We start from the raw sequence: 98,340 nt of genomic DNA on the forward strand, positions 1-98,340 counted from the left end.
GGTCACACCCGTAAATTGTAAATTCATATTTTGATTCAACAACGCCAAAAATCGTATTTGTCGATACACCCTTTTTTGTTTACAGCACCTAACATAATTGGAACACAAGTGTTTTTATTGCTGCCTAAGGTTAATGTAAGGAAGATGCGTAATTTTGTCTCAGACTTAAGAAAGATTTATTTAAGTGTATACATCTGGAAAACTAAGCAAAAAACTACCCCAATGGGGTGATGTTAGGCTTGACAAAAGTCTGTCATTATGCATGTAACTATAACAATACAAGGGAATTTACTATGCAGCAAAGAATGTGCTGGTTATCTACATCTGGCGATAATGGGGATAAGATTTTGCATTTGCAGACTGCACCTCATCAACCGTGGCGTCCTTATACAGCTTTTCCTCAATATGCTGTACCAGATTACAAAATTCCAGGCGGCTCTAGAGGTTGGGCAACTTATCAGAAGCTTTTAAAGGCAGGTTGGACTTTAGTTCCAACTGCATTAGCAAACGAGTTTTCTACATCAAATGCTCTTGTGGAACTCAATTCATAGTTGATATACCTATAAATCTTTTGTATAGGCTTTCACTGAATAATCAATCCCCGTGATTACAGTGTCCACAACTACAGCATATACTCCCTCATATCATGTTCGCTTAAATACTTATTACTGTCCCGTGGGCTGGTAATAGGTAATGGGTAATCGGTAATGAGAAAAACCAATAACCAACACCGAGGCATAATATTGTACGGAGAGAGACGTTGCAATGCAACGCCTAGTTGGGATCGTTCTTTTTTATTGGTAACGGTTTCAGGGATTTTATATTTCTTTACATAGTGATTGTTTATTTCCACCTACTTATTTTGGTCGGACTTGAGATTACCTAAATTCTGATGAATGTGGGGGGATAATATCTGCAACTGTTTCATCATTCATACTTCATGATTGGTTCTGGTTGGACTGGTATCCAGACTGTAAAAATTGAACCAACACCAACAGTAGATTCTACTTCAATTCGTCCCCGGTGTAGTTCCACAAGTTGTTTAGTTAATGCCAAACCCAGTCCCGTACCCTCGTAACGGCGACGGTAGGGGGTATCTAGTTGATGAAATTTTTCAAACAGTAATGGTAACTGTGCTTCAGGAATACCAATACCAGTATCTTCAACTTGAAACACTGCTGTGTCAGCTTCCATCCACAGGCGTAGAGTGACATTTCCACCTTCAGGGGTAAATTTGATCGCATTACTTAACAGATTCCATAAGATTTGTTCTACTCTTCTAACATCGGCAGTAAAGCGATCGCTGTTTTGATCAACAAGTAACTCTAGTTTCAAAGTGACTTGCTGGCTGGTGGCTTTTTCCAGTAACGATGCAACTATATTTTCTGCAGTCTTCACCAAAGAAAACTCTGTAATATTTAAAACAGCTTTGCCTGCTTCGATCTGGGATAAATCCAGAATATCATTAATCATTTCTAATAGATGTTCGCCGCTGTCATGGATGGTTTGCAGATATTCCCGTTGGCGTTGATTCAAATCTCCCAAAGACCACCTCAGTAAAGTTGCAGACATACCAATTACGTATGTCAACGGTGTAAGTAATTCATGGCTGATGGTGGCAAGAAATTCATTGCGGAGGCGACTAGCAGCTTCCGCAGCAACTAAAGCGTCATGCAACGCCACTGTGCGTTCAACGACTCTTTGTTCGAGAGTTTGTTTTTCTTGAGTTAGCGATCGCATTAACTCAGCTTGATAAATTGCGATCGCCAATTGTTCCGCAACAGAACTTAGGAGACTTTTTTCACTCCCAGTCCACTGACGTGTTCTGTTGCACTGATGAGCAATCAACAGTCCCCAAAGTTGATCTTCAAATACAATTGGAGCTATGAATTTTGAGCGGACTTTAATAGTTCTTAAAGCATTCAACAAACACTCTTCTAAAACATAAGTTTTTTCAACATCATCTACAGCCACAGTCAAGCCTTGGCGATACTTTTCCCACCACGGAGAGTTGGGTACAAAGCAGTTTTCTTCCCTGTAGTTCAACACAGAAGGAATAGTATCGTCAACACGAGATTCATAAATTACACAATTTGAAGATTGGACTAAATTAAGTGATAATGAAAAACCTAAGGCATTATTGTTTACCTGACCAAGATTTGGAATGCCGATCTGTCCTGGTTTTGGCTCAATCACATCGCCTAAAAAATTATCTTGAGAGAATAGCCCCGCAGGTAAATTGTTGTTGTTATTCAACTTCTGAGGACGGTTAAAAAGCTCCCCTACCTGTGGATAAACTAACTTGCAAATTACTAGCCGATCTAATTCCAAAAACTTCCGCACTTGCTCAATTGCTGTTGCGATAATTACCGACAAGTCTAGACTTTGGCGAGTCTGAGTTGTAATCTGATTCAATAGGCGCTCTTGGGCAAGTTGTTTGTTGAGAGCATTCTCCACTGGCTGACAAACAGAAGCCAGAGGAGTTGTAGAATCTTGTGGTTGTGTGATTTCCTGATTTGACTGTGGCAGGAAAAAATCTAACAATAACAGCGTAAACTGACTTTGGAGTTTGACATCATTAGGAGCAAGAAGTTGACAAAAAGAATCAATTTTATGGTATCGGGGAGAATTGTGTTCAAATAAATCTCTGATATTTATCAGGAATGAGGCGATCGCTTCACAATCGAATGTTAACTTAACACGCAACTGCTCCGGCAAATCCGCTTTCGGCTCTGGAAAACCAATCATCAAAGCACTAAAACCCTGAGAAATGACAACTGTAAATTTTTGCCTCTGCCATTCTTCAGGTTTACTAATCTGCTTCAGCACAGCTTCTGTCAGAATCACAAAATCACCTTCCACTGCTTGAGCCATCTGCTCTAACAATTCGCCAAGCTGATTAAATAACTCTAAAGGCAAGGTGCGAGAAAAGCTCAAATCAGGGGAACTAAGCATGTTCAAAAATTCGTGAAAAGAAGCTAGATGCAGTCGCTGAATTATTTGCGTTCTAACCAACAGTTTAAGATCCTCATACAGGAATATGCATCGTATTAATGCCACTCCGGGAGGTTGGAACCTCCAATCAGAAGGTGTAAGCTTCCTAGAACAAACTCCAGCTCCCCTTGTATTGCTGACGGCTGCTGACACCGACATTCAAACTTTGGCAGCTACAATCCCCAAGTTACCTACAAAATTTCCTGCATTTAGAGTTGCTAACCTATTGAACTTGCAGCATCAAGTTAGCATTGATAACTATGGCGAGCAAGTTTTACAACAAGCACAAGTAATTATCCTGCGCTTACTAGGAGGACGTTCCTATTGGGCTTACGGGTTAGAGGTAGTGCAGGAAATAGCACAAAACAATGATATAAACCTCATTGTAATGCCAGGGGACGATGCTCTTGATCCTGCTCTTATGTCCCACTCTACCCTGCCTTTGGGTGTTGTGAACAAAATCTGGCGCTATTTCAACGAAGGTGGCACAGAAAATATTGCTAATGCCTTGCAATATATTGCTGATCATTGCCTTTCCACTTCCTTTAATCCACCACCACCCCAGGTAGTTCCGCGTATCGGGCTGTATTCTTGGTTGGGGAAATTGGCAGGTGGGAAACTTCCCATCACTGCCAAAGTCGGTATCCTCTTCTACCGCGCCCATTATTTGGCGGGAAATACCAAAGTCATTGATGCTTTGTGCGAAGCTTTGGCAAAACGGAATTTAGAACCTGTACCAGTGTTTGTTTCTTCGCTGCGTGAACTTGATGTGCAAGAGGAGTTGAGCGAAATTTTTCAACCAAAAGACTCGCAGTCAATATCTGTACTGCTGAATACTACTAGTTTTTCTTTGGCGCGGTTGGAAACAGAAGCACCCCAACTAGAACTGTGGCAAAAATTAGATGTGCCTGTTTTACAGGTAATTTTAAGTGGTGGTACTGTGGAACAGTGGCAGAAGCAGTTTCAAGGACTTTCCCCCCGGGACATCGCCATGAATGTGGCACTACCAGAAGTAGATGGACGGATTATTAGTCGGGCTGTATCTTTTAAAGCAGTGCAAACTTGGCATCCCCAGTTAGAAACTGATGTCATGGTTTATGAACCTGTGGGCGATCGCATTGAGTTTGTTGCGGAATTAGCTTCTAACTGGGTGCGTTTGCGTTCTAAGCCGCCCCAAGAACGACGTATTGCTTTGATTTTGGCAAATTACCCTACCCGTGATGGCCGCATTGCCAATGGTGTCGGATTAGACACACCTGCTAGTTGTGTAGAAATTCTTCGGGCTTTACAGTTGGCAGGGTATGAGGTGGAAAAGATTCCTGCTACTGGTGATGAATTAATCCGGCTGCTCACTGGTGGGGTAACGAATGATCCGGAAGGTAGGGAGTTGCGTCCGGTGCAGCAAAGTGTTTCTGCACAGGAGTATCAGGAGTATTTTGCTAGTTTGCCCCAAGAAGTGCAGCAGGGGATTTGCGATCGGTGGGATGGTTTTTTGGAGACGAACCACCAAGACGCCAAGGACGCCAAGAAAGAGAGAGAGAATAATCACAATTTCACTGGTGATCTTGCTGTTTCTGGTTTTCAATTCGGTAACATATTTGTGGGAATTCAGCCCGCGCGGGGTTATGATGTTGACCCGAGTTTGAATTATCATGCACCAGATTTGGAACCAACTCATGCCTATTTGGCTTTTTATTACTGGGTAAGGGAATGTTTTGGCGCGGATGCTGTGGTACATGTAGGTAAACATGGGAATTTGGAATGGTTGCCTGGTAAGAGTGTGGCTTTATCAAGTAGTTGTTACACAGAGGTAGCTTTGGGGGCGCTTCCCCATTTGTATCCGTTTATTGTCAATGATCCTGGTGAGGGTTCCCAGGCGAAACGTCGCGCCCAAGCGGTGATTGTAGATCATCTGACGCCGCCTTTGACTCGTGCGGAATTATATGGTGGTTTACAGCAGCTGGAAAATTTAATTGATGAGTATTACGAGGCAGAGAGTTTAGATCCAGGGCGTTTAAGCGCAGTTTGCTCGCGCATCCAAGAATTAATTCTCAAAGAAAATCTTCACCTGGATTTGAAATTGGTTAATAGCCAAGAACAATTACTAATTGGCAAAATTGATGGTTATTTGTGTGAATTGAAAGAAGCCCAAATTCGTGATGGTTTACATATTTTTGGGCAATGTCCAAGCGGTAGGCAACTACGAGATTTAATAGTAGCGATCGCTCGTCATCCCAATCGTTATCATCATGGCTTGACTCGCGCCATCGCTGAAGATTTGGACTTAGATTTTGATCCGTTGACAGCAGATTTCACTGCACAGCTATCACCTCACAGCCAGCAAATTCTCCGAAAAAAATTTCAGCGTCCCTGTCGCACTGTTGGCGATGCGGTTGAAGTTCTGGAAACATACGCCGCCACCCTCGTAGAAAATATCATCTCTTCCCCCACCCCTCCACCCTCCACTCCCTCCCTCACCTGGATACATTCGCGTCTCCTTCCTGCTTTACAAAAAACTCACCAAGAAATTACTCATCTGCTGCATGGACTTGATGGTAGGTACGTCAAGAGCGCCCCTGCTGGTGCGCCTACCCGTGGACGACCAGAGGTTTTGCCTACTGGCAATAATTTTTACACTTTTGATATTCGTGCTTTACCCACAGAAATAGCTTGGGATATAGGTAGGAAAGCAGCGGAGACTTTGATTGAATGCTACACACAGGAGCATGGCGAGTATCCTAAAACACTGGGTTTATCCCTGTGGGGAACTGCCACTATGCGAACTGGAGGTGATGATATTGCTGAAGCTTTGGCTTTGTTGGGTGTACAGCCTGTTTGGGATGGTGCAGCAAGGCGGGTTGTAGATTTTGAAATTTTGCCGTTGTCAGTGTTAGGACGCCCACGGGTGGATGTGACATTAAGAATTTCTGGATTTTTCCGGGATGCTTTTCCTAATCTGATAAGTTTATTTGACCAAGCAGTTGCAGCAGTAGCAATCTTGGATGAACCTCCATCATTAAACCCGCTCGCCGCACAAGTTCGTCAAGAAACAGATTTTTGGATGAAACAAGGCTTGAGTTCACAAGAGGCGCAGGTGCGATCGCGTTATCGGGTGTTTGGTTCTAAGCCAGGCGCTTATGGTGCTGGACTGCAAGGTCTAATAGAATCACAAAATTGGACAGATGATCAAGATTTAGCGCGTGCCTACATTAACTGGAGTTGCTACGCCTATACTAGTTGCCCCTCTCAAGAAGGATTAGGAGAGTTAGGGGGCGTTTCGGCACCTGAAGCCTTTGAGCAACGTCTATCACAGATGCAGATTGTCTTACATAATCAAGACAATCGTGAACACGACATCCTTGATTCCGATGATTATTACCAATTTCAAGGAGGTTTAACAGCAGCAGTACGTTCTATCCAGGGGACAAATCCCCAAACTTATTTTGGTGATAATTCCATGACTGCTAAACCGCGAGTCCGGACTCTCAAAGAAGAAATTGCTAGAGTATATCGTTCTCGTGTAGTCAATCCGAAATGGATAGCAGGAGTCATGCGCCATGGTTATAAAGGTGCATTTGAAATGGCAGCGACGGTAGATTATTTATTTGCCTACGATGCTACAGCCAAATGTGTAGAAGATCATATGTATGAGGGAATCGCACAAGCGTACTTGTTCGATCCTGTTGTCAGTGAATTCATCCAGAGTAGAAACCCGTATGCCTTACGTGATATAGCTGAGAGGCTTTTGGAAGCACAAAAACGCGGTTTATGGCAGGATGCAAATTTACAGACACTCGAAAATTTGAGAAACTTAGTTCATCAAGCAGAAGCAGTAATAGAACAAAAATCAACGTATCTCGAAAAGTAGTGTAGGGAAATCTATGGACAATCTTGCGTATTTGCACGTAGCTTTTGCCTACGAGGAGTCTCCGTCAAGTGAATTAGTTTTCCTAAGTTCTTGGTTGGAGAACACAGCGGCACCAGATTGGAAACGTCTTTCCGCTAAGGCTTGGAAGCATATGCTTCCCCTTGTTCTCAGTTTGTCTATTCTCAGTGCTGTTGGTAGTGCTTTGGCATTGGAAAGAGGTGATCAAGGGCCTTCTGTTCGCTCCTTGCAACAAAAGTTAAAAAATGCGGGTTTTTATCAAGCGCCCATTACCCAAGTATACGACTTTGATACAGAAGCTGCCGTCCGGCGTTTTCAAAAAGCTGCTGGCATTCAAGTAAACGGCATTGCTGATCCAACAACTTTACAAACACTACAAAAATGGCCCAAAGGTAGTAATAGTAGCCAACTCTCAAAACTCAGTAATTTGAGTAATCCAACTCCTAAACTCAGTACTGTGAGTTATAGACCTCAACAACCCAGTACTGTGAACATTACTACAGCCAATAAGCGCCGTAATCCTAATCTATTACAGAAAGGTGACGAAGGACAAGCAGTCAAAATCTTGCAAGAGCGCTTACGAATAGCAGGCTATTATTACGGAAAATCTACGGGTATATTTGGTCCGATTACTGAAGAAGCTGTGAAGCGGTTCCAACAAGCCTATAACCTCAGAGTTGACGGTGTTGTGGGACCAGCAACAAGCCGGAGATTACCACCAGTGGGTGTTGGTTATGGAGATGACACACCTAAACCAGCAAAAAATAGAGATAATCTCACAGTAGGCGATCGCGGGGAGGTTGTGAGAGTCCTGCAAGCACAGCTGATAAAAGCTGGATATTTACAGGGAGAGCCAAATGGCTACTATGGACCGTATACAGCTGATGCAGTAAGGCGATTCCAGGCTGATAACTACCTAAAAGCAACTGGTATTGCAGGTCCTACAACTAGAGCCAAGTTGTACAGTATGCTAAATCCTACTTCTAAATCTAAGAGTGAATTTAGTGTTCTGGAAATACAAAGACGACTTCAAGAGCGTGGTTTTTACAAAGGACCCCTCAATGGTGTGATGGGAGATGAAACAAAACGAGCTATTAAACAAGCTCAAGAATTTTATGGCATCAGTCTGAGTGACGTGAGAAGCGGAACATATTAGCTCCGCTCAGTTGTCAGTATTGATACTTAACAGCTTGCCTATCCCCACTCACAGCCAGTCGAAAACTGTTCAAACAATTTTTTTCTTTGATCTCAGCACATCCCCAATAATTTACTCAAGTACTACAAAGGCATTAATGCTCGTTGACACTTGGGGCAAACAGCATGGATTGTCAACTGGCAATCAAGCAGTTGATAACCTTCTTTTTGAGCAGTTTTCGCACCAATTTTTAAGATAGAGTCATTTTTGAACTCTATAGTTGTGTTGCATCTGACACAGATCAGATGGTGGTGATGATAGGGATAAGGTTGGTTCAATTCATAATGCTTATGTCCTTCTCCCAACTCCAGTTCCCGCAAAATTCCCATCCGCGCCATCAACTTGAGGGTGCGGTAGATGGTTGACAAGCTAATTCCTTCGCCATTGGATTCTAGCCTATGATACAAATCCTCTGCACTGAGATGTTCACCTTGCGGAAGATCCTGAAAAATGTGTAGAATCGTTTCTCGCTGGGGTGTTAAACGCCAGCCGCGATCATTAAGTTCTGCCTTGAGTGAAGCAGCTGTGTAGACAGTCATACTAATTTTTCTCAACAAACCCTTTCAGCTGAGAATATAACAAAACTTGAGGGTAATTTGCAACAATGATGTCTTATTGAGAACATTTACTAAATGCTATGGCACGAGCTATGAAAAATTAATAGGTAACACACTCTATTGTGATCCCCGTGAGAAAAATCTCTTGACGAAATAAACTTTTGAGACACAGTTCCATTAACTGCAAATCATTTGCCATAGCTTAGTCAGGCTTTTGGGGAGGGGGATCAAAAATAATTGGTTGTTGGTTGGTTGTTGGCTGTTGTTTGGAGTTACTACCATCTAACAACTATCAACTATCAACTCACTAGCTCAGAGACTCCAAATAATCACGAATCAGGTTGCGTCGCTTGGGTTGGCGTAACTTTTGCAGTGCTTTGGATTCAATTTGGCGTACTCGTTCTCGTGATAAGTCAAGAGCGCGCCCAATTTCTGCTAGCGAGTAAGGCTGACCGTCTGCTAGTCCAAACCGCATGAGAATCACGTCCCGTTCACGGCTGGTTAAATCTGCCAATAGGTGCTGCAAGTCTCTTTGTAATGATTCTCGCATGAGCATATCCTCTGGCGTCACACAGTCAGTTTCTAGTAATTCACCTAATTCTGTGTCTTTATCTTTACCAACCTTGGTTTCTAGAGAGACAGAGCGAGGCACCCTTAACAACACTTCCCGGACTTGAGTAGGTGTCATTTCTAACTCTTGCGCCAAGTCTTCCAGAGTTGGAGTGCGACCTTTTTCTTGAGCAATTTTACGTTGAGCTTTTTTGATTTTGTTAAGCTTTTCTGTAATGTGAACAGGAAGGCGAATTGTCCGGCTAGAAGTTGCGATCGCCCGTGTGATCCCCTGACGAATCCACCAATAGGCGTAAGTGCTAAAACGATAACCCTTGGTTGGGTCAAATTTTTCCACAGCTCGCTCTAAGCCCAAAGTTCCTTCTTGGACTAAATCTAACAATTCTAGACCACGATTTTGATACTTTTTAGCAACAGATACAACTAGGCGGAGGTTCGCCTTGATCATGTGTTCTTTGGACTGGAGTCCATCACTCTGAATTTTCTCCAATTCCTCCACAGTCAATTTGGCAATTTCAGCCCAGCGCCGTTTCCCTTGTCCTAAAATTTGTTTGAGTTCCAACACCTCTACACCAGCAGCGCTGGCCCACCTTTCGATAGAAGGGCGATGTCCCAATTCCGATGCTAAACGCTCCTGAACTTCGATGACTCGGAGATAAGGTATTAGTATTTCGTCTCCTTGCTTGGCAGCATTAGACAAGACTATCCGCATCCGCAAGTAGCGCTGAACTTTCTGAGCTTCTGAAACCTCTTCATCCCGCCCTAACAGTCTAACCCTACCAATTTCCTGAAGATACAGACGCACTAGATCTGTGCTGCGACGGTTAGCGCTAACAGCACAACTGGCGGGATCTTGAGCAGCCATCTCCAACTCTTCCAGATCGTCTACTGGTAATTCAGTGTCATCAATCGTAAGATCCGGGTCAAACATTTGAGAGGATTGTTGGGTTTCGTAGGCGGCTTCTGCGTAAAAAGATGTTGCTGGCATAAGGGTCGTCTCAATGGCTCCAGGTAACAATAGATTGCGGTCAGCTAAATCTAATCAACTGTTGCTATTGTTCCCGTGATTTACGAAGAACTAACACGGTTTTAAGTAACATTTGGGTTTTTTTTCCAAAACAATACTGGTTTTTTTTGTTACATCTCCATAGCTCAGCTGTTAGGCTGCTTTTTCCAGTGAACCAATAGCTATTCAAAGGCAAAGCCAGACTAAAAATTACCAATCTTCCAGTCAAGATTTCAAATGTAATTCAGCTTGACTGTCAATTTTATAACGTGGTATAAACATGCATCAGTGAAAAACTTATTTATTACAGGCATAGTCATATCTACATAGCTATGCAGATACTTTCCTGAAGATTTGATATTTTTTGGTCAGGGAATTTTGGTAATTGGTAATTGGTAATTGGTAATTGGTAATTGTTATGAGGCATTAACCACTAATGTACAGACACGATTACTCGCCTCTCTAACCACTAACAAATCATTCGTTATATTCCGGCTTGATATCGCGTAGCATCAGTTCTAAGAGTGCCTGTCGCGGAGTAACTTCAGCTTGGAGTAGACGATACACTTGTTCGGTAATGGGCATGGAAATATTTTGCTGCTTTGAGCGCAGCATCAAAACTTTGGTGGTATTAATCCCTTCAGCAGTTCCTTGGAGATGGGTGAGAATTTCTGTAAGACTTTTGCCACAGGCTAGTTGGTAGCCAACTTGGTAATTGCGACTCAAAGGACTGTTACCAGTGGCAAGCAAGTCACCTAAACCAGATAAACCGTAAAATGTTTCTTGCTTTGCACCCCAGTGAACACCGATGCGAACCATTTCTGTTAAACCACGGGTGAGTAACGCAGCTTTAGCATTGGTTCCCAATTGCAAACCGTCACATACACCAGCAGCGATCGCCATGACATTTTTCAGTGTTCCTCCTAGTTCCACCCCCAAGGGATCAGCATTTGTATAAACCCGGAAACGATTGGAGGAAAATACCAGCTGTACAACCTCAGCAGCACTGGTAACATTGCTGGCAACTACCGTTGCGGCTGGTAATTCCTGTTGAATTTCTTGGGATAAATTCGGGCCAGAAAGAACAACTACAGGATGATTGGGAAAAGCTTCTTGCCAAATTTGGGAAGGTGTGCAGGTGGTTTGTGGATCTAAACCTTTTGTGGCTGTAACAAAAATGATTTCTGGAGAAAGGGGCAAACCTTGGAGTTGAGAAACTACATCTCTAACACCTTTCATAGAGACAGCAGAAACAATGATATCTGCATCCTCTACGAGTTTCTCCAAAGTTCGCGAACTACGACGCGACCAAATATGTACTTTGTGATCATTGGCTTTAGCCAAAGTTGCTAAAGCACTTCCCCAAGCACCCGCGCCTAGAATTACTACTGATTTTGTCATTGGTCAATTGTCAATTGTCATTGGGGATTGGGGAACAGGAAAGAGAAATTCCCCCATCTCCCCATCTCCCCATCTCCCTTCCATTATCACCCCCGCGGATACCTTTCCATCAATTCCCTGACTTGTTCGGCATGATAAGAGCTTCTTGTCAAGGGTGAAGAGACAACTTGTAAAAATCCTAATTCTTCTCCGAATGCTTGCCAAGTAGCAAATTGGTTTGGGTGGATAAACTGATCTACTTTTAGGTGTTTTTGAGTTGGTTGAAGATACTGTCCAATCGTCAAAATATCACAATCAACTGCACGTAAATCTTGCATAACTTGGCGAATTTCCTCATCAGTTTCACCGAGTCCGACCATAATTCCGGATTTAGTGTAGACACTGGGAGCAAGTAGACGCGATCGCTTGAGTAATTCCAAGGTGCGATCGTAATTACCTTGGGGACGCACACGGCGATATAAACGCGGAACTGTTTCTGTATTATGATTGAGGACTTCCGGTTTGGCTTGGAGAATTAACTCTAGTGCTTCCCAGTTACCGCACAAATCCGGAATTAATACTTCAATAGTAGTGTGAGGTGAAATTGTACGAATTGCTGCAATACAACGGACAAACTGTGATGCGCCTCCATCCGGCAAGTCATCTCGATTGACAGAAGTAATCACCACATGGTTCAGTTTCATCCGGCGCACTGCTTCCGCCAGTCGTGTGGGTTCTGTGGGGTCTAGAGGTTTGGGTTTTTTCTCAAAATCAATATCACAGTAAGGACAAGCACGTGTACAAGCAGGTCCCATGATTAAAAACGTCGCTGTTCCCGCATTAAAGCATTCACCAATATTTGGACAGGACGCTTCCTCACAAACCGTATTTAGGGCTAAATCCCGTAAAATTTCTTTAACATTACCGACGCGCTCCCATTGAGGCGCTTTCACTCGCAACCAGTCTGGTTTAAGAATCACAATCCACTTTTACCACTTAAATAAAGTTAGTTATCAAACTTAATGCTAGCAAGCTTTGAGATCAAGGCTGAAGTATGAAGTATGCCCTACCTTTTTTCTTTATTTGTCATTTAACCAAGCTTGTGATAGTTTATTATCTATATTGGCATTATAGTGCCGGGATGTAGCGCAGCTTGGTAGCGCACTTCGTTCGGGACGAAGGGGCCGCTGGTTCGAATCCAGTCATCCCGATTATTATTTGACTTTATCCTATTTCAATAGCTCCTAAAGCCCTAAGATTGGCTCTTTGATCTTCAGTCAAGCCAAGCGCAGCAGTAATGTTCATTCCCTCATAAGGTTTAGAAACCTTTAAGGATAAAGGTAATTCCGATTCATCTGTATGCATGTTTCTCAGGCGAATCATTCCATCATGAATACCACTGGCTATTAACTGCCTATCAGGACTGAAGGCAATTGATAAGACTTCATCCGCATCTTCTTCAAAAGACTTAATCAGCTTATGTTCATGAATATTCCACAGATGTATAGTTCCATCCTGAGAGCCACTAAGGAGGGTATGTCCGTCAAGACTAAAAATTACCGAATGTACCCAATTTTTATGTTCCGTTATAGTTTCGATGCACTTACCTGTTTGGATTTCCCAAATCTTCACAGTGCAATCATTACTACCACTGGCGATAATCTGACTATCCGGACTAAAGGCGATCGAGCGGACTAAATTATTATGACCTTGCAATATCCTAATTTCGCAGCCTGTTTGAACATCCCAGATTCTAACGGTGTTGTCATCGCTACCACTCGCAAGTAGCTGCCCATCTGGACTAAACAGAACCGTCCGCACCCAATTTCCATGACCGCGTAAGATTTTTGGAGGTGTATCCCTATGAACATCCCAGATTCTAACGGTGTTGTCATCGCTACCACTCGCAAGTAGCTGACCATTTGGACTAAATGCAACTGATCTCACCCAGTGATTGTGATCTTTAAGAACTCGGAGACATTGTTTAGTCCTACTGTGCCTGAGATCCCAAATTCTGATTGTATGATCGTCACTGCCGCTAGCAAGCAAGTGACCATCTGGGCTGTATGCTACTGACCAAATGCGACTTGTATGTCCTCTGAGAGTATTGGCAATCTTGCCATTACGGATATCCCATATCCTAACAATTTTGTCTTCACTACCACTAGCAAGGTACTTACTATTAGGACTAAAAGCAACTGACAAAATCCAATTAGAGTATCCCCTCACTGTACTCAGACATAGACCTGTGTTAGCATCCCAAGTTTTCACTGTTTGGTCGTCACTTCCACTAGCAATTCGTTGACCATCCAAACTAAAAGCTACTGACCAAACTCGATTATCGTGTCCGTACAGAATGTTGCGGCATTGATTAGTTTGAAGATCCCAGATTCTCACGGTGTTGTCATCACTACCACTAACAATTCGTTGTCCATCAGGGCTAAAAGCTACTGACCTCACCCAATTCTCATGTCCTAGCAAGTTTGCGCAACATTTTGTTGTGCGAATATCCCAAATTCTGACGGTGTTGTCATCACCACCACTGACAAGTCTTTGTCCATTGGGGCAAAAAGCTACTGATCTTACCCAATTCTCATGTCCAGTTAGGGTTTTGAGGCAATTGCCTGTGTTACTATCCCAAAGTTTGATGGTTTTATCTTCACCACCACTTGCTAGCATTGTACCTACAGGACTAAATGCTACTGACCAAATCTTACCAACATGTCCTGTCAATGTTTTTAAGTTCTCACCTGTATCAACATTCCATATTTTTATCGTTCCATCTTCACTAGCACTAGCAAGCAGCTTGCCATCATGACTAAAGGTGACTGAACGTACACAACTAATATGTCCTTCTAACGTGCAGAAGAACTTACCTGTTTTAATATCCCATATCTTGATACTTTGGTCGTCGCTGCCACTAGCAAATTTTTGACCATCAGGGCTAAAGGCGATCGAGCGAACCCAGTGATTATGTCCTTTACAAATCGAACGTCTTTGACCTTGAAACAGGCAAATTTCGCCATTAGAAGAACCGATCGCCAGAAATTCTCCACTGAATGCAACTGACAAAATGCTACCAAAGGGTTCTTTAAAAAGAGAATCATCTAAGTAAGCACCTGTAAAATTGGTATTTTGTAGGTTGGCATGGGTTAAATCAGCTCCTTGAATGACGGTATGGCTCAAATCTTCTCCTGCTAGAGCCTCTGGATCAATTTGCAAAAGAAGTGTTACAGCATATCCAGCCACATAACCTACTTCTTTTTCTGTTTTACCGCGTGTGGCCTTTATTATCTTCAACAAGCGATCGCCAGCAGTTTTTGAGCGATCAAGCATGTGTTCGAGCAAGTTGAGAACTGCTTTTGTTAAGTCTCTTTGTCTGTTTGTCAGTTCTCCGAATTTAAAAGCATCAAATAAACGGTTCAGTGATAAAGTCGAAAATTCTTTGAGTGGTGCAATGGGTATAACTTTACCTTGTTCATCGACTTGACGTTGAAAATAAGACAACCAAGTATATGCTTGAGGAAGAGCTTTCTTATCTATATGTAATGATTCTGTTGCTAAATCGACAAAATCAGGAGCTAATACTCCCAGTTGTGCAGCTAGTTTGTAGGCGATAAAGAATTCTAGAAAGGAGCGATGAGCAAGTTCGTAGTCACCATCAGCATTTCGAGTCAGCATAGACTGACCCATCATGTCATAGCTCCAATGGTCAATTTCTTCTGGCTGTTGAACAACAGCACCAAATAATCGTCGAATTCGATCTGGGAACTTGCGATAGTTCAGCTGCATTTGATCGGTAACGAACATTTCCCAAGACAGTTCACACAGAAAGTACAGCTTATCAGCAGCAGAAGTAAAGGTACGCTCTGCTTTGATGTCCCGGGCCATTTTCTCTCGCACAGCTAATAAATAGATGTGAGACAAATCTACTGGCTGACCTACTTCAATTTTAGGCAGTGCATCCAGTATCAAGTCAATCATCACAGGGCGTCTCGCCAAATCCAAGAGTTTATTATTTCTCGTGACCTGTTCTACGATCGCGTCTCTTTCTGCAAGAGTTTTATGTTGCAACCGGGAGCAAAGGATTTGACAAATTTGGTTGTCACTGAGTGTCTGTAATTCCAATACTTCAAATTGGGGACCCAATTTTTTAGTCGAAGTTGGCTGTTCTGTTTCAATAGAATTTAATAAAGCTGCATTCAACAAAGAACGACCTTTTTCTAACTTGGGGAGATGTTCTGCGCGACAAGTGAGAATTACTTTGGCTCCTGTTTCTACGACTTTAGCTAGCTCCCAAAAATTATCAATCACCTTGCGGCGATCTACTTTACCCGCCATTTCATCAAAACCATCGAAAATGAGCAGGAGCTTGCCCATACTATTAAGTTGTTTGAAGACCAAATTAGTCAGGGGAATATTGTGTACGGAGAAGAAGAACCAAGCTAGAACATTCTCTACATTCAGTGCTTTGGTATAATCCCGTAGAGGAATTAACAGAGGTAATCGAGGTCTAGTTTTACCCTGGCGCTTGGCTTCCTGATACCTTTTTAAAGCAGTCCCAGCGTAGTGAAATGCAAACCAAGTTTTGCCTGTACCAAACTCTCCAAGAATAGATATATGTTTCTTATCTGGATCATCCAGCCAGCGATCTATGTAGCCATCAATCCAGCCATCTGCTTCATTGTAACGACTGACGATTGGTTCCCCTGTGATTGGGTTGACTCCCTCTTGTTTAATACAGGCTAAAGGAATATAGGTTTTGTCATTAATACCTCGCTTCTTCAGTTGTTCCTCTAACCATTTAAAATATGGGGTAAAATTGACGCCTTCATCAATGAGTTCATCGAAAGTATAACAAAATAGTTCTAATTCTCTGTGTTTTCTATACTCTGCGATCGCTTTACTGGCTGCATAACTAAATTTCAGTTCCTTTTTTTCCCTATACTCCTCAATAGCCTCACGTGCTGCACGGCTAATCCGCAAATCAGCAACCAGCCATGCTTCATTGGGTTTGTACTCTAAGACTGCTTGACATAAACCATCCAAGTGATTCAGGTTAATCTCTCCTTCCACACCTCTTGTCAAAATGCGATCATATCCTCCCCGCTTGGGAATATGGATGATTATGTCAAAGAAGTCATCTTGTCTTGTTCCACCAGGTATGAACTCATAGCCCAAAGCTTCAAACCAACTTCTTATTTTCTTCTCAAGATGGGAAGGTTGTTTAAAGTCAGTTTTTTGAGGAAAGAGGTTTAGTTCCCCTTGATAGGCGAAATTTGCATATGAAATTTGAGACGACCAACCTACTTTGCTATCACTCTCAAAGCTTTCTGACTTTATCTTTGACTCGGATAAGTTTGATTCACCTGATACTTGAGACACAAGGTTGAGATTGTCCATAATTGGCGCTTGTGAGGCTGCATTGTGACTCAACCATGCTCTTTGTAGAGCAGCGCGAAAATTTCTCTTGCTGACTTCCTCACCCAGAGCCTCTGAAAGCAACTTCCAGAACTTATGACTGACATCTCCCTTGAGATAGTTGGGTTTATAGGGTGAGCCTTCTGCCATCTTTTCATAAGTCAAACCCTCCCAAGAACCGCGCAGTACGGCTAGTTCTGGGTCAGTCAGCTTTCTACCTTTGGCTTTGTATACTGCTGACTCTACAATCTCGATTACATCTTGAAAATTCATGAGACTGTGGAAGATGAAGATTTCTTATCATGATAAAGCATGAATTGATTCATATATATACGATTAAGTAAATATACTTATAAACTTAGGTTATTTCTAAACATATCTTTATAAATTTTTAATTTTTTTTGGGATCGTACCAATATCATAACAATTCTATTACTGTTATCATTCGACTCATGTCAATCAAAGTGACTGTCACTGAAACAGGTTGACAAATATTTTACCAAGTTGTCTTTACACAAAAGCATGTAAACCCATGCTTTAGCAAGATTATTTGTTTATGAAAATTAATTTCTCAGAAGGATTAGATTGTGGACAGTAAGCATTTCATCTCAATTACCCCTAATGATGGGATGCTAAGGGACTTGTCAAAAACACAGCATCCAACACGGTTGTATGGCTGGGGATACACAGGAGAAACTCTAAATTTAAGCGGAAAAGGGACCTATTTCGGGTTTGTCGTTGATGGTCAAACTGATGTGATTTCCTATCACGCAGGTTTTGAACTAGCTTTTACCCTCACCAAAGGAATGTACTTTAGTGTTCCTGGTGCTGTGTCTGTTCGGGGTGGATGTGGAATTGCGATTGCTAGTCTCAACTATCGTGGGATGTTCATGATTGGGGGACCAATTGAGGAAAAGGGTAGGTTGCGTTACATGGATGGTTGCTCTGATTCTCTGTTGATCCCACCAACGATAAAAGGCGATCCTTGTCTTAACCATTTACATTTTCCACCTGGTATTAGTCAGACACGACACACTCATCCTTCGATCAGGATTGGGGTCGTTACAAAGGGTGAGGGACATTGTGAAGTTCCAGAAAATGAAGATGGAACCGGAGGAATTGTGGAAATTCCTTTGATTCCAGGTCAAATATTTATTATTCCACCCGAAGGTCATCACAGCTTTTTTACTAGAGACAGCAGGTTGGATATTGTTGCATACCATCCAGATAGTGATATCGGACCAACTCATGACGATCATCCGATGATCAACCGGACTTATGTCAATGGGATATCGGCTAGGGATATTGACAAAATTAGAACGAAGAGTATTGTCTGAATTACGTAGAAGAACTGGAGAAATTATTTAGAATTATGAACTAAATAACATGCAATTAATTTACATATTTACCTCACCCTGCCTACGCTACCCCTCTCCGCGAGATCGGAGAGGGACTGGGGGTAAGGTTGTGTATTTTATTTAGTTCGCATTCCTTAAAAAATACTCACAATTTTCCATAATTTCAAGAATAACTGACTTTAGTATACTTTTGCAACAAATTTAAACATGAAAAAACTTGTGATTTCATGTTGCATTTTCATGAAATCGAGTGTAAGCTAAATATCAAGTCAGGTTAAAAGCCTGATTTGACCAATAGAAACAAAGTAGCCCCATGTTAGAAGGACTTTTCGGGACTCTTCAAGCATATCTACCGAGTGAATATCAAGGTTCAATACCGCGCAAATTGATTGTAGAGTGCAACATGATGAGGAGTGGCAAAGTCCCGGAGTTCTTAGTTACCATCGTAGGGCATCCGAATGAAGATTTTCGATTTCAGAAAGCAGACTTAGACACCTATATTTTGAGACGTCAGCTGCTGTTAAAACCTTGTGGTGTGGTGTTAATGGAGAACAGAACCACTGCGATCGATTGTTTAGAAGCAGGTTTACTAAATATTCTTCAAACTACTGGTTTTGGAGATGTAACCCTCACATTTCATAAGGGCTATTTTCTGTGTAAAGTAGCGTTTTCTTATCGAAGAAGTCTTGGAGACTACCTTAACAATTAAGATTTTTGTCCTTTGAAATACCAAGCAGTTATGAAACTGATGGTGGGGATTGAAAAATAAATAAATTTTGACTATCCAAAGAGAGTTGAACACCAACCCAGGGACTAGTTTACGTGGAGTACCACGCGACTAGTCCCTTGTTTTTTTTCAAAGGAAAACCTATAGGAGATCACTTCTCATGGACTGTAAATATAAAGACCATCCTTTTCCTCCTTGTCGATTTGAGCAACATCCTCGTAACCCTAATATCTATTTTTGTCCCCACTGTCGGGAATCGTATGATGTGCGAGAAGTAGGAAATAAATTTCCTACCTGGCTGCTGTTGATGATTGCAATAGTCATTTTAATGATTGTTACTGGTAATCCTAAATCTCTTCAGGAGACTGAGGAAAATATTCCTACTCCTAACCCTAGTCAACTTGAGTAAGGCTCTTGTATTTGTTACTCTCCCTTACCGTAGTTAAGGGTGCATTTCATGACTAAATTTGACTTTTAAGCAAGTTTAAGTAAGGGGAAAAACTATGAAAACTAATCTGCAAGACGACTATAATCTGCTATTCAAGTTCGCTGTTAAGGGACTCAAGTATTTTGTATTAGCATTAGTTGGCTTTGCGATCGCCTATGTTATATCTACAGTGCTTAACGTTGTCCCTATCGCTCAGATACTGCTATCATCCATTTTATGGCAATGGATGATGCGTATAGCTGTTTTCATTTTCTGTTTATTTGCGATCGCTATCATTCTAGATTCTTGGCGATAGCATTTTGTTGAGATTTTGCCTTTCACATTTGGCTGCTTAGAATTTAAAAAACATTAAATATTTATCTTGGCTGAATTCCACTCAGCCAAGAGCAAACTTTTCCCAGACTAAGAAAAATTTGTTTTATATCATGTTCTGTTGAATACTTATACTGTCGCCTAGGCTGGTAATTGTTAATAGGTAATTGGTGAGACTACTTGCCGTCTTGGCTTATGCCGAGATGGCAAAGTAGCGAACCCGAAGGGTAATGGGGAAAAACCAATGACCAAAAGCGAAGCATAATATCGTAAGCAATTAGCCGAACTTGATATTACTTAGCAGGATATTTAGCTAAAAATTCATCTTGAAATTCCACAAGTGCATCACTCGAAATGCGCCCAAACTGTCCATCCGCTGGCGGATCAAGAAAATTCAACCAAATCAATACCTGTTGAATATGAGTGGCTAATTCTTTGTCAGCAGCGATCGCTTCAATTCCATAATCTAAAGAACCCTTATTATCTTTAGCTTGTTTGCTGGCTTGATAAAAATTTTCCAAACGCATAATATTTCATCCCCTGGTCAAAAACTAAAATTAAGTTCTAGTTACTTAATAAAACAACGCTCATTTTCGGAATTACGCATTCGCAGAAAATTAAATTGCTGGTAGAGTAAAATAGCGGCTCAGTTCATGAAGAACTTATCCAACAGCAGCCTGGCTGAGTTATGAAATAGCCTAAATATAGCTAATTAATTAGGAAAATAAATCACACTAAGCTTCCTCTACAACCTTTCCATATGCATCGAAAATAAAATGCTCATCTCGATCAGCCTGACTTTTATCAACCCACTTCACCCAGTAGTGTTTTTCTTCGTATCTGAAATCTAAAATAGGATATTTTCCAGGCTCAATATCTACCAAAGCTTCTTTTGGTATCTCCGATGATTGTTCTGTAGTAGGTTTCAATACTGTTTTTTGAGTAACTTTCAAAAGATATTTTTTTCCTTCAGCAGGTTTTGGTTCATCTGTGTCTGTATCTCCAATTAAACCATCCTTGATTGCTTCAGCCATTTTTTCAGCATTGAAGCGATCCATGTCTGCTTTGGAATCACAAAAACAACACTCTACTAAAATAGCCGGCATTGAGGTATTTTTAATCACAAAAAACGGGGTGCTTTTGACGCCCTTATTTTTAAATCCGAGTTTAACAATTTCGTTGAGAACAGACCTAGCTATAGCTTTAGACGTATTACTAATAGCAAAAACTTCTGTGCCATTCGCTTGCCCATTAAATGCATTAAAATGTATGGAGACAAAGACATCTACATTGTTGCTATTAGCTTTCTCAACTCGTTTTCTGAGTGACTCTCCCACAGTTACAGCTGTTGTAGGAGTGCAATTAATAACACTATGACCTGCGGCTGCCAACTTTTGCATCAAAAATGTACCAACCGCTTTCGTTAATTTATCTTCTTTTTCGACTCCAACCGCCCCTGTATCTGGAGGGCAATTGTGTCCTATATCAATTCCAAATTTCATTTTTATATTCCCAGCTTTTTGCTTACTTAAGTATTTACTACTTAATAAGCACTATAGCAACACTGTATCATATTTGACATAAAATCAATCTAAAGTTACAAATTCTATGAATTGAGGTGAAGCGATCGCTTTTTTACAATCAAGGCTAATCTAAAAGAATGCTATCCACTCAAACTCCACTATTGCGACTTTCGCAAGGACAACTCAACCTGCTAGAACGTTGTCCACGACAATTTCAACACACCTACTTAGAACAACTCTATTCTCCCACCGAAATAAAACGGGAAGAACACCAGACTTTAGGGAGTCTCTTTCACCTGCTGATGCAACAGCGAGAAATGGGCTTACCTATTGATAGTTTTTTGCAAACAGATGACCGATTGCAAAGTTTGATGACAGCTTTTACGAAAGCAGCTCCAGAAATTTTAACACCTATTAATCATAGTCAAACTTTTCGAGAAAGCGAACATTTCCGCACCTTACAGATCCAAAATTATTTACTCACCGTCGTTTATGATTTACTAATTGCAGATAATCAACAAGCACAAATTTTCGACTGGAAAACTTATGCCAAACTACCCAATAAACGCAAATTAGAACAAAACTGGCAGACACGTCTTTATATGTACGTATTAGCCGAGACTAGCGATTATCTGCCAGAAAATATTTCCATGACATATTGGTTTGTTCAATCTGAAGGTAAACCACAAAGTATTAAATTTAGTTACGATTATAACCAACACGAAAAGACTGCCAAAAAACTCAAACAACTACTAAGTAAACTAACCACTTGGCTGGAAGATTACCAACAAAAAAAAGATTTTCCGCAGGTTTCAGAAGGTAGTAAAACTTGCCAATATTGTCACTTTACCAAGAAGTGTAATCGTAATTACGCTCATCTTGCCCAGAAACCACAAGGAAACTCTCCTCTCCAAGAATTAGACACCAACCTCACGAATATCGCTAATATTCAAGAAGTATCTCTATAAAAGGAATTGTTAGTGTTTGGTAGTTAGTGGTTGGTAGTTGGTAGTTGATTGTTACGACACCCAAACATCAAACAACAACCAAAAAACAACAATATGATTTTATGCATTCACAAGAATTTGATGCGGTTTATGTCCGCGAATTAGAAATTGACGATATCGCCCCTGTCTATCATTTAGGAGAAGAACTATTTACCAGTGATTTGTATCCTTACTTATATCGTTGCTGGGATGAATGGGAGGTGATTGGACTTTATAACACCGATCCAGAATACTGTTTAGTTGCAGAAATTGATGGACAACTTGCAGGATTTATTTTAGGAACCATCATTACCAAAGCATCCTGGACTTACGGATATATTCTCTGGCTAGGAGTCAGCCCAAAATTTCAACGACGCCGTGTAGGTGACAAATTAGTTGATACTGTCATCGCCCGCATGATTGAAGATGGGGCGCGGTTCATGTTGGTAGACACAGATCCAGAAAACGTAGCAGCAGTGAAATTTTTTAGCCGCAAAGGTTTTGGTAATATCCGCCAACATATTTTCTTATCAATGAATTTAAGCAAACACGAACATTATGGCAGACTAATTGATTACGAACGACAAAAAGCCGAAAGGGCGGGTTATAAGCGATCGCGTCCTATCCGCACTCGTAAAGCTGAAGCGATAGTCAATGAAGTAGCCCTGAATGGTCTCATTAGTGAATCTCAACACCAAGAAGATTCTGTAATTTAAACATCAAACATCTATACTGTCGCGTAGGCTGGTAATAGGTAATGGGTAATTGGTAATGGGTTATTAAGATACTGATGATTTTCCCATGCCCAATGCCCTATGACCAACAACGAAGCATAATTAATACTGTAAGCAATTAGCCGAACTTTATAGAAAAATTTTATATGTATGCCCAGCAGTGGATTTTGACATCAACAGAACAACCGCCTGAGTGGTTCTTAGAAGCTGTCAAGGAGTATACACCCACATCTAGCGGACAGTTTGCAGCACAGCTGTTGTGGCAACGTGGTATAGCCACTATATCACAATTAGCGGCTTTTGTCAATCCCAAAAATTACTTACCTGCAAGTCCGTTTGAGTTTGGGCAGGAAATGCATCTGGCGGTAGAACGCTTAGAAAGGGCATGGAAATTTGGTGACAAAGTTGCCATTTGGGGAGACTTTGACGCCGACGGTATTACCTCCACAGCTGTGTTATGGGATGGCTTGGGGCAATTTTTTCGCCAAAATTCGCAGTTATTTTATTACATTCCCAATCGCTTAACAGAATCCCACGGACTCAACTGTCAGGGCATAGATAAGCTGGCAAATCAAGGATTTAATTTAATTGTAACTTGTGATACTGGTAGTACGAATATTGATGAAATTACTTATGCTAATCAGCTAGGTATTGATGTAATTGTTACAGACCATCACACTCTGCCAGCAGAACGTCCACCTGTAACGGCGATTATTAATCCTCGATATTTGTCCAGTGATCATCAATTATTTCATCTTTCTGGAGTGGCAGTTGCTTACAAGTTAGTAGAAGCTTTGTATCAAACTTTGCCAGAGATTCCGCAACAACCATTAGAATATTTGTTGGATTTAGTGGCAGTAGGGTTAATAGCTGACTTAGTGCAGTTGAGCGGAGATTGCCGCTATTTAGCACAATTGGGAATTGAACGGTTGCAAGAAGATTTTAAACTACCACCCGCCCAGCGACGACGCCCAGGGGTAGGACGATTGTTGGAATTGTGTCAGAAAAGTGGCGATCGCCCCACGGATATTTCCTTTGGACTTGGCCCCCGTATCAATGCTGTCAGTCGCATTCAAGGTGATGCTAGCTTCTGTGTAGAATTACTGACTAGTCGCGACCAAGCACGTGTTCACCAGTTGGCGGAAACAACAGAATTAGCCAACTCTCGCCGCAAGTCTCTACAAAAAGAGGTCGCCCAACAAGTCAACCACAAGATCACCCAAATGGACTTGTCAACCACCAGCGTCATCGTTTTAGCCGATCCTCAGTGGGCTGTTGGCGTTTTGGGATTAGTAGCAGGACAAGTCGCACAAGAGACGGGACGACCGACTATTTTGTTAAGTACAGAAGGGGTCGGGGGAGTAGGAGGAGAAGATACTCCTCACACCCCTCACACTTCCCCCACTATTTCTCCTCTTCTAGCCCGTGGCTCTGCTCGTTCCGTTAACTCTGTTGATCTATACCAGCTAGTCAAAAATCAAGCCCATCTGTTACATCGTTTTGGCGGACATCCTTATGCGGCGGGGTTGAGTCTACCAGTGGAAAATATTCCTTTATTTACAGAGGCGATTAACCAACAATTACGGCAAACTTTGGGTGGTACAACTTTAACACCAACAGTACAAGCGGATTTGGTGGTGACAGTAGCGGATTTGGGGAAAGAATTATTTTTAGAATTAAAACTTTTAGAGCCTTGTGGTATGGGTAATCCGGTGCCAAAATTACTGATACAAAATTGTTGGTTTGAAAATGCTTGGCATCGCAATCAACAAGATTCTCGGGGCAATAAGATACAGTATATTAAAGCCGAGTTTGATATTCGGGATGAGTCTACCAAAAATCCTTTTCCTGGTGTGTGGTGGGGACACTACAAGGATGAATTGCCACCGGGACGCTGTGATTGCATTGTAGAGTTAGATTACAATACCTTCAAAAAACGTTATGAAATTCGCTTAATTGCCGTACGTTCTTGCGAAAAATCTGCACGACTGACTCCACACTCCATACAAATATTAGATTGGCGCAATATCACTACTCCCCCTACTCTCCCCAATCCCCCATTCTTAGTTAAAGAATGTCCTACCAGTTGGGATGATTTACGGGTATGGTTGAGACGATCGCTTCACAATCAGCAACCATTAGCGATCGCCTGGTCTAAAACAGAACATCAACCCCCAGAACAAATTTGGTTGACATTGGTAGGAATTGCCAAATATCTTAGTCGCACCAATCAATTAGTTACCCGTGTTCAGCTTCTGCAAAAACTTGGCATCGGTGACCAAAGTTTACTCATGGGTTTAAGGGCATTAAAATATTTAGGTTTTACAATCCAAAGACAAGATCGTTATCTGCAAATCAACCAACAACCAAATACTGAATCTGTACTAGCAGAGACTGCTGTTAACAAGTTTTTGGCTGCTGTTCGTGAAGAACAATTTCAGCGCCAGTATTTCGCCGAAGTACCTATATCAACAATTCAAGCGATCGCATTTACATCAGTTATCAGTTAGTGGTGAGGGGATCGCTGTCTTGGACGCCACGTGCTACAAGCCGGAAAACCCGTCCAACGCAGTGGTTCTGGTTCCCGTCACGCAGACGCCCGCAGGGCTGCTTCAAGGTAGAATCGGGTGATGAAAAAAATTATCTTTGAACCACAAAGACACCAAGACACTAAGAGGAAAATAATCCTCTATACTGAGGTTTTTTTAAAGTAGATTAGTACTTACAATTTCACAACTAAAGTAAAACTGCGACTGGACGCATAGCTTCATCAGTCACAATTTTTTTGTTAACAGGTAGCATAACTGTTTGCTTGAGATACGATGTTTAATCTTTTGATCTTAGCTTTTTTACTTGTAAGCGATCGCATTTACATCAGTTATCAAGCTATCAGGCATATGGTGGAGGAACTGTGACTCAGCTGATATAACTAATAACTATTAAATACGTCCAGTCTCAGCAATTCTAACTGGAATCCATGAACGCACAGCATTACCCAAGCTATAAATACCAAGTCGGGGGTAGCTTACCAGCTAATTCTCCCACCTATGTGACACGGCAGGCAGATGAGGATTTATATGCAGCACTGTTAGCAGGAGAATTCTGTTATGTCCTCAACTCGCGACAAATGGGTAAATCTAGTCTGCGGGTAAGGACGATGCAGAGGTTGCAACAACAAGGGATTGCTTGTGCGGCGATTGATATTACAGCAATTGGGACTTGGGATATTACCCCAGAACAATGGTATGCAGGGGTAATTGATAGCTTAGTCGGTAGTTTAAATTTCTATGACAATTTTGATTTAGAAAGCTGGTGGAGTGACAATGATTTGCTGTCGCCAGTGCAAAGATTTAGCAAGTTTATTGAAGAAGTTTTGCTAGTAGAAATATCTCAACAAATAGTGATTTTTGTTGATGAAATTGATTGTGTGCTGAGTTTGGGTTTTCCGATTGAAGATTTTTTTGCTGTGATCCGCAATTGTTACAACCAGCGTGCAGATCAGCCAGTGTACAATCGTTTGACGTTTGTGTTAATTGGTGTGGCGACTCCTAGTGATTTGATCGCAGATAAAAAGCGCACACCTTTTAATATAGGGCGGGCGATTGAATTGCAAGGATTTAAGTTAGAGGAAGTTGCTTCACTCACGCAAGGATTGGTAGGAAAAGTGACTAATCCTCAGGCTGTGATGGGTGAGATTTTGGCTTGGAGTGGTGGACAGCCGTTTTTGACGCAAAAGTTGTGTCAATTGCTGATTAACCTCACCCCAACCCCTCTCCTTGGTAAGGAGAGGGGCTATGTTGAGGAGTTCGGAGAAAATGGATCTAACCCCTTTGTTACGAGGGACGGAGGGGATATTCTCTCTCCTACTAGGAAAGAAGTTTATACGAAAGAGTGGGTAGAAGCTGTTGTCAAATCACGAATTATTGAAAATTGGGAATTTCACGACGAACCAGAACATTTGCGGACGATTCGCGATCGCATTCTCAGGAATGAGCAAAAAGCGTGTAGATGGTTGGGATTATACCAGAAAATTTTGCAGCACGGAGAATTAGAGTGTGATAATCGCCCCGAAAATATGGAGTTACGGCTGACGGGGTTGGTAGTAGAACAAGAAGGAAAGTTAAAAGTATACAACCGTGTTTACGAGGCTGTTTTTAACCAAAATTGGGTGACAAAGGCGTTGGCAGATTTACGCCCCTACGCCGAAACATTAGAAGCATGGGTTGCTAGCAATAAAGATGAATCTTGGCTGTTGCGTGGACAAGCATTACAGGATGCCCAAGCCTGGGCGATTGGCAAAAGCTTAAGCGATTTAGATTATCAATATTTGGCTGCTAGCCAAGAATTAGATAAGCGCAAAATGCAAACCGCCTTAGAAGCAGAAAAACAGGCAAAGCAAATTTTAGAGTCAGCGCGACACAAAGCCCGGCGACAAACTTACATTGGGGCTGGTATTTTAGGATTGTCGCTGCTAGGGGCTGTGGTGGTAGCGGTAGCAACAGAACAAGCTAGACAAAGGGCTTTTACTGCGATCGAGGCTGAAAGACTTGGTAACAACGCTATAGAAAGATTTAAATGGAACCAAATTGATGGTTTATTAATGGCGATGGAAGCCGGACAAAGCCTCAAAAGTTTGGTGAATCAAAAGCAATCTCTTGTTGATTATCCTGCTTTTAGTCCCATCCTCAGCATTCAAGATATTTTGGCGCAGATTCAACAGAAAAATTCCTTTGGAGATTCTAGCGCTATTACCAGTACCAGTTTTGCATTTAGCCCAGATGGCAAAACAATTGTTCTTAGCAGTGACAATACAATCAAACTTTGGGATCTCACTACAGGTCAAGTTATCAAAACTCTGAGTGGCAATGAAAGTGAAAAAACCATGGTGTTTAGCCCCGATGGCAAAATCATTGCTTCTGGCGGTTATGATAAAACCATCAAACTTTGGGATATTGCCACTGGTAAAGTCATCAAAACCCTCACCTATGGCAGTTCGGTGACAAACATTACCTTTAGCCCAGATGGCAAACTACTTGCTGCTGGTAGTTCTGACAAAACAATCAAACTCTGGGATATCGCTAGTGGAAAAGTTATTCAAACTCTCACTGGACATAGCAATATTGTCAAAAGTGTAGTGTTTAGTCCAGATGGCAAAGTTGTAGCTTCCGGTAGCAATGACAATACCATCAAACTTTGGAACGTCGCCACTGGCAAAGAAATTCGCACTTTCACAGGACATACTTCTTTTGTCACCAGCCTTGCATTTAGCAATGATGGTAAAGTCCTCGCTTCTGGAAGTGCTGACAAAACAATCAAACTTTGGCGTTTAAATCTAGATGATGTCCTAGCAAGGGGTTGCAGTCATTTACAACAATATTTAATTTCTCATCCAGATTCTTTGGAAAAACTCAAAATTTGTCAAAATCAATCTCTGTTTTTAGCAGCAGCCCCTACTTTAGTTGTCCAAGGTGAGAAGTTAGCAACAGAGGGTAAATATGAAGAAGCTGTTGCTAAGTTTCAAAAAGCTAAAAAGTGGGATTCTAAGTTAGACATAAATCCCGAAGTCAAAGCAGCCCCAGCATTTGTGACTCAAGGAATCGAACAGGCAATTCTGGGTGATTTTTCTGGTACTTTTAAAAGCTTGAAACAAGCACAGAAACTCGACCCTAAAATCGATCTTGATCCATATACTGAAGGTGTACAAGATAACACTGAATTCGTTGCCAAACAACTTGCAGCAGAAGGTTTCATTAATAAACAAAGTTTAATTCCCAAAGCACAAGAGTATTTAAAGCAGGGTGATTTCACAAAAGCTATGGCAACATACACAGAGATTGAGAAATTACAGCCATCTAAACAAACCTTGGCTAATTCTTGGAATAGTTTGTGTTGGGAAGGTGGTTTACGTGGTTACGCTAAAGATGTAATATTTGCCTGTGAAAAAGCTGTGTCCCTTATACCCGATGATGGCAATATCCGTGATAGTCGCGGTTTGGCAAGGGCATTAACTGGTGATACCAAAGGCGCAATTGAAGATTTTGAAGCATACATCGAATGGATTGATGATCCCCAGGCGAAAGCAAAACGGCAAAGTTGGGTGAAAGATTTAAAGGCTGGTAAGAATCCGTTCACACCGGAGGAGTTGCTGAAGTTGCAAAGCGAGTAGGGGTGTAGGGAAGTGGGGAAGTGGGGAGATGGGGAGATGGGGAGAAAACAATTCAAAATTCAAAATTTAGGAAGGGGGTGGGGGGAGTGTGAGGAGTGTGAGGGGTTAGATCCCTGAGTTTTAAAAAAAAGTCGGGGATTTGGCCAAGCTATCAAAATTAATGTGGTGAGCTACTAGAGATGAAAAATAGGCGATCGCGTTAATCCCAGCACAAGAAGCGTTATCTTAAAAATTGGTAGCAAGCGTCATAATATTATGTGCTGAATTCAGCATCCACTGACAAAAAATAGAGGTTAAAAGGTTCCTTTTGATGAAAGGCATAAAGTTGCAATTTTTACCAATTTTTTCTCTTAACTGGCGGCGTTTTTTGTCCGTTTTTTTGCTGCTTGTGTGCCTGTTCTCCCTAAGTATGTCACCAGCTTTTGCAGGTTTGAAAGATGACAGATATGATGGCAACATTTTTGTAGTTTATGCTGGCAATGGTTCACTGGTTCCACCCAGAGCTACACTAGCAACTGCCTTGAAGGAACATAAACCAGCATTATTGGTTTTCTATGTTGATGACAGTAGTGATTGCAAAGAGTATGCAATTGTTGTCTCGCGTTTGCAAGAATTTTATGGTGCAGCTACAGAGATAATTCCCGTTAATGTAGATACGATTTTACCCACCCAAACCTATAATTCTACAGAGCCAGGTTATTATTACTCTGGTGCTGTTCCACAGATTGCCCTGTTTGATCAGTCTGGCAAAGTAGTATTAAATAAGACAGGTCAAGTACCGTATGAAGAAGTAGATGATCGACTGCGGGAAGTGTTTGATTTATTACCACGTTCCCAATCATTAGAATTAAAACGCCGCTCCTTCAATGAGTTAAACAGTGAGTTGACAGAATAAAACTTGGGGCAGACTAAATTCGTCTGCCCCACATTTTTAGTACAACTTGCTACTGCATATTCAAAAAGTATCAGAGAAAATATCCAAATAAGCATAGAAAATAAATGGAGAATAACCAATAACTGAAGAAAAGCAGAGGATAGTCCCAATGAAAAAATTTCACCATCAAACATGAAAAACCTCACACCGAATACGCCGCCCCTCTCCGATCTCGCGGAGAGTGACGGAGGTGAAGTTACTTTACTTTATTTATGGGGACTTCTTCTGCTCTCTGCCTCCTGCCTTATTAATATTGACTCTTGACCAATGACTAATGAAGTGCTTTATGGTGTCAAAGGTTTATACTACAGAGGAGCTAATCAATATTTTGGCAGCCGAACGCCAAGCTTGCTTGAAGGGCGATCGCCTCAAATTAGAGGTAAATGTCTCTGGCAATCCTGTGATTGATCAATTTATCAGAACTGATGGGCTGCAAAAGTTCACCGCCTATCAAGATTTTAAAGCAGCTATCCATGAATATCAAAAAGAATATCTTGTTTCTGGCATTATTTGGCGTGAATTAACTGTTAAAGGCAAAACCATTAGTTATCCTGAAGTAGATTCGCAATTAATAGCTTTACCTAGTGACTTAGATATTTTAAAAGCAGCAAAAAGTTCCATCTTGGAATTTTGGAATGAAGTCACCTCAGAAATGGATTTATATTTGAGTGTTAATAACAGTAAGCAATATCAACCAATAATTAAAGCTGACGTTGATAGAATTGCCCAAAGAACAGAATGGGCAAATATATGTTGTTTTGAAAAATCTAACTTTTTAGAAATAATTTTGCAGTTGGGATGGGGTCAACCACAAGAAGCATGTTATAAACGAGGTTTTCCTACCTCAGGTAGTGAATTTATTCATGCAGTCATCCCTGGTAATTATCCAATTGGTTAATTTATCCGTGCCATTGACTAGTTCACCCTGAGACACTTTATCAAAAAAGGCAGAGGGCAGGAGGTAGCCATACCGAAGGGAATTTTGATCGCCGTACACCCGTGAACCCCCCTAGTCGCCATTCACAGTAACCGTACTAAGCTTAGTGTCTTTGTGCCTTGGTGGTGAAAAAAAATCTCTTTTTGAAACACTAAGACTTTAATACATAAAGTAGAGACGCGAAACTTCGCGTCTCCACAAAATTAAATGAGTAGTTGATGATTCCAACAACTACCAACCACCAACTAACAACTAAATTAATAATGATTGCCAGCTTTGCGATGATGAACAGCTGTCATGCTATCGGGCTGCAATAACTTACCATTGTCAACAACAGCATATACTACCCAATGGTCGCCGCACTCCATGCGTTTATTAACTGAACATTCCAGATAAGCTATTGAGTCGGTGATGATTGCACAACCGTTATCTGCAACTGCTGTGGAAAAGTCCTTAAATCTATCTTCTCCTGGGGCAAAGTTTTTGCGGAAGTGTTTCATATAATCTTGGTAATTTTCTTCACCCAAGATATTTAAGACAAATTTACCACCTGTATGTAGGATAGATTCAACGGCTCTTTCTTTAGCGATCGCCACAGTAATTCCCGGTGGATTAAAAGTTGCTTGTGATACCCAAGTTCCCAACATTCCCGTAGAAACTTCACCTTGCTTGGCTGTGACAACACAAACAGAACCAACGATGCGACCGACAGCCTGTTCCATAGGCGTAGCAGCAGCTTGAGTAAAACGTGGTTTTTTCGCTCTTCTTAAGGCTTGAGCAAAATCTGTCGCTATTTCTTCACATTCTTTGAGGGTGACATCTGTAGGTTTAAACCTTGCTTTTAAGGTTTCAAACCCAAACTTGTAACCAGCATCTTTGAGTTTACCTTCAATCAAATCAAAGGCTTCACCACTCCAACCGTAGGAACCAAAAACACCAGCCAGTTTGCTGTTGTCACCAACGGCGAGAACAATACCCAAAGCTGTATGAATGGGTGTAGGTGCATTCCCACCAATAGTTGGAGAACCTATAATAAAGCCATCACACTTTTCGATCGCAGCGCGAATTTCATCAGGTTGAGCAAATTCGCAATTAATCGATTCGACCGCAACTCCACCTTTAGTTAGTCCCAAGGCAAAGGCTTGGGCTAGAGTGGCAGTGTTACCATAAGCTGAGGCGTAAAGCAAAGCAACACTAATTTCACGCTCAGTTTGTGATTTGCTCCAAATTTCGTAAGCTTTGGCTAGTTCCAACAAGCCGTAGCGAATCAATGGCCCGTGAACAGTAGCATACATTCTCACTTGCAATTCTGATAATTTTTCTAGAGCAGCTTGCACCTGAGTTGCATGGGGAGCCATCAAACAGTCAAAATAGTAGCGCTGGTCTTCTTTGAGTAGATCCCAGTCTTCATCAAAGACTTCATCACCACAAAGATGCGCTCCAAATAGCTTATTTGAGTAGAGAATTTGGGTTTGCTCGTCGTAGGTACAAAGTCCTGTTGGCCAACGTGGACTAGGGATAGGAAAGAATCTCAAAACATGACCCTTACCCAAATCAAGAGTTTCTTTCCCCCGCATTGTAATAATTTTCAGTTCGCGATTGGGGAAAGTTGCTCGTAAATTAGCAGCACAGGGAAGGGAACAAACAAAAGTGAGTTTGGGAACTAAATCTAAAAGTGCTTTGAGCGTGGCGACGCGGTTAGGATTAAAGTGACCAATAATCACATAATCCAACCGTTCCCAATCATTCAAACACTGTCTGAGTGCATCTAAATAAATTAAGCTGAAAGTTTCTGGTGGTGGATCGATAACTGCAACTTTATCACCACTAATTACGTAAGAGTTAGAGGTTGTACCTCTAGCTAATGCATATTCAATTTCAAACCGCAGGCGTGTCCAACTGCGCGCGCGCAGCACAGTTGTATTCGTCGCAATTGGTAAAACCTGCACGTCACGAGGATTGGAATTAGTCATAGGTATTTACGTGAGGGGAGGGGATTTTTTTGGAGATAGGGGAGTGGGGAGAGTGTGAGGAGTGGGGGGAGTGGGGAGAGTGTGAGGAGTGTGAGGAGTGGGGGAGTGTGAGGAGTGGGGGAGTGTGAGGAGTAACAGAAATTTTTATCCTTGTATCTCTCATACCCCTCATACTTCTCATACCTCTCACACCCCTCATACCCCTCACACCCTTAGTAATAATTGCCTACCTTACGATGGCGAACTGCTGTTAGTCCGTCGGGTTTGGAAACTCGACCGTCAGTAACGGTGCAGTACAATAGCCAGTGGTCGCTGCATTCCATGCTGCTCTTGACTTCGCATTCCATGTAAGCCAGAGCGTCTGTGAGAATTGGAGAACCGTTTTTAGCTGTTTGGGTTCTCACTCCCGCAAATCTGTCTGCACCAGGAAGCAGGCGTTTGAGGAAGTGCTTTTTCAGTTCCTGATAGTTTCCTTCTTCCAGGACGTTGAGGACAAACTTATCGCCAACTTGCAATAGGGAGTCAATTGCTCGGTCTTTGGCGACAGAAACTGTAAATCCTAAAGGTTGTAAACTAGCTTGCGCTACCCAAGAAGCAAGCATCGCACCTTGAACACCGTTCTTGTTGGCGGTAATAATGTAGAGTCCGCTGCTAATCCGACCTAGTGCTTTTTCTAAATTAATGTCGATGGATTTAATTTGCTTGATGTTGCGTTCGCGGACTAGCATTTGTCCCAAGTCAGTACCTGCTTCTTCACACAGTTGGTATGTGACTGGGGAAGGAGTTTCTTTAATACGAATTGCTGGGAAGGCTTCTTTAACGCCAAGGTCAACGAATCTTCTACGTAAGGGATCGATGGGTTCATCATCACCGCCATAACATTCAAAAAATCCAATGACTTGTTTATCTTTGACTACGCCCAAAAGCGCACTAATTGCAGCTTGTGCCGCAGCGTTGGCAGTTGGTGGCATTCCAACTATAATCCCAGAGGAGCGACCTGCTAATTCTTGGATTTCTTGGATCTCTGCGGTTGTCAAATCCATGATTTCGACGCCAACGCCAGTTTTTTGGACGCCTTGAGAAATCGCTTGAGCAATGCGATCGCTATAACCATAATCAGAGACATAAAACATCCCAACAATCGTCTCTGTCTTGGCTTGTCTTTGGCTCCAACCTTGGTAGCACTCCCTAAGTATACCTAGATGGTGGTAGAGTAGGGGGCCATGACCGTTGGCAATAATTTTGATGTTACCTAGTTCGTTCATTTTTTTCATTGCATTCAGCAACGAACGAGCATTTGGCCCCATCAAGCAATCATAATAAAATCTAAAGTCCGGTTCAATTGCCTCTAGGTTGACATCAAAGGTGTCATCGCTGCAATAGTGCATCCCAAAGGCGTCACAAGTGAACAGAATTTGAGTTTTGCGATCGTAGCTGAAGATCGTGTCCGGCCAATGCAGGTTAGGCGCACTCACGAATTCTATTTCGTGTCCCTGACCTAAGTCTACGCGATCGCCACTCTTGACAATCCGCTTGGAAAAGGGGTCGTGAACTAAATTTTCTAGAAACTGGAGTGCAACTTTCGACGCTAAGACCGTGGCTCTGGGTGCTAATTGGAGAACGTCTTCAACCAAGCCACTATGGTCTGGCTCTGTATGGCTGACAATGATGTAATCAATTGCTTTCGGGTTAACCAGTTTCTTAAGAGTCTCTAAATACAGGTGGCGAAACTTCGTGTGAGAAGTATCCACCAAGGCGATGCGATCACCCTTAATTAGATATGAATTGTAAGTTGTACCGTTTTGGAGACCAAATTCGATATCAAAGCGATCGCGATCCCAATCAAGCGAACGAATCGCCGTTGTGTTAGGAGCGATTTCGACGGTTTGTATAGTAAGTCGTTTATTTTGAGCGTTCTCTGTGAGAGCTACCATTAGTCGTCTCCGAGCACAAATCATCAGTCTGCTTTTCTGACTTTATTTTGCTCATAATTATTTTTGTAAAGTTGTTCAAAATTCCCTTTTTTCAAAAAGTCAATTGGTAGCCAAAGTGTCTGTTTTTTGGCATAGTTAAATACTAAAAAACTGTAGTTAATTCTTTATTTTTTTGTGTGGATTATAGCAGAGAATTAGCGAATTTTTATAAATTTTTCCTAGAAACAAAGTAAGCAAAATAATATCGCTGCTCCAAATTTTGTAACGAAAAGCATAAATTTGGCAACCGTTGTATCTAAAGTGAAAATATTGGTTGTTGATGGTGATCCAGCCACTTTTACGCAGCGGGTTCCCTCCATGAGCAACTGCGTTTGCGTAGCGTTTAGGGATAAGTGCTTTGAACTGCAACTTTAATTTACAGCTTGTGATTTTTTTACCATTGCACTCCCCACTCTACCCACTGCTCGCCTACTAGAAAATCACGCTAAAAATATGGGACAACTTATCGCCGGAGTTGCCCACGAAATCAACAATCCGGTCAACTTTATTTGTGGCAATTTAAGTATGTTGCAGAGTACGCCAAAGACTTGCTGCAATTGCTGCAAGACTATATTCTTTTGTATCCAAAGTGTCTTGTTGATGACTTAAGCGATCGCATGAACCCAAGATAACCTGTTACCTACTAGTTGACAGATACAATGAACAAAAAAAGAACTACCCTTTGACCAATTGAATCAATTGCTCAACGATTGCTCGATACTGGCTTGCACCGCCATGAGCGCGGGCAACTAGGAATCCTCCCTCCAACAGCGAAAAGATTAGTGTTGCCATTGCCTGAATATCTCCAACAAAGCTGAATTCTCCAGATTCTTTGCCTTGGTTGAGAATCTGTACTAGTCGTGCTTCATTATTACGGTAAAATGCTGTCACTCGTTCAACTAGGGTATGCTTCAGGGTTGCCAGTTCTGCCCCAACCATGCCGTAGAGACAGGCTTTATCCCCATTGCCACTACAGAGAGTTGCCTCAAACAAGCTGCAATAGCGACGAAGTTTGACTTCGGCAGAATCGGACTGAGCGATGATCCCATCCACCAAGCGTAGAAAGTAGTCATTGTATCGATCCAGCAGTGCAGCCACTAAATCATCCTTGCTGGGAAAGTGATAGTGAATACTAGCTTTGCGGATACCAACTGCTTCGCTGATATCCTGATAACTCATGGCGTTGACTCCCACCCGTTGGATGAGGTCTTGAGCAGTGTCGAGAATTTGAGTTCTAGTGTCTGTTGAGTTCACGTCTCAATCCTACTAGTAGATAGAGAAAATGTCAATAAAAAATATTAAGATAATCTTAAGAAATAGCTGGTTATTCTATTGGAAAAAGTTAATTAATTACCCACTCTGAACCTTTAACTTCATAAATTCTGTCGTGTGATACCAGCCTAATGGCATAAGCAAAATCTACCCTGTTAGAGAGGTTAATAACTAATACATAGCTGAAAATGGTAAAAGAACATAAAAACCTCTATTTCTGATTTTTAGGTGAAAACAATGACAGGAAACTTGTTAGCAGCCCTAGTTACAGCTTTAAGCTTACTAATCGTTGATTTAGTTGTTCCTGGTGTGAATATTGCTAACTTTCCAGCAGCTTTAATTGCTGCGGTTGCTATTGGTTTAGTTAATGGATCTGTTAAACCAGTTCTATCTTTCTTATCTTTACCACTAAACTTCTTATCTTTAGGAGCATTTTCACTCATCGTAAACGGTATCTGTTTCTCTATTGCAGCATTTTTAGTCCCTGGTTTCTCTGTACATGGACCGATAGCTTTTATTCTCGGTCCTGTTGTTTTGTCTTTAGGTAGCACCTTCATTAACAGATACTTTGCTGAGAGAAATTTGGCTCTCACAAGCAGCCAAGAAGCAAAGTCCAAAGCTGAGTTGCCTTCCAGCTAATTCTTAACATCAACTAGGACAGATGTGAAGGCGATCGCGTCTGTCAAAAACAAAAAATCGAATTAAATTAATTCCTGATAAGGAGTTCATAAATTCGGTTAATTTCGGAAGATTGTCAACAAAAATAAACAAATAACTAACAGCAGTCGAATCACCATGAAATTACTTCGTTATCTCCTTGGATTCTTTTTACCTCCCCTTGGCATTTTCTTGACATATGGAGTAAGTACAACTTTAGTTATCAATATTCTCCTCACTCTTCTCGGTTGGCTTCCGGGTGCTATTCACGGTGTATGGGCGATCGCGAAATACGAAGAAAGGTTAAACACCGTATCCTAGTTTTGACACCAACTTTCTAATTTACTGACCAAGCCATGCTACATAAATAAAGCCCGCCGAGGTGGGCTTTATTTTATATTCTCGAAAACTTCATTTTTAGTATTACTAAAAAACAATATTCCTGAGTTTTCTAAAAAGTCGCTGCTTTTTTTGTGAGAGACAAGATCCCCGATTTCTTTAAGAAGTCGGAGATCTGGAATTTGCAGTTCTCATAAATCATATAAAATTGCCATATCTTGTCACACAAAAAATAGGATGGGCGTTGCTGAATTTGGTCATGAATTATATGTGCATACATTTTTGTAGTTCGATGCCAAATCATTGACCAGACGTAGCAATGCTACGTCTGGTCTGGCGAATTATAATTGTTATTTACCGACTTTATCAGCTGGTTCTTTTTCTTTTAACCAATCAGCAGCAGATAACAATAAATCTCTGAGTATTAGTCTGATTTGACGCTCTTTTTTAGCTAGTGAAGTACCTGCTTCGCCAATCTTTGCTTCTAACTGAGCATGTTTTTGTTGCACTTGAGTAACTGCTTCTTCTGCTTGGGGACGAGCTTGCTGGAACCAGTTTTTTGCATCATCTAGGTAGCTTTTTACTTCTTCAGAACGTCCACCATAGCGTGCGGCTAAATTAGCTTTGACAATAGCTAACTGTGCTTGCAGTTGAGCATATCTTCTTCTCAACAAAGCTAATTCATCACTGTTTTTGATCGCATCTATAGCAGAGTCAATAGCAGTTTTAGTCTCTGGGGAATTGACATTATTACTATCTTGTATCTCTGCTAAAATGCCATCAACTTCTTGCTGTATTTTATTTTCTTCCTCATCTAATTGAGATTGTAGTTGTTTGACTTGGGCTTGAGTTTTAGCAATCGACTCATGTCTTTTAGTATTTACAGCCTCTAGCGCTCCTTCAATTGAAGCTGTCACATTTTCTTTGAACTCGCTGCCTTTTGTTTGTAAATTTTCAACTACAACTGAAACCGCATCTCTAACTATAGAACGCAGCTCAGTAGATCCTTCTTGGAATTCAGAAACTACTTGAGAGACAGCCGCTTTGACAATTTCACGAATTCGCTCTGCTCTCAACTGCCCGGTTTCTTTGGCTTGTTGGAGGTCTGTTCTAATTTGTTCTTTGATATTGTTAGGCATTTTCTAGATAATTGGAGATTTAACTAATTTGGATAGAATTTTGTAGGCTGACTATGTCACACTATGATTGTGGCGTAAGATATTTTAAAGCAGTACTTCCTAAGGATAGAAAATCACCAACCAAAGTAGTATTATATGTGTGAGAAAACAGCTCTAAAATTGACACTGTTGATATTTACACTATTGATAATTAGCTTTAATCAACCAGCCTTAGCCGCAGATACAACTAATGGCGCAAAAATCTTTGATGTTCATTGCGCTGGTTGTCATCTCAATGGTAGTAATATTGTCCGGCGAGGTAAAAACTTAAAGCTCAAGGCACTAAAAAAATATAGTATGGATTCAACAGAAGCGATCGCTTTCATAGTTGCCAATGGCAAAAATAATATGTCAGCCTACAAAGACCGTTTAAGTGAGCAAGAAATACAAGATGTAGCCGCCTATGTTTTACAGCAGGCTGAAAAAGGCTGGCGTTAAAAAGAGTTAAGATGACCGATAATTCCTCGCAGGAAGCCTCAAAATTAAACCTCCTGCGTGAATAAAACCCCTCACGAATTCACCAACAATATCTATTGATCTTTAGAACCAATCCAAAATCGCATGACTCTACCCGCATCAAGTCGTCTGCAATTTACTCCTGACTTAAATATCTGTCGCATCCTCAACGGGATGTGGCAAGTATCTGGCGCACATGGACGTATTAACCCAACTGCTGCTATCCAAAGTATGTTTAAGTATATGGATGCAGGCTTTACTACTTGGGATCTAGCTGATCACTACGGTCCAGCAGAAGATTTTATCGGCGAGTTTCGACGTCAGTTAATTACAACTCGCGGTCAAGAGGCTTTATCTCACATCCAAGCTTTTACTAAATGGGTTCCTCGTCCTGGAAAAATGACCAGAAAAATTGTTGAGGAAAACATTAATATTTCCCTCAGAAGAATGGATGTTACTTCGTTAGACTTGATGCAATTTCACTGGTGGGAATATCGAGACCCAAATTACCTTGAAGCCCTTAAGTACATGGCAGAATTACAAACTGAGGGCAAAATCAAACATCTGGCTTTAACTAACTTTGATACGGAACACCTGCAAATAATTATTGATGCAGGGATCAAAATCGTTTCTAACCAAGTGCAATTTTCTTTAGTTGACCGCCGTCCAGAAGTTAATATGATGCGCTTTTGTCAAGAGCATGACATAAAACTTTTTACTTACGGTACTGTCTGCGGCGGCTTGTTATCAGAAAAATATCTGGGACAACCAGAACCTGGCGTTTTTCAACTTTCTACTGCTAGTCTGAGAAAATACAAAAACATGATCGATGTCTGGGGTGGTTGGAATTTGTTCCAAGAATTACTTTCAACCATCAAGCAAATTGCTGACAAGCATCAAGTCAGTATTGCTAATGTCGCAGTACGCTATATATTAGACAAGCCTGCTGTGGGTGGTGTAATTGTTGGCGCTAAGCTTGGGGTATCGGAACACATAGCAGATAACGCCAAGGTGTTTACGTTTTGCCTTGATGCTGAAGATATACATAATATAGATGTCATATCTAACAAGTCACAAGATTTGTATCACCTAATTGGGGACTGCGGTGATGAATACCGCAGGAAGCTGACGGCTTAATAGGCTGAGTTTTGCTTATGATCGTTGCTAACGACACCTAAAACATTCATGCGGGACGTTTTCAAACTATCTAAAGCTCGCTTCAGTACTGAAGAGTCTGTTTTTTCCATCCTCACTACTAACAAAATGCCATCTGTATGGGGTGCCAATAAACTAGCATCAGCTAATCCAAGTAAAGGTGGAGCATCATAAATCACTAAGTCATAGCTATTTTGGAAGTCTTCCATCAATCGCTTCATCTTTTCTGATGAAAGCAGCTTTGTTGGATCAGGCGGTATTGGTCCAGAAGTCAGTATAGAAAGTTGCTTCATAAATGGTGCTGGCCGAATTGCTTCTGTCACTGGCAAGTTTGTGGTAATTAAATTACTTAAACCCCAGAAGTTACTTAAATTTGCTAGCTCGTGAATCACAGGTTGGCGTAAATTAGCATCTACAAGTAAAACTCGTTGCTCCATTGCACAGGCGATCTCAGCTAGGTGGAACGCAACTGTGGATTTGCCATCTCCTGACACAGCCGAAGTCATAACTATAGATCTAATTGGGCGATCGCTACTGAGTAGTTGAATATTTGTATGTAGTACCCGCAAAGCTTCCAAAAACTCTGTGCTGTAGCTACTACTGTCTTGATGAGCGATCGCCCTGGGTTCAGAGATATCCCCTGGTAAGGAATCTGGTATTGGCTTTGCCAAAATTCTTGGTATAGAAGTATGCTGTTGATTTATTTGTAGATGCTTCTCAAAAGGTATAGATCCTAGTAAAGGCTCTTTAATCTTTTGCTTGAGAACATAAGCACTATGATAAGTACTATCCAGTTTCTCTAGTAGCAAAGCTAGACCAATTCCTAAGACCAAACCACCCAACAATCCCGATATTAAACTACGTTTGATATCTACTGACGCAGGATTTTCTGGCTGAGTAGGCGCTTGAATTAATTCCCAAGGTAATTCAGCTTGTGCTACCTGAATTTCTAAAGTTTCGCGAGTGTTGAGAAAACGATTCAAACTTTCAGTTGCAACCTGTAAGTTCCGTTGTAATTCAGTATATTGTCTCGTTAAAACAGGCAATTGCTTGCGCTTTTGTTCGAGTTGTTGCTCAACCTTGGCAAGTTCTTGACTCTGCACCTCTAAGGCTTGAACTTGTGTTGTCGCCTCAGCCAGTTTTGTATCCATAAAACGCTGTGCTTCTTGAGTTAGCAATGGCAACAGGCTTTCCCGTTTTTCTTTTAAATTTTGGACAGTAGGGTTTTCGTCCTGTAAACGAGTTGTCTCAGCAGCTATTTGGACGTCTAATTCACGCAACTTACTAAGTAATTCTTGATACAAATCAGCATCTTTTAATGCTGCTAGTTCTCCTTCTTTTCTCTGCAAGCTGGCTAAATTATTGCGAGCTACTGCCAATTGCTGGTCAATGACTTGTCTTTGCTGAGATAAATTATTAGCCTGATCAGTTATTTGCTGTGCCTGTGTTTCTGGATCAACAAAATCGTATTTTTGCCGAAATGTCTGCTGTTCTTTTTGTAGCTGATCAACCCGCCTCTGCATTATTTGCAGTTGTTCTCGGACAAACTTTAGACCCTGGCGCAAACTAGTTTGCCGCTGTTCCAAGCTATATTTTAAATAAGCCTTAGCAATTTGGTCTAGTATATTTTTTACCCTACTCGCATCCTCACTCTGATAGCGAACTTCTATAATTTTTGTTTCACCGAGACGAGTAATAGTCAGAGAATTTACTAAATAATTATAATTAATGTCTGGATAATCTCTTTGTAATCTTCTCACAATACTTGTCATCAGCTCCGGACTTTTGAGAACCTGTATTTGGCTCTCATAATCTAAATTAGGGTTGGATGGACTAGAACCTTGGCTAGAAGCAAGTTCTGGCAGCTTGTTTTCATTATTGAGAGGCTCGACTAATAGCCGAAAACTGCTTTCATACACAGGTTTTTGCTTTAGGGATGAGTATACTGTAGCTACCATCACAACAGCTGCTACTGTAGCTATGACTAATGCCCGTCGCCTGACAACACTTAAAAAATCTCGTAAGTTCCAATCATCCCCTTGAGTTTCAGATAGAGGAAAAGGCGGAAAATTATTACTAAATTGCTGCGGCAAGAAGTTCTGATTTTGGTCAGAACTTGAAGATTGATAGGATTGATGATCCATGATTTATAAAAGTTTGGTAAATATCCAGGTATAACTTTGCTATATAAGTTTAGAGTAATCAAAGTATAAATATAGCTTGAAATTACAGTATAGAGTAGCTAGAGTTGTCGTTTTTCTATGGTATTTAGTCACTCAGCAGCCAATGGCCCACGTAACACACAATTGCAATCATTTCTTCTATCGTCAATCAAGTATATCATCGCTTTATCTTATTGATGTGCTGCCTTACTTAAGCTTAATACTCTACTTGGTAATGTATTCAGTCAGGTGTAGCCAGAACAAACAGGTATTTAATTTACTAATATTTGTGTCGCTGTCAATATCAAACTATTCATATTAATTGTCATATATACAATCCTCTTTTATGAGTTTGGGAAACTTTTAAATCTGCATTCAAACTTACCAAGATTTTGAATGGCTCTTTTTGTCTAATCCACAGGTACGGAAGATTAACTACCAAGATGAGATGCAAACTGGTAAAGCATTATTCAGTATGTTTTACACCACAAGAGTGATAAAAGAGGAACAAATTGTATTAATTTTGAGATCCAGCTATTACGCGTATTGTTTAAATATTTTTGATGGTATTACTAAAAAGGGATTAACAATTTCTCTTAGAAGCAAGTAATTTTAATGACATTGTTTCTAGTTATTTAAATAATTAAAGTGATTTTATATACATAACAAAAAAGTTAATAATTTCTTATACATAGGCAAAAACGCATAAAATAAGGTTTTTTTAGGTTGATGCTTGCAAACGAATTATTTATCTTGTTTTTGAGTATTATTTAATACAATAATATAAGTATAATAAGATTGACATATTAGCTTAAAAATTTTCAACATAAGAACTCATTTGAAACGTGATAACATACTCATGCAGATAAATGTTTTGCCAAACAAACACCAAAATAATGATTTTCTGTAATGTAAAATATGAAGTAATACATTTGTTCTTTAAAACTTTAAGGAGAAGATTGAGTCAAGGATATATTTGCTTGAAACAAGAAAGCTAAACATCATTAAGAGAATGTTTTAGAGATCAGTCAAATGGGCTAGTATACAGCATCATATAAAAACAGTTCCTATCCGACAAATTTTTTTGTCTGTTTCTTGTGCTATTGATACTGCATATACTGTCTTTGATGGCATTAAGCTAACTCATGTCTTGAGCTATAGTATAAAAATTAGCAAAACAAAATCATCTTTGTGTTTGTTTGAAAAACCTTCTAAGTAGCACTTAATCTATGTTCTATTGGAAATAAACAGCACATTTAGCTATCAAAACTATTTTCATCGCTATTAACGACTTAATTTTCAGTCCACCCCATGCAACATATTACTTTGTATAGGATAAAATCTATGCTGTTAGTTTATTCTTTTTTAAAACACACTGACTTCGGAAAATATTTCTCAACCACAGATTGATTTCTATTGTTTAAAAGCTGGAGAGTGCGGTTCTGAATTTATGATTTAAATTTTTGTTTAGGAAATTGATTCATTAAAGCAAATTCTTAATTGTAGTTTGAATATTTTTTCTGACGGCATACTTTTCACAATTTATGTTCGTCGCGATTTTGATTGCCTATACATTAAAGAATATGCAAAAATTTACTTTTTAAAGATGAGTTAAAGCTTAGATAAAAATACTAATTTTTATGCAAACAACCTTACCTTACCTGCTAACAAAGCCTATAATAGGAATCTACGAACAAATACTGATTATGTATACTATTGACAAAAAATTATCTTTAACTAAATGTAGAAAAGGATTTTCCAATAGCAAACAAATAGTTTTGAATCAATCATGTTAATTTGATATTTAAAAACTGAAGCTTGCTGGTGCAAGGATATAGATTTTTACAAATTGAATAGTTAAGAAGGTCATCTAGACTAAAGTTTGAGTACAGGATAGAGCCGATGACACTCAGTAAATGGATTAATCAAAAACTGTTTCTATATAACTCTGCTTATTCGGAGGATAAGACTGAAGATTTGATCAAAACGGAAAATTTTTTTAAATTGTCAGTCGTTACGCAATTTTTTCCTCCAGATTACGCAGCTACAGGACAGTTGCTAGAAGAACTTACTAGGGAATTGGGAAATCTAGGGGTAGATATTGAAGTTTTTACAAGTCAGCCAGGATATGCTTTTCGATCTTCTCATGCCCCATCTGTGGAAAATTTAGGTAAAGTACAAGTACAGCGATCGCGCACTGCTCAACTTTGGCCGGGACGCATTCGAGGTAAAGCAGTCAATGGAGTTTTGTTTACTCTGCGCGCTGTACTTCATTTACTGAGAAATGGTAATCGTTTCAACTTATTGCTATTAACCACAGCACCACCATTTTTGCCATTTATAGGATATTTAGCTCATATTTGGTTGAGAATTCCCTATGTCTGCATAATCTATGATCTATATCCAGATATTGCGATCGCTTTGAAAGTGATCTCAAAAGACCATTGGCTAGCAAAGCTTTGGCAGAAACTAAATAAGTTAGTTTGGCAAAAATCCAAAGCACTTATAGTTCTCAGTCCTGCAATGAAAATGCGAGTGACTGCTATTTGCCCACAGGTAACTGATAAGGTTTCTGTAATTCACAGCTGGGGAGATCCCGATGTGATTATACCCATAGCCAAAAAAGAAAACTGGTTCGCATGGAAGCACAACTTAGTAAATAAGTTTACAGTAATTTACTCTGGCAACATGGGTCGTTGTCATGACATGGACACCATCTTGGAAGCAGCAAAGCTACTACAAGAGGAACCAATTCAGTTTGTATTTATTGGTAGTGGAGCAAAAAAGGAAGAATTAATCAAAGATGTAAATCGCTTAAGACTAAAAAATTTTGTCTTTTTACCTTATCAAGACAAGGAAGTATTACCTTTCTCTCTAACCGCTGGTGATTTATCTCTAGTGAGTGTGGATGCTGGAATGGAAAGTTTAGTTGCTCCCAGCAAACTTTATCCAGCTTTGGCATCTGGGCGACCAATAGCAGTCATTTGTTCACAGTATTCATATTTGCGACAAATGATTACAGAAGCCAATTGTGGTGACACCTTTGAAAATGGGGACAGTCATGGTTTGGCTGAGTTTATTCGCCTGCTGAGCCAAGATCAAGAATTAGCAAAGCGTATGGGTAGGGCTGGTCGTCAGTATATGCGATCGCACTTTACACCTCAAATCATATCTCGACAATATTTACAAGTCTTGCAGCAGAGTATTGGCTTGTATAAATAACATCACCAATCAAGTAAAATCCTATCTTATTTATTTAGGAGCTGGGCTTCGATGGTCCTATGATCTCAGTCCCTCCAACGTAACCTTCTAATTAATAATGGGAGGCCGAATTGCACAGAAGGTGTGACCGTAATCGGAAACGCTCGAAACGCAGAGCCATATATTGTCCGATTCATGGATGTTATCTCAATAGTGTTAGTCAAAAATATCAGTTGTATGCAGACCGGGTAGGACAATTACAACAAAGAGGTATACCTCGACGGAATGCATTAATTTTGGTCGCACACCAGACAGCAGTCCCCCTAGAGGGAGAATGGGTAGAAGCTTTTTGGTGTGATCAGTGCCAGTCAACTAAGTGGTATCACGTACGTAAAGACGAAAATAATACATACGAAATCAAGAATGTGCCACGAGAACTTTGGCAACATGCAACAGGAGTGATAGATCCCAAGGGAAACCCTTCTGTAGGTGAGTTTACTCGCCGACAATCACGACTAATTAACCACAACAGCATCAAAGATTTTCAGTTTGTAGGATAAATCAAACTTAGTTGTAGTTAAGAGTTGTTTGTTGCTTGTTGTCATCAACATCAACTATTAATAACCAACTATCAACAACCAACAAATAATTTATGAGTAGTCAAGAGATTGCCTCTCAGCACGAACTAGTAATTGAAGCAGGACGTACTGAACGTCAGTATTGGAAAGATATTTGGCGCTACCGGGAATTAATGTATTTTCTTGCTTGGCGAGATGTTTTAGTGCGTTACAAGCAAACAGCGATCGGCATAGCTTGGGCATTGATTCGACCATTTTTGACAATGGTTGTTTTTAGCGTAGTATTTGGAGGTTTAGCGAAATTCCCTTCCGGCGGAGTGCCATATCCGATACTTGTGTTCGCTGCTATGTTGCCCTGGCAATTTTTTGCTAATGCCTTGAGTGAGTGCAGTAACAGCCTAATTACCAATGCCAATTTGGTTTCCAAAGTCTACTTTCCACGTCTGATTGTACCCATAAGTGCCGTGATAGTTAGCTTTGTCGATTTCATGGTATCTGGTATGATTCTGTTGGGTTTGATGGCGTGGTATAACTTTGTACCAAATTGGCGGATTCTCACCCTACCAGTATTTATATTGATTGCCTTTGCAGCAGCTGTTGGTGCTGGACTATGGTTGGCAGCATTAAATGTTGAATATCGTGATTTTCGCTACATAGTGCCTTTTATTGTGCAATTTGGCTTGTACATTTCCCCTGTAGGATTCACTAGCAGCGTAGTACCACCACAGTGGCGATTACTTTACTCATTAAATCCGATGGTGGGTGTAATAGATGGCTTTCGCTGGGCAATTTTAGGTGGAGACTCACAAATTTACTTGCCTGGCTTTACCCTATCTGTGGGATTAGTTGCCTTATTACTGGTAACTGGCGTTTGGTACTTCCGCAAAATGGAACGGACATTTGCTGATGTAATTTAGGGAAGGAGCAAAGCAGATGTCTGATACTGTAATTCGCGTAGAAAATCTCGGAAAAAAATTTATTATTGCTCACCAACTAAACAATTCTAGCCATCACAGTTACAAGTCTCTACGAGATGTAATTACTGATGGAGCCAAGTCTCTGACAAAGAGCTTAATTAAGCCCAATCATCAGAAAATGTCTAACCCTGCTCGTGAAGAATTTTGGGCCTTGAAAGATGTTGCTTTTGAGATTAAGCAAGGTGAAGCTATTGGTGTGATTGGACGCAATGGAGCCGGAAAATCAACACTCCTCAAAGTTTTGAGCCGCATTACCGAGCCAACCAAAGGACGTATCTCTATTAAAGGGCGGGTAGCAAGCCTACTAGAAGTAGGGACAGGATTTCACCCTGAACTCACAGGGCGAGAGAACATCTTCCTCAACGGTTCTGTTTTGGGGATGAGTAGAGTCGAGATCAAAAAGAAATTTGATGAAATAGTTGCTTTTGCGGAAGTAGAAAAGTTTTTAGATACACCAGTCAAGCGTTATTCTTCGGGAATGTATGTGCGCCTCGCTTTTTCCGTTGCTGCTCACCTAGATCCAGAAATTCTAATTGTAGATGAAGTGCTAGCAGTAGGCGATTCCGCATTTCAAAAGAAGTGCTTGGGGAAAATGGGAGATGTGTCAAGCAAAGAAGGGCGGACAGTTTTGTTTGTTAGCCATAGTATGCAAGCGATCGCCCAATTGACTAAACGTTGCATACTCCTTTCCAAAGGTACAGTTGAGTTTGATGGTGCTACTAGCAAAGCAGTGCAGTTATATCTTTGTGGACAAAAAGAAGATATTGAAGCGCGAGCTGCTTACCAAGCACCAGAAAACAAAACTGGTAACTACGTCGCTTGGGCAAAAGTGCATACTTCCGAAGGAGAAGGGATTCACTGTTGGGGAAAACCTATTACATTTGAGTTTGCCTTAAATATAGAGAAACCCCATGAAAGTCTGTCCTTTTCGTTTCAAATAGTTAGTTCCCTGCAACAGCCTATAGCTATTTTTTGGTTTTTTTCTGATGCACCTTTTCGCCATGAACCGGGAACTCATATTTTCCGATGTGAGATACCCAAATTGCGGCTTTACATGGGTTCCTATACCTTAACAACATGGTTCTCTGAACGACGTAGTGAAACCTTGCTAGAAAATCTCCAGGAAATTTGCCAGTTTGAAGTTAGTATGCATGAATTTGAACGACCAGATTATCCGTGGGAGGCAAATGAATGTACTTATTTAGAAGATGCAGTTTGGAAAACTGGAGAAAAATATTAATCAATTAAATGGGGAGAGATAATGCCAATAAATAATGATGTTCAGTTAGGTAATAATGTGAAAATATTTCATCCCCAACTTGTCAACCTTTATGGTTGTACTATTGGTGATGAAACCAAAATTGGTACTTTTGTAGAGATACAAAAAAATGTGATTGTTGGCAGTCGATGTAAAGTATCATCACACAGTTTCCTCTGTGAAGGAGTCATTCTTGAAGATGAAGTGTTCATTGGCCATGGTGTGATGTTTACTAATGATATTTATCCCCGTGCTACTAACGAAGATGGCAGTTTGAAAACTGATGCTGATTGGGATGTTGTAGAGACGCGAGTCAAATACCGTGCTTCGATTGGTAGCAATGCCACTATCTTAGCAGGAGTGACAGTAGGGGAAAAAGCTATAGTTGGGGCTGGGGCAGTCGTGACTCGTGATGTCCCCGATTATGCAATTGTGGTAGGAGTACCTGCTCAGATTATTGGCGATGTCCGCGATCGCTGCCAAAATCAAGAAATGACAGCCAGTATTTGTAGTTAATCCTACTTCGATATCAAAATAAAGATGCAGAGAATTTAGTTAAAACAATATATGAAAACAAAAACATTGTATCTCTATATTTTCTAAGCAAAAAATAGCCTTATTTGTTTGTTATTGATCCTGCTTTCTATTCACCTAATATAAATTTTGATTAGTTATAAACTATGGGAAAAAACATTAATATCGGTGTGATTGGTTATGGCTACTGGGGACCAAATTTGGTCAGAAATTTTGTTGAAACCCCAGGGGCGCAGGTAAAAACGGTTAGTGATTTTAAGCCAGAACTGTTGGCAAAGGTGCAGGCTCGATATCCAAATATACAAGTCACAACAGATTGCCAAGATATATTTAACGACCCCAAAATAGATGCTGTGGCGATCGCAACACCAGTGTCTACCCATTTCGACTTGGCTTTAGCTGCATTGCAGGCTGGCAAGCACCTACTCGTAGAGAAGCCGATGACAGTCTCCTCAGAACAAGCCATGCGGCTAATTCAAGAGGCAGAAAAACGTAACTTAGTATTGATGGTGGATCACACCTTTGTCTATACGGGTGCTGTACGCAAAATGCGCGATCTAGTAGTTACCAATGTAATTGGTGATATTTATTACTATGATTCCGTGCGCGTCAACCTGGGACTCTTCCAGCACGATGTCAATGTGATTTGGGATTTGGCAGTCCACGACCTTTCCATTATGGACTACATACTGCCATCCCAACCTTACGCTGTCTCGGCAACAGGGATGAGTCATGTACCTGGGGAACCGGAAAATATCGCCTATTTAACTCTATTTTTTGAAGGTAACTTAATTGCTCACATCCATGTTAACTGGTTAGCGCCGGTGAAAGTCCGTCGTACACTGATTGGTGGTAGCCAACGCATGATTGTTTACGATGATTTAGAGCCTAGCGAGAAGGTCAAGATTTACGACAAGGGGATTACCGTCAATGGTAATACTGAAAGCCTTTACCAAATGCTGATTGGTTACCGTGCAGGAGATATGTGGGCGCCGCATTTAGAAGTAACAGAAGCACTGCGGACAGAAGGATTGCACTTTATTAAGTGTATTCAAACAGGCGATCGCCCCATTACCGATGGGCAAGCCGGACTGCGGGTAGTCAGAATTCTGGAAGCTGCTACTGAGTCTATGAAAAAGCAGGGACAATTAGTTGAACTTAACATAGCAGGGGTAGCGGTATGATTCCATTCGTAGATCTTCAGGCTCAATATTTGAGCATTAAAGAAGAAATTGATGCTGCCGTCCTCAAAGTTTTGCAAAGTACCCAATTTATCTTGGGGAGTGAGGTAGCAGCTTTTGAGCAAGAGTTCGCCCAATATTGCCATACCGATTACAGTGTAGCTTTAAACACAGGCACTAGCGCCTTGCACTTAGCCCTCTTGGCAGCTGGTATTGGTTCCGGTGACGAAGTCATTACTACGCCCTTTACTTTTGTTGCTACCGTTGCAGCTATTGTTTATACTGGCGCGACACCCGTATTTGTAGATATTGACCCAGTTTCTTATACCATTGATGTCACCAAAATTGAACAAGCCATAACCGCAAAAACTAAAGCCATTTTGCCAGTGCATTTGTACGGTCAACCCGCAGACATGAACCCGATCATGGAAATTGCTCAGCGTCATGGTTTGACTGTAATTGAAGACGCTGCCCAAGCCCACCGCGCTGAATACAAAGACCAACGGGTAGGCAGTATTGGGGATATTGGCTGTTTTAGTTTTTACCCAGGTAAGAATTTAGGGGCATACGGCGAAGGTGGCGCAGTCGTCACTAATAACCCTGAATATGCCCGTACCATCAAAATGTTACGGGATTGGGGGCAAGAACAAAGGTATCACCATGTTCTCAAGGGTTATAACTATCGTATGGATGGTATCCAGGGCGCTATTTTGCGAGTAAAATTGCGCTATTTAGATGCTTGGACAGAGGCACGCAGAGCCCATGCAGCACTGTATGATCAACTCTTGGCAAACTCTGATGTAAAAACACCAGCAGTAATGCCCTATAGTTATCACGTTTATCACGTTTATGTAGTGCGTAGTCAGGAGCGAGATGCACTACAACAAAAACTACAGCAGCAAGGAATCCAAACAGGCATTCATTATCCCATTCCCGTACACTTGCAGCAGGCCTATGCAGATTTAGGATATAAAGCTGGTGATTTTCCTTGTGCTGAATTGGTAGCCAATGAAGTACTTTCGTTGCCAATGTGTGCAGAACTTTCTTCAGAGCAGATAAAAATTGTTAGCGCTGCCGTGTGTGAGAGTGTTTAAATGTCTGAGCCAGTTAAAAGTAAGATAGTCAAAGCTGTACATGGCTCACAAGAATTGAAGCTAGACCCGGATTATGAGGTGGGGCTGGCAGAATATTTACGCCATCAATATGGTAATAACGGATTAATCGAATTGTACGCCCGCTTTGCGATCGGTGATGGAGATTTTGATGGGTTAATGCGGCGAGTTATTTGGCGTGCAGTAGCAAGTAAATTCGGACACGGCGTTCATATTGGTAGTAGTGTAGGTTTCAAGCATCTAGAAACCTTTGAAATTGGAAATAGGGTGTTTATTGGTTCCCACAGCTATATTCAGGGAAGATTCGATGGTAAGTGTGTAATTGGGAATCAGGTTTGGATTGGACCACAAAGTTACTTTGATGCCCGTGACTTGATTATTGAAGATTACGTGGGTTGGGGGCCAGGTGCAAAAGTGTTGGGTTCTAGCCACACTGGATTGCCCATTGATGTACCAATTATCAAAACAGACCTCGAAATTAAATTGGTAAAAGTTGAAACAGGAGCCGATATTGGGATGAATGCGGTCATTCTTCCTGGGGTGACAATCGGTAAACACAGTATTGTGGGTGCTGGCGCAGTTGTCACTAGGGATGTACCAGCTTATGCCATTGTAGCTGGTGTTCCGGCTCGGTTTTTACGCTGGCGAGAAGGATACGAACCATCGGAGAATACAGAAAATGCAAAATAGTCGAGTATTAATTACGGGTGGCGCAGGTTTAGTTGGCTCCCATATTGCCGATTTGCTAGTCAAAGAAGGAGTTGCGGAAATTATTGTTTTGGATAATTTCACACGTGGACGACTGGAAAATCTGGCTTGGGCAAAAGAACATGGACCTCTAGTTATTGTCGAAGGCGATATTCGGGATCAAAAACTTTTAGAGGAAGTGATGCAAGGTGTAGATTATGTCTTTCACCAAGCAGCAATCAGGATTACTCAATGTGCAGAAGAACCGCGTTTGGCATTGGAAGTACTAGCTGATGGTACGTTTAATGTTCTGGAAGCCGCAGTCAACGCTAAAGTTCAAAAGGTGGTTGCAGCGTCTTCAGCTTCTATTTACGGGATGGCAGAGGATTTCCCCACTACAGAATCTCACCACCCCTACAATAACCGCACCCTCTATGGTGCAGCCAAAGTCTTTAACGAAGGTTTACTACGCAGTTTCTATGATATGTACGGTCTAGACTATGTAGCATTGCGCTACTTCAATGTCTACGGACCGCGCATGGATATTTACGGTGTCTACACCGAAGTGCTGATCCGGTGGATGGATCGGATCGCCGCAGGTCAACCACCACTAATTTTTGGCGATGGTAAGCAGACTATGGACTTCGTGTATATCGAAGATATCGCCAAAGCCAATATCTTGGCAGCTAAAGCCGATGTTACAGACGAAGTGTTTAATGTTGCTAGTGGTGTAGAAAGTAGTTTGAATGACCTCGCCTATAGCTTGGCTAAGGTGATGGAATCCGATTTGCAGCCAGAATATGGCCCAGAACGCAAAGTTAACCCCGTACAGCGCCGACTTGCGGATGTAAGCAAAGCTAAGCAATTACTAGGCTTTGAAGCACAAGTGTCTCTAGAAGAGGGATTGCGTCGGTTGGTGAATTGGTGGCGCTCTGAAAAGCAAATGAAGGAAACAAGCAATGTCTGAAAAGATACAATCCATTCCAATCGCTAAACCCTGGATGGGTGAATCAGAGGCAGAGGCAGCTAGGCGCGCAATTATGTCTGGTTGGGTGACGCAAGGACCGGAAGTCTCCGCCTTTGAGCAAGATTTTGCAGCTTACGTAGGGGCTAAGTATGCTTGTGCTGTTTCTAATTGTACAACAGCCCTACACCTGGCACTGTTAGCTGTGGGAGTGCAGCCAGGAGATGAAGTGATTACCGTCAGCCACTCCTATATTGCCACCGCCAACAGCATTCGTTACTGTGGGGCAATCCCCGTGTTTGTGGATATTGAACCGCAGACATATAACATCAACCCAATGTTAATTGAAGATGTGATTAGCGAACGCACTCGTGCTATTCTCATCGTCCACCAAATGGGGATGCCTTGTGACCTGAAAGCCATTTTAGACATTGCCCGCAGTCACAATTTACCAGTCATTGAAGATGCTGCCTGTGCCATTGGTAGTGAAATTCTCTGGGACGGACAATGGGAGAAAATCGGTAAACCACACGGGGATATTGCCTGTTTTTCTTTCCATCCGCGCAAAGTCATTACCACGGGTGACGGTGGAATGCTTACCACCAACAACCCTGAGTGGGATAAGCAATTTCGTCTCTGGCGACAGCATGGAATGAGTGTTCCTGACACCGTGCGTCACGGTGCAAAACAGGTAATATTTGAGTCTTACCCGATGTTGGGTTACAACTACCGCATGACCGATATCCAAGCAGCAGTAGGACGGGAACAACTCAAACGCCTGCCAGAAATAGTTGAGCGTCGGCGTTATTTGGCACAAAGGTATCAAGAAATGCTTGCAGATGTGCCTGGATTGAAATTACCGACAGAACCAGCTTGGGCAAAAAGTAACTGGCAGAGTTACTGCGTCAGGTTGCCTCAGAAATCTGATCAACGGCAAGTAATGCAGACAATGCTGGATGCAGGGATATCTACACGCCGGGGAATTATGTGCGCCCACCGCGAAGTGGCATATGAACAGGAAACTTGGTCGTGTGGCAGTGAAAAAGAAACTTGTCACTGTAGAAAAGGAACTTGCGATCGCCTTTGTGAGAGTGAGCAAGCACAAGATCATACTGTCCTGTTACCCCTATTTCATCAGATGACTCAACAGCAACAGGACTATGTGGTGAAAGTTTTGAAGACGGCTTGTCAAGTTTAAAACAAAACAAATGCTTGTGTGTAAATTGTTTATAGTAAATTTGTTCTGGTATCCTTCAAATAGCTTAAATTTAAAGACGAGTGTACAGAATTACTAATAACAAAAGTTTCTTTTATAACCAGTATTAATTAAGTTACTTACAACATACCTATGGCTACCCTCTTTACCAATCAAGTCCCAAACATTTCAGATTTCACTGATAATACTTCCTACGAATTAGGCATGAAGTTCCGTAGCGCTACAGAGGGGCAGATAACTGCTGTTCGCTTCTGGAAAGCCCCTAGCGAGACGGGAACTCACACTGGCAGGATCTGGTCGGCAACGGGAACACTCCTTGCAAGTGTCACCTTTACTAATGAGACTGCTTCTGGTTGGCAAGAGCAGGCTCTCAGCACACCAGTTAACATTCAAGCAAATACAACCTATGTTGTCTCTGTCAACATCAATGAGTATTATGTCGCCACTTATGATCAATTGGGCAGTTCCATAACTAATGGCGATCTTAGCTCAGTAGCAGACGGCAATAATGGGGTATTTAATGGTACTCCAGGAGCTTTCCCAAATAATTCCTACCGGAATACTAATTATTTTCGTGACATTAACTTTGTGCCTGTTGCCCTGCCGACAATCACAAAGGTAAGCGGCGACAATCAAACTGGTGCAACCGGAGCTACCTTGCCTAACCCCTTAGTTGTTCAGGTCAAAGACAGTGCTGGTAATCCTCAATCCGGGGTGACGGTGAACTTTGCCGTTACCAGTGGCGGGGGGTCAGTCTCACCTGCTAGTGCAGTAACTAATGCTAGCGGTCAGGCTAGCACCACCTTAACCCTGGGAGCTAGCCCTGGTGCGATCAGTTCTGTAACTAATACTGTAAGTGCCACCGCAAACGGCATAGGTAGTGTTACCTTCTCAGCGACTGCGAATCCTCCAGGAGGTACACAAACAGTTTTGACGACTCAAGTACCTAGCATTTCCAATATAACTGATGGCGTTCCCTATGAGTTAGGTATGAAATTCCGCAGTACCAAAGGGGGACAGATTACTGCCATTCGCTTTTGGAAAGCCTCTAGTGAGACAGGAACTCATATTGGCAAGATTTGGACAGCAACGGGAACGCTCCTGGAAAGCGTCACTTTTACTAACGAGACAGCTTCTGGTTGGCAGCAACAGTTACTAGAAACACCAGTTAACATTCAAGCAAATACGACTTATGTAGTCTCTGTTAACGTCAACGCCTATTATGTCGCCACCAATGATGAACTGGGCAACTCCATAGTCAATGGCGACCTCAGCTCAGTAGCTGACGGGAACAATGGGGTATACAATATTACTCCAAATTATTTCCCAACTAGCTCTTATCGCAATAGTAACTATTATCGGGATATCGGTTTTGTTGTTGGCAGTACCTTGATTAAAGTCAGTGGAGACAATCAGATTGGCAATACGGGATCGACTCTGCCCAACCCCTTAGTCGTGCGAGTTGTAAACGCTCAAAATAATCCTCAATCGGGAGTGACGGTCAACTTTGCCATTACTAATGGTGGAGGTTCAGTGTCGCCTACCAGTGTACAGACTAATGCTAGCGGTGAAGCGAGTACGAACTTGACGCTGGGACCAGTGCCGAGTGGACCTGGAGGGGTGATAGTAACCGCCACGGCAGCCGGCATTGGTAGTATCACCTTCTCGGCTACAGCAACTCCAGCAAACACCAATCCCATCTATTTGGAAAACTTAAATTCTGGCACAACTAATTGGAAACTTGTCAACCGGGCCAATGGTGAGATTGCAGGCTATGCCTCAGCAACCAGTGTCAATAAGGGGGAATCACTGGACATTAAGGTTTCTCTTGCACAACCTGGACAGTTTACCATCGACGTATACCGCTTGGGCTACTATGGTGGCACAGGAGGAAGATTAATGGCCAGCAGTGGTTCGCTCAATGGTACGACGCAACCCGCTTGTACCCTAGACCCCAATACTCGCCTAGTCGAGTGTAACTGGACAACTTCTTACGTCGTGCAGGTAGGCAATAACTGGACTAGCGGTCTTTATGTCGCCAAGCTCACCGACCAAGCAACCGGCAAAGTGGCACATGTGTGGTTTGTCGTTCGTGATGATAGCAGTACCGCCGATGTTCTATTTCAGAGCAGCGTTTCCACTATTCTGGCCTATAGTGCAACGGGGGGTTATAGCTTGTACGGCTTTAACAGCATTGGTGGTCAGCGGGCTTTCAAGGTTTCCTACGACCGACCTGTCTACCAAGCAACCTATGAACAGTCATTTGAGCCTGACACACTCCTGCGATGGGAATACAATATGGTGCGCTGGCTGGAATCTCAAGGTTACGATGTTACCTACACTGACAACATGCAGGTTCACACCGACGGACAAAGATTGCTCAATCACAAAGTATTCCTGTCTGTGGGCCATGATGAGTATTGGTCTAAAGAAATGCGCGATTATGTCGAAGCTGCGCGCAATGCCGGAATTAATATAGGATTTTTCTCTGCTAATACTTGCTATTGGCGAGTCAGGTTTGAAAATTCCACTCCTGCTGCTGGACAAGTGCAGTCCAACCGAGTGATGGCGTGCTACAAACAAGATTGGGCATTAGATCCAGTTGCTCAGCAGCAGGGGCCATCAGCTGCCACTAATAAATTCCGTAGCGTCCAGAACCAACGGCCAGAAAACGCTTTATTAGGAGTCATGTACGGTAGCGACCTCGATGCCTACTACAGTGGTTATAATTTTGTCGTCACCAACAGCAGCGATCCTTACTATGCAAACACGGGACTTCAGAATGGGGATCAGTTGGCTCTGTTAGTAGGCTACGAATGGGATTTTATCGTTAATAATGGGTCTAGTCCTGCCAATCTTGTCGTTTTGGCTGAGTCACCAGTCCAGCCCTCTGGCACATTGCCAACCTTCGACGAACCACCTGGAGAACAATCCCTCCCTGCCAACCAGGATTTCACCAAATCCCACTCCACCCGCTACACGGCCAGTAGTGGCGCTAAAGTTTTTGCCTCTGGCACAATTCAGTGGGCATGGGGTCTAGACAGTGATGGTGTCAACCCAGCTCGGGAAGACGATCGCGTCAAGCAAATAACTGTCAACATCTTAGCAGATATGGGAGCCAGACCCCTAACGCCAAATGCCAACTTGATTGTTCCTTAAACTATCCCACAAAAATCATCAATGTCACCTTTGAAACGTCGACAATTTACCCAACTGGCAGCTGCCAGCTTGACTTCCACTATTGTGGCCGATCTCTCTAGTAAGGTGCTTGCTCAAAAGAGTGAGCCGAGTCAGGAGGTTATTTATGGAGTCAACCTCCTGAGTGCATCCAAAGAGCAAAATCGGGAAAACCAAACTCCATCAGTGGAAGTGAGCGTTGCTGATCTGGCGACGGCAAAGGTTCTCTCTAAAGCTAGTGTGCCAGTGCTGTCTGTTGACAATCTATCATCGAGACCGAAAACGCCTCGGGCGTTCTTTCTTCCTGATTATGACCGGATTACGAAATTGATAGTACTCGCAGATGGAACTATTGTAATTTCTACGGTTTCTAGCACGAGAAATGGTTATTTCAACTATCTCATTTCTATTGGCGGCATCACTTCTACTGTTGAAAGCATTACTAGCGCTAAATTCACAGCCCAAACAGTTCTAGACTTCGAGAAATTCAATCAGACAGTCGACAGTTTACTCAGCCTTCCCAAGAATCAAGTTCTATCCCTGATAGGAACTGAGGGTATTACGCCTTTTGCTTTTAGAACACTTGATCTCACCACAGGTAAAATTCTTTCTGGCGATGATCTGGCCCTACCCCAACTGCCGCCTACCCATCGATTCGCTAACCTATGCCAAGATCCGAAGGGAAATATTTTCGCAACCGAGATTGGTTCAGAAGGTGTCCCTGTTTTAGTCTCAATGAACTTGCAGGATAAAGCAATAGCTACTGGCAAGGTTAAAATTCAGAGACTGACTCCACTGAACTTTGAGGGACGTCCCCTTGTTAACGATGTGAAAGACTTAGCCTTCTCTTCCTCCGGTCAATTGTATGCGCTTGCTGCTGACAATCGTGTCAAAAACAATGCCCTGTTTACGGTAGACGTGAAAACTGGCAAGATGGGGCTAGTAAGTGAGTTGGCAGTCGAGAAGTTTGCTTTCTCTCCAAAAGCCTAAATTCCACAATTTTGAGATTTATTGAAGGCGATCGCCCTCCCAAAAGAGCGATCGCCTTTTGATACTGAAGAAATAAAAAAACTGTATGGAGAAATTAGCTAACAATACACTCAGCCTTTGGCGAGAGGAAAACAGCCTACTCATTCCACAAAATTTCGAGGTTTTTCGCAACCTGGTTGCTGAAGCAAGAGACTTCGCAGATCGTGGTAATTATAACGCGGCGGCTGTATATGCAGAAATTGCAGCTTTTCATGCACAGTTTAAACATTGTGGTCTTTTTAACAGCCCGGAACTGGAAAATATCCTCCTAACAATAGGACGCCAGATCACACAAACAACCCTCGCTCCCACTCCAGAACCTTCTTTATCCAAAAGACCAAAAAATATCCTGCATGTTTCTACCAATATTTCTTCGCCTTTCGGTGGTATTCCTAGATTTATTCGACGCTGGATACAACAAGATACACAGCGATCGCATTCCTTGGCCTTGACAAAGCAAGCACCGAATGAAGTGCCTCAAATCTTAACAGAGTTGGTAAGCAATAGTCACGGCAAAATATTCTTGCTGAACGAAACCATTGGTGGTTTTGTCTCTCGAGCCAAACGATTACGGAAAATTGCCGCGACAGCGGACATCGTGGTGCTACATATATGGGAACACGATGTCATTCCAATAATTGCCTTTGCCAATAAAGAACTATCTCCACCGATTATTTATGTAAATCACGGCGATCACTGCTTTTGGTTGGGAGCAGCCGTTAGTGATGTTGTTGCAAATCTCCGTGAGTCTGGTATGCGCCTTTCACAAAAGCGCCGGGGTATTGAAGCAGAGCGTAACATGCTTCTGCCTACCATTTTAGAACCTTCTCACAGACAGCTTTCTCGCACACAGGCAAAGCAACAGCTCGGCATTGATGAAAACAGCACTCTACTACTCTCTATTGCTAGGGCGCCTAAATACAGAAAGACTGACGGCATAAGTTTTGCTGATGCACACGTTCCACTATTAAAAAAACATGACCGCGCTATCCTAGTTGTTATTGGCCCAGGTGGTAGTGAAGATTGGTCAACTGCCATACAGCAAACTCAAGGAAGAATCATAGCCCTTGGACACACTGAAGATACTGCTGTATACTACCAGGCAGCTGATATTTATGTTGATTCCTATCCTTTTGTTTCGATTACATCACTACTGGAAGCAGGAAGCTATGGTGTACCGTTGGTGAGTCGCTACCCATACTCCTCCGATGCCTGTGAGATACTTGGTGCTGATATGCCTGGTTTGACTGGCAATTTGATTCGCGTACACGATCTCGAGGAGTACACAACTGTTCTATCGCGCTTAGTCGCAGATGAAGAATTACGACTCTCCTTAGGAGAAGCAACGAGGAGGCGTATTGTTGAGGTACACATGGGAAGTAATTGGCAGCATAACTTGGAAGAGGTGTACACCCGTGCTGCTAGTCTACCTCGGGTAAAAGTTACTTCATCTGCTATGGATCAAATGTTTATAACCGAGCCAGATGTCTTCTGGATTCGTGACCATAGTTGGAATTGTGAACTTGACGATATGATCCAGCCTCGATTACCAATTATGCCTTTTGAACAGAGATTGTACCATTGGATGCGGTTGGCTAAAAAGCATGGTTGGCAAAACCAAATAAGTCTTTTACTACCTGAGTGGTTTCGCTTGCGCTACTACTTACCTTTACGTTCTGTATTGAAAATGGGCAATAGGCAATAGGGAACAGATAAAAATATTTTTCCAAGATGAATATTTTACATATCAATCAATCTGATGGTCTCGGTAATGGAGCAGGAATCGCAGGTTACCGACTACATCAAGGTTTGCTAGCTCAAGGTGTAGACTCGCGCATATTGGTGGGAACGCTCACAACCAGCAGTGACTGCGTAGCAACTGCTCCTCGCAGTAAGCACCGTGTTGAAAATTTGTGTTATCGCTTCGCTTGCCATTTTGGACTTAATGATATTAACTGGCTCGGCAGTTTTGATATTCCCAAGCATAACTTCTATAAACAAGCAGATATTCTTAACTTTCACAACTTGCATACTGGTTATTTTAACTACTTAGCAATTCCCTATTTAACGGAAAATAAGCCTGCTGTTTTTACGCTCCATGATATGTGGAGCTTTACTGGGCATTGCTCTTATAGTTATGATTGCGATCGCTGGAAGTTTGGTTGTGGCAAATGTCCTTATCCAGATACCTATCCAGCCATTGCTAGAGATAATACTTACCTAGAGTGGAAACTAAAAAACTGGGTTTACAGCCGCTCTCACCTCACCATAGTGACTCCCAGTACTTGGCTGGCTGACCAAGTGAAGCAGAGTATGCTGCAAGACAAGTCAATTCATCACATTCCTTATGGTATTGATACGGAAGCTTATCAGCCTCTTGACACTGAAAAATGCCGTTCCATCCTTGGCATTCCAGCAGATAAAAAAGTTTTAATGTTTGCAGCTTTAGATATAAAATATACCCGCAAGGGTGGTGACTTACTAGTCAAAGCTCTGCAAGCCTTACCAGATTCACTGAAAGCGGAGACTATGCTTCTGACTATCGGTTATGGTAGTGAATCTCTTGCGGAAGTAGTGGGGATACCTAACCTGAATCTTGGGTACGTAAGCAGCGATCGTCTCAAGTCCATTGCCTATTCTGCTGCTGATCTGTTTATTTTTCCGACTCGTGCTGATAATCTACCGTTAGTACTGCAAGAGAGCATGGCTTGTGGGACTGCGATGGTTTCTTTCAAAATTGGTGGTGTCCCAGATTTAGTACGTCCAGGTATCACTGGCTATTTAGCCTCACCAGAGGATGCTCAAGATTTGTGTTATGGCATTGTGCAGCTTTTAGAAGATAACCAACAGCGCCAGCAGATGGGGCAAAACTGTCGACAAATAGCTCTGACTGAATACAGGTTAGAACTTCAGGCAAAACGATACATTGAAATTTACCATCAGTTATCAAGAAACTAAATATGCTTAATTATGCTTTCAGCATTGCAATAAATAGTATCGACTTTCATAGACATCTGGTGAAAAAGAATGTAGAGACACGCTGTTTGAAGCGTCTCTACAAGGATTTTGGGTAACGCATAATTAAATTCGGTCGATGTCTAATAGTTACAAAAAACAATAGAAATATTTTTTAAATGATTATCAGACCCTTAGTTTCAGTAATTATTCCATGCTATAATGCAGCATCTTTTTTAACAGAAACCTTAGAGAGTGTATTTGAGCAAACATTAAAGGATCTTGAAATTATTGTTATTGATGATGGTTCAACAGACAATACAGCGACTTTAATTCGCTCTTTTGGCTCAAGAGTGAAAGCTGAATTTACCTCTAATCAAGGAGCAAGCGCTGCACGTAATCGAGGTACAGAGCTTGCTCAAGGTAGATTTATTCAATATTTAGATGCAGATGATTTATTGCGGGTAGATGCATTAGAAAAACGGGTAAATGCTCTTATTAATAACGATGCAGATGTTGCATACTCAGACTGGCAACGACTAGAAGAAGGGGAAGATGGCAAATATCATCCAGGGGAAGTGGTAGCTAGGCGAATTGAAGATATTCATGCTGACCCCCAGATAGCATTATTTACAGATTTCTGGGCACCACCTGCTGCCTTACTTTACCATCGTCGTGTTGTAGAGAAAATTGGCTGTTGGAATGAATCTTTACCTATCATTCAAGATGCTCGCTTTCTCTTAGATGCAGCTTTGGTGGGGGGAAATTTTATTTATGTGCCTGGCGTACAAGCAGATTACCGCGTCCATAAAAAAGATAGTTTGTCTCGCCGCAACCCTGCTAAATTCGTTTTAGATTGTTTCAATAATGCTTGCCAAGTAGAGGATTTCTGGAAAGTTAATGGCAGTATAACTCCAGAACGCCGGAGTGCGTTAGAGAAGACTTACGGACAGGTAGCCAGATTTTACTTTGAACACGATCGCTTAAAGTTTAAAGAAGTGCTTGCCAAAATTCATGATCTGAATCCTAACTATCTTCCTTCTAGTCCGAGAACTTTGAGACAAATATCTCAATGGTTCGGATATGAGCAAGCTGAGGCGATCGCTCTCAACTATCGTCGGATCAAAAAGATGATTCACAGCTTGACTCCCAAATTTCCTATCACTTCTACCTAACGTGAAAATAATTCAAGTCCCTTTCTGCTTCTATCCCGATCCCGTTGGCGGAACAGAAGTGTACGTTGAGGCTTTGTCACGCTACTTGCAGCAACAAAGTGTTGAAGTTATAGTTGCAGCGCCGGGAGAAGCTAATCAGTCCTACCTACATCATCAGCTACCAGTACGGCGATATGGAATGTCGAAGCAACTCAAAAATCTACGAGAAAATTATGGAGAAGGGGATATACATGCAGCCATAGAGTTCAGCCGTCTTCTGGATGCTGAACAACCAGATATAGTACATCTCCATGCTTTGACATCAGGTGTTTCTCTGCGAATAGTACAAGCTGCAAAACAACGAAAAATTCCTGTTGTGTTTACATACCATACCCCAACCGTTACTTGTCAAAGAGGAACTTTAATGCGCTGGGGAACACAAGTCTGTGATGGTCAGATAGATTTACATGCTTGCACTCAGTGTACACTGCAAGGTTTGGGACTAGATAAAAACATTGCGAAAGCGATCGCTAGTTTGCCAACCCAGGTAGGAAAGTGGCTAGGCGATTTGAATTTACAAGGGCGTACTTGGACAGCCTTAAGAATGACAGAATTAGTTAGTCTGCGCCATAGTACTTTACGCACCCTATTAGCGGAAGTTAATCACATTGTCGCAGTCTGCAACTGGGTCAGAGATGTTTTGTTACTCAACCACGTTCCTCAGGACAAAATTACTGTTATTCGCCAAGGTCTTTGTCACAACTTACCAGAAACGATTAACTCTCAGCCAAGATATGCTAAATCAGCTTTAAAAATTGCTTTTTTGGGTAGGCTCGATCCCACTAAAGGAATTCATATTCTGATCAAAGCCTTACAAGTATTCCCTAACTTGCCAATTAATTTAGATATCTATGGTGTTTCCCAAGGTGCAAGCAGTAGTGCTTATCAACAACAACTGCAAACTATAACAGCAAATGACCCACGCATCAGTTTCAAACCCCCAGTTGCACCTGAAAATGTGATATCTACCCTGACAGATTATGACTTGTTAGCTGTTCCTTCTCAGTGGTTAGAGACTGGGCCAATGGTAGTGCTAGAAGCCTTTGCTGCTGGGGTTCCCGTGATTGGTTCTAATTTAGGTGGCATTGCTGAACTAGTTCAGCACGAAGTCAACGGCATTTTAGTAGAACCTGCGTCTGTAGTTGCCTGGAGTCAACAACTACAAAGATTATGCCAAGATAGGCAACTACTGATGCGGCTTGGTGCTGGTATTAAGTCTCCCCAAACAATGGAGGCAGTGGCAACTCAGATGTTATCGATTTATCAGCTCTATGCAAGCGGCGACTTACTTTCCAAACCCATTTAATTACTAACAAGAATATTTTATGATCCACCTTTCTGAAAACAAAAGCAATATGTTATCTACAAATACTCAGAATATAAAGATGTACACTATGCTGCTAAAAATTAGACCTACCCAACTAGGTGTATTCGCCAACTATAAATTTTTGAGATTTTAACCTTAACTGATGCTAAGTGTAGCTTACTTTGTCTCTCATCCAATTCAGTATCAGGCTCCTTTATTGCGGCTTGTTGCTGCCGATCCAGAAATCGATTTGAAAGTTTTTTTCTACAGTGATTTTTCTTTAAAGGCTTATCAAGATGAAGGATTTGGGCGATTAATTGCATGGGATGTGCCATTAACTGAGGGTTATGATTACTATTTTTTAAATTGCTGGGGTAGCAAGCAGTGGCAAAGTTGGTTACAACAACCGATCGCAACAGACATTCTCAAACAGTTAGAACAAGGAAAATTTGATGTTGTTTGGGTGCATGGTTGGTCTTGGCTATGTAGTATACAAGCGGTGCTGGCAGCAAATAAATTGGGTATTCCTGTTTTGCTGCGGGGAGAATCTAATGGTATCAGTGAACCGACTAATCCTCTGAAAAAAATAGCAAAAAGAGTTTTTCTTAACTGGCTTTTTGAGAAAATAGCTGGATTTCTTTACATCGGGACTCTCAACTATCAGTTTTACAGAAACTATGGAGTTGAAGAAAAGCGTCTATTTCGAGTTCCTTATGCGGTTGATAATGAATATTTCCAAAAGCAAGTTATGCTAGGACTTCCTCATCGTCAGGAACTACGAAAATCGCTGAATTTAGATCCAGCCAGACCAATTATTCTCTATGCTGCCAAACTGATTGATGTCAAGCGTCCCCAGGATTTGTTAGCAGCTTATCGATTACTCTCGGCTGACGGTGTGCAGGAACCAGAACCTTACCTATTGTTTGTGGGAGATGGGATTCTGCGTCCAACTCTGGAAGCTGAAGCGAAGGAAACAGGTTGGCAGTCGATTCGCTTTTTAGGTTTTCAGAATCAGTCCCAAATGCCTGCTATGTATGATTTGTGTGATGTGTTTGTCTTACCCTCTGGTTTTGAGCCTTGGGGATTGGCAATTAATGAAGTTATGAATGCAGGTAAAGCTGTGGTTGTCAGTGATCAAGTAGGCTGTGCATCTGACTTGGTGAAGGACGGACAAAATGGCCAAATTTATCCTGTAGGTGATATCACGGCTTTAGCTGAGGCAATTCGTTGGGCGATCGCTAACAGTATTTCCGCAGGAGAGATCAGCCTCAAAAAAATTCAAAACTGGAGCTATCAGCAAGATTTGCAGGGACTCAAACAAGCCTTAAATTACTTACAGGTGAGAGTAGGTTAAATGAAAAAAGTTTTGATTGTAGGAGAAACCGCAGAAATAGGTCGTACCGAGGAAGTTTACGGACGAGGATTTTCTCAGTTTGGCTGTGATGTAGAATATTTTGCCTGGAGCAAAGCTGCACCCAGTTTAGCTTCTGGTTCGTTGTGGGACAAAATAGCATGGCGAGTGGCATGGCAAACACTAGCAAAGTCAGCAAATGCCAAATTATTGGCAACAGTAAATAATTTTCAGCCTGATTTGACTTTTGTTGCTTCTCCTCGCTTAGTTCATCCTGATACTATTTTGGCATTCCAGCAATATGGTCTAGCTGTCGTTTTTTATACCGATAATCCTGTAGATACCCATCATACCCACACTAATTCTTGGGTACAACGAGGATTTCCCTTGTGGGATGCTGCTTTTATTTGGAGTCAAAAATTAGTTGAACGGCTCAAAGAAAATGGTGTGAAAAGAGCTTTGTTTCACCCTTTTTGTAGTGATGTTGAATATCACTTTCCCAAACGCCAGGCTCACCCAATATATGATGTAGCATTTATCGGTAACTGGGATGGTAGCCGCAAGCGAGAGCAGTATTTAAAAGCGATCGCAGACTATCGCTTAGGACTTTGGGGATCAAACTACTGGAATACTCACTGTCAGGAGCCTGTTTTAAAGGGTTTGTGTCAAGGAATGTGTAGCTATGAACAAATCCCTGATATTTTAGGCTCTGCCAAAATGGGTCTTAATATTTTACGTCCCCAGAATGAACAAGGACACAATATTAGAACCTATGAAATTCCTGCTACAGGAACACTAATGCTGAGTGAGCGTAGTCAAGAGTTATTGAGTTTATTTACAGAAGATCAAGAAGCTGTATATTTTTCGAGTCCGGATGAGTTAAGACAAAAAGTAGAGTATCTTTTACAAAATCCTAATTTAATTAAAGCTGTTGCAGAGGCTGGTTATCAGAAAGCACTAGTCAACACAATTAATGATAGAGTGACAGAAATTGCTAATCTTTATCAAACATTGAGATCGTCTCAGGGTAGTGATATGAAGTTACTACACCCAAAGGAGGCATAAGATACTAATGAAAGTCTGTGTGTCTGTTTGGGGACGTTTTCATGCATTTAACTTAGCCCAACAATTGCAAAAAAGAGGTTATTTACAAAAGTTAATTTCTACTTATCCAGCTTTTGCAATTACTAAGTATGGGATTGATCAGAAATTAATTCACTCTCTATGGCAATTGGAAGCTCTATCTCGTGGTTGGTATAAATTACCAAGATGGATGAGGGGCGATCGCAATTTGCAGCTATGGTTTTTAGAACAATTTGACCGCTCAGTCACAAATTATTTATCACCAGAGTTTGATTTGTTTGTTGGTTGGTCAGGATCTAATTACTGGTCTGTACATCGGGCGAAAGAACTCGGCGCTAAAACAATAATTGAGCGCGGTAGCAGCCATATGCATTACCAAACAGAAATTCTCACAGAAGAATATGAAAAATGGGGATTAAGTTTCACTGAAACACATCCTGGAATCTACGAAAGAGAAATACAAGCTTATGATGAGGCTGACAGAATAGCTATTGCGAGTCTATTTGTAAAGCGTACTTTTTTAGCACAGGGAATACCAGAAAGTAAGCTTATTCTTGTCCCTTATGGAACTTCTTTAGCAGAATTTTATCCAGTTGCAAAACAAGATAATATATTTCGAGTGATTCATTGCGGCTCTTTATCATTGCGTAAAGGTGTCCAATATTTATTGCAAGCTTTTTGGGAATTAAACTTACCTAACGCCGAATTATGGCTTGTAGGTTCAATCACTCCCGAAATCAAGCCTTTTATAGCAAAATATCAGAGCGATCGCATTCTTATTAAAGGGACACATCCTCAACAAAAATTGCGTTGGTTTTACTCTCAATGCTCAGTATTTTCTTTAGCTTCCATTGAAGATGGTTTTGGAATGGTAATTCCTCAAGCAATGGCCTGTGGACTACCTGTAATTCATACAACTAATACGGGTGGTGAGGATATTGTGCGCAATGGAATTGATGGTTTTTCTATTCCTATTCGAGATATAGAAGCTTTGAAAGCAAAAATTCTTTTCTTTTATGAAAATCCAGATAAACGAGACGAAATGGGGAAAAATGCTTTAGCACAAGCACGTCAGTCTCTAACTTGGAATGACTACGGTGAAAAAATAACTGATGCTTATTTACAAATTTGTTAGTCAGTATATTTTTACTACTCCATAATTTTAATTCCAATATATTAAAAAATAGAGCAATGGCACATAAAACCATCGGGATGCTTATATATGCAAATCCTGACCATTATCCTCCAACAATAAACGCCGTTCACTTATTATCAGAACATTTTGATGTAGTTTTGATTGGTCGTAATCAAGATCCTGCTATTTGGAAATACCCTTCCAATGTGAAAGTGCATCGTTTAGGAAAATATACATCAGTCAGAGAACGAGAAAAACAATCGCTTGAAGCTAAGCTGTGGGAATATATTAACTTTGTAGCACAAGCTCAGAAGCTGTTAAAAGAGGTATCTTTGATTTATGCCTACGATTATTTCGCCTATACAATTGCTTATTTATGCTTGCTATTGCAATCTAAAAGTATTCCACTAATCTACCATAATCATGATCTCAATGAAAAATTATTTCCCCTATCTTCTCTATCAGGATGGGTTCAAAGAGGTGAACGCAAGTGGGTACATAAGGCTAATTTTGTGATTTTTCCGTCTCAAGAAAGAGCTTTATTTTTTAAAAAGTTGACAAATTTTTTGGGAAAAACAATGGTAGTACCTAATTTCCCCAGAAAATCATATTTTCAAGAACACCCAAATTTTCCAAATCTCCTATTAGAGCGTTTTCACAATCCTCAAATTTTACTACAAGGAACTGTTTCGGTTAAAAACTCCCTTTTGGAACTCATCGAATCCTTAGATTTTTTAAATCAGTCAATAGAGATCAAATTGATTGGGTATATTCAAGAAGCAGACAAGCTAGTCATCAGAAATTTTAGTATTACCAAAAATGTTGCTGAGCGTGTTAAATATTTTCCACCAGTACCTTATAATGATTTGCCTCCACATACTTGGAAAGCATCTTTAGGTGTTTGTTTATATAAAAAGACTGGTATAAACCACCAAACTATGGGAACAGCATCAAATAAAATATATGAGTATGCTGCCTGTGGTCTACCTGTGATTGTAAGTGATCAACCAAACTACCGAGAACACCTTGCTAATGAGAGTTGGGTACGTTTTGCCGATCCTGATAACCCTAAATCTATCGCCTCTGCTGTTGAGGATATCATGAGTGACTTTAATAAATACCAAGCTATGTGCTTAGCAGCTAGGCAAGCTTTTGAAGAAAAATATAATTACGAGTCTGCCTTTTATCCTTTGTTCAAAACAATTCAAGAATTAGTTTGTGGTAGTGAAGTAAAAAATAAGTAGTGAAAACCTAGACGTAAATTTTCCTAAATCAACAAAGGTTTATTTTGAAAATATGTATATGGATACTCAATCTCATCCAAAAATATCAATATTATTACCTGTATTCAATGGTCAACGGTATATACGTGAATGTATAAATTCAATTTTAAATCAAAGTTTTACTAACTTTGAATTGCTCATTAGTAATGATTGTTCAACTGACGATTCACACAATATAATTCAAGAGTTTTCCGACCCAAGAATCATATATTTATCGAATCAAAAAAATCAAGGGCTGTTTAAAAATTTGAATCTAATTTTAAAATTAGCTAATGCCCCAATAATACGTTTTATTTGTCAAGATGACATTCTCTTTAGTGATTGTTTAGAAAACGAGATACTTTTTTTTGAGAACCATCCAGAGATTGATATTTCATTTTGCAAAAGCCACATAATTGATCGAAACGGAATGACTCTTAGTCAGGGTGCTTTAAAAGATTTACCAGATGTAATTGATTCCCATCTAAGTATGCAGTTATTCTATTATTACGGCTGTATTCCTGGTAATCTTTCTACGGTTTGTATTAGAAGAAAATGTATTGATGAAGTTGGCTTATTTAACGAATCACTTTATGTTTCAGGTGATTATGAAATGTGGGTAAGAATTTGTCAAACAAAAAAACTGGGAGTTATTCACAAACATTTATTGAAAGTGCGCTCTCATGATAAACAATTAAGTCGTACCTCAGAATCCGGAGTGCGAGTTATTTCAGAGAACCGAGAAATACGTTCTAAAATTCTAACTATACTACCCAAAAATGTTCATTTTCAGGCAAAGTTTTATTGTCAAATGCGACAAAATGTACTTGATGTACATCATAGTATCTATTGTCTGAGGTATAAAAAGCTCAATAACTTCTTGCGTATCTTAAAAATAATGGGACTTGGAGATTTTTCTTGTGGTTTATTTTTCTGGTTAATCACCTTGAATAATCATTTATATAAGCCTCAACCAAAATTTGTTTAATATTTGATCAATGACATCAAGGCTTTTGTAAAATTATTTTTTGGAATGAATTATTATGGTACTTACTAAAGATATTGTTTACTCAAATCAAGGTAATCCATCTATTGTAAAACTATTAGATGAACATGATCTAAAGATTTTAGATATAGGTTGTGGGGCGGGAGATACAGGACAACTTATTCGTTCTGTCTATCCTTCAGTTCACATAACCGGAATTACTAGTTCGATTATGGAATCTAAACTAGCAAAACAAAAATTAGATTGTTGTGCTTGCTTAGATATAGAACGAGATGAAATACCTGCGTTTTTAAAACAGGAGTTTGATGTTTTAATTTTTTCCCATGTCTTGGAGCATTTAGTAGAACCAGTAGCAGCAATTCAGAAATTACTACCCTATTTAAAGATAGGGGGAAAAGTCATTATTGCCTTACCAAATATATCTAACTGGCGGGTTCGTTGGAAGTTAGCCTTAGGTAGGTTTGAGTATACAGAAGGTGGTATCATGGATAAAACCCACCTTCATTTTTATACTTTCTATACAGCTCCTAAATATTTAATACAACCAATATCCGAAATAGAATTAACACACCATTCAGTTAATGGTAGTATCCCTCTTGGTTTTTTGCGCCATCATTTACTTCATCCCAGTCTTCGCACTAAATTAGATGAAATTGGTTGCAAATGGCTGCCTAATCTATGTGGTAGTGAAATTTTAATGGTAGCTTATCGCAAGGGATAGACTTTTAGCTATGACTAAGGTACTTTTCATTTCTCCTTATGGAGAAGATTATTTAGCAGATGGACTTCTACATGGACTAAGAAGTCTCTTAAAGGAAAACGTAGTTGATTTTCCCAAATGCGCTCATCTGTATAAAAATTATGTTCAGGAATCTAAAGTTAAACTATACGGCAATGGATTTACTCTCTATGGATTGCTAGAAGATATTCCTGTGGATAGAACTGAAATTGATTTTAAGATCCGTAACGGATTTTTTGATCTGATTATTTTTCCGGCAATCTTTAAAAATTTTGGTTTATTTATAGAATTTCTACCTTACTTAAATTTTAGAAATACTGCAATTATAGATGGGGATGATACACCTCAGCCCTATGGTTATGCTGGAAAGTGGTGGCGAGAACCTAAGTGGTGGTTTTTACCCAAAGCACATCAACAATTTCTTTATTTTAAACGAGAATGGACTTTAGAGACAATTCGTCATTTTTGGTTTAAATTGCCTCCTGTTTTTATCTGTAAATATTTACCAACTCCCCGTAATTTCCGAACAATTTCTTTTTCAATTCCAGAAGAAAAAATAGTTAAAAATTTGCCTCAAAAAACAAAGCTATTTCCTAAGCATATTGTTGATGTAGAAATAGCTAAGAGAATCCCAGGAAGCACTACTAGTTATGCTTTTGAATCAGAAGCAGAATACTATTCCGACTTGCAAACTTCCAAATTTGGGATTACAACTAAAAGGTCAGGATGGGACTGTTTACGTCACTACGAAATAGCAGCTAATGGCTGTGTACCCTGTTTTCGCAATTTAGATGACAAACCTAAAACTTGCGCTCCTCATGGATTAAATAGAAATAATTCTATTATTTATCAAAACTACGATGACCTCATGCGTCAAATAGATAATATAAGTGAAGAAGAATATTCTAGACTTAGATTAGCTGCTTTAGCTTGGGTAAGGGAAAATACTACTATACAGAGAGCAAAAAATCTACTGCAAATTTTCAAATTAGATGTGTAATTGATAGTAGTTTTTGACTATCACTATTTATTTAAAAATACGTAATCAAGGTAATTTGGACTATGGGTGTAAATAAAAATTATCAATGATAAAATAGTAATTAGTAAGAATTTTTATGTCTGACTATCAACCAGTTAAGTATTTCAATACTAAATTGAAAAATATTTATTTTGGCATAAAAGAAAGTATTTTTTTTGCTACTATTCTTAATTGGTCAGCTATCAGTTTATTATTTTCTAATTTTTTACTTTCATTCAAATCTAAAAATATAAGTCACATATGGGGTTTATTTTTTTTAATAACTAGTGGCTTATTTTTAGCTTTGTCAGCAGTTATTTACAACTCTTTGGAATTTAGATTTTTACTAGCTACATCTATAGTACTTTTTATAACATGTTATGACTGCTATCGAAATCAATTTTATGATAATTTATTAATTCATATAACTAATTCAGGCTATATCGGGTTAGCATTTTACTTTGTACTCATGAAGTATAACCCTGAGGAGTTTCCAAATATATGGAAGGATGTAATTCCATCTGCTCCCCAGACATTTGACATACTTATTCTGTGTCTTGTATTTCAAAATGTCGGTTACTATATCGTCTGGAATTTGTTCTTTGCCAACTTAAATTTTGACAAATGGTCAGTTTCTTCAAAAAACTTAATAAATTTGAGTTTTATACAAAATTCTTATCATCAAAACATTCTATTCATAGCTTTATGTGTCTTAGGTTCAATTACTCGACTATGGAATTTTAGTCAAGGTAGTATATACTACACCCAAGGCTCAGCTATACCTTCTTCTGTGGGTAGTTTATTGGCTCAGTTTGATCGCCTCTACGTTGTTGCTTGGCTTTATGGATATACATTTTTGCTCCAGACAGGGCTGAAGAAAAATGCAGTTTCTTACTTGACATCAATTCTAATTATTGTTGAATTAATCTATCAATTATTTAGTGGTTCCAAAGGTAGGTTTTTCAGTTTTGTTATTAAACCAGTTGCTACCATTTTTATATTTAGACGTCTTAGAGTTTCTTGGATAGCTGTTATTATTTTATTGGCTTTAGGTATTTTTTCTTGGTTGTTACTTTATCCCACTCTTGTTATTTATAGAGATTTATTAAAAACTTCTACGTCTCTTAATTCTCTGGAATTGTTAACTCAATCATTTCAAATTCTCAAAAATTATTCGTGGGATAAATATATTGAAACTATTTTAATTCCTCTAAATGAATCAGGAATTACAGAACAAGTGATTGCAATGACTTCAATTGTTCACTACCAAGTTTCTCAAGAAAGTAGTTGGTTTTGGCAACGTCTATTTTTGTTCTGGGTACCGCGATTTTTATGGTCTGATAAGCCTGAAAGTCTTGATATAAATCTCATTGGTCGTCTGACTCATCGAATTGGTTCTGAAGATTTTCAGACTTCTGTGTTAATTACTGCCCCCGGTGAAATTTTTCTGTATTATGGGTTTTGGGGTTGTGCTTTGATGATTATACCGGGTTTATTATTTCGTTGGTTAAACGATGCCATATCTCCTTTTAAGGTTTATACTTTTTTTAGATTAGCTGTGATGGTTGCCTATTTACCTTTGATACAAGATTCTGTAGGCGGTACATTTGAAGCTGGTTTAACAGGAATAGTAATGCAGATTGGAGTTCTTTACCTAATACTATTACTTGTCAAAATCACGTTGCAAAAAAATTGGGTATAAACCTGTAAAACTAATAATCTCAAACGAGATATATAATTACTGCTTTAGCAAGCTGTTTTGTTTTTATTAAAATTACAATCAAGATAATTTTCAAATATGTTTTTAAAAAAATACAAATCTTTAGAGTACAAGCATTTACATCTATGGGTTCCTAATTTGTTTGAGTGTAAGGGTGGTATTCAAGTTTATCTACAAAATTTTCTACAAGTAGTAACAGATGAATTTCCTAGTCTAGATATTGTCGTTTTCGATAAACTTGATAGGGCTAAACCCAAAGAAATTTACACATCAGAAAATATATTCTTTTTCTTTAGTGGTTCAGTTCCGGGCTTGTGGCAAACACTACACTTTGCTGTAAATGTAATTATTGCCTCTTTGATAAATCGTCCCACATTAATTTTATGTGGTCATATGAATTTTGCTCCTGTAGCTTTTTGGATTCACCGCTTTCTAGGTATTCCCTACTGGATACTTGTATATGGTATAGATGCGTGGAAAATTAAAGATCCACTCAAAAAGAAAGCCTTGTATGCAGCAAAGAAAATAGTTTCGATTAGTGAGTACACGCGCGATCGCCTCATTCATGAGCAAAATCTAGATCCAGAAAAATTCTTGATTTTACCTGTCACCTTCGCTCCCAACTGCTTTCAAATTGCCCCTAAGCCCAAATACTTACTCGAAAGGTACGGATTAAAACCTGAGCAGTCTGTTATTTTAACTGTTGCTCGATTATCGGCTACAGAGCAATATAAAGGATATGACACAATTATTGCAGCACTTCCAGAAATTAAAAAAGTTATACAAAATGTTCATTATGTGCTGGTAGGTAAAGGCGATGATCTTCCCCGCATTGAAGAATTAATCGCGAAGTTAGAACTGCAAAACTGTGTGACTCTGACTGGTTTTGTTCCTGACGAAGAATTATGTGACCATTACAATCTTTGTGATGTCTTCGCTATGCCTAGTAAACAAGAAGGGTTTGGTATTGTTTATTTGGAAGCACTTGCTTGTGGTAAGGCAACTTTAGCAGGTAATCAAGATGGTGCTACTGATGCTCTATGTCGGGGAGAACTAGGAGTATTAATAAATCCAGAGGATACACAAGCGATCGCTCAAGCTCTGATTCAAATCTTACAACGCACTTATCCCAATCCTCTCCTCTATCAACCAGAGATCTTACGACAAAAAGTGATTGAGCGATTTGGCTTTCAATCCTTTCAAAAAACCCTTGGTAATTACCTAGAAAAATACTTAGGTTTAATCTAAATGTGCGGCATAGCAGGTATCATTACAACACACTACCACCAACAGCATCTGCAAGAATTAATCCAGCAGATGCAAAAGTCTCTATACCATCGTGGCCCTGATGATCAGGGAATTTACATAGCTAGTGAACATCAAGCAGCACTTGCCCATACCCGTCTGTCGATCTTGGATTTGACTCCAGCAGGACATCAACCCATGTCCACACCTGATGGACGTTATTGGATTGTTTTCAACGGAGAAATATATAATTTTCTGGAATTGCGATCGCAACTCGCATCTCAAGGAGAACAATTTTGTTCGCGCACTGATACCGAAGTCATCCTCAAGCTGTATCAACGCATGGGTGCAGACTGCGTTCAACAGTTGCGGGGAATGTTTGCTTTCGCTATTTGGGATAATCAAGAAAAAACCTGCTTTATTGCCCGCGATCCTTTAGGAATTAAACCACTGTATTATTGGCAATCTGGTAATACTTTAGTATTTGCTTCAGAAATTCGAGCAATATTAGCTTCCGGATTACCCAATATTTGCTTAAATCCCAAAGGCTTATATGGCTATTTTATTAGCGGCACAGTACCAGAACCATACACTTTAATTGACGGAATTCATTGTTTAGAAGCTGGTCATTGGTTGCATTGGCAAACTGGTAGACTTACCCAAAAACAATACTGGCAAATTGACTTTACTCCCGATCATACAATTTCTCTGCCAGAAGCCACAGAAAAAGTGCGTGATGCTCTCATTGATTCTATTAAACATCACTTTATCAGTGATGTGCCAGTAGGGATATTTCTCAGTGGTGGAATTGACTCAACCTCTGTTATTGCCTTAGCACGTCAAACTCAAAAAGGTAAATTACGCACCTACTCTATTGCCTTTGAAGAAAATGAGTGGAATGAGGGAGATATTGCCCGACAAATAGCTCGAACATTTGAGACAGAACATACAGAATATCAAATTACATCCACTATAGGGAGAGAATTATTTCCTCAATTTTTACAAAGAATTGATCAACCCAGCATAGACGGTTTCAATACTTTTTGTGTATCCCAAATTGCTCACCAAGACGGGACTAAAGTAGTGTTGTCAGGATTAGGGGGAGATGAGCTATTTGGTGGCTATAAAACTTTCCAAAAAGTGCCGCAAATGGTGCGTTGGGGACAACCACTAAAAACTATTAAACCGATCAGCACCACTTTCGGAAAAGGATTAGCGACTTGGGGTCAATCACCACAACTAAAGCGACTAGGAGATTTTTTACAACAAAACCCAACAGCAGCAACAGCTTATCGCAGTTTTAGAGGTATTTTCTCTCATCAAGAAGCTTGGGCAATTACCCAATATCACCTCAAAGATTTTGGGCTTACATCCATTGAGGATGAAGTTTTTGTTCCCAAAATTAGCAAAAACAGTAATTTTTCTTCTTTAGAAGATCAAGTCAGTTTACTAGAGCTAAGCTGCTACATGCGAAATCAATTATTACGTGATAGCGATGTTATGAGCATGGCTTGGGGACTAGAATTACGAGTACCATTAGTTGATAAAATTTTATTAGAAACAATATCTTCAATTCCTAGTAACTTACGCTTGCAACCTGGGAAAAAATTATTAGTTCAAGCAATTCCGGAAATACCCAATTGGGTTGTGAATCGTCCCAAACGAGGTTTCTTTTTTCCTTTTCAACAGTGGATAGAAAGTGATTGGCATGATTATTTTCCATCACCGAAACTAGATAAAAATATTGATATTAGACTATGGTATCGTCGTTGGAGCTTGGCAATTTTCCAGTTTTGGCTAAAGCAAATTTATGCATAAAATCTGCAATTTTTTAGGATGAAAATATCTCAAAAAAGAGGTTTTTCAAGGGGTTTGATTTATAGGTGCTAGTCCAGTATGAAGATTCTTCATGTCATTCCTTCAGTGGGTTCTGTGCGAGGTGGACCCAGCCAAGCAGTAATAGAGACTGTTAAAGCACTGCAAAATTTCGGTGTTGAGGCTGAAATTGTTACAACCAATGATAACGGCAATGATTTGTTAGATGTACCTCTACGCCAGTGTATAGAGTACAAGCAAGTACCAGTTCGATTTTTTCCGCGCTTTTCGCCTGGACTGCACTCAATACGAGAATTTGCTTTTTCTGGGCAGTTAACAGCATGGTTATGGCAAAATGCTTCTAACTATGACTTGCTACACGTCCATGCAATTTTTTCCTATGCTTCTACAGCAGCAATGGCGATCGCTCGTTTAAAAGGTGTTCCATACATTGTCCGTCCCCTCGGACAACTTTGTGAATGGTCACTCCAGCAAAGCGCTCGTAAAAAAAAGATTTATCTCGATTTAATCGAACGCAGTAACCTCAACCACAGTCAAGCTCTTCACCTCACCTCTGAACAAGAACAACAAGAAGTTTCCCGTTTAGGTTTAGGATTGCACAGCTTTGTCTTACCCCATGGACTCTCTGTTCCTTTAGCGATTTCTAATGCTCATTCTCGCCTGCGAGAACATCTCAAAGTTCCCGCAGATGAACCTGTGATTTTATTCATGTCCCGTTTACACCCTAAAAAAGGCTTAGATTATCTAATTCCCGCTTTGGCTAAACTTACTCATCATCGTTTTACTTTCGTGATCGCAGGTAGTGGTTCAAAAGAGTATGAAGCAGAAATAAAATCTCTTGTTACCTCTAGTGGGATTGGCGATCGCGTCTATTTTGCTGGATTTCTAGAAGGAGAAAGCAAAAATCTATTTATACAAGGTTCGGATCTGTTTGCACTCACTTCTCACTCAGAAAACTTTGCTGTGGTAGTTTTAGAAGCTTTAGCCGCAGGTGTTCCTGTTGTTGTGACTCCTGGGGTTGCTTTGGCTAGTGTAGTTCAACAACACCAACTTGGTTATGTTACCCAACTAGATGTATCTGCGATCGCATCTACTGTGGAACAGTATCTTAACAATCCTCAACAAGCTAAAAATATGGGTAAGTCCGCACAAAAACTTATTTACGACCATTACACCTGGGATCAAATCGCAGCCAAAATGATTCATATCTACCAAGCTATCCTTTCAAATCATCAAGGATTAAGCTATGTTTAACTTGGATTTTATCAATGTTAGTAGCAATCAAATAGTTAATGACCTCAAAACCAAGGGATATTTTGTTTTTGAACAAGCATTGACTCAACACTACGTTGATCAAATACTGCAAGAAGTTGATTTCAATCAAATTCTAGTTAATACCAATGATGTTGGGGTAGTGATCGCTCAAACTTACAAATTTCTCACTCACTGTTTAGCTAACTCCAAAAAAACATACGATCTCATTACCTCCAGGAGAGTTCTGGATATTTGTCAAGGATATTTTGATGATATTTATAAATTAACTAATCATCGAATTTATCAAACTAGTAAAACTTCCCATATGCCCTGGCATACTGATAATAATCTCCAAGTAGGTAAGCAACTTGTGGATAAGCATAATATGCCGGGTCTATTATTTCTATTTTATTTATCCGATGTTACCCAAAATGCTTTTCAATATGTAAAAAATTCCCATCAGTGGTCAACTCAATACAATCATGAAATTTATCTCAGCGATAATTTTATCGAGAGCAACTATAAAAATGACATACTGACCTTTCCCATGAAAAAAGGCACTTTTATAGTTTGTGATATTCATGGAGTACATAGAGCAGAACCTTTTAATGACCATAACTACACTAGAACTTCCCTGCTTTTCCAAGTTGATCAGGTTGGTAGTCAATATTTAGGACATGGTGAAAAAAATATAGTTAATACAGAGTACCTTGATAATTTGACCCCGGAAATAATGGATTTCTTAGGATTTGGTTTTAGAAGAGATTACCCAGCTTTCCCTTGTTCTTCAATTGCCACAATGACACCTAAAGATATCTTGGGGCTACAGCGTAAGTTGTTAGTTGAATCATTAGAAGCTCTCAATAAAAGTGTTATAAAAACTATTTTGCCTGCTGAAGCAATAATTAACGCTAAGCGACTTTTATGGTATATCAAATCAAAATTTTCAAAAATAATAAATATTGATAGCAATAAATGAAAGTTTTGTTAGTAGGTAATTACAAACTAGATGCTATTGAAAGCATGGATCGATTTGCTTCCATGCTAGAAACTTATTTAAGCAAATGTAATATTCAGGTGCGTGTCATTCGTCCCCGATTATACTTTGGCAAGATAATCTTATATTCAAACTTGTTAAAAAAATGGCTTGGTTATATTGATAAATTGATTTTATTTCCGTTCCAGTTACAGAAAGCAGCATCTTGGGCAGATATAGTTCATATATGCGATCATGGTAATGCCATTTACACAAAATATTTGCAGAAAATACCTCACTTAGTGACTTGCCATGATTTGTTTGCTATTCGTGCTGGCTTGGGAGAATTTCCTGAACACAAAACTGGATGGACTGGTAAAAAATTACAACAGATGATGCTCAAAGGACTTAATCAAGCCCAAATGGTTGTTTGCGTTTCAGAACAGACTAAAAATGATTTATTACGCCTAAGTTCTCTTTCTGAAAATAGGATATCTGTGATTTCAATGGGCTTAAACTATCCCTATGCACCAATGCAAACCACAGAAGCTAAGGAAATTTTGGCTAGTTTGGGAATTCCTGCCAACAGTAATTTCATTTTACATGTAGGAGCAAATCATTGGTATAAAAATAGAATCGGTGTTTTATCGATTTTTTATGAACTGATGCTGAGACTACAACAAACAAACTTTTATCTTGTCATGGTAGGTAAGCCATTTACTGATGAAATGCATCAGTTGATCAAAAAATATAATATGACAGAAAAAGTTATAGAGCTTGTCGCAGTTGATAATGAACATTTACAAGCTCTTTATTCATCTGCAACAGCCTTACTATTTCCTTCGCTCCACGAGGGCTTTGGTTGGCCTATTATCGAAGCACAAGCATGTGGTTGCGCTGTGTTTACATCAAACCGTCCTCCAATGAATATAGTGGGAGGAGAAGCAGCTATATATATAGACCCTAAAAATCCTCAAGCAGCAGCAGAAAAAATAATTTATTATCTTCCCAACTTAGAAAATTTTAAGACAAAAAGTCTCATAAATTCTCAGAAATTTAGAACTGAAAAAATGATTTCAGAATATATTGATATATATCAAAAAATATTAATCAACAAACAATAATGTTTTTATTAAAAAAATAACTCTGAAAAAATAAAGTCAAAATTGTCTAAATTTATTTTACTTCCATTAAATAAATTAATTACAGCTAAATATCGAGAAATATTTCATCAAAAAATGATATAAAACTCTATTATGAAACACTGAAATATTTCGGATATAAATTAATATGAGAGTTCTCCACGTCATTCCATCTATTATAAAGGTGCGTGGTGGTACTAGCCAAGTTGTTATTGATATGGTCAAGGCATTACGAAAAAATAACGTTGATGCAGAAATTGCCACAACTAATGACAATGGTGATAGTTTATTGGATGTTCCTTTAAATCGGCGCGTAGAGTATGAACAAGTTCCGGTTTGGTTTTTTTCTCGTTATTCATCAAATTTAAAAGATATCAGAGAGTATTCTTTTTCTTGGCAGTTAACAGTCTGGCTTTGGAAAAATATTTCTCAATATGACCTTTTACATGTCCATAGCATCTTTTGTTATGCATCCACAATTGCAATGGCGATCGCCCGCCAAAAAAACATTCCCTATATTGTTATCCCCCATGGTTTACTATGCGAGTGGTCTTTACAACAAAAAACTCAAAGAAAACAAATTTATTTGAAACTAATAGAACAAGCAAACATAGAAAATAGCGACGCAATCCACTTTACCTCTCAAAAGGAACAGCAGGAATTTGAGAAGTTAGGACTTAATGTACCTAGTTTTGTCTTACCACTTGGTACTTCACTACCCAAGTTGATTCCTCATGCTCATTCTCACCTGTGTGAATACCTGAAAGTTCCTGTTAATGAACCTGTGATTTTATTTATGTCCCGTCTACACCCAAAAAAAGGGTTAGATTATCTAATTCCAGCCTTGGCTAAACTTATTCACCATCGTTTCACTTTTGTAATTGCAGGTAGTGGTTCCCAAAAATATGAAGCAGAAATAAAATCTCTTGTCATCTCCAATGGAATTCGCGATCGCACCTATTTTGCTGGATTTCTAGAAGGAGAAATTAAAAACCTGTTTATGCAGGGTTCGGATTTATTTGTATTGACATCCCACTCAGAAAACTTTGCTGTAGTGGTTTTGGAAGCATTAGCCGTGGGTATTCCTGTTGTTGTGACTCCTGGTATTGCTCTGGCTGATATTGTTGAACAACACCAACTTGGTTACGTAACACCACTTGATGTAGATGCGATCGCATCCACCTTGGAAAAATATCTTTGCAATCCTCAACAAGCCCAAGATATGGGTAATAGTGGTCGTCAACTTGTATCTGATCAATATACCTGGAAACAAATCACTTTGAAAATGCAACAGGTTTACGCTGATCTAGCCAAAAATTAAGGTCATTTTGCTCATGAGTTTTCCATCAATAGCGGAAAAAATTACACCCCTCATCCTAACTTTTAACGAAGCTCCAAACATCGATCGCACTCTCAAAAAACTAAATTGGGCAAAAAGAATTGTCGTGATAGACAGTTACAGCACAGATGAAACACTAGAGATATTACACTCATATCCCCAAATCCAAGTTTTTCAAAAACAATTTGATTCTTTTGCCAATCAGTGTAACTATGGGCTAGAAAAAATTACATCTGAATGGGTGCTTTCACTAGATGCTGATTATGTTCTGACTGATGAGTTAGTTAATGAAATCAAAGCGCTGACAGCAGAAACTGAAATAGATGTCTATAGTGTCAGATTTAAATACTGTGTTTTTGGTAAACCCTTACGCGGTACTTTACTCCCACCCCGGAAAGTACTCTACAGACGAGAAAAAGCGATTTACAAAGATGATGGACATGCCCATCGAGTCTGGGTAGAAGGCAAATCAGCAATGCTTTCTGCCTATATCCATCATGATGATCGCAAACCTCTCAACCGTTGGCTGTGGGCCCAGGATCGCTACATGGTAATTGAGGCAAAAAAATTACTAGAAACTCCAATCAGTGAGTTGAGTTTGAGCGATCGCATCCGTAAACAAAAAGTTTTAGCCCCCTTCATCATTTTAGTCTACTGCCTGATTGTAAAAGGTTGCGTCTTAGACGGTTGGCATGGCTGGTATTACACTTTTCAACGGCTACTCGCCGAAGTTCTATTATCAATTCACCTGATTGAAAATGAAAAACTACGCTAATTCTTGTAATTCTATTAATTAAAGTTTTAAACTTAACTATCTATAATTTTCAATATTATTCGAGCAACTGCTTTGTAAAGCATTAGTAAATTCTTGAGTTAGTAGGTGAAAAATTTTTATTATCTCATCTCCAAATATTGGATGTTAACACTCACTGGATTTCTCCTGGCTTTGCTATTGATCATTCCTGTACGTTTAGCAATAGCCAAAACTCAAGCACCTCTACCGCAAGCATTTTTAACTTTAGGTGGTGGACCGGAACGGGAAATATTAACTGCTGAACTAGCTCGCTGGTATCCATCTCTAGAAATTTGGGTATCTTCTGGTTTAAGCCCAAAAGAAACACGCATGATTTTTCAAACAGCAGGTATTTCTCTAACGCGGTTACATATTGATCGGCGTGCTGTTGATACCGTTACTAATTTTACTTCTCTAGTTAGTGAGTTCAAACAAAATCATATTAAACATCTATACCTGATTACTTCGGACTTTCACATGCCACGAGCTCAGGCGATCGCCACCATTATTCTAGGTAGCCAAGGCATAGCCTTCACTCCTGTGTCTGTCCCATCCAGAAGCTCACCCGAAAGCCAGCTTCACATCCTGCGTGATTGTGTTCGTGGCGTGATTTGGGTATTTACTGGTTACACCGGAGCAGAACTCAAAAACACTCGTATCGATACTCAAATTATGAAATTTCCTGTAAATTACTAGAAAAGGAGTTCAAAATGAAGGGTATTATTCTGGCTGGTGGCTCTGGTACACGTCTTTACCCCATAACTCAGGTAATCAGTAAACAACTAATGCCTGTTTACGACAAGCCGATGATTTACTATCCCTTGTCTGTATTAATGCTGGCAGGCATTCGTGAGATATTGATTATTTCTACCCCGAATGATTTGCCATTGTTTCAGCGACTCTTAAAGGATGGTAGTCAGTGGGGTTTGAAATTTAGTTATATTGAACAGCCTCAGCCAGAGGGTTTAGCACAAGCCTTTATTTTAGGCAAAGATTTTATTGCTAACGAGCCAGTGTGCTTGATTTTGGGTGACAATATTTTTTATGGACACGGTTTAACAGAAGTGCTGGCTCGTGCTGCAACTCTCAAAGAAGGCGGATTAGTATTCGGTTATCAAGTGAAAGAGCCTCAACAGTATGGAGTCATAGAATTTGATGCACACGGACAAGCAATTAGTATAGAAGAAAAACCTCTAATTCCCAAATCTAATTATGCTGTGCCTGGAATCTACTTTTATGATTCCCAAGTCGTAGAAATTGCTTCTAGTCTTAAGCCTTCTGCTCGTAATGAACTAGAAATAACTGAGGTGAATCAAGTTTATTTAAACCGAGGTCAATTGCGAGTAGAACTTTTGGGTCGAGGATATGCTTGGTTAGATACTGGTACTCATGAATCATTACATCAGGCAAGTAACTTTATTCAAACTCTAGAAGAGCGACAGGGGCTGAAAATAGCTTGTATTGAAGAAATTGCCTACAACCAAGGGTATATAGATTTATCTCAGCTTAGTCGTCTAGCCGAATCTATGGCTAAGAGTAGCTATGGTCGTTACTTGTTCACAATTTTAGAGAATGAGCAAAAATCTGAAAGCATCGCCAACAATAATGGCAAAGAAAGATTCAATGCTGACAAATCACTTTTAGAGTTGAATACACTAGCTCCACAAACAAAGCTACAAGCCCACTCAGACTATATCTAAATCCGTATAGCAGTTGTTTTTATGGTATAGGATGTATCCCGATGTAACTATATTTGCTAATCCAATAGAGCCAAAAATTTTGCAGTTGATCAGGCTATTTTTATGAAAATCATCCAGACAGAAATTCCTGATGTGCTTTTGATTGAGCCACAGGTTTTTGGTGACGAGCGTGGTTTCTTTTATGAGAGTTATAACGAAAAGATTTTACTAGAAAAGGCAGGTATTGCTGAGCATTTCGTACAAGACAATCATTCTCGTTCTGCCAAAAACGTCTTGCGTGGCTTGCACTATCAAATTCAGCAACCGCAGGGAAAGCTTGTAAGAGTTGTAGCAGGTTCAGTATTTGATGTGGCTGTGGATTTGCGGAAAAGCTCCAACACCTTTGGCCAATGGATTGGTACTCATCTAACAGCAGAAAATAAACGGCAACTTTGGATACCACCTGGTTTTGCTCACGGTTTTGTGGTGCTGTCTGAATATGCTGATTTTTTATACAAGACTACAGACTACTATGCACCGCAGCATGAACGCACTATCCTGTGGAATGATCCTGATTTAGCGATCGCCTGGCCACTTCAAGAGGAAGCAATTCTTTCTGCTAAAGATAAAGCAGGCAAATTATTGCAAGAGTCAGAGGTATTTGCATGAAAATCCTACTGACGGGTGTAACTGGACAGGTTGGTTGGGAACTACAGCGAACCCTGATGACTTTGGGTGAAGTAATTGCTGTCGGACGCAACCCCAATAACACAAATTGCTACATGGATCTAGCTCAGCCAGACTCTATTCGCCAGATAATTAGAGAAGTAAGACCTGATTTGATTGTCAATCCTGCTGCTTATACAGCAGTAGATAAGGCAGAATCAGAACCAGATTTGGCAATGGCGATTAACGGTATTGCCCCTGGTGTCATGGCAGAGGAGGCAAAACGATTAGGTGCAGCCATCATTCACTATTCCACAGATTATGTATTTGATGGCACTTATGCAATGCCATATACTGAGTCAGATAAACCCGACCCGCAAAATATCTATGGGAAAACAAAACTAGCAGGTGAGCAGGCGATCGCTGCGGTCGACGTACCGCATTTAGTTTTACGTACTAGTTGGGTTTACGGAGGGCGAGGTAAAAATTTTTTACTGACAATGCTGAAGCTAGCTCGGGAGCGAGAAGAAATCAGGGTTGTTGATGACCAAATTGGCGCACCTACTTGGAGCCGAATGATTGCTGAAGTTACCGCACAAATACTGGCTCAGGCTTCAGGGAATGTGTCTAGTTTTCTAGCTAGCAAGAGTGGGATATATCATTTAAGTGCAAGTGGACAAACGAGCTGGTACGGCTTTGCTGAGTCAATTTTTGCACACGATCCTCAACGCTCCCAACAGAAGCTGAAAAAATTGACAGCGATCGCTTCATCTGAGTATCCGACAGCTGCAACCAGGCCAGCTTATTCCCTGTTAAATAGTCAGAAATTGTCTCATACATTTGGAATCACTTTGCCGCACTGGCAAAAGACCTTGGAGTTAGTACTTACATCACACTGTTCAATTCCTTAAGATTTGGCATTCATACAAGCGATCGCCACTAACTATCCTGCGTGACTGTATTCGTGCTTTATTCAAGCTTTTCTCACAAACCGATAAAAAGAGTCGAACTTAAATGAACATTCTCGGAATTAACGCCTATCACGGTGATGCTTCAGCTTGCCTAGTCCAAAACGGTCAACTCGTTGCTGTAGTGGAAGAAGAACGCTTCACCCGCATTAAACACTGGGCTGGGTTCCCTGCTCAATCTATTCGTTATTGTCTGCAAGTGGCTGGTATCAGCGCCGCAGATTTGGATCATGTCGCTGTCTCCTTCAACCCCAAAGCCAACCTCAACCGCAAACTACTTTTTACTCTACAACAACGTCCTTCTGTTTCATCATTGTTAGATAGATTCAGCAAACAAAGTAAATCTGCCAGTCTCAAGGAACAGTTAGCAGAGGCTTGCTACTGTCAACCAGAAGATATTAGCGCTCCTATCCACACACTAGAGCATCACACAACCCACCTAGCCAGTACTTTCTTTGTTTCTCCCTTTGAAAAAGCTGCTATTTTATCTATTGATGGCATGGGTGACTTTGTGAGTACTCTCTCAGGGGCAGGTGAAGGCAACCGCCTGGAGTATTTCTCCCGTACTTATTATCCTCATTCTATTGGTTATCTTTATAATGCCATCACTCTCTACTTAGGTTTTCCTGCCTATGGCGATGAATATAAAGTTATGGGTTTAGCACCTTACGGGGAACCAGAATATCTAGAAGCCTTCCGGCGAATTATTTACCCTAAAGGCGATAGTTTTGAGTTGAACCTAGATTATTTCACTCACCATGAGCAGGGTATCGCCATGAAGTGGGACAATGGCGCACCCAGCGTTGCACCATTCCATAGCCCAGAACTAGAAAAATTATTCGGTCCGGCGCGACAACCTAAATTAGAACTTACCTCTAAGCATCAAAACATTGCAGCATCCCTGCAAGCAGTAACCGAGGAGATCATATTTCATTTAATTAACCGCTTGAGCGATCGCTACAAAAGCGAAAATCTCTGTTTAGCGGGTGGTGTAGCAATGAATTCTGTTGCCAATGGCAAGATTACTCAAAATACTCCATTTCAAAACGTATATATTCCGGTGGGTGCTGCTGACAATGGTACATGTATTGGAGCAGCCTTCTTTGTTTGGAATCAAATGCTCAAACAACCCCGGAACTTTGTTTTAAATCATGCCTATTGGGGTTCGGAATTTACTGATGAAGAATGCTTGCTAGCATTACAGTCTCATGATTTGCAACCCAAACACCTAGAAAGAGAAGCACTACTACACCAAGTTGTTGACTTTTTGTGTGAAGGTAAAGTAGTCGGTTGGTTCCAAGGCAGAATGGAATTTGCTGCTAGGGCTTTAGGTAACCGCTCTTTACTTGCTGATCCACGTCGCGTCGATATGCGTGATATCATCAACCTCAAAATCAAATTCCGAGAAAAGTTCCGTCCCTTTGCTCCCAGTATTCTTGAAGAAAAAGTCGGTGAATATTTTGAACTCGATGAACCTGCACCGTTCATGGAAAAAGTCTTTAAAATTCGCCCAGAAAAAAGAGAGTTAATTCCTGCTGTTACTCATGTTGATGGTACAGGACGTTTACAAACTGTCAGTCGTCAAACAAATCCTCTCTATTGGGACTTAATTAATACTTTTGCTCAACGCACAGGTATTCCTATTGTTCTCAATACTTCTCTCAACGAAAATGAACCCATCGTTCGGACTCCCACGGAAGCAATTCAATGTTTTTTAAGAACTAACATGGATGCTTTGGTCTTGGGTTCTTATTATGTAGAACGCAGTGATATTAAATCATAAATTGAGTGGCATCATAACTTGTACTTGATCGCATCTATAGGACTCATATTTGATTTTTGAAAAAAATCAGTACACCTCTAATTTCCTTGTTGTCTGTTGTAAGAGTGCCTGTTGCCTTCTTGCACAAGTATATTCAGTAATCAAATGGGATTCCTATAACTTTTTTGCATATGTCCTGAAGAACTCTGATACCTAACGTAATTAGTGTAGAGACTTTCTATACAAAGTCTCTTTTATACCTATGCTCCTGTTTGGTTATTATTGGCGGGTAAGCTACTATCCCGTCCATTAACAACACAAAAAAGAGCAATTACACTAAATTTCAAGTGGTACACAAATAAAAATGACAAAAAACTGGGCATTGGTAATCGGTATTAACCACTACGAGTTCCTAGAACCGCTCAAGTATGCAAAGCAAGATGCACAGTTAATGCAGAATTTTCTCTGCAATGAAATTGGTTTTGAGCAGGTTTTCTTGTTCTGCGATCGCTCACCCAAAGGGTTGGAGGCTTCAACTCACCCTTACCGAAATAATTTGTTGCAATTTTTACAGAATTTTTTTGAGCAACCCTGCTTGGAACCAGGAGATAATTTTTGGTTTTTCTTTAGTGGTCATGGCATAGAACGCTCTAATCAAGACTACATCATGCTCTGTGACGGTAATCCACAAGATGTAGAAAATACTGCTTTGCCAGTTAATTACATGATTGAAAAGTTACGTAGTTGTGGAGCTGGTAATATTATTCTCATCTTTGATGCTTGTCGTGATCAAAACAAAACATTTGGGGAAAAATTTGGGCGACAGACTCAACAATTAGCGCATCAAAATGGATTTATTAGCATTTTTGCCTGTAGTTGCGATGAATACTCCTATGAAATTGATGCACTACAACAAGGAGTGTTTACCTATGCATTACTGGAAGCTTTAGGAAATCAGGGACAATGTGCCACACTAGAACGCTTGAACCAGTATCTCAGGTTTCGAGTGCCACAACTGACTCATCAATATAAACATCCTCGACAGACACCCCACATAGTTGTTGAACCAAAAGCAAAGTCACACCTGATTCTTCTACCAAAACATGCTACCTTAGACGATATTTCTCAACTCAAAATCAGCGCTTTTCAGGCTGAAGCCGACAAAAATCTGGAACTAGCAGAGCAACTATGGATGCAGGCAAATATTATGGCTTCTACTCCAGATATAGATGCGATCGCAGCAATGCAAAGAGTTGCTCAGTTGCGGGCTGAATTTTTATATTCTCAGACCAATATTACACTTCCAACCTCTTCTCCAGAAGAAAACACCAGGTTAAGTTTACCACTTCCAACATTAGAAGTAACAAACACTAATAATTATCACAAGGAAGTAAATAAAACAACAGAAAAACTTCTCAAACGCAACAATATTTCAGTCTTCAATCCAGACTTTAAAAACAATAAATCTAATATTCAAGATAAAAATCTTAATCTCTGCTCTACACTAGAAATAAACTATCAGCCATTAAAGGATCTTCTAGCAGCTAGCAAATGGAAACAAGCAGATCGAGAAACCTTGACTTTGCTCCTAAAGGCAGCAGATAGAGAAAAAGAAGGCTGGCTAAATATCCAATCTATCAATCAACTTCCCTGCATTGATCTTTGTACCATAGACCAGTTGTGGTTAAAGTACAGCAATGAACGCTTTGGCTTAAGTGTACAAAAGGGTATTTGGGAAAGTGTCGGCGCTCAAGGTGATAATGATTATGAAATTTGGTGTAAATTTTGTGACCATGTTGGCTGGCGCGTCAATAACAACTGGTTATTTTATTCTGACCTAACTTTCACCTCAGATGCTCCTCAAGGTCACTTCCCCGCAGCAGGCGTAATTCACCTTCTAACACCGTGGAGAGGCTGGGCGATCGGTTCATTCAGTTGTGTTGTTGGATTCTCCGCTCTGGCATCTAAAATGGAGACATGTGACTGATAATTAATACACTCTGATTTAGAATTATTTGTTAGTAAAAGTATCTCAACTCCAGGGCTATAAGCCTTGCTCTGAATCAGAGGCTAGCAAAAAAATCAGTCATTAGGTAACCTAAATCTAGTTGGTCATAAATCCATATCATGTACCAAATAGATCCTCCTCTTCCTCCCAAAGAAGTTCTACCAACCATGTATGATCTCAAGAGCGAAGATCCAGAGGAGCCTGGTTTACCAGACGAATTTCATATATATCAACCGCAATTTTTACGGGAAACCTTTCGTCCGCCAACTTATTCTCCAGATGAAGTTTTTGTCACCAGCGATTTAAATCTTTACTACGACTCTCGCCATCCTCTGTGGTACAAACGACCTGATTGGTATGCAGTCGTTGGCGTCTCCAAGTTATACGAAGGGAAAGACCTACGTTTAAGTTACGTAGTTTGGCAAGAAGGAGTCAACCCCTTCGTTGTGGTAGAATTGCTTTCCCCTGGTACAGAAAAAGAAGATTTAGGACAGAATCTCAGGGTAGTAGATCAACCACCAACAAAATGGCAGGTTTATGAACAGATACTGCGTGTTCCCTATTACATAGTTTTCGATCGCTACACAGATACACTCAGAGCCTTTATTCTGCAAACAGACCGCTACACAGAAGTAAATTTAGCAGAACCGCGTCTGTGAATGCCAACATTAGAATTAGGCTTGGGACTTTGGCAGGGTAATTACCAAGGAATCGATCGCTTGTGGCTGCGCTGGTATGATGTCAACGGTAACTGGATTCCAACCTCAGCAGAACAAGAACGCCAAAGAGCAGAACGTTTAGCAGCAAAACTGCCAGAATTGGGCATTAACCCCGATCAATTGTAGGGCGATCGCCAAACCTAATCTCCAAGTGTGGCATTTACGGATTTGTTAAACTGAGAACACACCAGGATATTTCAGTCAAATCTCCAAACCAGCCAGCACAAAGAGAATATTCATGCTCACAAATACGCTACTTCTCTCTCAACAACTCCCCACCCTGCAATACTCCTCCACACCAGAACGATTCGATGAAACCTGGGAAGCTCCCCTAGCTACCCTCCTGGGACTAGGACGCGCTGCTGGCGCTGATTTCATCGAATTTTTCCTAGAGCGTGTCAACTACATCAGCTGTCTTGCGGAAGAAGACACTATCACTAGCATCACACCACGTCTTTCCACTGGTGCAGGAGTCAGAGTCTTTAAAGGACTAGCAGATTGCTACGTCAGCACCAATGACTTATCTTTTGCCGGTTTGAAAGCAGCCTTAGAAAAAGGACTTTCCATTCTAGGATTGCAGCTACCTGCACCGAACGCTCTCATCCCCGAAATCAACCTCGAACTACTAAGAGATTACGCTACTAAAAGAGGAAAAGATAGCTGGCTACCTCTATGTAGTTCCATCCGCGAAATGGGAGAAATCCTCCTTGATGGTACTGCCCAACTCCAACGCAAAGCTAGTCATATCCAATCCCGCCGTGCGACCTATTTCCGAGATTGGCAAGAAGTCCTAGTGGCTGCTAGCGATGGCACTTTTGCTCGTGATATTCGCCTCACCCAATCTGTAGGATTTAATCTCCTGTGTGCAGATGGAGTTCATCGTGCTTCCATTGGTGAACGTGCTGGTAACACCAGTGATCCCAACTTCCTCAAAACCTGGGATTATCAAGAAGCAGCAGAAAATATCTCTGAATCCGCAGGCAAAATGCTCTACGCAGATTACGTAGAATCAGGCACTTATCCCATTATCATGGCCAACCACTTTGGTGGGGTAATCTTCCACGAAGCCTGCGGACACCTACTAGAAACCACCCAAATTGAACGCAAAACCTCCCCCTTCGCCGACAAAAAAGGCGAAAAAATTGCCCACGAAAACCTCACCGCCCTAGATGAAGGGCGTACCGAACAAGCCTTCGGTACAATTGACATGGACGATGAGGGTATGCCAGCCCAAAAAACATTATTAATTGAAAAAGGCATTCTCAAAAACTTCTTAGCAGATCGAGCAGGTTCCTGGCGTACCGGACATCCCAGAACAGGTAGCGGACGCCGTCAAAACTTCACCTTTGCAGCTGCTAGCCGGATGCGTAATACATACATCGCACCCGGCGAATACACCACCGAAGATTTATTTGCCTCCGTTGATAAAGGCATTTATTGTAAAAAAATGGGTGGCGGTAGTGTTGGCGCAACAGGTCAATTTAACTTTGGTGTAGACGAAGCTTATCTCATAGAAAACGGCAAAATTACCAAACCCCTCAAAGGAGCAATTTTGATTGGTGAAGCCAAGGAAATTATGAACAGAATTTCCATGTGTTCTCAAGATTTATCCTTAGCACCCGGTTTTTGTGGCTCAGTTAGTGGCAGCATTTACACCACAGTTGGACAACCCCATATCAAAGTAGATTCAATTACCGTTGGTGGACGCTAAAGAATTCTTTGTGTCTTTGTGTCTTTGTGGTTCATACATCTTTTTCTTAACCACCAAGACGCTAAGACACTAAGCAAAACATAAAAGCAATCAAATCAAAATCGAGTATGCCGAATATCAGCGAAATTGCAAATTATGCCCAGGATAGTGCAAAAAAACTTGGCATTAAAAAATTCGATATCTATGGCTCAAGTGTAGATGCAACTAGTGTGCAAGTTGATCAAGGTGAGCCTAAGCAAGTCAAAGCCTCGAACCTTTCTGGCGTCACCGTCCGGGTTTGGAATGACGAGAATACAATGGGTGTCACCAGCACTACAGATGTAGACCCCAAAGGACTAGAATTAGCTTTGAAAACAGCTTATGAAGCTAGTTTTTTTGGTGTTAAAGAAAATGTGCCAGATTTTAGTCCAGAGGCTACTGTTGATCTTGCTGTTCAAAAACATGAAAAATTACCGCAAGCGCCAGTTTTTCAGTTGATAGAAACTTTACTCAAGGCTGAAAAAGAAGTTTTAGCAGCTCATGCAGCTATCAAAGGAGTACCTTATAACAATTTAGCCCAAAGAGATGTTGATAGATTCTATCTTAATAGCGATGGTGCGATGAGAACTGAGTCTCACTCTTTGGCTTCTATTTATCTTTACAGCAAAACAGAAGAAGATGGTAAAAAACCCCGCAGTGCTGGTGCTTTTAGAATCAACCGCAGTTTAGAAACTTTAGATGTTAATGGTTGTATTCAAGAAACAACAGAGAAAACTATCAGCCACTTGAACTATGAAAAGGTCAAGTCTGGTAAGTATAGAGTGGTTTTTTCACCTGATGCTTTTTTAAGCCTTTTGGGTGCTTTTTCTAATTTATTTAATGCCCAAAATATTCTAGATAAACAGAGTTTATCTACTCCTGATGATCTAGGTAAGCAAATAGCATCTCCTTTACTTTCAGTGTACGATGACGCATTGCATCCTGCTAATGTTGGAGCAGAAACTTTTGATGGTGAAGGAACTCCAACTCGTCGAATTTCTTTGATTGAAAATGGTGTTTTAACTGGCTTTCTACACAGTGCTGGTACTGCCAAAAGAATGAATGCTAAACCCACGGGTAATGCCAATATTGGGGCAAAAGTTACTGTTAGCCCTAACTTTTATCATGTTTTTGGCAACTCGCCTGCTGAACAAGAATTTAGTTTGGAAAATGCTGAGAATGTCATTCTTATTGATGATTTACAAGCTCTCCATGCAGGTGTAAAGTCGTTGCAAGGTTCTTTTTCTCTACCTTTTGACGGTTGGATTGTTAACAAGGGTGTAAAAACGAGTATTGAATCTGCAACTGTTGCTGGTGATTTTTTGCAAGTTCTCCAGTCAATTATTTTTGTGGAACAAGAACTAGAGTTGACTCCCGCAGGTGTTTGTCCACGAATTTGGGTTGATGAACTTTCAATTACGGGAGAGTGAAAATTATGAATTATGAAAAAATTCATAATTCATGTGTGAGGTGAATTAAAGCCTCAACCAAATTTATTTTTTGGGAAACGAACACTGTGCAAGGTGATGTACACCGATGTACATAAATGACCCACATCACGGATGAATAAATTCATCCTGTTCACGCTCTCTCCCCCGCATAAATGACGGGGGCTTTACACTTCACGTCTCGTAAATTTATGGGGATTGACTTCTCTGCCTTCTCTTTAAAATGGTTTGTATTCTAATTGAAAATACATGCCGTTTTCTTGCCAGGTGTCTCCCCGCGAATTGGGAATATCGATTAAGGGAATACCCCAGTCCAAGCGAGCGGAAAATTTTTCTCCCATCGGTGTTGCGATAACCAAAAGTAAATTCATCTCCTAATCCCAAAAGACTGGCTTCTGAGATGTCTATACCCCGCTCAAAACTGCCAATGCTGGGATTGCGATGATTATCTAGAATCAGACGGGTGTTAAAGGTGTCTGCACTGACAACTGTTACTTCTAGGGAATTAGTACCAGGTTTAGTGCCAGCAGTCAGTTCGGCATTTAATCTTTCAATCCGGGGGTTGAGTTGTAACAATTGCAGTGCTTCTTGCAGGCGATTAATATTTAGTGGTTCATAACCAGCAACAGCAATGCGATCGCGGACGTAATTAGGATGCAACCGCCCTTTGACAATGTTGACTTTGATGTCTTCTACACTACCTTCCAATACCTGAATTTTGACGATTCCCAATTGGATCTCTTGGCTGGGAATGTAGGCTCCAGAGGTGATATACCCTTGTTGAAGATAAAGTTGCGTGACTTGGTTCGCAGCTTGCAATAGTTCTGCAAAAGTGATCGGCTTCCCGACAAAATCAGCCGTCGCCTGCTCTAACTCTTGTTGACTAAAAACTGTACTACCAATAAACTCATACTTTTGCACAACAATTGTCCCTGGTACATTTTGCAGTTCCTCAGGGGTTAGTGGTGTTGTCGGTGGAACCTGGAGTGGTTTTTCTAAAGGAGGTAGGGGAGTAGGACTAGGTTGTTCTGGTGTTGGTGTCACCGGATTAATTGGTTGTCCCCAGGCGGAAGATGTATTGGAGAGTAGGGGGATTAGAGGTAGTAGGGGAAGTAGGGAAAGTAGGGAAAGGGTGGTAGATGAAGAGAATTTTTGTCCCTGTATTTTTATGTCTTTGCGTTCCCATATCCCCACCTGTTTAGATCTCAGTGACTTCTTTTTGATTAGCATGACAATGAACTTAATCCAGAACCGTAGGGGATAGGTGTGGGGCTAGCTGCTGTGAGGATGACTGTACCTTTGGAGTTAACATACCAACCTCTAGCCATTGCTGGTAACTGTTGGGCTTGGTTGGGTTTGGTAGTGATTTGTGCACCAGAAATTTTTGTTGCTTGGCTGGGGGAAGATTCAAAACTCAGCAATGCTTCGCTGCTGAGTGGTTCGCTTGGCCGGGGTGGTAAACCTCCACGCCCAGTAATGATAAACTCGCTCTGTCCCTGTTTTCTTTCTGCCGGACAGACTTGTGCTACCACTTCTTCGGGTTTAGTAATCTGTTGTGGTAAGTCAAGAACTTCTTGATTTGTACTAGTATCCGGTGTCAGTATTTCTATTTCGCCATCTACTCCCAACTGAGAACTGGCAGTAATCTGGCATTCTGGACACACAAACAGAGCTTGTGTATTAATGCTGATATTTCCTCCTCTACCCTGAAATGCGTTAGCAGTAATTTTGCTACCTTCTAGCAGCACAACAAAATCAGCAGGACTGAAGCCAGTAATCGTTATGTTACCACCGTTACCACTGCCGCCTGCTTCCGCAGATATCTGGCTACTGTGGCGCATTTCTAAAGACTCTGTTTGTAAGAAAATGTTACCACCCTCACCAGATGCGGTTGCAGCCGTAATCTTACCTCCCTGATCCAAAAAGGTAGAACGAGCATTAATCTTCACACTGCCCGCATTACCTGTTCCCTCATTCTTAGCTGTCACTTCTCCATGGTTTGTGACTTTTAACTGTGGTGTATTAATTATCAAGTCTCCCGAAGAGCCACTAGGTACAGGAGGTAGTCTAAAAATTTGTCGAGTAATCTCACTTTCAACATTTGCACCAGCACTGATCAAGCTGGAAACACCATCTACCTCTACAAATTCAGAGGCATTAATTGTCACACTCCCTGCTGAACCACTGGCAACAGTGGAAGAATCAACTCTGCCTCCATCTTGAACGATCAGTTTTGGTGTGTTGATAGTTAAGTTGCCACCCTTACCGCTATTCAAAGTCGAAACACCAATCAAGCTACCTACTGATTGGCTTGGTTCTTTGCCGATGACTTCTACTGATTGTGTAGCATTAATTGTCATATCTCCGCTAGAACCAGTTCCAAAAGTACCAGCACCTATCCTAGCCCCATTGAGAACCCTTAACTGCCCAGTGGAAATGTTGACATTTCCTGACTTTCCGGAACTAAAGGTAGAACTACCAATAAAACTAAGGGCGCTCGGAGAAAAAGGCGCAAACCCGTCTACTTGCATTAAGCCTGAGACATCCATATTGACATTACCACCTGCTGCATTCGTAAAGCTAGCAGTGGAAATACCAGCCCCTCCCTGAACAGTTAACTGCTGGGCTGAAATATCAATATCTCCACCCATATCACCGCCAATGGTGAAAGGTGAGAAAATTTGACTTTCAACAGATAAATTATGACCCTGACCTTGGACATTGATTGCTGCTGGATTTTCTCCAAATTGCAAACCAACTGGAACACTAATTGTTAATAAGGAAGAATTTTGAATATCACATACTCCTCATTTTGCGTTTTTACCAAAGTTTTATTTTCAAGCTAGAAGCTAGAGAGTAGAGGAAGAAGGAACCTACGCGCCATATCGTAGTATTGAAACAGCGAAAAGTCAGAGTTTTTTCGTCTTATATAAAAACTATGCAAAAAATGCATAAATGCATAAAATTTGAAGCCCTGCCAACTACTAAAAGAAGTATATTTTGAGGAATGTCTTAAAACTTACTAAATTTGAGTCAGTTTTAATACAGAAAATCGTATTAAAAATTACTCAAATAAATGTACGTGATAGTCTCAAAATATTGGCGGAAAGGGACAAAAAACAAGTGTTGAAGAAAGTTGTGATGATTGGGGCGATCGCTCTAGTAGTGCTTTTAGCAGGACCACTTATAGGCAATGCTTTAGCTGCACCCATTGATGTGAATACAGGAATTTCTAATGCTCAAACTGCTGCGGATACAGCATTTATGCTGATATCCGCAGCTTTAGTATTGCTAATGACTCCTGGACTTGCCTTTTTTTATGGTGGGTTCGTACGTTCTCGCAACGTTCTCAATACGTTGATGATGAGCTTCGTACTTATGGGAATTGTGGGAGTAACTTGGATTTTGTGGGGCTATAGCCTTGCCTTTGCGCCTGGAAATCCGTTTATTGGTGGTTTACAGTGGCTGGGTTTAAATGGTGTTGGCACAGAAATCACAGATTATCTCAAAGGGTCGAATCCCGCTGATTTCGTTTCTTATGCACCAACAATTCCACACTTGGCATTCATGATTTACCAGGCCATGTTTGCCATTATTACCCCAGCGTTGATCTCTGGGGCGATCGCTGAACGAATGAGTTTCACTGCTTATAGTTTATTTGTACTGCTGTGGTCTACTTTCGTTTATTCTCCTCTAGCCCATATGGTGTGGGGGAAAGGTGGATTAATTGGCTTAGCAGGCGGCTTAGGCGCCCTCGACTTTGCAGGTGGTACAGTTGTTCACATTAGTTCTGGAGTTTCTGCCCTAGTGGCTGCGATCGTTCTTGGCCCTCGCAAAACCTTTCCTGATCGTCTCAGCCCTCCTCACAATGTTCCCTTCATTTTGTTAGGTGCTGGGTTGTTATGGTTTGGCTGGTTTGGCTTTAATGCTGGTAGCGCTCTTGCTTCAGGTAGCTTAGCAACAATAGCCTTTGTTAACACTAATACTTCGGCAGCAGCAGCAGCATTAACTTGGTTGATTTTAGAAAAAGTTCTACGTGGTAAACCAACCGCAGTTGGTGCAGCTACAGGAGCAGTTGCTGGTTTAGTAGGTATTACTCCCGCCGCTGGCTTTGTCACACCAGTTGCAGCAATTTTAATTGGCAGTATTACGACTTTTGTTTGCTTTTATGCTGTTAGCTTTAAGCACAAAATACAAATTGATGACGCCCTAGATACTTATCCTGTACATGGCGTGGGTGGAACGGTAGGTGCAATTTTGACAGCAGTTTTTGCTACCACGGCAGTGAACTCGGCCGGAAAAAATGGTTTACTTTACGGTAATCCAGGAGAACTACTAGTTGAACTAGCAGCAATTGCGATCGCCTATGTTGTTGCTGGTGTGGGAACCTTCGTCATTCTGAAGCTGATTGATGCTACAGTTGGTCTACGTGTGAAAGAAGTAGCAGAAATGCAAGGTATGGATATCAGTGAACACGGTGAAGAAGGTTATAACGAAGAATTTGGCGATCGCATTTCCGTTAGTAATAAGTATTGATTAAAACGCAAACGCGGCGCAAGCCCCATGCCTGAACTTAGAGACTTGCGCCGCATTAATTATCGGTCAAAACTTTCTTACCTGATGTGCATGGATATACACCTAATTTAGTCCCAATCAGGAATATCAGAACTGTCACCACCAATACCTATTCCAGTATTGTAGATTTCAGCATTGGTGATATTGAGGTCATTCATTGAAGCGCCATGTACATTGGAATCTAAAATTGTGGCACTAGTAAAGTTGACACCGTTGAGATTGGCATTTTTGAAATTAACATTGGTCGCAAAAGCTGACTTTAAGTTAGCACCTGCCAAATTTGCACCCGTCAGGTCAGCACCCTCAAGATTTGCTCCTTCCAGGTTAGCACCTTGGAGATTTGCGCCTCTGAGGTCAGCACCAATTAAGTGAGCGCCCCTGAGGTCTGCTCCTGATAGATTACACCCTTGACATTCCCCAGTTGATAACAGCTTTTGTATGTGCTGCGGATTATTAGCACTAACTGCGCCAGTGAAGAACAGGGGAGCTACTAAAGTTAGAGCAGCCAAAATTTTGGTTTTCATATTTCCCCCTTTACAATTAACGTATTTCCGCTCTTTTCCTCACAATCTAATTATCTCACTAAACAAGTTGCGAAAATATATTTGTTTCACAAACTGTTTGCGATCGCACTAGTATTTATGCAAGTGCAAAAATACTAGTGCTATAAGATAGCAAAGTATTTTCAATTATAAGTATATGTCTAACCAATGGCATCTGATAAACACCTATTGTCAGAGTCTCTACACACTTTGTTTTCTTAGCTATTGGCAGAAGAAAAATTACATATCTCCTTTTCTATATGTTCCATTAGTCATAGACTAGAATTACATATAATTAATTTCAATTTATAAAAAAAATATTTTGAGGAAAACCGAATTTTTGCTGAAAGTAGGCAAAATACTGCTACATCAAATATCATTCATCTTGAACATATCTATACTACAGTAGATATTTAATTTTAGCTACTCAGTATTATTGCTGTTCGGTTTATTTCAGATTTTGTATTAAAAATCTAATAAAAAATGAATATATTTCAATTAACATATTTTGGCAATCAAGTCTCTTATTTTTTAATATTTTTTGAAAAATCTAAAATGTCCAAATATTAATATCTTAAAAAAATCTTTTTTAAGAAAACAAAGGTTTTTACTTTGAAAACAATTATTTTATAATTTATCAATAAACTAGGACTTACA

General features: G+C 40.5%; 74 protein-coding genes, 1 tRNA gene and 2 pseudogenes. 61 read left to right on the top strand and 16 right to left on the bottom strand.

The genetic code is table 11. The features are described 5' to 3' along the window. The first annotated feature begins 293 nt into the window (after window positions 1-293). Window positions 294-551, top strand: a complete 258-nt coding sequence (locus tag UYK_RS0106230; protein WP_026086378.1) for a hypothetical protein — start codon at window positions 294-296, stop codon at window positions 549-551. A gap of 376 nt (window positions 552-927) precedes the next feature. On the opposite strand, the gene UYK_RS0106235 is transcribed toward UYK_RS0106230, so the two are convergent. Beyond that, entirely contained in the window at window positions 928-2,955 is a 2,028-nt protein-coding gene (locus UYK_RS0106235; protein ID WP_016871104.1) for a GAF domain-containing sensor histidine kinase, read from the bottom strand. An 85-nt stretch (window positions 2,956-3,040) separates the two neighbouring features. On the opposite strand from UYK_RS0106235, the gene cobN reads away from it, so the two are divergent. Further along, window positions 3,041-6,862: a cobaltochelatase subunit CobN gene (gene cobN, locus UYK_RS0106240; RefSeq protein ID WP_009458617.1), complete on the top strand. Its 3,822-nt coding sequence runs from the start codon at window positions 3,041-3,043 to the stop codon at window positions 6,860-6,862. A 13-nt stretch (window positions 6,863-6,875) separates the two neighbouring features. After that, window positions 6,876-8,036, top strand: a complete 1,161-nt coding sequence (locus UYK_RS0106245) for a peptidoglycan-binding domain-containing protein (RefSeq protein ID WP_009458619.1) — start codon at window positions 6,876-6,878, stop codon at window positions 8,034-8,036. 122 nt (window positions 8,037-8,158) lie between these two features. On the opposite strand, the gene UYK_RS0106250 is transcribed toward UYK_RS0106245, so the two are convergent. The 4 genes from UYK_RS0106250 to lipA form a co-directional block, all read right to left on the bottom strand. After that, a complete protein-coding gene (locus UYK_RS0106250; protein WP_009458621.1) occupies window positions 8,159-8,614 on the bottom strand; it encodes a Fur family transcriptional regulator in 456 nt (151 codons plus the stop codon). Between the two features lie 325 nt (window positions 8,615-8,939). Continuing rightward, window positions 8,940-10,190, bottom strand: a complete 1,251-nt coding sequence (gene sigC, locus UYK_RS0106255; protein ID WP_009458622.1) for an RNA polymerase sigma factor SigC — start codon at window positions 10,188-10,190, stop codon at window positions 8,940-8,942. 495 nt (window positions 10,191-10,685) lie between these two features. Beyond that, window positions 10,686-11,609 (bottom strand): NAD(P)H-dependent glycerol-3-phosphate dehydrogenase, encoded by a 924-nt coding sequence (locus UYK_RS0106260; protein WP_009458623.1) that lies wholly within the window; start codon window positions 11,607-11,609, stop codon window positions 10,686-10,688. Between the two features lie 86 nt (window positions 11,610-11,695). After that, window positions 11,696-12,568 (bottom strand): lipoyl synthase, encoded by an 873-nt coding sequence (lipA, locus tag UYK_RS0106265; RefSeq protein ID WP_009458624.1) that lies wholly within the window; start codon window positions 12,566-12,568, stop codon window positions 11,696-11,698. 157 nt (window positions 12,569-12,725) lie between these two features. Here lipA and UYK_RS0106270 point away from each other — a divergent pair. After that, window positions 12,726-12,799 (top strand) — tRNA-Pro (locus UYK_RS0106270). Window positions 12,800-12,812: 13 nt separating this feature from the next. Here the strand turns inward: UYK_RS0106270 and UYK_RS0106275 are convergent. Beyond that, window positions 12,813-17,282, bottom strand: a complete 4,470-nt coding sequence (locus tag UYK_RS0106275) for a WD40 domain-containing protein (protein WP_016871105.1) — start codon at window positions 17,280-17,282, stop codon at window positions 12,813-12,815. Window positions 17,283-17,596: 314 nt separating this feature from the next. Between UYK_RS0106275 and UYK_RS0106280 the strand changes: the two genes are divergently transcribed. The 4 genes from UYK_RS0106280 (at window position 17,597) to UYK_RS0106295 (ending at window position 19,837) form a co-directional block, all read left to right on the top strand. Continuing rightward, on the top strand, window positions 17,597-18,346 hold the full coding sequence (locus UYK_RS0106280; protein ID WP_235182306.1) for a cupin domain-containing protein: 750 nt from the start codon (window positions 17,597-17,599) through the stop codon (window positions 18,344-18,346). A gap of 334 nt (window positions 18,347-18,680) precedes the next feature. Further along, window positions 18,681-19,076, top strand: a complete 396-nt coding sequence (locus tag UYK_RS0106285) for a hypothetical protein (protein WP_016871108.1) — start codon at window positions 18,681-18,683, stop codon at window positions 19,074-19,076. A 178-nt stretch (window positions 19,077-19,254) separates the two neighbouring features. Continuing rightward, window positions 19,255-19,503 (top strand): hypothetical protein, encoded by a 249-nt coding sequence (locus tag UYK_RS0106290; protein ID WP_016871109.1) that lies wholly within the window; start codon window positions 19,255-19,257, stop codon window positions 19,501-19,503. 94 nt (window positions 19,504-19,597) lie between these two features. Next, window positions 19,598-19,837, top strand: coding sequence for a hypothetical protein (locus UYK_RS0106295; protein ID WP_009458627.1), 240 nt, complete (start codon window positions 19,598-19,600; stop codon window positions 19,835-19,837). A gap of 310 nt (window positions 19,838-20,147) precedes the next feature. Here UYK_RS0106295 and UYK_RS0106300 read toward each other — a convergent pair whose 3' ends face one another. Next, window positions 20,148-20,381, bottom strand: coding sequence for a peptidoglycan-binding domain-containing protein (locus UYK_RS0106300; protein WP_009458629.1), 234 nt, complete (start codon window positions 20,379-20,381; stop codon window positions 20,148-20,150). A 207-nt stretch (window positions 20,382-20,588) separates the two neighbouring features. Further along, on the bottom strand, window positions 20,589-21,356 hold the full coding sequence (locus UYK_RS0106305) for an N-acetylmuramoyl-L-alanine amidase (RefSeq protein WP_009458631.1): 768 nt from the start codon (window positions 21,354-21,356) through the stop codon (window positions 20,589-20,591). A 158-nt stretch (window positions 21,357-21,514) separates the two neighbouring features. On the opposite strand from UYK_RS0106305, the gene UYK_RS0106310 reads away from it, so the two are divergent. From UYK_RS0106310 to UYK_RS0106335, 6 genes are all read left to right on the top strand, one after another. Continuing rightward, window positions 21,515-22,345 carry a PD-(D/E)XK nuclease family protein gene (locus UYK_RS0106310; protein ID WP_009458633.1) on the top strand — a complete coding sequence of 277 codons (831 nt, stop codon included), beginning with the start codon at window positions 21,515-21,517 and terminating at the stop codon, window positions 22,343-22,345. 101 nt (window positions 22,346-22,446) lie between these two features. Further along, entirely contained in the window at window positions 22,447-23,079 is a 633-nt protein-coding gene (locus tag UYK_RS0106315) for a GNAT family N-acetyltransferase (RefSeq protein WP_009458634.1), read from the top strand. A gap of 164 nt (window positions 23,080-23,243) precedes the next feature. Beyond that, complete coding sequence (locus UYK_RS0106320; RefSeq protein WP_009458635.1) at window positions 23,244-25,607, top strand: single-stranded-DNA-specific exonuclease RecJ; 2,364 nt, start codon at window positions 23,244-23,246, stop codon at window positions 25,605-25,607. Between the two features lie 467 nt (window positions 25,608-26,074). Further along, complete coding sequence (locus tag UYK_RS0106325) at window positions 26,075-29,263, top strand: AAA-like domain-containing protein (RefSeq protein WP_016871111.1); 3,189 nt, start codon at window positions 26,075-26,077, stop codon at window positions 29,261-29,263. A gap of 310 nt (window positions 29,264-29,573) precedes the next feature. After that, the gene (locus tag UYK_RS0106330) at window positions 29,574-30,158 is read left to right on the top strand and encodes a thylakoid membrane photosystem I accumulation factor (protein WP_009458637.1); all 585 of its coding nucleotides are present in this window, start codon (window positions 29,574-29,576) and stop codon (window positions 30,156-30,158) included. A 325-nt stretch (window positions 30,159-30,483) separates the two neighbouring features. Further along, the gene (locus UYK_RS0106335) at window positions 30,484-31,095 is read left to right on the top strand and encodes a hypothetical protein (RefSeq protein ID WP_009458640.1); all 612 of its coding nucleotides are present in this window, start codon (window positions 30,484-30,486) and stop codon (window positions 31,093-31,095) included. A gap of 296 nt (window positions 31,096-31,391) precedes the next feature. Here the strand turns inward: UYK_RS0106335 and UYK_RS0106340 are convergent, their stop codons facing one another. Together UYK_RS0106340 and UYK_RS0106345 are read right to left on the bottom strand one after the other, a co-directional pair. Continuing rightward, the gene (locus tag UYK_RS0106340; protein ID WP_009458641.1) at window positions 31,392-33,107 is read right to left on the bottom strand and encodes a diflavin flavoprotein; all 1,716 of its coding nucleotides are present in this window, start codon (window positions 33,105-33,107) and stop codon (window positions 31,392-31,394) included. A 212-nt stretch (window positions 33,108-33,319) separates the two neighbouring features. Continuing rightward, the gene (locus UYK_RS0106345) at window positions 33,320-35,041 is read right to left on the bottom strand and encodes a diflavin flavoprotein (protein ID WP_009458642.1); all 1,722 of its coding nucleotides are present in this window, start codon (window positions 35,039-35,041) and stop codon (window positions 33,320-33,322) included. A 492-nt stretch (window positions 35,042-35,533) separates the two neighbouring features. Here UYK_RS0106345 and UYK_RS27145 point away from each other — a divergent pair. Beyond that, window positions 35,534-35,581 (top strand): annotated as a pseudogene (locus UYK_RS27145) (hypothetical protein); the annotation flags it as partial. Window positions 35,582-35,589: 8 nt separating this feature from the next. Then, complete coding sequence (locus UYK_RS27520) at window positions 35,590-35,712, top strand: hypothetical protein (RefSeq protein ID WP_268741949.1); 123 nt, start codon at window positions 35,590-35,592, stop codon at window positions 35,710-35,712. 43 nt (window positions 35,713-35,755) lie between these two features. Here UYK_RS27520 and UYK_RS0106350 read toward each other — a convergent pair whose 3' ends face one another. Beyond that, entirely contained in the window at window positions 35,756-36,334 is a 579-nt protein-coding gene (locus UYK_RS0106350) for a TetR/AcrR family transcriptional regulator (RefSeq protein ID WP_009458657.1), read from the bottom strand. Window positions 36,335-36,589: 255 nt separating this feature from the next. Between UYK_RS0106350 and UYK_RS0106355 the strand changes: the two genes are divergently transcribed. Further along, the gene (locus UYK_RS0106355) at window positions 36,590-36,991 is read left to right on the top strand and encodes a phage holin family protein (protein ID WP_009458659.1); all 402 of its coding nucleotides are present in this window, start codon (window positions 36,590-36,592) and stop codon (window positions 36,989-36,991) included. Window positions 36,992-37,147: 156 nt separating this feature from the next. Next, complete coding sequence (locus tag UYK_RS0106360) at window positions 37,148-37,330, top strand: YqaE/Pmp3 family membrane protein (protein ID WP_009458661.1); 183 nt, start codon at window positions 37,148-37,150, stop codon at window positions 37,328-37,330. Window positions 37,331-37,698: 368 nt separating this feature from the next. On the opposite strand, the gene UYK_RS0106365 is transcribed toward UYK_RS0106360, so the two are convergent. Further along, window positions 37,699-38,487 carry a hypothetical protein gene (locus tag UYK_RS0106365; protein WP_009458664.1) on the bottom strand — a complete coding sequence of 263 codons (789 nt, stop codon included), beginning with the start codon at window positions 38,485-38,487 and terminating at the stop codon, window positions 37,699-37,701. A gap of 135 nt (window positions 38,488-38,622) precedes the next feature. Here UYK_RS0106365 and petJ point away from each other — a divergent pair, with 135 nt between their 5' ends. Both petJ and UYK_RS0106375 read left to right on the top strand, forming a co-directional pair. Beyond that, window positions 38,623-38,964 carry a cytochrome c6 PetJ gene (gene petJ / locus UYK_RS0106370; protein WP_009458666.1) on the top strand — a complete coding sequence of 114 codons (342 nt, stop codon included), beginning with the start codon at window positions 38,623-38,625 and terminating at the stop codon, window positions 38,962-38,964. Window positions 38,965-39,087: 123 nt separating this feature from the next. Further along, window positions 39,088-40,119, top strand: coding sequence for an aldo/keto reductase (locus UYK_RS0106375; protein ID WP_009458668.1), 1,032 nt, complete (start codon window positions 39,088-39,090; stop codon window positions 40,117-40,119). Here UYK_RS0106375 and UYK_RS0106380 read toward each other — a convergent pair. Then, on the bottom strand, window positions 40,116-42,281 hold the full coding sequence (locus UYK_RS0106380) for a GumC family protein (protein WP_009458669.1): 2,166 nt from the start codon (window positions 42,279-42,281) through the stop codon (window positions 40,116-40,118). The two genes, UYK_RS0106375 and UYK_RS0106380, sit on opposite strands and share 4 nt — an antisense overlap. A 1,920-nt stretch (window positions 42,282-44,201) precedes the next feature. Between UYK_RS0106380 and UYK_RS0106385 the strand changes: the two genes are divergently transcribed. The 40 genes and pseudogenes from UYK_RS0106385 (at window position 44,202) to UYK_RS0106585 (ending at window position 92,548) form a co-directional block, all read left to right on the top strand. Then, complete coding sequence (locus UYK_RS0106385) at window positions 44,202-45,521, top strand: glycosyltransferase family 4 protein (RefSeq protein ID WP_009458670.1); 1,320 nt, start codon at window positions 44,202-44,204, stop codon at window positions 45,519-45,521. A 110-nt stretch (window positions 45,522-45,631) separates the two neighbouring features. Then, a complete protein-coding gene (locus tag UYK_RS0106390; protein WP_009458671.1) occupies window positions 45,632-46,060 on the top strand; it encodes a hypothetical protein in 429 nt (142 codons plus the stop codon). Window positions 46,061-46,152: 92 nt separating this feature from the next. Continuing rightward, complete coding sequence (locus UYK_RS0106395) at window positions 46,153-46,995, top strand: ABC transporter permease (RefSeq protein WP_016871114.1); 843 nt, start codon at window positions 46,153-46,155, stop codon at window positions 46,993-46,995. 16 nt (window positions 46,996-47,011) lie between these two features. Beyond that, on the top strand, window positions 47,012-48,295 hold the full coding sequence (locus UYK_RS0106400; RefSeq protein WP_009458673.1) for an ABC transporter ATP-binding protein: 1,284 nt from the start codon (window positions 47,012-47,014) through the stop codon (window positions 48,293-48,295). Between the two features lie 21 nt (window positions 48,296-48,316). Beyond that, window positions 48,317-48,829 (top strand): acyltransferase, encoded by a 513-nt coding sequence (locus UYK_RS0106405; RefSeq protein WP_009458683.1) that lies wholly within the window; start codon window positions 48,317-48,319, stop codon window positions 48,827-48,829. A 164-nt stretch (window positions 48,830-48,993) separates the two neighbouring features. Next, window positions 48,994-50,031: a Gfo/Idh/MocA family protein gene (locus UYK_RS0106410; protein ID WP_009458685.1), complete on the top strand. Its 1,038-nt coding sequence runs from the start codon at window positions 48,994-48,996 to the stop codon at window positions 50,029-50,031. Further along, window positions 50,028-51,122 (top strand): DegT/DnrJ/EryC1/StrS family aminotransferase, encoded by a 1,095-nt coding sequence (locus tag UYK_RS0106415; RefSeq protein ID WP_016871115.1) that lies wholly within the window; start codon window positions 50,028-50,030, stop codon window positions 51,120-51,122. The genes UYK_RS0106410 and UYK_RS0106415 overlap by 4 nt, the downstream gene beginning before the upstream one ends. Beyond that, window positions 51,123-51,830: an acyltransferase gene (locus UYK_RS0106420; protein ID WP_009458689.1), complete on the top strand. Its 708-nt coding sequence runs from the start codon at window positions 51,123-51,125 to the stop codon at window positions 51,828-51,830. Further along, complete coding sequence (locus tag UYK_RS0106425; RefSeq protein ID WP_009458691.1) at window positions 51,820-52,794, top strand: NAD-dependent epimerase/dehydratase family protein; 975 nt, start codon at window positions 51,820-51,822, stop codon at window positions 52,792-52,794. Before UYK_RS0106420 ends, UYK_RS0106425 begins: the two co-directional genes overlap by 11 nt. Further along, complete coding sequence (locus UYK_RS0106430) at window positions 52,787-53,989, top strand: DegT/DnrJ/EryC1/StrS family aminotransferase (RefSeq protein WP_016871116.1); 1,203 nt, start codon at window positions 52,787-52,789, stop codon at window positions 53,987-53,989. Before UYK_RS0106425 ends, UYK_RS0106430 begins: the two co-directional genes overlap by 8 nt. A gap of 150 nt (window positions 53,990-54,139) precedes the next feature. Continuing rightward, complete coding sequence (locus UYK_RS0106435; protein ID WP_016871117.1) at window positions 54,140-57,166, top strand: N,N-dimethylformamidase beta subunit family domain-containing protein; 3,027 nt, start codon at window positions 54,140-54,142, stop codon at window positions 57,164-57,166. A gap of 21 nt (window positions 57,167-57,187) precedes the next feature. Continuing rightward, window positions 57,188-58,174: a hypothetical protein gene (locus tag UYK_RS0106440; RefSeq protein WP_009458699.1), complete on the top strand. Its 987-nt coding sequence runs from the start codon at window positions 57,188-57,190 to the stop codon at window positions 58,172-58,174. A gap of 85 nt (window positions 58,175-58,259) precedes the next feature. Beyond that, window positions 58,260-59,918, top strand: coding sequence for a glycosyltransferase (locus UYK_RS0106445; RefSeq protein WP_009458701.1), 1,659 nt, complete (start codon window positions 58,260-58,262; stop codon window positions 59,916-59,918). Window positions 59,919-59,944: 26 nt separating this feature from the next. Beyond that, a complete protein-coding gene (locus UYK_RS0106450; RefSeq protein WP_016871118.1) occupies window positions 59,945-61,171 on the top strand; it encodes a glycosyltransferase family 4 protein in 1,227 nt (408 codons plus the stop codon). Window positions 61,172-61,347: 176 nt separating this feature from the next. Continuing rightward, window positions 61,348-62,343, top strand: a complete 996-nt coding sequence (locus UYK_RS0106455) for a glycosyltransferase (protein WP_009458708.1) — start codon at window positions 61,348-61,350, stop codon at window positions 62,341-62,343. A gap of 1 nt (window position 62,344) precedes the next feature. Then, complete coding sequence (locus UYK_RS0106460) at window positions 62,345-63,688, top strand: glycosyltransferase (RefSeq protein WP_016871119.1); 1,344 nt, start codon at window positions 62,345-62,347, stop codon at window positions 63,686-63,688. A gap of 163 nt (window positions 63,689-63,851) precedes the next feature. Continuing rightward, a complete protein-coding gene (locus UYK_RS0106465; RefSeq protein WP_016871120.1) occupies window positions 63,852-65,042 on the top strand; it encodes a glycosyltransferase family 4 protein in 1,191 nt (396 codons plus the stop codon). Then, window positions 65,043-66,104 carry a CgeB family protein gene (locus UYK_RS0106470; protein WP_009458719.1) on the top strand — a complete coding sequence of 354 codons (1,062 nt, stop codon included), beginning with the start codon at window positions 65,043-65,045 and terminating at the stop codon, window positions 66,102-66,104. 7 nt (window positions 66,105-66,111) lie between these two features. Continuing rightward, window positions 66,112-67,257: a glycosyltransferase family 4 protein gene (locus tag UYK_RS0106475; RefSeq protein WP_009458731.1), complete on the top strand. Its 1,146-nt coding sequence runs from the start codon at window positions 66,112-66,114 to the stop codon at window positions 67,255-67,257. A 56-nt stretch (window positions 67,258-67,313) separates the two neighbouring features. Then, the gene (locus UYK_RS0106480; protein ID WP_026086381.1) at window positions 67,314-68,501 is read left to right on the top strand and encodes a glycosyltransferase; all 1,188 of its coding nucleotides are present in this window, start codon (window positions 67,314-67,316) and stop codon (window positions 68,499-68,501) included. 58 nt (window positions 68,502-68,559) lie between these two features. Then, the gene (locus tag UYK_RS0106485) at window positions 68,560-69,507 is read left to right on the top strand and encodes a glycosyltransferase (RefSeq protein ID WP_016871122.1); all 948 of its coding nucleotides are present in this window, start codon (window positions 68,560-68,562) and stop codon (window positions 69,505-69,507) included. Window positions 69,508-69,562: 55 nt separating this feature from the next. Further along, entirely contained in the window at window positions 69,563-70,246 is a 684-nt protein-coding gene (locus UYK_RS0106490) for a class I SAM-dependent methyltransferase (protein WP_009458734.1), read from the top strand. Window positions 70,247-70,256: 10 nt separating this feature from the next. Continuing rightward, on the top strand, window positions 70,257-71,264 hold the full coding sequence (locus UYK_RS0106495) for a glycosyltransferase (RefSeq protein WP_009458735.1): 1,008 nt from the start codon (window positions 70,257-70,259) through the stop codon (window positions 71,262-71,264). Window positions 71,265-71,379: 115 nt separating this feature from the next. Then, complete coding sequence (locus tag UYK_RS0106500; protein WP_009458736.1) at window positions 71,380-72,984, top strand: hypothetical protein; 1,605 nt, start codon at window positions 71,380-71,382, stop codon at window positions 72,982-72,984. Window positions 72,985-73,080: 96 nt separating this feature from the next. After that, a complete protein-coding gene (locus tag UYK_RS0106505; protein ID WP_016871123.1) occupies window positions 73,081-74,250 on the top strand; it encodes a glycosyltransferase in 1,170 nt (389 codons plus the stop codon). Beyond that, window positions 74,251-76,065 carry an asparagine synthase (glutamine-hydrolyzing) gene (gene asnB, locus UYK_RS0106510; protein WP_016871124.1) on the top strand — a complete coding sequence of 605 codons (1,815 nt, stop codon included), beginning with the start codon at window positions 74,251-74,253 and terminating at the stop codon, window positions 76,063-76,065. Window positions 76,066-76,143: 78 nt separating this feature from the next. After that, entirely contained in the window at window positions 76,144-77,337 is a 1,194-nt protein-coding gene (locus UYK_RS0106515; RefSeq protein ID WP_016871125.1) for a glycosyltransferase, read from the top strand. After that, window positions 77,330-78,316, top strand: coding sequence for a phytanoyl-CoA dioxygenase family protein (locus tag UYK_RS0106520; RefSeq protein WP_009458746.1), 987 nt, complete (start codon window positions 77,330-77,332; stop codon window positions 78,314-78,316). The genes UYK_RS0106515 and UYK_RS0106520 overlap by 8 nt, the downstream gene beginning before the upstream one ends. After that, a complete protein-coding gene (locus UYK_RS0106525; RefSeq protein WP_009458747.1) occupies window positions 78,313-79,437 on the top strand; it encodes a glycosyltransferase family 4 protein in 1,125 nt (374 codons plus the stop codon). The genes UYK_RS0106520 and UYK_RS0106525 overlap by 4 nt, the downstream gene beginning before the upstream one ends. A 166-nt stretch (window positions 79,438-79,603) precedes the next feature. After that, window positions 79,604-80,776 carry a glycosyltransferase gene (locus tag UYK_RS0106530; RefSeq protein ID WP_009458753.1) on the top strand — a complete coding sequence of 391 codons (1,173 nt, stop codon included), beginning with the start codon at window positions 79,604-79,606 and terminating at the stop codon, window positions 80,774-80,776. Between the two features lie 13 nt (window positions 80,777-80,789). Further along, complete coding sequence (locus UYK_RS0106535) at window positions 80,790-81,569, top strand: glycosyltransferase family 2 protein (RefSeq protein WP_009458755.1); 780 nt, start codon at window positions 80,790-80,792, stop codon at window positions 81,567-81,569. A 141-nt stretch (window positions 81,570-81,710) separates the two neighbouring features. Continuing rightward, window positions 81,711-82,283 (top strand): YdcF family protein, encoded by a 573-nt coding sequence (locus UYK_RS0106540; RefSeq protein WP_016871127.1) that lies wholly within the window; start codon window positions 81,711-81,713, stop codon window positions 82,281-82,283. A 14-nt stretch (window positions 82,284-82,297) separates the two neighbouring features. Further along, on the top strand, window positions 82,298-83,287 hold the full coding sequence (gene rfbA / locus UYK_RS0106545; protein ID WP_009458759.1) for a glucose-1-phosphate thymidylyltransferase RfbA: 990 nt from the start codon (window positions 82,298-82,300) through the stop codon (window positions 83,285-83,287). A gap of 102 nt (window positions 83,288-83,389) precedes the next feature. After that, on the top strand, window positions 83,390-83,935 hold the full coding sequence (rfbC, locus tag UYK_RS0106550; RefSeq protein ID WP_009458763.1) for a dTDP-4-dehydrorhamnose 3,5-epimerase: 546 nt from the start codon (window positions 83,390-83,392) through the stop codon (window positions 83,933-83,935). Then, window positions 83,932-84,843, top strand: a complete 912-nt coding sequence (rfbD, locus tag UYK_RS0106555) for a dTDP-4-dehydrorhamnose reductase (protein WP_009458765.1) — start codon at window positions 83,932-83,934, stop codon at window positions 84,841-84,843. The genes rfbC and rfbD overlap by 4 nt, the downstream gene beginning before the upstream one ends. A gap of 103 nt (window positions 84,844-84,946) precedes the next feature. Continuing rightward, on the top strand, window positions 84,947-86,683 hold the full coding sequence (locus UYK_RS0106560; RefSeq protein WP_009458767.1) for a carbamoyltransferase family protein: 1,737 nt from the start codon (window positions 84,947-84,949) through the stop codon (window positions 86,681-86,683). A gap of 343 nt (window positions 86,684-87,026) precedes the next feature. Further along, window positions 87,027-88,649, top strand: coding sequence for a GUN4 domain-containing protein (locus tag UYK_RS0106565; protein ID WP_009458768.1), 1,623 nt, complete (start codon window positions 87,027-87,029; stop codon window positions 88,647-88,649). Window positions 88,650-88,789: 140 nt separating this feature from the next. Then, a pseudogene (locus tag UYK_RS0106570) lies at window positions 88,790-89,515 on the top strand (Uma2 family endonuclease). A 112-nt stretch (window positions 89,516-89,627) separates the two neighbouring features. Beyond that, on the top strand, window positions 89,628-91,100 hold the full coding sequence (locus UYK_RS0106580) for a TldD/PmbA family protein (RefSeq protein ID WP_009458774.1): 1,473 nt from the start codon (window positions 89,628-89,630) through the stop codon (window positions 91,098-91,100). A gap of 107 nt (window positions 91,101-91,207) precedes the next feature. Continuing rightward, window positions 91,208-92,548, top strand: coding sequence for a TldD/PmbA family protein (locus tag UYK_RS0106585; protein WP_009458776.1), 1,341 nt, complete (start codon window positions 91,208-91,210; stop codon window positions 92,546-92,548). Window positions 92,549-92,755: 207 nt separating this feature from the next. On the opposite strand, the gene UYK_RS0106590 is transcribed toward UYK_RS0106585, so the two are convergent. Both UYK_RS0106590 and UYK_RS0106595 read right to left on the bottom strand, forming a co-directional pair. Next, a complete protein-coding gene (locus UYK_RS0106590) occupies window positions 92,756-93,760 on the bottom strand; it encodes a POTRA domain-containing protein (protein ID WP_235182307.1) in 1,005 nt (334 codons plus the stop codon). Between the two features lie 29 nt (window positions 93,761-93,789). Further along, complete coding sequence (locus tag UYK_RS0106595) at window positions 93,790-95,319, bottom strand: autotransporter outer membrane beta-barrel domain-containing protein (RefSeq protein ID WP_016871129.1); 1,530 nt, start codon at window positions 95,317-95,319, stop codon at window positions 93,790-93,792. Window positions 95,320-95,707: 388 nt separating this feature from the next. On the opposite strand from UYK_RS0106595, the gene UYK_RS0106600 reads away from it, so the two are divergent. Then, complete coding sequence (locus tag UYK_RS0106600) at window positions 95,708-97,102, top strand: ammonium transporter (RefSeq protein ID WP_016871130.1); 1,395 nt, start codon at window positions 95,708-95,710, stop codon at window positions 97,100-97,102. Between the two features lie 107 nt (window positions 97,103-97,209). Here the strand turns inward: UYK_RS0106600 and UYK_RS0106605 are convergent, their stop codons facing one another. Then, window positions 97,210-97,665 (bottom strand): pentapeptide repeat-containing protein, encoded by a 456-nt coding sequence (locus tag UYK_RS0106605; RefSeq protein WP_009458781.1) that lies wholly within the window; start codon window positions 97,663-97,665, stop codon window positions 97,210-97,212. Window positions 97,666-98,340: the final 675 nt, after the last annotated feature.

It is taken from the genome of Fischerella thermalis PCC 7521, assembly GCF_000317225.1.
Lineage (GTDB): Bacteria > Cyanobacteriota > Cyanobacteriia > Cyanobacteriales > Nostocaceae > Fischerella > Fischerella thermalis.

Bases quoted from the DNA above. Each gene is read 5' to 3' on its own strand.
- UYK_RS0106505 (WP_016871123.1), top strand. From the start codon at position 73,081: ATGTTTTTAAAAAAATACAAATCTTTAGAGTACAAGCATTTACATCTA.
- UYK_RS0106405 (WP_009458683.1), top strand. From the start codon at position 48,317: ATGCCAATAAATAATGATGTTCAGTTAGGTAATAATGTGAAAATATTT.
- UYK_RS0106465 (WP_016871120.1), top strand. From the start codon at position 63,852: ATGCTAAGTGTAGCTTACTTTGTCTCTCATCCAATTCAGTATCAGGCT.
- UYK_RS0106605 (WP_009458781.1), bottom strand. From the start codon at position 97,665: ATGAAAACCAAAATTTTGGCTGCTCTAACTTTAGTAGCTCCCCTGTTC.
- UYK_RS0106420 (WP_009458689.1), top strand. From the start codon at position 51,123: ATGTCTGAGCCAGTTAAAAGTAAGATAGTCAAAGCTGTACATGGCTCA.
- UYK_RS0106520 (WP_009458746.1), top strand. From the start codon at position 77,330: ATGTTTAACTTGGATTTTATCAATGTTAGTAGCAATCAAATAGTTAAT.
- UYK_RS0106300 (WP_009458629.1), bottom strand. From the start codon at position 20,381: ATGCGTTTGGAAAATTTTTATCAAGCCAGCAAACAAGCTAAAGATAAT.
- UYK_RS0106395 (WP_016871114.1), top strand. From the start codon at position 46,153: ATGAGTAGTCAAGAGATTGCCTCTCAGCACGAACTAGTAATTGAAGCA.
- UYK_RS0106475 (WP_009458731.1), top strand. From the start codon at position 66,112: ATGAAAGTCTGTGTGTCTGTTTGGGGACGTTTTCATGCATTTAACTTA.
- rfbA (WP_009458759.1), top strand. From the start codon at position 82,298: ATGAAGGGTATTATTCTGGCTGGTGGCTCTGGTACACGTCTTTACCCC.
- UYK_RS0106320 (WP_009458635.1), top strand. From the start codon at position 23,244: ATGTATGCCCAGCAGTGGATTTTGACATCAACAGAACAACCGCCTGAG.
- UYK_RS0106440 (WP_009458699.1), top strand. From the start codon at position 57,188: ATGTCACCTTTGAAACGTCGACAATTTACCCAACTGGCAGCTGCCAGC.
- asnB (WP_016871124.1), top strand. From the start codon at position 74,251: ATGTGCGGCATAGCAGGTATCATTACAACACACTACCACCAACAGCAT.
- UYK_RS0106275 (WP_016871105.1), bottom strand. From the start codon at position 17,282: ATGAATTTTCAAGATGTAATCGAGATTGTAGAGTCAGCAGTATACAAA.
- UYK_RS0106600 (WP_016871130.1), top strand. From the start codon at position 95,708: ATGATTGGGGCGATCGCTCTAGTAGTGCTTTTAGCAGGACCACTTATA.
- UYK_RS0106290 (WP_016871109.1), top strand. From the start codon at position 19,255: ATGGACTGTAAATATAAAGACCATCCTTTTCCTCCTTGTCGATTTGAG.
- UYK_RS0106450 (WP_016871118.1), top strand. From the start codon at position 59,945: ATGAATATTTTACATATCAATCAATCTGATGGTCTCGGTAATGGAGCA.
- UYK_RS0106535 (WP_009458755.1), top strand. From the start codon at position 80,790: ATGAGTTTTCCATCAATAGCGGAAAAAATTACACCCCTCATCCTAACT.
- UYK_RS0106285 (WP_016871108.1), top strand. From the start codon at position 18,681: ATGTTAGAAGGACTTTTCGGGACTCTTCAAGCATATCTACCGAGTGAA.
- UYK_RS0106480 (WP_026086381.1), top strand. From the start codon at position 67,314: ATGGCACATAAAACCATCGGGATGCTTATATATGCAAATCCTGACCAT.
- rfbD (WP_009458765.1), top strand. From the start codon at position 83,932: ATGAAAATCCTACTGACGGGTGTAACTGGACAGGTTGGTTGGGAACTA.
- UYK_RS0106230 (WP_026086378.1), top strand. From the start codon at position 294: ATGCAGCAAAGAATGTGCTGGTTATCTACATCTGGCGATAATGGGGAT.
- sigC (WP_009458622.1), bottom strand. From the start codon at position 10,190: ATGCCAGCAACATCTTTTTACGCAGAAGCCGCCTACGAAACCCAACAA.
- UYK_RS0106495 (WP_009458735.1), top strand. From the start codon at position 70,257: ATGACTAAGGTACTTTTCATTTCTCCTTATGGAGAAGATTATTTAGCA.
- UYK_RS0106430 (WP_016871116.1), top strand. From the start codon at position 52,787: ATGTCTGAAAAGATACAATCCATTCCAATCGCTAAACCCTGGATGGGT.
- UYK_RS0106310 (WP_009458633.1), top strand. From the start codon at position 21,515: ATGCTATCCACTCAAACTCCACTATTGCGACTTTCGCAAGGACAACTC.
- UYK_RS0106445 (WP_009458701.1), top strand. From the start codon at position 58,260: ATGGAGAAATTAGCTAACAATACACTCAGCCTTTGGCGAGAGGAAAAC.
- UYK_RS0106485 (WP_016871122.1), top strand. From the start codon at position 68,560: ATGGATACTCAATCTCATCCAAAAATATCAATATTATTACCTGTATTC.
- UYK_RS0106260 (WP_009458623.1), bottom strand. From the start codon at position 11,609: ATGACAAAATCAGTAGTAATTCTAGGCGCGGGTGCTTGGGGAAGTGCT.
- UYK_RS0106335 (WP_009458640.1), top strand. From the start codon at position 30,484: ATGGTGTCAAAGGTTTATACTACAGAGGAGCTAATCAATATTTTGGCA.
- UYK_RS0106245 (WP_009458619.1), top strand. From the start codon at position 6,876: ATGGACAATCTTGCGTATTTGCACGTAGCTTTTGCCTACGAGGAGTCT.
- UYK_RS0106455 (WP_009458708.1), top strand. From the start codon at position 61,348: ATGATTATCAGACCCTTAGTTTCAGTAATTATTCCATGCTATAATGCA.
- rfbC (WP_009458763.1), top strand. From the start codon at position 83,390: ATGAAAATCATCCAGACAGAAATTCCTGATGTGCTTTTGATTGAGCCA.
- UYK_RS0106490 (WP_009458734.1), top strand. From the start codon at position 69,563: ATGGTACTTACTAAAGATATTGTTTACTCAAATCAAGGTAATCCATCT.
- UYK_RS0106515 (WP_016871125.1), top strand. From the start codon at position 76,144: ATGAAGATTCTTCATGTCATTCCTTCAGTGGGTTCTGTGCGAGGTGGA.
- UYK_RS0106525 (WP_009458747.1), top strand. From the start codon at position 78,313: ATGAAAGTTTTGTTAGTAGGTAATTACAAACTAGATGCTATTGAAAGC.
- UYK_RS0106400 (WP_009458673.1), top strand. From the start codon at position 47,012: ATGTCTGATACTGTAATTCGCGTAGAAAATCTCGGAAAAAAATTTATT.
- UYK_RS0106470 (WP_009458719.1), top strand. From the start codon at position 65,043: ATGAAAAAAGTTTTGATTGTAGGAGAAACCGCAGAAATAGGTCGTACC.
- UYK_RS0106385 (WP_009458670.1), top strand. From the start codon at position 44,202: ATGACACTCAGTAAATGGATTAATCAAAAACTGTTTCTATATAACTCT.
- UYK_RS0106355 (WP_009458659.1), top strand. From the start codon at position 36,590: ATGACAGGAAACTTGTTAGCAGCCCTAGTTACAGCTTTAAGCTTACTA.
- UYK_RS0106580 (WP_009458774.1), top strand. From the start codon at position 89,628: ATGCTCACAAATACGCTACTTCTCTCTCAACAACTCCCCACCCTGCAA.
- UYK_RS0106375 (WP_009458668.1), top strand. From the start codon at position 39,088: ATGACTCTACCCGCATCAAGTCGTCTGCAATTTACTCCTGACTTAAAT.
- UYK_RS0106345 (WP_009458642.1), bottom strand. From the start codon at position 35,041: ATGGTAGCTCTCACAGAGAACGCTCAAAATAAACGACTTACTATACAA.
- UYK_RS0106540 (WP_016871127.1), top strand. From the start codon at position 81,711: ATGTTAACACTCACTGGATTTCTCCTGGCTTTGCTATTGATCATTCCT.
- UYK_RS0106425 (WP_009458691.1), top strand. From the start codon at position 51,820: ATGCAAAATAGTCGAGTATTAATTACGGGTGGCGCAGGTTTAGTTGGC.
- UYK_RS0106500 (WP_009458736.1), top strand. From the start codon at position 71,380: ATGTCTGACTATCAACCAGTTAAGTATTTCAATACTAAATTGAAAAAT.
- UYK_RS0106295 (WP_009458627.1), top strand. From the start codon at position 19,598: ATGAAAACTAATCTGCAAGACGACTATAATCTGCTATTCAAGTTCGCT.
- UYK_RS0106530 (WP_009458753.1), top strand. From the start codon at position 79,604: ATGAGAGTTCTCCACGTCATTCCATCTATTATAAAGGTGCGTGGTGGT.
- UYK_RS0106325 (WP_016871111.1), top strand. From the start codon at position 26,075: ATGAACGCACAGCATTACCCAAGCTATAAATACCAAGTCGGGGGTAGC.
- UYK_RS0106365 (WP_009458664.1), bottom strand. From the start codon at position 38,487: ATGCCTAACAATATCAAAGAACAAATTAGAACAGACCTCCAACAAGCC.
- cobN (WP_009458617.1), top strand. From the start codon at position 3,041: ATGCATCGTATTAATGCCACTCCGGGAGGTTGGAACCTCCAATCAGAA.
- UYK_RS0106340 (WP_009458641.1), bottom strand. From the start codon at position 33,107: ATGACTAATTCCAATCCTCGTGACGTGCAGGTTTTACCAATTGCGACG.
- UYK_RS0106380 (WP_009458669.1), bottom strand. From the start codon at position 42,281: ATGGATCATCAATCCTATCAATCTTCAAGTTCTGACCAAAATCAGAAC.
- UYK_RS0106305 (WP_009458631.1), bottom strand. From the start codon at position 21,356: ATGAAATTTGGAATTGATATAGGACACAATTGCCCTCCAGATACAGGG.
- UYK_RS0106560 (WP_009458767.1), top strand. From the start codon at position 84,947: ATGAACATTCTCGGAATTAACGCCTATCACGGTGATGCTTCAGCTTGC.
- UYK_RS0106235 (WP_016871104.1), bottom strand. From the start codon at position 2,955: ATGCTTAGTTCCCCTGATTTGAGCTTTTCTCGCACCTTGCCTTTAGAG.
- UYK_RS0106410 (WP_009458685.1), top strand. From the start codon at position 48,994: ATGGGAAAAAACATTAATATCGGTGTGATTGGTTATGGCTACTGGGGA.
- UYK_RS0106435 (WP_016871117.1), top strand. From the start codon at position 54,140: ATGGCTACCCTCTTTACCAATCAAGTCCCAAACATTTCAGATTTCACT.
- UYK_RS0106330 (WP_009458637.1), top strand. From the start codon at position 29,574: ATGAAAGGCATAAAGTTGCAATTTTTACCAATTTTTTCTCTTAACTGG.
- UYK_RS0106315 (WP_009458634.1), top strand. From the start codon at position 22,447: ATGCATTCACAAGAATTTGATGCGGTTTATGTCCGCGAATTAGAAATT.
- UYK_RS0106360 (WP_009458661.1), top strand. From the start codon at position 37,148: ATGAAATTACTTCGTTATCTCCTTGGATTCTTTTTACCTCCCCTTGGC.
- petJ (WP_009458666.1), top strand. From the start codon at position 38,623: ATGTGTGAGAAAACAGCTCTAAAATTGACACTGTTGATATTTACACTA.
- UYK_RS0106250 (WP_009458621.1), bottom strand. From the start codon at position 8,614: ATGACTGTCTACACAGCTGCTTCACTCAAGGCAGAACTTAATGATCGC.
- UYK_RS0106565 (WP_009458768.1), top strand. From the start codon at position 87,027: ATGACAAAAAACTGGGCATTGGTAATCGGTATTAACCACTACGAGTTC.
- UYK_RS0106585 (WP_009458776.1), top strand. From the start codon at position 91,208: ATGCCGAATATCAGCGAAATTGCAAATTATGCCCAGGATAGTGCAAAA.
- UYK_RS0106415 (WP_016871115.1), top strand. From the start codon at position 50,028: ATGATTCCATTCGTAGATCTTCAGGCTCAATATTTGAGCATTAAAGAA.